Here is a 114149-nt window from a genome sequence, read left to right on the forward strand (position 1 = left end):
TCGCCGGCGGCCGGTTGGAAGCCGCGGCGCACGAAGGCCGGTCCGGGACCGGTGCCGCAGAGATGGATGAGAGCAGCGAGGTCTTGCTTCTGTTGCGGATTTGCCGTGCTCTTCGGCGCGGCCGCGAGAACTCTGGCAACGCCGCGATCCAGGGATACCGCAGTGAGTTCCGTGGCATGGCTCGGTAGCGTGCGAACATACAGGCTGTTGAACCAGCAGTCCGTCGCAACGACCGCGTGCTGGCGGATGCAATAGCTGTTCGCCTCCGCGAACGTAGCGTCAATCATCTGATAAAGGCCGACGGCACTCGAGGCGGGCTTGTAGATCGCGAGAGGATTCCAGCTCGGCCGCCAGCGCCAATAGGTGCGCGCCACCGGATTGCCCGAGCTCTCGGTCTGCGCCAGCGCCGCGAGCAGCTCAGGCGTGACGGTGTCGGTGGAGTAGGTGCGGAAATGTGCTCCGTACTGCCGCCAGGTCTCTGGCGGCTCCTTGTCGAGCGCGGTGCCAACAAGGAAGAACAGCTCGGTCGGTTTGCGGACAACCTGAAAAACAAGGTTAGCCAGCGGAAGGAGTGCGACGATCGTTGCGCCGACGATCGCAACCCGTATCGCGATCGGCATCGCACCCAGCTTCGCCCAAATCCAGCGCGCGCCGTGCCAGCCGCGAGCGAGCCGAATGGTCTTGGTCCAGTGTTGCCCAACGCGCCTCTTGCGAGCGGCGGGCCTGGTGGCGGGCAACGTGGACACGGAGATCGTTAGCCTGTGAGAAATCTGATGCGGCAGGAGCCGCGACGGTTGAGTGCGATGAACCCTGTCTCGAATTCGCGCCGGTGCGGCTCCTCTGCCGCGAGCCGAATGTGAAACGCGGAGCACATTAGAGCCGAAAGATTTCCAGTGTCCTGACGAACCGGCCAGGCGAGCGAGTTCCAACACGTGCCGGCGTTGTGCATCGGTCTTTGCCGGCGCCTTCGCTCCATTGAACGTTCAGTAAAGCGTTTTGCTAAACATCGGAAATAGTCCGGCTTCCGGTGCTCCCTCGATCCAGCCGGTGCGAAAACGTCCACGCGTACCAGACCGATGATCGCGGTCGACCAGCATACAAGCTGTTTTTGCTGCATCGCGGTACTGCGTCGACGGGCGCGCAATTCCCTTTGGGCTCGCGCGAAACCCGCTTGACGGCCGTCGAAATTTAGTAATACGTTTAGTTACTAAGAAAAACTAAACATCGCGCATCGAGCTGATGTGTGGGAGGAGCCTGCCCGTCCGAACAAAGGTTTCGGATGGATCTGTCTCGTTCTTCACCCATCGCTCCTCAACTCGGCTTCAGGTTCTTTGCGTCGCTCCGGCAGGGGGCGCGCAGCGTGGGTTAGATGCATCAACGAGAGAGGAAACGGACATGCGAAGCTTCAAATGGCTAGGTAGCTCTGCGGCGACGGCGGTCCTCGGGGCAGCGCTGCTCGGGGTATTCGGTGGAGGCGAGGCTGCAGCGCAGGGCAAGCAGCTTACGCTGTGCTGGGCGGCATGGGATCCCGCCAACGCGCTGGTCGAACTGGGCAAGGACTTCACCAAGCAATCCGGCATCGAGATGAAATACGAGTTCGTCCCCTGGACGAGCTATGCGGATCGCTTCCTCAACGAGCTGAACTCCCATGGCAAGCTCTGCGACCTGATCATCGGCGACAGCCAGTGGATCGGCGGCGCCGCCGAGAACAAGTGGTACGTCAAGCTCAACGATTTCTTCGCCAAAGAGAAGATCTCGATGGACGACTTCGTCCCGGCGACCGTTGTCGGCTACTCGCAATGGCCGAAGAATTCGCCGAACTACTGGGCGCTGCCGGCAATGGCCGACGCGGTGGGCTGGACCTATCGCAAGGACTGGTTCTCGCGTCCCGAGATTCAATCGGCGTTCAAGGCCAAGTACGGCCGCGATCTGGCGCCGCCGAAGACCTATGACGAGCTGAAGCAGATTGCCGAGTTCTTCCAGGGCCGCGAGATCGACGGCAAGAAGGTCTATGGCGCCTACATCTTCACCGAGCGCGGCTCGGAAGGCATCACGATGGGCGTGACCAACGTGCTCTACAATTACGGCTTCGGCTACGACAATCCGAAGAAGCCGTACCAGATGCAGGGCATCGTCAATTCAGCTGACGCCGCCAAGGGGCTCGAATTCTACAAGGAGCTCTACAAGTGCTGCACCGCGCCGGGCATGACCAACGCCTACATGCAGGAAGGGCTTGATGCCTTCAAGTCCGGCCAGGTGGCGATGCAGATGAACTGGTTCGCCTTCTTCCCCGGCCTCTACAAGGATCCGAATGTCGGCGGCGACAAGATCGGCTTCTTCGTCAATCCGGCCGGTCCGAAGGGACACTTCACCCAGCTCGGCGGGCAGGGCATCTCGGTGGTAGCGACCTCCGACCGCAAGGACGACGCGCTCGCCTACATCAAGTGGTTTGCGCAGCGCGCCGTGCAGCAGAAATGGTGGCAGATCGGCGGCTACTCGGCGCTGAAGGCGGTGGTCGACGCGCCGGACTTCCCGAAGAGCGCGGCGTTCGCGCCGCAATTCCTGGAGTCGATGGGCATCGTCAAGGACTTCTGGGCCGAGCCGTCCTACGCGCAACTGCTGCTCGACATGCAGAAGCGGGTGCATGACTACGTCGTCGCCGACAAGGGCACGTCGCAGCAGGCGCTCGATCTCCTGGTCAAGGACTGGACCAAGGTGTTCAAGGAGCAGGGCAAGGAAGTCGCCTCGCAATAGGTCCGCGACCACGCGACTTCACCGAACTGGCTTCCCCGGGGCGCCGCCTCGGGGACGCCGATCCAGCCAGCCGATGGGACAGATGACCACGATCCTGCAACCCGATCATGCTATGATCCCGGGCGTGAACGAGCCCGCCAAATCCCGCGCCGCGCGGCGTGTCCGTGGCCTGTCGGACCGCACCATTGCGTGGCTGTTCGTTGCGCCGACGATCGCGCTGCTGCTTGCGATCAACATTTTCCCGCTGATCTGGATGATCCGGCTATCCTTCACCAGCCTCAACCTCAGCATGTCCTATCTGCCGCTGCGGTTCGTCGGCCTCGACAATTTCAGCGATATCCTCACCGACGAGGACGTCTGGACCCGGCTGCAGACCACGGCGCAGTTCGTGATCTCGTCGGTGGCGCTGCAGGTGGTGGTCGGATTTGGCCTTGCGCTCCTGATCAACCGCCAATTCCGCGGCCACAGCTTCTGGACCACGATCATCCTGCTGCCGATGATGCTGTCGCCGGCGGTGGTCGGCAACTTCTGGACGCTGCTGCTGCAGCCGCAGATCGGCCCGTTCAACTATCTGATCAGCCTGTTCACCGGCGTGCCGCCGAGCTCGTTCAGCATGACCGGGCAGGTATCGCTCGCACCGTGGACCATCGTGCTGGTCGATACCTGGATGTGGGCGCCTTACGTGATGCTGATTTGCCTCGCCGGGCTGCGCTCGATTCCCGATTACATCTATGAGGCCGCCGAAGTCGATCGTGCCTCGCCCTGGCGGCAGTTCTGGTCGATCACGCTGCCGATGACGGTGCCGTTCCTGATGCTTGCGGTGCTGTTCCGCGCGATCGAGAACTTCAAGATGTTCGACATGGTCAATCTGCTGACCTCGGGAGGACCAGGATCGACCACCGAACTGGTGTCGATCACGCTGAAGCGCGCGGCGTTCGAGAAGTGGCGCACCGGCTATTCCTCCGCGCTCGCCATCATCCTGTTCGTGACCGTGTTCGGTGCCGCCAACATCTACGTCAAAGCGCTCAACAAGGTGAAGCAACGATGACCGCTGCTGTTGCCAAATCTGGCCTGGCCAAATCCACCGCGCACTCGATCGTCGAGGCCTCGCCGCGCACCAAGGCGTTCGCCGGCACCCTCGTCATCCTCTATGCGCTGATCACGATCCTGCCGCTGCTCTGGATCGTCGCCACCGCCTTCAAGTCGCAAAGCGATGCCATCGCCTATCCGCCCAAGGTGATCTTTGAGCCGACACTCGAAGGCTATGTCAACCTGTTCACCGTGCGCACCCGCCAGACACCTGATTTCATCGCCAAGTTGCCGGCGCCGGAGACCTGGTATGACAAGCTCGTGCGCAAGCATGATATGGTGATTGCCGGACCGTCCAAGGTCGTGCCGCGCTTCGTCAACTCGCTGATCATCGGCTTCGGTTCGACCTTCCTCGCCGTCTTCCTCGGCACGCTCGCGGCCTACGCGTTCTCCCGCTTCCGCATTCCGCTGGCCGACGATCTCTTGTTCTTCATCCTGTCGACGCGGATGATGCCGCCGGTCGCAGTCGCGATCCCGATCTATTTGATGTACCGGCAGCTCAATCTGACCGACACCAGGCTCGGCATGATCCTGCTCTACACCGCCGTGAACGTCTCGCTCGCGGTCTGGCTGCTCAAGGGCTTCATTGACGAGATCCCGCGGGAGTACGAGGAGGCGGCTTTGGTCGACGGCTATACGCGGCTGCAGGCACTGCGCAAGGTCGTGCTGCCGCAGGCCGTCACCGGAATTGCGGCGACCGCGATCTTCTGCCTGATCTTCTCCTGGAACGAGTACGCGTTCGCGGTTCTGCTGACCAGCGGCGAGGCGCAGACCATGCCGCCCTTCATCCCCTTCATCATCGGTGAGGGCGGTCAGGATTGGCCGGCGGTTGCCGCCGCGACCACGCTGTTCGTCGTCCCGATTGTCATGTTCACCGTGTTGTTGCGCAAGCATCTGCTGCGCGGCATCACCTTCGGAGCGGTGCGCAAATGAGCGGTTCTGCGGTTGCCCGGGGAGGCAAAGGGGCACTCCATCGCTTTTTCCAGCGGAGCCGCTGGGAGGCCGTTGCGATGACCCTGATCGGGGGCGGCATCTTCATGCTGGTGCAGCCCTGGTCGATCGATCTGTACAGCTATTCTTTCGTGACGATTCTTGCCGGCACGGTCGGCTACGTCATCGTCAGCCATTTTCCGGAATAGGGCCATGGCACAGATCCGCATCGAGAACCTGCGCAAATCGTTCGATCAGTTCACCGCGGTGGAAGGCTCGACCTTCACCATCGACGACGGCAGCTTCTTCGCGCTGCTCGGCCCCTCCGGCTGCGGCAAGACCACCACGTTGCGCATGATCGCCGGCCTCGAGCTGCCGACCGAGGGCAAGATCCTGCTCGACGGCGAGGACGTCACCTTCCACCGCGCCGCCGCCCGCGACATCGCCTTCGTGTTCCAGCTGTTTGCGCTCTATCCGCACATGAATGTCGGGCAGAACATCGGCTTCCCGCTGAAGTGCCAGGGCATGGCGAGGCACGAGATTCGCGAACGGGTGCAGGAGACCGCGCGGATGCTGCGGATCGAGCATCTGCTGTCGAGCAAGACATCGAAGCTCTCGGGCGGCGACCGCCAGCGCGTCGCGCTCGGGCGTGCCATGGTGCGGCGCCCGAAGGCGTTCCTGATGGACGAGCCGCTGGGTGCGCTCGACGCCGAGTTCCGTCATCTGATGTGCGGTGAGCTGCGCGACCTGCACGATCGCATCAAGGCGACCACGGTTTATGTCACCCACGACCAGCTCGAGGCGATGTCGATGGCCGACCAGATCGCGATCATGAACAAGGGGCGCGTCGAGCAGATCGGCACGCCGCAGGAGGTCTATGACCGGCCCGCCAGCATGTTTGTCGCGGACTTCATCGGCTCGCCGCCGATGAATTTCCTGCGCTTCGAGGGCGGCCTGCGATCCGGTGACCGGGCGATCGATTTCCACGACACCAGGCTCGCGGTGCCCGAGATCCGAGAAGACCGCGCGAGCGCACCGCTGGCGCTCGGGGTTCGTCCGGAGCATATCCGTTTCGCCGACGCTGGATCGGTTCGCGGCGAGGTCTTCGGCGCGGAATATCTCGGCACCACGCAGATCGTCACCGTCGACACGGCGTATGGGCGTGTCGCCGCGCGGCTGCCGTCCAGCGCCTCGGTGCGGATCGGCGAGACCATCGGCCTCGAATTCAACTCCGAGCGGCTGGCGCTGTTCGATATCGGCAGCGGCCTTGCGATCAGGACCGCCAGCGAGGAGGGCGTGCGCCATGGCTGACGTCAGCTTGCGCAATATCAGCAAGCGCTTCGGCGCGGTGGAGGCGGTGCGCGACCTCTCGCTGACGGTGGGCGACGGCGAATTCCTCGTCCTGCTCGGGCCGAGCGGCGCCGGCAAGACCACGACGCTGCGGCTGATCACGGGGCTGGAGAGTCCCGACGCCGGCTCGGTCATGATCGACGGGCGCGACGTGACGCATGATCCGCCGGGTGCGCGGGACATCGCGTTCGTGTTCCAGCAATATTCGTTGTATCCGCATTTGTCGGTCTATGACAATTTGGCGTTCCCGTTGCGCTCTCCTGCGCGGCGCGTGCCGGAGCCGTTGATCCGCAAGCGCGTCGAGCAGACCGCGGAGCTCTTGCATATCGCCAGCAAGCTGAACAACCGTGCCACCCGCCTGTCCGGCGGCGAGATGCAGCGGGTCGCGATCGGCCGCGCGCTGGTGCGCGATCCCTCGATCTATCTGATGGACGAGCCGCTGTCGTCGCTGGATGCAAAGCTTCGCGCCGAGCTGCGGCTCGAGCTGAAGCGGATCCAGCTCGAACTCGGCGCCACCATCCTGTACGTGACCCACGACCAGGTCGAAGCCATGACGATGGCATCAAGGATCGGCGTGATCAGGGACGGCCAATTGCTTCAGCTCGGCACGCCGAGGGAGATCTACGAAAATCCCTCCTCGAGCTACGTCGCTTCGCGGCTCGGGACGCCGCAGATCAATTTCCTGCCGGCGCGGCTGCTGTCCGATGTGGCGATGCCGCCGGAAACCGAGACGGTGGGCATCCGCACCGAGCACCTGCAGATCGCCACGCGCAATGGCGGGCAGATGATCGGGCGGGTGCATCGGGTCGAACACCTCGGCGAGCAGAATCACGTTCACCTGGACTATAAGGGCGAAACGCTGGTGACGCTGGCGGATCCGCATCAGCCGCTGCGGGCCGGCCAGGAGGTCGAATTGCAACTGGTGCGTCCGCTGTGTTTCGACCGTGCCGGGCAGCGCGTCGGCGCGATGGTTCAATAGAGGCGTAAGAGGTTCAGATCAATGTCGGTGCAACCCGAGACGTTCAAGTCGCTGCTTAAGGCCGCCGCCGAGCAAGTCATCGCCAGCGCGCCGGAGCTCACGAGCCTGGACCAGGCGATCGGCGACGGCGACCACGGGACCAACATGAAGCGCGGCTTCGAAGCCGTGCTCGGCAAGCTCGATGCCATCTCGGCGCAGCCGCTCGACGAGGCGTTCAAGACGATCGGCAAGACCCTGGTCATGACGGTTGGCGGCGCCTCCGGCCCGCTCTATGGCAGCTTCTTTCTCGCCGCGGGCGAGGCGTTGTCGCACGACAAGCACCTGCCTGATGATCTCGCCGACGTGTTCGGCAGCGGCGTGAACGCTGTAAGCGCGCGCGGCCGCTCGCAGGCCGGCGAGAAGACGATGCTGGATGTGCTGGTTCCGGTGCTGGAGACGCTGAAAACGGGCGTCGGCCAGCCCGATCTGATCGCGCGGGTACGCAGCACCGCGGCTGAAGCGGTCGAGCGCACCGCGCCGATGCTGGCCACCAAGGGGCGGGCGTCGTTCCTCGGCGCGCGCAGCGTCGGCCATGTCGATCCAGGGGCGCGGTCGAGCTGTGTTCTTGTGCACGCGGTGTGCTCCGGCCTGGAGGCACGGCAATGACCGACACCGTGGGGATCGTGATCGTCTCGCACTCGCGGGACATCGCCAAGGGAACTGCCGACATGGTGCGGCAGATGGTCGGCAGCGAGGTCAAGGTCGCCTTCTGCGGCGGCAATCCCGATGGCGGTCTCGGCACCAGCGTGCCGCTGATCATCGACGCCATCAACGACGCCTGGTCGTCGAAAGGCGTTGCCGTGCTTGTCGACCTCGGCGGCGCCGAGACCAACAGCGAAATGGCGGTCGAGATGTTGGAGCCGGCGCGGCGCGATCTCGTTGTCGTCTGCAACGCGCCGATCGTCGAGGGCGCCGTGATGGCGGCGACGGAAGCCGCGGGCGGAAGCTCGCTGGCCCAGGTCAAGGCCGTGGCCGAGGAACTCTCTGCCGACTGAGGCGTCGGCGAAGTGATGATGGATGATGAGCATGCTTGATAAAGCGGACGAACAGATCTTCACCGGCAATGTGCGGCTGGTGCATGCGGTCGGCATGCACGCGCGCCCCGCGGTCAAGCTGACCAAGCTCGCCAAGAAGTTCCAGGCCCAGATCTCCGTGCGGGTCGCGGACGCGCCGGAATGGATCAATGCCAAGAGCGTGGCCAAGATCATGGCGATGCGCGCGGCACACGGCAGCACGATCGAGATCAAGGCCTCCGGCAGCGATGCCGAGGCTGCGGTCGCCGCGCTGGTCGATCTGATCGCAAGCGATTTCCCGGATGGAGCACCGTAGCATGCAGGGCGGCGCTGCAGGGCTGGCCTACCGCGGCAGGACCGCCTCGATCGGCTTTGCCCACGGCCCGTTGATCCGTGTCGACGCGGGCGCGGCCGGCGAGCGAGTGGCCGGCACGCTGGTCGAGGAGGCGCTGGCGCTGCGCAATGCGATCGACGTCGCGAGCGGGCAGATCGCCGATCTTGCCGCCAGCGCCGGCGGCGAAGCCGCGCAGATCCTCGAATTCCAGGTCGCGCTGCTGGAGGATGAGGATTTGATCGAGGCGATCTTCGGCTCGATCGGCGAGGGACGTCCCGCCGATATCGCATGGCGCTCGACGCTCGACGCCCACATCGCCGACTACAATTCCGCACCGGACGACTATCTGAAGGCGCGTTCCTCTGATCTCGCGGATTTGCGCGACCGGGTGATCCACATTCTGCGTGGCGACCAGGACCAGCCGCTGAAGATCCCGAGCGGGGGCGTGGTCTGTGCCGACGATCTGCCGCCATCGCGATTCCTTGAGATTGACTGGTCCGGCGGCGGCGGCCTGGCGCTGTTGCGCGGCAGCCCGACCAGCCATGTCGCGATGCTGGCGCGGGCGCGCGGCATCCCGATGGTGGTGCAGCTCGGCGCCATTCCGGATACCGGCACCACGGCGCTGCTCGACGGCGAAGGCGCGACGCTGGAGCTCGATCCCAGCGTCGAGCAGGTCCGTACCTTCGAGAAGCGGCGCGACAGCCATCGCAAGAGCAGGGCATCCGCGCGCGCGATCCTGCGGCGGCCGACGGCCTCGTGGCGCGGCGAGCACATCAAGCTCCTCATCAACATCCAGCGCGTCGAGGATCTCGAGCATGCCGACGCGCAATATGCCGACGGCATCGGCCTGATGCGCACCGAGTTCCTGCTCGCCGGGCGGAGCGATCTGCCGGACGAGGAGACCCAATTCCAGGCCTATGACGAGGTGGTGCGTTGGGCCGGCCAGCGGCCCGTCACCATCCGTACCTTCGATGCAGGCGGCGACAAGCCGGTGCCGGGCTTCACGCTGGACGGCGAAGCCAATCCGTTCCTCGGGGTGCGCGGCCTGCGGCTGTGCCTTGCCCGGCCCGAGATCTTTGCGGTTCAGCTTCGCGCGCTGGCGCGGGCCGCGGTGCGCGCCAATCTCAAGGTCATGTTCCCGATGGTCACGTCGGCGGACGAGCTCGAGGCGGGGCGGAAGCTGTTCGCCGATGTCGTGCAGCGCTTGCAGGCGGCCGGCATTGCCGCAACGCTTCCCGAGCTCGGAATCATGGTCGAGGTTCCGGCGGCGGCCCTCGCGATTGCGAGCTTCAAGGCGTCCTTCTTCTCGATCGGCTCGAACGATCTCGCGCAATATGTCCTGGCCTGCGATCGTTCCAACGGAGCTCTCGCCCCCCTGATGGACCCGCTGCATCCCGCAGTGCTCGAACTGATCGCGCGGACCGCGGAGCATGGGCGGCGCGCCGCGATCAGCGTCAGCCTGTGCGGCGACATGGCGGGCGATCCGCGCTGTCTGCCCGCCCTTTTGAATTGCGGTCTGCGCGAACTCTCCGTCAACGCATCGGCGCTGGCGCAGATCAAGCAGACCATCGACCGGCTGAGCGGTGGAGGTACCCTTGGCTGATACGGCGGCCGATGATGCGCCCGAAGCCGGTGCGGTTGCGGTCTACAAGCGCATCTTCAAGGAGGTGCTGGAGAGCCGTCCCTCCGGCATGCGGCTCCGGCTGGCCCATGCCATGGGGAAGAACCGCAGCTTCGTCAGCCAGATCAGCAATCCAGCCTATCCGGTGCCGATACCGGTGCAGCATCTCAACACGATCTTCGATGTCTGCCATTTTCCGCCGCAGGCGAAGACGGCCTTCCTTCGCGCCTATGCGCGCGCACATCCGCGTCGCGTCGGCCGGTTGAGCGAAGGTTCGCACGAGCGGGCGCTGACGCTGCATATGCCGGATCTCGGCAGCGCCAAGCGCAACGCCGAGCTCGACGCACTGCTGCAGGAGTTCACGCGGCGGCTGATTGCCATCATGCGGGAAAAATAGGCGAGAAACGCCGAACGGACGAAGCGGGGAGGAAACAATGAAGAAGTTCATCAATGCGGTCGACAACGTTCTCGCCGAAAGCCTCGACGGCTTTGCGAGCGCGCATGCCGACCTCGTCATGCTCGGCGCCGAGCGGAAATTCGTGCGGCGCCGCGAGCTGAACCCGAAGAAAGTCGCGCTGGTGTCGGGGGGCGGCAGCGGACATGAGCCGCTGCATGCGGGCTTTGTCGGCTACGGCATGCTCGACGCCGCCTGTCCCGGGCAGGTGTTCACCTCGCCGACACCGGACCAGATCGTCGAGGCGGCCCAGGCGGTCGCGGGCGACGCCGGTGTCCTCTTCATCGTCAAGAACTATGCCGGCGACCGCATGAACTTCGAAATGGCGGCCGAAATCGCCGAGGGCCGCATCGCGACCATCGTGACCGACGACGACGTCGCGGTCGAGAAGTCGACCTACAGCATCGGGCGCCGCGGTGTTGCCGGCACACTGATCGTCGAGAAGATCGTTGGTGCTGCCGCCGAGAGGGGTGCCGATCTGGCAGCCTGTGTCGCGCTCGGCGAGCGCGTCAACGCGCAGACGCGCTCGATGGGCGTTGCGCTGACGAGCTGCACCGTCCCGGCTGCGGGCACGCCGACCTTTGCACTGGGCGAAGACGAGATGGAGATGGGGGTCGGCATTCACGGCGAGCCCGGACGTCGCCGCGTCAAGCTGGCAGCGGCTGATACGATTGCCGCCGAGATGACGACGGCCATTGCGGAGGATCTCGGCGCGCGTGCCGGGGCCGAGGCGCTGCTGCTCGTCAACGGTTTCGGCGGCACGCCCACGATCGAGCTCTATTTGATGTACAACGCGGCCCGCCGGATGCTCGAAAGTCGTGGCCTGCGCATCGCCCGTTCGCTGGTTGGCAGTTACGTCACCTCGCTGGACATGGCGGGTTGCTCGCTCACCGTGAGCCTGCTCGATGCCGAAACGGCCGTGCTCTGGGACGCCCCCGTGCGCACGGCTGCGTTGAGATGGTAACCGCCGTCACCTTGGCGCGGCACGCGATCATTCGTGGGTAGCGCATCATCCGGATTGGAGTGATTTTCCGCCGTTCCGATTACGGTGTTGCGTTCGCCTTGACCGGCGGATCCTGCACGCCATAGCTGCCAAATGCAGCGGCGGTTTCGCTGATGTCGGCCTCGCTCAGCAATACCGGTCCACCGATCGCCAGGGAGAGATAATACTGCCGGGCGATGGTCTCGAGTTCGACCGCCAGCCACATCGCCTTGTCCAGTGATGTCCCCGTGGCGATCATTCCGTGATTGGCCAGCAGGCAGGCGGTGCGATTCTCAAGCGCGTTCAGCGCATGCTCGGACAGTTCCTTGGTGCCGAACCTGGCATAGTCGGCAACACGCACGTTCATGCCGCCAAAGGCCGCCATCATGTAGTGGCATGCCGGGATCTCCTTGCGCGCGATCGCCAGCACGGTGGAATAGGTCGCATGGGTATGGACGATGCCTCCGACGTCGGGTCGTGCTTTCATGATGTCGAGATGGAAGCGCCATTCGGTGGAGGGCTTGAGCGGGCCCCGCCATGATCCGTATTCGCCTTCGATCGGCATTGCCGCGATCGTATCGGGCGTGAGCAGGTCGTAAGGCGTTGCCGACGGTGAAATCAACATGGTGTTACCGTGGCGGGCGGAGATATTTCCGGACGTGCCCTGGTTCAGCCCCGTGGCATTCATCCAGCGGCATTTCGCGATGATCGCCTCACGCAACTGAAGTTCGCTGTCGGTCATGGTCGGCTCCTGAAGGTCGGCGCGGAGAGCGCTCAGTATTTTTGTCGAGTCGGCGTGATGCAGATTTCCTGCACCAACGCCTTTTGCGGAAGGTTGTAGGCGTCGAGGATCAGATCGCCGACGTGCTCGGCCCCGATGCCGCCGCCGATCGCCGCCTTGTTTGCGTCATAGCTGGCACGTGTCACCGGATCCTTCACGCCATCCAGGACCTCGGTCTCGATGATTCCCGGTGAAATGACGATCACGCGAACATCGTAGGCGGACAGATATTCGCGAAGGCTCTCGGAGACGCCGTGGACGAAATATTTGGTCCCGCAATAGACCGTGTGATCGGGATAGACCTTGCGTCCGGCGATCGAACTCATCATGACGAGCGTACCGTGGCGACGCTCCATCATGCCCGTCATGACGGCATGTACGCTGTTCATGACACCGTTGACGTTGATGGCGATCATTTCGTCCCAATCGGCGGGGTCCTGCCTGCCGATGTCACCTAGCCTTGCGATGCCGGCGTTGGCGAACATCATATCCACGGGGCCGAATCTTGCTTCGGCGTCTCGCACCGCCGCGGCCAGCATCGCGCGATCGCGCACGTCCACCTTGCGGCAGACCGAATTGGGCAGACCCATGGCTTCCAGCCGTTCGATCCGGCGGGCCATCAGCAGCACGGGGTGGCCGGCCGCGGAGAAGGCGCGGGCGGTCGCTTCTCCGATGCCGGAGCTCGCCCCGGTCACGGCGACAAGCGGCTTTGCGGTCATGTCACAGGCCTCCCTCTCAAAGTTCGCCCTGCGCAAACGCCTCCAGCGTCCCGGCGTCTGCGGCAATGTCGAGGAACGAAAAGCGGTTGCGCATCTCGCGGCAATGCACGATGGCCTCGCGGTAGAGGTCGACGGGCACAGCCAGTTCGGTCGCCGTCGTGGCGCCGCCCGCAGCCGACAGCAGTCGCTTCATCTCGCCGACCGGGATTGCGAACCCGGCGAGCTCGCGCCGCAAGTCAGGCCACGTGTCGTCGAGCTTGCGGTTGAACGCGATGGCGCCGTCGCGATCGAAAGCCTTTTTCTTCAGCTCCGCCAGGCATTGCGATGCGACTTCATCGCCAAAGCGGCGGGCCATGCCGGCGGCGTCGATGGGGGTGGCGTGAACGGAAGGCGGCTGATTGCTGGCAAGCATGTGCTGCTGCAGGCGCGCCATGCTCAGCGACGCGATGCCGACTTGCTGGCCGTGCAGGCTGCCTGGATGCCGCGCTCCCGCGAAGCAATCGATGTAATGCGAGATCTGGTGTTCACCCATCGAACCATGGTGCGAGATGCCGGTGAACGAGATGCCCAGTCCGCACAGGGTTAGCACCCGATAGAGATAACCCATCGCCTCGATATCGCCCTTGGGCAGGTTCGAGGCGCGCTTGTTGAGCTCGATCTCGTCGACGGCCTGGATCGTGTAAGGCTCATGAAAATACGCCGTGCCCAACAGCCGGTGCGACATCCACCAGTCGCTTTGAGCGACCGAGCGGGCGAGGCAGTCGGCGAAACCGGAGGCGGCGAGATAGGCCGGCGCCGCGGCGGACACCTTGAGATCGACGAAAAAGCCGGCAGGTGTGTGCGAAGGCAGCGACACCTTCAAGCCGCTGTCGAGGGTGAGCGAGGCGGTGGAGGAGGTATATCCGTTCATCGAAGCGGCGGTTGCGAACACGCAATAGCGCCGCCCGTCGAGACCGGTGACGTACTTGCAGAGGTCGTTGACGGTACCTGAGCCGACGGCAACGACGGAATCGAATCCGCGCAGTCTCTCGGTCAGATTGCGAACCTCGGCCATGTCGGCGTGCGGACGGTCGAGAACAACAGCCTCGACGGGACCGATCTCGCGCAGTGCCCTTGCAATCCGCGCGCCCAACGCGTCGTAGGTCGCCTGATCGGCGACCAGAGCAAGGCTGTGCCCCAGCTTCAGGGACGCAACCAGCTCGGCCTCGCGGCCCTCGAGGCTGTCTTCAATCACGATGGAATCGTAGGGCACTTTCACGCGGGCGCCGGTCAGCGGATTGGTCCAGCGACCAGCCACTAAATCGTCGATCAGCGCGGTCCAGTTCGGCTTCGACATCGACAAAATCCCGCACAACGCTTCGGCGCCGCAGCACCGATCGTGACATTCGACAAAACTAATTGGCAATTAATCGAGCCAATTGACAATTGTCAACTCGATGTGCATTTTGTGTGACTGACGCCGAGGCCGGGATCGCCGATGACCAGGACGCTGCAACGCAAAGTGACGCCGCCGCGCATCAAGCGCCGGGCGTTGTCGATTCCTGCAGAGTTCGACAGTGATCCCGTCGTGTGGGCTGCCTGGCTTTACTACGAGGAGGGCATGACGCAGGAGGAGGTCGCTGATCAACTCGGCGTCTCGCGCGCGTCGGTGGTGAACTTCCTGCAGGAGGCCCGCGACCGAAACATCGTCACTATCGCGGTCTCGTCACGGCACTTGCAGACCATCGGTCTCGCACGCGAAGTGGCCGACGCTTACGGCTTGTCCAACTGCCTCGTCGTGCCTGATGATGGAGGCCGGCTGCCGGTGCACGAGCGGATCGGCATGGCCGCCGCGCGATTGCTGATCGAGCGGTTGCAGCCCGACGATGTGCTCGGCGTTTCCTGGGGCCGCACGGTGCAGGCCTTGTCGGCCGCGCTGCCCGAGATGAAGCTGCCGGGTGTGACCGTCACCCAGATCACCGGCTGCTCGATCGGGACGACGGAATTTTCGCCGGAACTGTGCACCTCCAACATCGCCAACAAGCTTGGCGCGCGATGCGTCAATCTGCACGCCCCCGGCATCGTCTCGACCGCGCAGATCAAGCGCCTGTTCATGCAGGAGCCGGCGTTGGTCGAGACCTTCAAGATCATCCACTCGAGCAACAAGGTGCTGTTCGGCGTCGGCAGTGTGGATGACGCGGGTACCGCGATGCGCAGCGGATACATGACGCCCGAGAAGATCGAGCCATACCTCGCGCGCGGTGCGGTCGGTGTGGTGAGCGGACGTTTCATCGACCGGGACGGCAAGCCGATCCTCGGAGCGCTCGACAATCAGATGATCGGCCTCACGCTCGACGAGATTGCCAAGGTGCCGGAACGAATCTGCATTGCCGGCGGCACCGACAAGATCGACGCGGTCTACGCGGCGCTCAACAACAACTACGCGACGATTTTGGTGACCGACGTGGCAACGGCGAGAACGCTGGTGCCGCGTGCGGCTCGATCTCACCGAGCCGGAGTATCACGCCGGCCCTGATCCAACACAGCGAACCGGGCCGCAGAGCCCGGCGCCGAGAAAAAAGCGATGCGCGAGGAAACGTCAATGGTTTCGCAGCAGGTGCCAAGTCTGGCCGTCGACGTGCCGGTGTCCGGCACGGAGCGTCGCCGGGTTTGGCCGCGATTTCTGACCTCGGAACATCCGTTCCCCTGGCTGGCGCCGATCACCGCGTTGATCCTGGCGTTCGGGGTCTATCCGCTGCTCTATGCGCTGTGGCTGACGTTCTTCAAGCGCAACCCGGTCACCCGCCTGAACGTCTTCAACCCGACCTGGAACTGGGGAAAGCTGTTCGCCGATGAACGGGTATGGGGCGCGATCGGTCACACCTATCTGTACACGATCAGCGCCCTGCTGATCGAACTGGGCCTTGGCCTTGCCATCGCATTGCTGCTCGACAGCGACCGCAGGGGGTATGGGCTGCTGCGCGCGCTGATGACGCTGCCGCTGGTGGTGCCGCCTGCCGTCACCGGCATGATGTTCCTCCTGATGCTGGACGGATCGTTCGGCGTATTGAGCACGGGCCTCGTTTCGCTGGGGCTGTGGTCGCCGCAACATCCGATTCTCGCCTCCAGTGGTTCTGCACTGGCCGGCGTCCTGCTGGCCGATATCTGGCAGTGGACGCCGTTCATGGTGTTGATCATGCTCGCCGGGCTGCGCGCCTTGCCGAAGGAACCGTTCGAGGCTGCCGCCATCGACGGAGCGACGGCGAGTCAGGCCTTCTTCCGCCTGACCTTGCCGATGCTCTCCAGGATCATCGCGTTGGCCGTCCTGATCCGCGGCGTCGACCTGTTCCGGATCTACGACTACGTGAAGGTGATGACGGACAGCGGGCCCGGCACCTCGACCGAGACGCTGACGTCGTACGCCGGCACCATCTATTTCAAGAACGCCGACTTTCCCTACGCCTCGACGATCTCGCTGTTCACGCTGCTGCTGGTGATCGTCACCTCAAGCATCTTCATCAAGCTGTTCAAGGTGCGGTTCTGATGCAGGAAACATTCCTCCAGAAGCGTTTGCGCGATGTGGCCGCCGTGCTCGTGGTCGGCATGTTCATGTTTCCGCTGTTCTGGTGGGCGCTGACGTCGTTCAAGCCCACCTCGGCGATCTTCAACAAGGACGAGATCGTCTGGTTCAATTTCAAGCCGACGCTGGTCAACTACGCCGTCACGATGCTCGGCAAATCACGGGCCGAACTGGCCATCGATTCCGGCAACACGTTCGGGGTCGGGGGTGCGAGTTCGTATGACAGTCGCCAAACCATCATCGACTCGCTGATCATCGCGGTGGGAGCCACCGCGCTGACGCTGCTGCTGGCGGTCATTGCGGCGTACGCATTGTCGCGGATGCGCTTTCGCTGGCGGCACGCCTATCTGAACTGGATCCTGTCGCAGCGCTTCATGCCGCCGATCGCAATCATCGTGCCGGTCGTCTTCATGTTCCACTATCTGTCGCTGCTCGACACCCGGCTTGGCCTGATCATCGTGGATACGCTGATCAACTTGCCGATCGCCGTGCTGCTGATGAAGTCATTCTACGATGACGTTCCCGTCGACGTCGATGAGGCCGCCATGATCGATGGCGCCACGCGATTGCAGATCTTCTGGCGCGTCGTCCTGCCGATGGTCAAAGGCGGCGTCGCAGCCACCGCCGTCCTCTGTTTCATCTTCTCGTGGACGGAATTCCTGATGTCGCTGTTCCTGACCAATTCGATACGAACATTGCCGGTCAGGATCACGACCTTCGTCACCTCGACAGGCTCGGAATGGGGATTCATCGCGGCTCTCGGCACGACAGCCGTGATCCCGAGCTTCATCTTCATCTTGCTCGTCCAGAAGCAGCTTGTCCGCGGCCTGACCCTCGGGTCTCTCAAGGAGTAGGCGCGCGGACCGAGACCAGAAAGTCAACAAAACATCGGGAGGAGTGCAATGAGTTTCAAGAAATTCGACCAGCAGACGTTCATTGTCGACACCGCGAACGCCTATACCAACGGGCAAATCTCGAAACGCGAATTTCTGCGCAAGCTGGGACTGGCCGGTGTCGGATTCTCGGCCTTCAGCCTCGGCATGCTCGGTAACCCGCGCGGCCTGCGCAAGGGCAGTCTGCTCGGCACCCCGGCCTATGCCGACGGCCTGCCGGACAACCAGGCCAAATGGCTGAAGGAGGTCGGCAGCAAGTTCAAGGGCGCCAAGATCCGTTATTCGACGGAATCGACGCCGCCCTCGGTGATCCTCAACCAGATCAAGAAGGAGTTCACCGATCCGACCGGTATCGAGGTCGAGGTCGAGATCGTGCCGCTGGAGCAGGTGCTCGCCAAGGCGACGCAGGACGTGCAGGGCCAGCTCGGTTCCTACGACCTCTACTACCTCGATCAATCCTGGATCTCGATGTTCCAGCCCGATTGCATCGATCCGGTGGCCTACTACAAGGACAAGCCGGAACTGGCGATGCCCGATTTCGATTGGGACGATTTCTCCAAGCCGCTCGTCAAGAATGTCGCCCAGGTCGACGGACAATGGATGGGCATTCCCTTCGACATCCCGATCTTCACCCTGATGTACCGCAAGGACATCCTGGAGAAGCACAAGATCGCGGTGCCGACCACCTACGAAGACTACCTCGCCGCCGCCAGGCAAATCACCGAGGCCGAGAAGGGCAACGGCATCTTCGGAACCGGCCTGCAGGCCAAATCCGGGCACTATTCGCTGGAGTGCGACTGGAGCCAGGCGGTGTGGGGCCATGGCGGCTCGATCTTCAACAAGAACAAGAAATTCTCCGGTAACGACGAGCAGGGCATTGCCGGCCTGAAATGGTACCAGGACCTGTTGAAGGTCTCGCCGCCGAATTCGACAGCATCGACCTGGGACGGCCAGTTCGAGATGATGCATTCGGGCCAGATCGCGCTGGCGCAGAGCTGGGATGAGTTTTTCCCGGGCCTGGATGCCGACGATTCCAAGGTCAAGGGTCTGTGGGAGCCTGCCAAGCCGCTGACCGCCAAGAAGCTGCGCCCGGCCTCCGAGGCCGGCTTCAACGAGCAGCCGAACCTCGGCCATCAGGGCGGCTCGTGCATCTCGCTGTCGAAATACTCCAAGAACAAGGAGGCCGCGTGGATCTTCATGCAGTGGGGTTGCTGCAAGGAGATCATGACACGCTGCACGCTGCTTGGCGGCTTCGCACCGATGCGCAACTCCTCATTTGCCGATCCGCGCGTCAAGGCCAAGGCCAAGGTCGGCGCGGGCACCACGCGGCATCTGGAGACTGTGAAGTGGGTGATCGACAATGCGATGGCGACCGAGCCGCACATGGCGTTGTGGGCGGGTCTGTCGACCAACGAGATTCCAACCGAACTCGGCAAGCTGCTGACGGGCCAGGCCTATGGTGGCGATCCCAAGAAGTGCATGGACGCGCTCGCGAAGCAGATCGACGCCCAGGTTAAGGATGCCGGTCTGCTCTAGAGCGCTTTCGAGCGATGCGGACACCCGGTTGGTGTGAAGAAGACGCGTCAAAACAACGATCCAGAGCTCCGGTTCTGATTCAATCAGAACCGGAATGCTCTGGGTCCCGCGGAGCTAGACTTTGCGGAGGCGGCCGTGGTCGCCTCCGCGTCAATTGAATTGAGATGGCATGTCCAGAGATCTGGTGATCGGCATCGACAGTTCGACCTCGGCGACAAAGGCAATCGCCTGGGATCGCAGCGGACGTGCCGTGGCCGAAGGGCGCAAGGCGATCGGCCTTGCCAATCCGCAGCCGGGATATTTCGAACAGAACCCGGACGAGTGGTGGGATTCGACCGCGGCTGCCTTGCGCAGCATCACCGACCAGGTCGGTGCCGAACGGATTGCTGCAGTTGCGATTTCCAATCAACGCGAAACCTTCAGTGCGTTCACCGAGGAGGGGACCGCAATCAGGCCCGGCATGACCTGGCTCGACGAACGGGCGCGGCCGCAGGTTGTGCGCTTCGGCAAATCGTTCGGAGCCGAGCGCGTTCATGCCATTTCCGGCAAGCCCCTTGATGTACTGCCCTGCCTCTACCGCATCATCTGGATGGCGGAGCACGAGCCGGAGATCTTCGCGCGCGCCGCGCGCTTTGCCGAAGTCCACGGCTATCTGACGCATTGCCTGACTGGTCGATGGCGGACATCGACGGCCTCGGCCGATCCGACCGGGCTGCTCGATATGACGCGCAACGTCTGGTCCGCGGAGATCCTCGATGCCGCCGGCATTGCTATCGAGAAGCTGCCGGCGCTGATGCCGCCGGGCGCGCGGATGGGGGAGGTCACGCATGCGGCCGCGGCATTCACCGGCCTGTCGGCTGGAACGCCGGTCGTTGCCGGCGGTGGCGACGGCCAGTGCGCCAGCACCGGCGCCGGCGTCACGTCTCCGGGCAGCGCCTACATCAATCTCGGGACGGCGGTGGTCTCGGGAAGCTACGGTCGCAACTATGCCTATGATCGCGCCTTCCGCACCGAGAAGGCGGTGTGCGACGACGGCTACATCTACGAGCAGTGCATCCGCACCGGCACGTTCCTGGTCGACTGGATGGCGCGCGAGATGTTCGGGATCGATGCGACGGCGCAACTGAGTGTCTTCAAGGCGCTCGAAGCCGAAGCAGCGAGCTGTCCAATCGGCGCGGGCGGCGTCGTGGTGCTGCCTTACTGGCTCGGTTGCATGACCCCCTATTGGGATCCCTATGCGCGCGGCGTGATCGCCGGATTGTCGGGCTCGACCCGGCGCGGTGCGATCTATCGTGCCTTGCTCGAAGGCATCGCGCTGGAGGTTGCCGCTCAGGCCGAGAAGATCGCGTCGGCGACCGGCGGCGAGATCGGACAGTTCTCGGCGATTGGCGGCGGTTCGGACAGCGATCTCTGGCTGCAGATTTTGGCCGATGCCGCGGGCCGCCCCGTTGCGCGCTCGACCGCGCGCGAAGCCTCATCGCTCGGCTCGGCGATCGCCGCGGCCAAGGGCGCCGGCTGGTACGGCACCATCGCCGAGGCCGCCGCGGCGATGACGAGGCCGCCGGCACGGACATTCCGGCCTGAACCGGAGAATGTGGCACGCTACGCCGAATTGCGCACCATCCATGCCGACCTCTGGCCGCGGCTGCTTGACTGGAACGCCCGGCTTGCGTCGTTTGCGGAGGGCACACCGTCGTGAAGCCCATCGCAAGCTTTCCTGCGGAGACCGCTCGCCGCATCGTCTGCATCCTGACCGACATTGACGATACGCTGACCACCGACGGCCAGCTCCCTGCGGCTTCCTATGCCGCGCTGGAAAAGCTCCAGGGCGCCGGCCTCGCCGTCGTTCCCGTCACCGGCCGGCCGGCCGGCTGGTGCGACATGATTGCGCGGTTCTGGCCGGTCGACGGCGTGATCGGCGAAAACGGCGCGTTCTATTTCCGACACGATCCGGTGGCGCGGAAGATGGTTCGCAAATTTATCGCAAGCGAGCCCGAGCGCGCCGCCAATCGGCGCAGGTTGCTGGCGCTCGGCGAGCGAATTCTTTCCGAAGTGCCCGGCGCTGCGATCTCGGCCGATCAGCTCTACCGTGAGGCGGACCTTGCGATCGATGTCTGCGAGGACGTGCCGCCACTGCCGCGCGCCGCGGTCGACAGGATCGTCGGGCTGTTCGAAAGCGCGGGCGGGATCGCCAAGGTCTCCTCGATCCACGTCAACGGATGGTTCGGCAGCTACGACAAGCTGGCCATGACCCGGATCTTTCTGCGCGAAAGGCTGGGGCTCGATCTCGACGCGGCGAGGGACCGCATCGTGTTCTGCGGCGACAGTCCGAACGATGCGCCAATGTTCGGCTTCTTCCCCTACGCCTGCGGCGTTGCGAACGTACGGGATTTCGAAGGAGAGATGCCCGCAACGCCGGCCTTCATCGCCAGCAAGCGCGGCGGCGAGGGGTTTGTCGAAATCGTGGAACAGATCTTGTCGGCGAGGATGGGCGCGTAGGGAGAAGAACCAGCCATGGCATCGGTCACCATCAGCAATGTGCGCAAGTCCTACGGCAAGTTCGAGGTGCTGCACGGCATCGATCTCTCGATAGCCAACGGCGAATTCGTCGTGCTTCTGGGACCTTCCGGTTGCGGGAAGTCGACATTGCTGCGGATGGTCGCCGGGCTCGAGCCGATTACATCGGGCCAGATCAGCATCGGCAACGTCCTGGTCAACGATCTGCATCCCAAGGATCGCGACATCGCGATGGTGTTCCAGAACTACGCGCTCTATGCCCATCTGAGCGTGTTCGACAACATGGCGTTTTCGATGCAGCTCAAGAAGGTTCCGAAGGCCGAAATCAGGCGCAAGGTGGAGTGGGCCGCTTCGATCCTCAACTTGACGCCCTATCTCGACCGCCAGCCGAAGCAGCTGTCCGGCGGCCAACGTCAGCGCGTCGCGATGGGTCGCGCCATCGTGCGCGATCCAGCTGTATTCCTGTTCGATGAGCCGCTGTCGAATCTCGACGCGAAGCTGCGCGTGCAGATGCGAACCGAGATCAAGGAACTGCATCACAAGCTTGCCACCACCACCATCTATGTGACCCATGACCAGATCGAGGCCATGACGATGGCCGATACGATCGTGGTGTTGCGCGACGGCGATATCGAGCAGATCGGCAAGCCGTTGGAGATCTATGACCATCCCGCAAATCTGTTCGTCGCCGAGTTCATCGGATCGCCGGCGATGAATGTCCTGACCGGCGAGGTCGCCGCCGAGGCGGGACGCCCGGTGCTGCGCGCCAACGGCGTGACGCTACCCTTGCCCTCGGATGCAAATGTCAGTGCCGGTCAGATCGTCAAATACGGCATCCGGCCCGAGCATCTGCGGCCAGGCGCTGGCAGTGCAGGCTTTCCTGCCAAGGTCTCCGTCGTCGAGCCGACGGGCCCTGAAATTCACATCTATGCCGAGGTCGGCGCGCAGGAAGTCTGCTCCATCACGCAGGAGCGCATTGAATTGTCGCCGGGCGACGAGATCAGTTTGGTGCCCGCCCTCGACAGGGTTCGCCTTTTCGAACCCGAGACGGGCAAGGTCATCAACGGCCCGGCCGAGGTCAGGCCGCGCCCGCTGATGCGCGCCTAGATCGGGCGATCGGACTCCAATCTGTCCAGACAAGAAGACGGAGGAAAAGATGGTGGACTACGTCATCGTCGGCGCGGGATCGGCCGGATGCGTGTTGGCAAACCGTTTGTCGGCAGATCCGAAGACTGACGTCGTGCTGCTCGAGGCCGGCGGCAAGGACACCAATCCCTTCATCCACATGCCGGCGGGCTATCTCGCCCTGATGAAGTCCGGGAGTGTCGACTGGCATTACCATACGGATCCGCAGCCGCACCTGGACAACCGCGTGCTGTTTTGGCCGCGCGGGAAGGTGCTAGGGGGATCGAGCTCCATCAACGGGATGGTCTATATCCGGGGCCATGCCTCCGACTACGACTTGTGGGCTCAGCTCGGCAATCGCGGCTGGTCCTACAGCGATTGCCTGCCATACTTCATTCGGTCGGAAGGGCGGCAGGCCGGCGCCGACGATTATCACGGCGGCGACGGTCCGTTGCGGACGAGCCGGCTGCCGGAAATAACCCATCCGCTGACCAAGGCGTGGTTTGAAGCGGGCAAGCAAGCGGGTTTCCGCGCGACGGATGATTTCAACGGCGCCGAACTCGAGGGCTTCGGCCCGGTCGACAGCACGATCGCCGACAATCAACGCGCCAGTGCGGCCCGCTGCTACCTGCATCCGGTTCTCAACCGCCCCAATCTCAAGGTGATCACAAAAGCGCTCGGCTCACGCGTGCTCGTAGAGGGCGGGCGCGCCGTTGGCGTCGAGTACATCAGGAATGGTCAGGTACACACCTTAAGGGCCGAACGTGAGGTAATCCTGGCGGGGGGCGCGATCAACTCGCCGCAACTGCTCCAATTGTCGGGAATCGGCGATGGCGACCATCTGCGGTCGCTCGGCATAAAGGTCGTCCACGAGCTCAAGGGGGTCGGGCAGAACCTGCAGGATCATATTGCCTGCGGCGTGAAGCAGCGGTGCACCCAGCCGATCTCGTTTCTCAAGCACACCAAGCCATTGGGAGCCACCAAGGCCTTCATCCAGTACGTGCTGACCAAAACGGGCCCCGCGACGTCGCACGGCCTGGAAGCGATGGCGTTCCTCAAATCGAAACCCGATCTCATCGCGCCCGACCTGCAGTTTTTCTTCGTTCTGCTGATGTACAGCGATCATGGCCGCAAGATCACGAATGAGCACGGCTTCATGGCTTACTTCAACATCGCGCGCCCAGAGAGCCGCGGCAGCATCATGATCAAATCGGCCGATCCGTTGCAGCATCCCTCGATTCAGCCGAATTATCTGGAAGCGCCGGAGGATGTACGCAACATGCGCGACGGCATCCGGATCGGCCGGGAGATCATCGCCCAGAAGGCGTTCGATCCCTATCGCGGACAAGAATATGCGCCGGGTTCTGGCGCGGCGTCGGACGCGGACATCGACCGCTACGTCCGGCAAACCTCCGAAACCATCTATCACCCGGTCGGCACATGCAAAATGGGGTCGGATCCGCTGGCCGTTGTCGACGATCGTCTTCGTGTTCGCGGCGTTGAAGGACTGCGGGTCATCGATGCGTCCGTCATGCCGCGATTGGTCTCGGGAAACACCAACGCGCCAACGATCATGATTGCGGAGAAGGGGGCTGACTTCATCCTTGACCGCCAGGCTCTCGCAGCAAGTCCCGTGGAAACGGACAGTCGGCACGTCAGCGTGTAACCGACAACCGTGTGACGGAAGTTGCCGTCAGGCCCGGTTAGATTGGCGATCGCTTGTGGCGTCCGCGTCAGGTGTGCTTGTCCAGGCGGCGCTTGAGCAGGGTCAGGTGTTGCAGCAGGTCCGATTGCGCGACGGGCGAGAGCTCCCCGATCAAGGCGATCACCCATTCCTCATGCCGCCGCGCCATCCGGCCGAATTCCCTTGCGCCCTCCTGCGACAGACGCAAGCGGAAGGTACGGCGATCTTCGGAATCGACCTCGCGATGGATCAAGCCGTCGGCTTCCAGCTTCTGCACCAGCGCGGTGATGGCGCCGTTCGAAACCATCAAGAGCTGCGAAACCTCAGACATGGTCGCACCTCCAGGTTTGCGCTCGAGCTGCGCCAAAAGGTCGAAGCGGGCCAGCGTGGTGTTGAACTCCTTGCGCAGCCGGGCATTCAGGGTTTTTTCGATCCGGGTCGCGCAGGAGAGCAGCCGTAGCCAGATGCGCAGCTCGAGATGCGCGCCGTCGGACTCGTGTGCCGGCCCGACCGGCTGCAGCGGTGGCGGGCGCGCACTCTTCGGGGATCTGACCTTCCGTTTGGTCGTGGCATCCATTGCTGCGTCTCACCGAACCTAGATGGAAAGGGACCCGATGCTGGCTCCGCCACAGACGTAAAGCGTCTGCCCGGTGATGAAGTCTGCATCCGGCGAACTAAAGAAACTGACCGCGCGCGCAACATCGGTGGACTTGCCGAGGCGGCCGAGAGGAATCGACCGCGCCAGCGCTTTCGCGCGTTCGGATTCCGGCGACATCACGCTCTCGAACATTTCAGTGTCCGCGATTGGGCCCGGTGCCACGACATTGACCGTAATCCCGAACGGCGCGAGCTCCAGCGCCCATGTCCGCGCCATGCCGATGATACCGGCCTTGGTGGCCGAATAGACCGTGCGGGTGGCAGCCCCAAGCGCGGCGCGGGACGACAGCAGCACGATGCGGCCGAAGCGCGCCTGCTTCATGCTCGGCAGTGCTGCCTGCGCCAGCGCAATTCCGGCGCCGAAATGCAGCTGCGCCAAGGCGCCGACGTCCTCGTCCTCGACCTCTTCCAGCAGCTTGGCGCGGATCGCGCCCGCATTGTGAACGACATGGGTGATCGCAACCTTCGCGGCGATGTCAGCGGCCACCTGGCGTGTCGCCACCCCATCGAGCAGATCGACCTCGTATGAGGCGAGCCTCGGATGGCTCCAGTCGGGCTTTCGCCGCGACAGCGAGATCACGTCGTAGCCGTCGGCGAGGAGGCCTCGCGCGATCGCGGCGCCGATGCCGGTATTGCCACCGCTTACGATTGCCGTGTAGTTGGCCACGCTCATCGTTCCCTACATGAAGAGCTGGATGTTGCCGAAGGCAGCATCGCAATTGATCAGGTCGACCCGCTTGAGCTTGATCTTCAGCCGGCCGTTCTCGACGCTCAGACGATGCGTGGCCCAGGCCGCATAGAGCGTCTGCTCGTCATGGCGGGTCTCGACATAGTGCATCGGGGTCCAGGTGACGTAGCTGTTGGCAGCGACATCACGTGAATCGACCTGCGGGGTCTGCAGCACGTGATGGCAGCGGCTCTTGGGCTTCTGGCTGAAGGTCCGCGCGCCCTTGAGCCGCTCGACCCGGATCGACAGCAGCAGCTTGTCCTCGTACATCAGCGAGCAGGTCAGCCGCGGATCGGTCTGATTCCATTCCAGCGGCATCCAGTAGAAGGCGTCATCGGCGTACAGATCGAGCCACTCGTCAAAGCGCTGCTGATCGATCAACCGGGCCTCGCGGACCACGAAGTCGATCAACTCCTGATCGGTGGGAGCGGCACTCATGAGAGGGACCTCGGCTACCATGCTCATGTCACATCCCCATCGTCATGAACTTGGTCCAGGCCCGGAACTGGTGGCGCATCGGCCATTCGCTGGTCCCGTTGATCGCCACATTGGTCTGTCCGGCTTCGTCGGGGCTGTAGAGACGCTGCAGATTGACCCACTCATTGCCGTTCGAATGCAGGCCTTCCTGCGCGCGTTCATACATTTCGAGGTCGTCGTGGCCGACGATGGAGGTCGGTGCATTGATGAGACGGTTGTACATCAGCGTGCGCTCGAGCAGCATGTCGGGCGCGTCGACCAGCTGGAACGTCCAGGACTCGACCAGCGTCTTGTTGGCCGCGATCGGCTTGAATTGCCGTAACAGCTGGATCGGCCCCTTGATCATGATGTTGGGGAAATAAACCGTGTTGTGCCGGTTCTCGCCCAGGATCGCCTTGGCGCGGTCCTCGCCATAGGTCGCCGTCATCTTCTCGAAATACCCAGGTACTGCCGAATAGTCCGAATGGATCGAATGGTGCACGCCGGTGTGACCGTGGCCATTGTCCCAGATTCGGATGCCCATGTTCTCGAAGAACTCATATGGGCTCATGAACGGGGCGATGATCTCGACCGCCATCGGCTTTTTCGTGCCGGGAGGGGCTTTTTTCCAGACTTCGACCACGGTTCCGGCGGAGGACTCGTGCGCCACCATGGGATGGCAGGTGTCGGTCTGGTTCTCGACCAGCATCTTCCAATTGCAATTGTGCATGTAGCGCAGCACACCGCCGGCGACCTTGAGCTGACCGGCCGGCGAGCGGTCGATCATGTTGTCGAAGCTCGACAGGCTGTCGCCGAAGAACGCCTCGAAGTCGAGCCCGCCGTCATTGATCTTGGCAAACACGAAGCCACGGTAGTTGCGGACGTGGCGCACCGGCGTCATGCCGCGCGCGGCCTCGCTCTGTTCGAAGCCGGTGTCCTCGTAACCCTTCTTCAGGGGGATCGCGAGCAGCGAGCCGTCGGTCTTGAAGCTCCAGGCATGGTAGGGGCAGCGGAAGAACTTTCCGGTATTGCCGCAGGTCTCGGACGTGATGCGCGTGCCCTTGTGGGGACAACGATTGTGCAGCACCCGGACCGTGCCGTCGGTGTGACGGACCAGCAGGACCGGCTGGGTGCCGATCGTGGTTCCGTAATAGTCGCCCGGATTGGGCACCTGGCTGTCGTGGCCGACATAGACCCAGCTGTTCGGGAACATGTGCTCCATCTCGAGCTGGAACACCTCCTCGCTGACATAGACATCGCGGTGAACCTCCTGGTCACGGACCAGGGCACGGATCGCCGCGGAGTTGCCGGCGTATCGGGGCATGCGTTCCTCCATCACAGATCGAGCACGAGTCGCTTGGTCTTGGCGCGCGAAATACAGATCTGCATCACCTTGTTCGACGCCTTCTCGGCGTCGCTCAGGATGTAATCGCGATGGTCGGGGACGCCCTCGACCACCGCGGTCTGGCAGATTCCGCAATCGCCGCGCTTGCAGTCATGCAATGGGTCTTCACCGGCCTCGAGCAGCACATCCAGGATGGTCTTGCCTGCGGGAATCTCGTAGACGCGACCGCTGCTTTTCAGCTCGACCTCAAAACTGCTGTTGCCGGACTTTTCCTCGGGCGCGGCAAATATTTCGAAATGCAGCCGGCCCGGCGGCCAATCCAGCTGTTTCGCCAGCGCGATCGCTGCTTCGATCATCGGCAGAGGGCCGCAGAGGTAGAGCGGTACATCGGGTGCGAGCCGGGTCATCAGGCCTTCGAGATCGAAGAACCGGCCGGCTTCGTCGTCGGCGTGGATGATTGCGTTGGCGGAGGCGAGGCGCTGAATTTCGTCGGAGAACGCAAGCTCGCTGCGGCTGCGGCCGGCGTAATAGAACGAGAATGGCCGTTGCGTCGCGCTCAGCTCGCAGGCCATGGTGAGCAGTGGCGTGACGCCGATGCCGCCTGCGACAAGGACCACTTCGCCGGCGCCGGAGGCGAGAGCAAAATTGTTTGCCGGAGGCGAGATCGTCAGCCGATCACCGGCCTTGAGACCATGCATCTGCAGCGAGCCGCCGTGGCTCTTGCTTTCCTGCAGGACGGCAATGCGGTAGCTGGTCGGATGCTCGGCCGCGCGCGGCGAATTGGTCTCGATCAGTGAATAGGAGCGCCGGCCGACATCGGGCAGATGGACGTCGATATGGGCGCCGGCGGCCCAGCCCGGCATCGGCGCGCCATTGGCGCGCGCAAGCACGAACTCGCGGATGCGCGGCGTGAGCGCTTCGGTCTTCGACACCACCACTTCGAATTGGTCCATCCTCAGGCGTCCTCGAACAGCGTCTCGACGGTGCGCAACGCGCCGTCGAGTTCGGCGCCTTCGGCATCCCTGAGCGCGACCTTGGTCAGCCGCTGCACCCATTCGGCAGCGTCGGGCCGGCCAGCTAGGCGATCGGCGGCACGCATGACCTTGTCGAATTTCGATTCACCGCGGGTATGGGTGTCCGAATAGCCGCCGACGAGACGGCGCGCTTCGCACACGGCGGTCGCGAGCCCGACATCGTGTGCTGCGAATTTCTGGACGCGCTGCGCCCAGCCGTCGAGATGGCGCGTCTCGCGGGAATGCCGCAGATTGCCGCGGCGGAAGCGACGCAGGCCGGCAAGGCAGTACAGCAGTAGAAAGGACGCCGGCGCGGTTGTGCGCAGCTTGCGTCCACGGTCGATCAATCCAGCAAGTCGTTCGCTCCGCTCAACCTTCGCGCCGAGCCGCGGCGGCAACAGCCCTGCCATCTCCTCGATCCGCGGATGGAAGAACTCGGTGATGGCGAGAACCTGGTCGTCAGCGGCGCGCACCTCGCGGCGCAACCGCTTGAATCGTCCTGCGCGGGTCTTGAGATCGGCCACGCGGATGACGTCGTCATAGGCCATCGCAACCGCGAGATACTTTGCGAAAGCCTGCAGCAGGCCGGTGGCACCGCGCGGCATGGCTTCCAGCCGATCGAGATACTCGCCGCCATAAGCCACATCCTGATAGTCGACCACGCGTTGCAGGCCGGCGGCGACAATGCCGTGCACTTCGGCGGGCAATAGCTGGGCACGTGCGACCAGCGCGTCGTAGCCGGCGTGGCCGATCGGCTCGAGCTTCGGAAATCGTTTGGCGAGCGGCGGCTTTGCCGCTGGCTTGGTCTTTGGATCCTGTTTGAGCTCGGCGGCTGCGCGCTCCTGGCCGGCGGCAAACGCGCGCAGGCTGGCATCGACGCCGACACCCGCGGCCCGGATCGTTTCTTCAAAATCCTCGGTCGTGAAGGGCAGGGCGGCGGAGCCCGCCAGTGCGCCGAACAGCACCGCGGAGACCGCGCTGGCGGTGGCATCTGCAATCTCGGCCATGTCGAATGCGATGAAGCGGTTGGCGGCGACATTGGCGGCGTCGTAGACCTGCGAGGCGTCGGCGGTGCCGTCGCCGGGCGCGGTCTTCTCGATCACCGCGAGCGAGCGGTGCGAGGAGCCGATCAGAAGCGTGCGGTCGGGCGAGACCAGTCCGCGCAGGATCGCGCGGCCGGCTTCCATCAATTCGGCGCCGATCACGATGTCGACTTTGCCGGGCGCCGGCATCAGCGACAGCACGGGATGGCGGTCTGGCCTGCTCGCGTCGGGCGCGATCATCTCGATATAATAGATCGTGGCACCGGTGCGCTGGGCGACGCCGGGTACCGAGGTCGATTGCGCATACCAGCCGCGCCGCTCGGCGAGCGCAACGATCCAGTCGACCAGGACACCGCCGCCCTGGCCGCCCATCGCGAGCACCGCGACGCTGATCGGGCGTGCCTGGCTGAGGCCGACTGCGAGGGGGGCGACCGAGACGTTCATACCGCCTCCTGCTCGAACATCACCCGCCGTCCCGCCCGCCAGCGCTGTAAGGTGCCGATCAGCCGCCGCCAGAGCCGATCGAACCGCACTTCGGACGCGGTCGGATTGGAGACGATGTCGGCGCGATAGAACGAGGGACACAACACGGCAGCGTCCGCGACTTCGCCGCAATGGCCGCAGCCGACGCAGGAGTTGTCGACGGCGGCGACCGGATTATCCTTCAGCGGGTCGTCGGTCGGCTTCACCGACAGCGACGGACAGCCGGACAGACGGATACAGGCGTGGTCACCGGAACAAACGTCCTCATCGACGCCGAAGCGCTCGCGCACGATGCGCTCGCCGCGTTTGGCGGCTGCGGCCGCCAGCGGCCTTACGCGCCGCTGCTTGTTCAGCATGCATTCGGACGAGGCGACGATGATCTTCGGCCCTTTCTCCTCCGTGGTCAGGGCCTCGCGCAGCGTATCGCGCATCCGCGTCACGTCGTAGGTGCGGTCGATCTGGCGTACCCATTTGGCGCCGACACCCTTCACCGCCTCGACGATCGGATGCTTGGTCGAGCGCGAACGGTTGTCGGCGCGCGAGGACGGGATGTCCTGGCCGCCGGTTGCGGCGGAGTAGTAGTTGTCGACCACGACGATCACGCCATCATGCTGGTTGAAGACGGCGTTGCCGATCCCGCTGCTCAGCCCGTTATGCCAGAAGCCGCCGTCGCCCATCATCGAGATCGAGCGCTTCCCCGCGGGAACATTGAAGGCCGAGGCCGACGCCGGTCCGAGCCCGTAGCCCATCGTGGTGGCCCCGATGTTGAACGGCGGCAAAATCGAAAACAGGTGGCAGCCGATATCGGCGGCGACATGATGTGGGCCGAGCTCCTTTTCCACCAGCTTCATCGCGGAAAAAATCGGCCGCTCCGGGCAGCCGGTGCAGAAGCCCGGCGGCCGCGGCGGGACCACATCTGCCAGCGCGCGGATCTTGTCGTCGACCTCGACCCGATCGATGTTCGGTGCGCGTGCGGCATCCGGCAGCACGTCCGGGCGCCAGCGGCGGATGAAGGCGCCGATCGCCTGGCCCATCACCTGCGCGGTGTATTCGCCAGCCATCGGCAGCAAGTCCTTGCCATGCAGTTTGGCTGGAATATCCGCATTGCGGAGGATCTTGTGCAGCGCCTGCTCGATGAATTCGGGCTGGCCTTCCTCGACCATCAGCACGGCCTTCTTGCCGCGACAGAAGTCGATCACCTCGCGGTCGACGATCGGGTAGGTCACGTTCATCACATAGAGCGGCACCCGCGTTTCGCCCCAGACATCCGCCAGCCCGGCCTCGCGCAGCGCCGTGATCACGCCGTTATACATACCGCCTTGCATGATGATGCCGATGTCATCGATATCGCCATTGAACGTCTCGTTCATGCCGCGGGCCTGGATGAATTCGACCGCCGCGGGCCAGCGCTTCTCGATCTTCTCCTTCTCGTGCAGGTAGGAGGCCGGCGGCAGCACGATGCGGTTGGTATCGCGGGACGGCTGCTCGAGCGCGCGGGACAGCGGGAAGGTCGGGCGGACATTGTCGCGGGTGGCGAAGCGGCCATGGACGTGGCAGGCGCGAATCCGCACCTCCAGCATCACGGGTGTGTTCGACGCCTCGGACAGATCGAAGGAATCCCGCACCGCCTTGACGATCGAAGCCACGTCGGGCCGCGGATCGACCAGCCAGAGCTGCGATTTCATCGCAAAGGCGTGTGAACGCTCCTGCATGATGGAGGAGCCTTCGCCGTAATCCTCGCCGATGATGATGAGCGCGCCGCCGGTCACGCCGCCCGAAGAGAGATTGGCGAGAGCGTCGGACGCGACATTGATCCCGACCGGCGCCTTGAAGGTGACTGCACCGCGCAGGGGATACACCACCGAGGCGGCAAGCGTCGCTGCTGCAGTGGCTTCACTGGCGCTGGATTCGAAATGCACGCCGAGGTCGGACAGGATATCCTGTGCGTCCGACAGCACGTCCATCAGATGCGAGATCGGCGCACCCTGGTAGCCCGCGACATAGCTGACGCCGCATTCGAGCAGGGCCTTGGTGATGGCGAGGATGCCTTCGCCGCGGAACTCCTGGCCGGCACCGAGCTTGAGGTCCTCGACCTCGCGCGCGAAAGAGCGTTCTGCCATGCTCGTCTCCTCGGGCCTTCCGCGGTATCCCGCACGACCGAATATAGTTTAGGCATCAAACAAAAATCATGTCAATCGGACTGGGGGATTTCGTTGCGCGAGCTCGCGTCGCGTCTAGTTTATACGCATTTGTAAGCCTGTTCCGGCGGCTCAGTGCCCGGATCCGCGGCTCCACAGTTCAGTCGGCTTGCTTGACAGGATATTTTAGTAGTGAAACATTATTGGGGCGCGTTGCGGTCTGGCGGCGCGCGGCCTTTGCGGGAGATTCACATGACCCCGGGTTCGATCTTGCGCGGGCCGTCGCGCGAACATCTCGCGTGGCCGTTCTTCGATGCTGGCCACAGCGAATACGCCGCCGCGCTCGACGCGTTTGCCGCCGACCTCGGCGATACCCATGGCGGCAATGTCGATGAAACCTGCCGCTCGCTGGTTCGCAGGCTCGGCGCTGCGGGACTGCTTGAGGCATCGGTCGCCGGTGACCGGATCGACGCGGTGATCGATTCCCGGCTGATCTGCATCGCCCGCGAGACACTCGCCTGGCACTGCGGGCTCGCCGATTTTGCCTTTGCGATGCAGGGACTTGGAACCGGCGCTGTTGCGATCGCGGGTGCACCCGAATTGCGCGCGCTGGTGCTGCCGAAGGCGCGGCATGGCGAATGGGTCGCCGCCTTCGCCCTGTCGGAGAAGGAAGCCGGTTCCGATGTCGCCGCCATGACCTGCAGCGCCCGGCGCGAGGGCGACCACTACATCCTGGATGGCGAGAAAACCTGGATCTCCAACGGCGGCATCGCTGATGTCTATACCCTGTTCGCGCGGACCGGAGAGGCGCCGGGCGCGCGGGGCATTTCCGCCTTCGTGGTGCTTCCCGACGATCCCGGCTTTTCGATCGCCGATCGCATCGATGTGATGGCGCCGCACCCGCTGGCGACGCTGCGCTTCGAAGGATGCCGGATTCCGGCGGCGCGGCTGCTCGGCTCCCCAGGCGAAGGCTTCAAGATCGCAATGCGCACGCTGGATATTTTTCGTGCGTCGGTCGCGGCCGCTGCGTTGGGCTTTGCCCGCCGCGCGCTCGACGAAGCGACGGTGCATGCCAGGAGCCGCCGGATGTTCGGCGGCGTGCTGGGCGACCAGCAATTGACCCAGGCCGCGCTTGGCGACATGGCGGCTGGCGTCGATGCCAGCGCGCTCCTAACCTATCGCGCGGCATGGCGGCGCGACGTGCAGAAGGCGTCGACGACGCGCGAGGCGGCGATGGCGAAGATGGTCGCGACCGAAACCGCGCAAACGGTGATCGACCGGGCCGTGCAGATGTTCGGCGGCCGCGGCGTGCGTTCCGGCGAGATCGTCGAGCAGCTCTATCGTGAAATCCGCGCGCTGCGAATCTATGAGGGCGCAACCGAGGTCCAGAAACTGATCATCGGACGCGACGTCCTGAAGGGGGGCTGACCGGGATCGTGCCGACGGGCAATTGACAACGCGGCGCCGGACAAGGCGCCGGTGCAGGAGGGCGAGATGGCAACGACAGCGCGTGAGAACCATCGGGAAAACGTGGCCGGACGGGCCAATGTCGAGGATACGCCCGAGTTGCTCGCCTATTACGACGAGCTGGAAAGGCTGGAAGCCGGCCCGCTGTGGACGGTCGCCAACAAGATCGAGCCCTGGCAGCCCAAATCGTCGTCGGTTCCAGTGTTGTGGCGCTACGAGGATCTGCGTGCCCATGTGTTGCGCTCGGTCGAATTGGTGTCGCCCGAGAAGGCCGGTCGCCGCGTCATCTATCTGAACAATCCCGGCCGCCGCGAGCATGCTGCCGCGGTCGGCTGGCTGTATTCGGGTCTGCAGGTCATGCACCCGGGCGAGGTCGCTTCCGCCCACGCCCATTCGGCGTCAGCGCTTCGCTTCATCATGGAGGGCGAGGGCGCCTACACCATCGTCGACGGCCACAAGATGACGCTCGGCGCCAATGATTTCGTGCTGACACCGAATGGCACCTGGCACGAGCACGGCGTCGCGAGCGACGGCTCGCCCTGCATCTGGCAGGACGGTCTCGACATTCCCCTGGTCAACGCACTCGAGGCGAATTTCTACGTGGTTCACCCCGACCTGCAGCAGAGCGTCGGCTATCCCGTCGACGACATGACGCACACTTGGGGCAATCCCGGCCTGCGTCCGGCGGGCGCCGAATGGTCGAAAGGTTATTCGCCGCTCCTGAAATATGAGTGGGGGGCGACCTACGAGGCGCTGCAACGCTATGCGGGGGCCACCGGAGGCTCGCCCTATGACGGCGTTCTCATGAACTACGTGAATCCGGTCACCGGCGGTCCGGTGATGCAGACGATCGGCGCCTCGATGCAGATGCTGCGGTCCGGCGAGAGCACGCGCGCGCATCGCCACACCGGCAGCTTCATCTATCAGGTCGCCAAGGGAAGCGGTCACTCGATCATCGACGGCAAGCGCTTTGACTGGAAGGAGCGGGACATCTTCTGCGTGCCGTCCTGGGCCTGGCATGAGCACGTCAACGCGTCCGCCGGCGAGGATGCCTGCCTGTTCACCTTCAACGACCTGCCGGTCATGAACGCGCTCGGGCTCTATCGCGAGGAAGCCTTCGGCGACAATGGCGGTCACCAGCCCCTCGTTTCCTAGGAGAGCGAACGTGCGTCTCGTGACTTACCGCAGCACGGTCGAGGCTGCAGCGCGTCTTGGCGCGGTTATTGACGATCTGGTCGTTGACGTTGAGGAGGCCGGCCGGCATGCCGGGGCGCGTCTTCCGTCCTCGATGCTGGATTTCATCGGGTACTCATAATCGTCGGCGATGTCCGCTTCGCTCCGATACCGACTGCCTTTGTGCAACTGCAGCAAATGTCGCCGATTGACATCAAGGTAGGCGTTGGATCATCGTTCATAAGAGCTATTGGCTGTAGAGGACGTGTCCCTATGCCCGCCGCGCAGCACGAACTGGTGCTCTACAGCCGGGACGAGCACGTAGTCACGATCACGCTCAATCGGCCCGAGAAGCGCAACGCATTCAACGCGGAGCTTGTCAAAGAACTAAGGGCTGCACTGCTTCGGTTTGAGGCCGATGATGATGCATTCGTCGCCGTTCTGACCGGCTCAGGGCCCTGTTTTTCGAGCGGGGCCGACGTCGGCGAACGACAGATCCGATCCGTTGCGGAGTTCGATCGACTTGGCGGTCCACAAGAGCCGGATGCTCACACCGCCGATCTTCTCGCGCGACTGCCGAAGTCGAAGCCGATCGTTGCAGCCGTGCACGGGGTCGTGATGGGGCTGGGCATGGGTGTCGCTTTCGAGTGCGACTTGGTCGTTGCTGATAGCCAGACACGTTTTCAAATCACCGAAACACCGCGCGGGCTCGGCGGTGCTCGCTTCTGGGCTTTGCTCCATTTCTGCGGCGGAGGTAGCTTCGCGACGGAAGTGGCGCTCACCGGGCGGTTTTTTTCGGCTGCGGAAGCGGCCGCGGCGGGGATGGTCGGTTCTATTGCTCCGCCCGGTTCGGTCGTCGAGACAGCTACCGCTCTCGCCCGCCAGATCGCAGCCAATCCGCCTCTAAGCGTTCAAGCAACCGTACGAGCACGCCGCTGGTTCATGGATCAAGCCGAGCGAGCGGCGATGGCGATTACCGATCCGATGAAGCTCTATCTGACAGAAGACTTTCGCGAAGCGCTCGCAGCGCACCTCGAGAAACGTAAGCCGCGGCCTTTTCGGGGACGATGAGTTGCTCCAATCGCGTTCACGCAAGTTCGAGGTGGGCGTATCGAGATGAATCGGTTCAAATCACTTTGGGGTGGCGCTGCCAACCTCGATCGATCGGATAACGAGACGATCCAGCAGCGAATACGGCGCCATGTCGAGCGTCGTGGCGGTACTCCCGCAGTCTGGTTCGCCCCCGATCAATTCTGCAGCTATAGCCAGATGAACGAGAACGCTACTGTCATTTCCGAAGCGTTGAAATCTGCGTCAGGCGCATCAAGTCCTCGGGTGTGCTTTCCAATGCCTCGCGGCTCGTCTGCGCTCTATGGGTTTCTGGGCGCAATCGAGTGCGGTACCTGCTGTCCACTGGACGGAAAGCTCAGGCAAAACGAGTTTGACGAGGCTTACTCGGTCCTGTTGCCGGATGTCGTGCTGAGCAGCGAACCTCAATCGATAGGCGTGAAAGTGGCCGCTGCCGCAGGCATAGCCATCGTCATCTACGAGGTTTCCCCGGATCACGGGAACTGCCGCATCATCGACGTGAAGCCCGCCAAAAACGTGCGGCGTGCTGATCGTCTCATGACCTTGACGTCGGGAGAAGCGCCGGCCGTTCTGATGCGCACGTCCGGGACGACAGCGCAGCCCAAGCTCGTCGGGCTTACGCATGCCAATGTTCTGGCTGCGACAGACACGATGCGGGTGGCGTTCGAACTCACCGAAAGCGATGTTTGCATTACGCCGATGCCATTGCATCACGTGCATGGGTTGATAGCGGCAGCCCTTTCAGCGCTCTCTGCCGGCTCATCGATTCATTGCTGCGAACGTTCTCGCCTCGATCGTTCGATCAGGCATTACGGGACTACGCGCCGACCTGGCTTACGGCAGCGCCCGCGCTGCACATCGCTATGAGCGACTACTATGCGGGACAGAATTTTACGCCGAGTATTCACACGCTGCGATGCTTTCGCTCATCGTCCGCGCCGCTTCCGCCTGCATCGATAGCGCGTTTGGAAGAGCTGTACGCCGCGCCGCTGCTGGAAACGTATGGGCTCACCGAGACCGCCTCAACCTTGTGTTCGAATCGACTGCCTCCAGGGAAGCGCAAGCCCGGCTCGGTTGGACAAGCAATTAGCGCGGACTTGAAAATCGTCGATCCGGAGGGGCGTGAGTTACCGGCAGGCCAGGACGGCGAGGTGATCTTGAAAGGTCCCGGTGTGATCAGCGAGTACGTCGGAACTCAGCCAGCGGACGCGTTTATCGACGGCTACTTGCGCACCGGCGACATCGGACGCGTCGACGGAGACGGCTATTTGTACATCGTTGGTCGATTGAAAGAGGTCATCAAGAGAGGCGGGCACTCAGTCTTTCCGCTGGAGATAGACAACGCATTGCTGGATCATCCGGCTGTCGCCGAGGCGGTGACGTTTTCGATCCCTCACCCGACCCTCGGCGAGGACGTTCTCGCCGCCATAGTGCCGAAGGCAGGCTCCGTTGTACTTCCGTCAAGCATCCGTGAAAGTGCTGCCGAGGTCTTGAGCGGCTATAAAGTTCCGACGCGAATTCTCGTAGTTGAAGCAATACCCCGCAATGCCATCGGGAAGGTGATGCGGCGCGATGTGCCGTCCCTATTGGCGAAACAGCTGGCGCCCGCTCGGATAGCGGCGACCCAACCCACCGAGCAGATACTACTGGCGGTTTGGCTGGAGATCATCCAACGCGATGACATCGGCATCACAGACAACGTTTTCGAGTTCGGCGCAGATCCGCTCCGAGCCGAGCTGGCTGTGGCCAGGATTGATCAACGCTTCGGCGTCCGCTTTTCGTTGAAACAAATTTTCGCACAACCGACGGTGAAGGAGCAGGCGGTGCTCCTCGATAACAAGGGTACGCATCATGCCGCGCCCTAGTGTGTTCGGATGATGCGAGGCCCCACTTCTACTTTGCATGGGGTTGTTTTCGCGTTTTTAGTCCCGCTCCTGGTCTCTAATGCCCGCCGAGATAGGCCGCGATCAGCTTCGGGTCGTGGATCAGGGTATCCGCCGGCCCCGACTGGATGATCTCGCCGGTTTCCAGCACATAGCCGTAGTCCGCGGTCTCGAGCGCGGCCCGTGCGTTCTGCTCGACCAGCAGCACCGAGACGCCGAGGCTCCGCAGCGAGGCGATGGTGCGGAAGATTTCGCGGACGATGAGCGGCGCGAGCCCAAGGCTCGGTTCATCGAGCACGAGCAGCTTCGGCTTCGCCATCAGCGCGCGGCCCAGCGCCAGCATCTGCCGCTCGCCGCCGGATAAGGTACCGGCGGCCTGCTTGCGTCGCTCCTTCAACCGTGGAAAGCGGTCGAACACGTCGTCGAGGCACGTCCGTGTCGCCGAGCGATCGGGCAGGCTGTAGGTGCCGAGCAACAGATTGTCGGCGACCGACATGTCGGCGAACAGCTCGCGCTTCTCGGGCACGAGGCAAAGGCCGCGTTCGACCCGGCCCTCGACGTCGATTTTTGCGAGATCGGTCCCCTGGAAGATCATCCGGCCGGTGCATCGCAACAGGCCGATCGCGGCCATCAGCAGGGTCGTCTTGCCGGCGCCGTTCGGACCGATCACGGTCACGATCTGTCCCTGTTCGACGGACAGCGAGACGTTCCGCACCGCCTCGACCTTGCCGTAGGCGACCGACACATCCTCGATCGAGAGCAGCTGTGTCACGCGACGCCTCCGAGATAAGCCTCCTGGACCCGGGCGTCGTTGCGGATCGCCGCCGGGCCGCCCTCGCAGAGCTTCGAGCCGAAATCGAGCACGACGATACGGTCGACCAGCGACATCACGAACTCCATGTCGTGCTCGACCAGCAGGATCGTCAAATGGTCCGCGCGCAGTGACCGCAACAGCTCGGCGAGTTTCAGCTTCTCCTGGCGGCGCAGGCCTGCCGCGGGCTCGTCGAGCACGAGCAGCGTCGGATCGGCGGCGAGCGCGCGGGCGATTTCGAGCACGCGCTGATTGCCGAGCGGCAGGTTGCCGGCGAGCTCGAACGGCTTGTCGCCGAGCCCAACCCGCTCGAGCTGCCGCAAGGCCTCGTAGCGCGCGCTCGCTTCCTCCGCCCGGTTCAAGCGCAGGGCGCCGGCCAAGAGACCGGTCGTGGTGCGCGCATAGGTGCCGAGCAGCACGTTATCGAGCAGCGTCATGCGCGGACGCAATTTGACGTGCTGGAAGGTGCGGGAGATTCCGGAACGGGCGATCCGGAATTGCTGGTCATGGGTGATCGACCGGCCGGCGAATTTTATCTCGCCGCTGTTGGTGCGAAGCGCGCCGGTGAGCAGGTTGAACATCGTGGTCTTGCCGGCGCCGTTCGGCCCGATCAGGCCGAGGATCTCGCCGGACCGCACCTCGAAGCTGACGTTGTTGACGGCGACCAGGCCGCCAAAGCGCCGTTGCGCGCCGCTGACCTTGAGCAGGAGCGTGCCCGGCGCCGGCTGCTCGCGACGCGGCAGCGGCGCGGCCGGCTGTGGACGGGACAATTTCAGATCCGGCAGAAAGCCGGCGAGGAGCGGCACGATGCCTTGTCGCGCCCGCTGCAGAAACACGATGAACAGCGCCGAGAACGCGACGATCTCGAGCTGGCCCGAGGCGCCCTTGGCGATCAGCGGAAGGTAGTCCTGCACGGAATTCTTCAGCAGCGTCACGATCGCAGCACCGACCACGCCGCCCAGCACGCTGCCGGCGCCGCCGACCATGGCCATCATCAGATATTCGATGCCCATGCTGGCATCGAACGGCCCGGGGCTGACGAAACGGCCAAGATGGGCGTAGAGCCATCCTGACAGTGCGCCGAACAACGCGGCGATGACGAACGTCACAAGCTTGATCTGAAATGCGCTGATGCCGAGGCTTTCGACCAGCGTATTGCCGCCGCGCAACGCCCGCATCGCGCGGCCGATACGCGAGTCCAGCAGGTTGTAGCAGACGAGCAGCACCGCCCCGACGATGGCCCAGATCAGGAAATAGATCTGCCGGCTCTCGACCAGAGCGAACGGGCCGATCGAGATCGGCGGAAGGCCCGAAATGCCGTTATGCTCGCCGAGCCCTTCGATGTTGCCGAACAGGAACGCGATCGCCAGTCCCCAGGCGACCGTGCTCAGCGACAGGAAATGTCCTTGCAGGCGCAGCGTCACGAGACCGAGAATCGCCGCGATGCTGCAGGTCAGGACCACGGCCAGCACCAGCCCGAGCCAGGGCGAGTAGCCGTTCACCGCGGTGACCCACGCGGTCGAATAGGCCGCGATGCCGACGAAGGCGGCCTGGCCGAACGACACGATGCCGCCGACCCCGGTCAGCAACGCAAGCCCGATCGCCGCAAGCGCGTAGACGCCGATATAATTCAGCAATGTGATGCTGAACGGATTGAGCACGAACGGCGCCGCGACGAGGCAGGCAATCACCGCGGCAACGATCAGGCGGATCTGCGTCGCGGTCATTCCTCGACTTCCTCTTCGGAATGCTGCGAGGCGAGCGAACGCCAGAGCAGGACGGGGATCAGCAGCGAGAACACGATGACGTCCTTCAGGGTGCTGCTCTGGAACGAGGCGAAGCTCTCGAGAATTCCGACGCCGAAGGCGCCGAGCGCGGCGCCCGGGTAACTGGTCATGCCGCCGATGATGGCGCCGACGAAGGCCTTGAGGCCGAGCAGGAAGCCGGAATCGTAGAAGATCGTGTTGACCGGCGCGATCAGGATGCCGGATACCCCCGCCATCAGCGATCCCAAGAGATAGGCGATGGTCCCGGCGCGTGCCGGTCTGATCCCCATCAGCCGTGCCCCGGTCCGGTTGAAGGCCGTCGCGCGCAACGCCTTGCCGAGCAGGGTGAAATCGAAGAACAGCAGCAGAAGGCCGCTGAACAGCAGCGCCGCCACCAGGATCAGCACCGTCTGTCCGGACACCTGGACGCCGGCGATCTCCATCCCGAGCGAGGTCAGCGGCTCGGTCCTGACGCCTTCGGGGCCGAAGAACAACAAGCCGAGGCCAACCAGCGCGAAGTGGAGCGCGACCGAGACCGTGAGCAGCAGCAGCACCGAAGCGTCCGCGATCGGGCGGAACACGATCCGGTCGAGCAGCGGCGCGACCGGCATGATCAGGAGCAGCGCCAGCACGATCCTGACCGGCGCCGGCGGATTGAACCGCATCGTCAACCAGACGATCCCGACCACGATCAGGGGAAGCACGAGATAGCCAAGGACGGCTTTCGGCACCGAGCGGAACTCGCCGGCGCGCGCAAGGGACGCCACTTCCATGACGCAGGCCATGCATGCCAGCACGACGACCAGCCCGACCGTCCCGGGAAGCTGGTGGGCATCGAGCGCCGCCAGCGTCAGCGCGGTGAAGGCTGCGATGTCGCCGAATGGAATGAAGATCACTCGCGTGACGGTGAAGATCAGCACGGTCCCGATCGCCACCAGGGCGTAGACCGCCCCGGTCGCTATGCCATCGATCGCGAGGATCGCTGCGATATCTGCCGTCATGCTGTTGGCCGTTCTTCTCTGCTATTCCGCCCTCACGGCGCGTAGGTCCAGACGCCGTTGATCAGGCGCACGATCACCAGCGAGCGCTCGTCGACGCCGTGATAGGCCCCAGGCTTGAAGTTGTAGACCGCGTGGACGCCGGCGAGTTCCTTGGTGTCGAGGATCTCGTCGCGAAGCGCCTTGCGGAATTCGACGGTGCCGGGCTTCGCCGTTTTCAGCGCGCGCGCCGCGGCCGATGTGAAGATCATCCAGCCGTCGAAGGAATAGGCCGCGAACACGTCCGTGGTCGGGGCGTTGTTGGCCTTCTGGTAGGCCGCGCGGAATTCAAGCGCCAACTTCTTGGCGAAATGGCTGTCCGGAAGCTGATCGGCGACGATGACCGGACCGGTGGACACCTGGATCCCTTCGGCAGATTTGCCGCCGACGCGTACGAAGTCGGGATTGATCAGCGCAACCGTGCCGTAGGTCTTGCCTTTGAAGCCGCGTTCGCCAAGCGCCAGCAGCGGGAGCGAGCCTTGCGTGCCGGATCCGCCGATCAGCACGGCATCGGGCCGCGCCGCCAGAACCTTGAGGATCTGACCGGTGACCGAGGTGTCGACGCGTGCATAGCGCTCGTTGGTCAGGATCTTGATGCCGTCTTCGGTTTCGGCCGCCTTGGCGCCGTTGTAGACGAGATCACCCCAGGCGTCGGAGAAGCCGATATAGCCGATGTTCTTGACGGCATCGCGCTTCATGCGATCGGCGACGACCTTGACCAGCAGTGAGGCGGGCTGCGGAACGGAAACACCCCATTGATCGGCCGGATTGGGCTGTCCGGAGACCGGAGAGACTGCGATCATCGGCACCTTCAATTCGGTCGCGACGGCCATCATCGCGATGGTCGAGGGCGCGGTGGCGGTGCCGATCAGCAGATCGACCTTCTCTTCCTCGATCAGCTTGCGTGCGGCGCGCGTCGCCGCGGAGGGATCGGAGCCGTCGTCGAGCTGGATCAGCCTGATCTTCTCACCGTTGATCTCACCCTTGTACTCCAGCGCGGCCTGGATGCCGCGCCCATAGGGGATGCCGATCGAGGAACCGGGTCCACTGAGCGATGTCACGAACCCGACCGTGATGTCGGCCTGCGCGGTCGAAGCCGTGACAAGGCCTGCCAAGACTGCAGTCAGACTAAAAATCTTGCGCATTGCATTCCCCCTTGGCTGAAAACAGTCGCTAGCTGAGCGAGATGTCAGTATGGATCGAGAGAGGATCGACAGGAGCCGTGACATGACCGCAAGCACGACCGGCCCGGGCATCGAGCGCCGCTTCATCGCGACGCGCCTTGGCCGCATCCATGTTGCGATGGCGGGAGCCGGGTTCCCCGTTCTGTTGCTGCACCAGACGCCGCGCTCGTGGGATGAGTATCGTGACGTGCTGCCGCTGCTCGGTCGCGATTTCCGCGCGATTGCCATGGACACGCTTGGCTTCGGGGATTCCGACCGGCCATTGGGCAAACCTTCGATCGAGTTGTGGGCGCAGGGTGCGCTGGCGCTGCTCGACGCGCTGGAAGAGCCGCGCAGCGCGATCGTCGGTCACCACACCGGTGCGGCGATTGCGGTCGAGATCGCCGCTGCGTCGCCTGCGCGCGTGAGCGCGCTGGTGCTCTCGGCCTGTCCCTTTGTCGATGCGGCGCGGCGCGCCAAGCATCAGGGCACGCGGGTCATCGACGATGTCGAGACGCGAAGTGACGGCGCCCATCTCACCGAGCTGTGGGCACGCCGGCAGCCGTTCTATCCGGCCGATGATACCGATCTGTTGCGGCGCTTCATGGTCGATGCGCTGCGGGCCGGCGAGATGGCGGCCGAAGGCCACCGGGTGGTGAATCGCTATCGGATGGAGGATCGTCTGGGACACATCCGGTGCCCCACGCTGGTCATCGCACCGACCGACGATCCGCACGCTCATCCGGCGGCTCCAAGGGTCGCTGGAGCTATCGGCGGCAGCGTGCTGCGCGAGCTCTCAGGAGGCATGGTGCCGCTTCCCGATCAGATGCCGGAGGCTTTCGCCGGCCTGGTGCGCGATTTCGTCGCTGCCGAGGTCGCCAGGCTCTGAAACGACGTGCCGGTTCGCCGCGAATGCGAACCCGCCCGTCGCACCTGCTGTTCCGAGCCTGATGATCTCAGCCACGATTGAGGAACCCTTGGCAACGCAACGATCGGCGGAAGCTGTCCGTCAATTATTTAAAGCCTAAAGTATTTTCTGACGGAACGTCAATACATCAACTCCCGGGTTCGTAGAAAAGTTTGCGGTGGTGTGTACGGCCAGGAAAGCGGAATTTGCTTATGCAAATAGGACGGGCGCCCGCTGCCTGTCGTTTCGGCAAACAGCTCGCAGTTGCGCGCCGCGCGTGCGGATGCGCCGTTGAATTGACGCCAAAATTATTATGTGCTTGAAATATTTCGGTCGATGGAACGGCGCATCGCTGCGACGCGCTCTCATAATGACAGGCTTGTGCGGGTCGTTAGTCCTTCTGGACTGCAGAGGTTCAAGGCCCGGTGCGGTCCGCCCGTGAACAGGATATTCGCTGTGCGCGTCTTCTGGCAGAGCTTCGTCGACCAGACCACAAGCGCGCCATACATGGCGCGGCTTGCAGCCTACCTAAACGAGATCGCCGCGCCCGGCACCAGCGTCCACGTCGAGGGCATCACGCCCGCCGATCGTGATTTCGGGCGCCTGAGCGAATTCCGCTGTGCGATCCAGGCGGTCGACAACGGGCTCGCTGCGCAGGAGCGCGGCTTCGATGCCTATGTCATGGGTCACTTCCAGGATCCGGGATTGTACGAGTTGCGCTCGGCACTGACGATTCCGGTGGTCGGTGTCGGTGAGGCGACGCTGCTTGCGGCCTCGCAGCTTGGACGCCGCCTCGGCCTCGTCACGCTCGATGCTGCCTTTGAGGTCTGGCACTACGAGCAGGCCGATCGCTATGGGCTCGGCGGTCGCGTGGTGCATGTCACGAACATGGGATGCCGGCCCGAGGATTTCAGCGCAGCGTTCGCCGGCGATGCCCAAGCGAAAGCGCGCATGCTGCGCGATTTTGCGGCCTGCGCGCAGCCTCTGGTCGATCGCGGCGCCGATGTCGTGATCCCGGCCGGCGTGTTGCCCGGTCTTCTCATTGCAAGCGAGCACGGCTTCAAGATAGGCCATGCGCCGGTGGTCAACTGCGCGGCGGTCGCGCTGAAGAGCGCCGAAATGTGGGTGCAGCTGCAGCGCCTCAACGGCACCGAGCCGAGCCGCGGGCCGAGCTTCGCGCTGGCCAATGAGCGCGCCCGCCAGGATTTTCGCGCGCTCGTTGCGCGCATGCAGAGCACCGAACCCAAGCTACGTTGAGGACACGCATGCTGCAGCCCGACAAGATCTTGTATGAAGCCGAAGTCATCGCAACCGGCGGGCACGAACGTTGTCCTCATTCGAATGCGACGCGTGGCAATATCGACGTCAAACTGACCGTACTCTGAGCGGCTTCACCACAGGAACCCGGCAATCAGATGCAAAGCCCGATCCGCACACCTTATGACCGGGTCGTGATGGCGGTTCCCGTGACGATCCCCTACGTGCGCTACTCGATCGAGAGCGCGCAATGGTGGATCGGGCGGGCGCTGAAATCGCTGGTCGATGGTGCCGGCATCACGCCGCGCGACATCGACGGCTTCTGCGTTTCGAGCTTCACGGCCGGGCTCGACAGTGGAATCGGTCTCACCCAGCATTTCGGCCTGTGCGTGCGCTGGCTCGACACCATACCGCTGGGCGGCGCGAGCGCGATTGCCGCCGTGCGACGCGCCGCGCGGGCGGTGCAGGCGGGTGACGCACGCATCGTGGCCTGCGTGGCCGGCGACACCAACCACGTCGATTCGTTCCGTACCACGCTGGAGAACTTCTCGCGCTTCAACCAGGACGCAGTCTATCCCTATGGCGCCGGCGGCGCCAATGCGAGCTTCGCGCTGATCGCGCGCAACTATATGCGCACGTTCGGCGCGCGGCGTGAGGATTTCGGCAAGATCGCGGTTGCCCAGCGCACCAATGCGCTGCGCAATCCCAACGCACTGATGAAGACGCCGCTGACCGTCGAGCAATACATGGCGGCGCGGCCGATCGCCGATCCGATCCATCTGTTCGATTGCGTGATGCCGTGCGCCGGCGCGGAGGCCTTCCTGGTGATGACCGAGGACGTCGCTGCGTCGCTGAATCTGCGGTGCGCCAAAATCCTCGCCACGATCGAGCGCCACAACGCGTTCGGCGATGATCCTGTCCAGGTACGGGGCGGCTGGGCGATGGACATTGATGAGCTCTACGCGATGGCCGGCGTCAAGCCGGACGATCTCGACTTCGTCGAGACCTACGACGATTATCCCGTGATCTCGATGATGCAGTTCGAGGACCTCGGCTTCTGCCGCAAGGGCGAGGGACCGGATTTCGTGCGCCAGCATGACCTGACGATCGACGGTTCCTTCCCGCACAACACCTCGGGCGGCCAATTGTCGGTCGGGCAGGCGGGTGCCGGCGGCGCCTATCTCGGGGTGGTCGAGGCCCTGCGGCAGGTGCTGGGGCTCGCTGGTCCGACCCAGGTCAAGGATGCGCGCATCGGCTTGGCGTCGGGCTTCGGAATGATCAATTATGATCGCGGCCTCGCCTCGGGCGCGGCGATTCTCGCAGGACCAGGCGCATGATCGAGCCGATCGCAAAGCCGCGCCGGAAGAATCCGTTAGCTCGGACGCGGCTGCCGACGTCGCCGCCGCAGCCGCGCAGCCGCACCTCGCACGGGTTGACGCGCGCCGCCGCGGAAGGACGTTTCATGCTGCAGCGTTGTGGTGCCTGCGCGGCCTTCTGCTATCCGGCGCGCGATGCGTGCCCCGCTTGCCTTTCCGCCGATCTCGCTTTCACAGACGCGCCGCGGCGCGGCACGCTGCTGTGCGAGACCACGCTGCACATCCCGGCCGACGTGCATTTCCGCGAGCGAGCGCCATGGCGGGTCGGTCTGGTCGCGATGGACTGCGGGCCGCGGCTGGTGACCCATTTGCATGCCGATTGCGCGGAGGGCCAGCTGGTCGTGATGTCGTTTCAGCTGGACAAGAGCGGGCAGGCCGTGGCTTTCGCGCACCCCGAACGTGAGACCCCCAACATGACGGACGACAGGCAGTGGCGTGAGATGACCGCCGATCCGAAGTTCCGGCGCGTTCTGGTTACCAATGGACGGAGTATCGTCGGCCAGGAAGTGGTGGCCGCACTGAAGGCGGCCGGCGCGTCGATCGTGTTCGTCGGTGTCGCAGAACCGTGGAAGCCGTTCCGTGGCGAAGAGGCGTTGCGCGCGCTTGAGGGCGTCGAAATCGTGCCGCTCGACATTGGCGATGAGAAGTCGGTCGCGGACCTCGCGGCCGATATTGGCGGCAAGGTCGACATCCTCGTCAACACTGCCGAGCATGTGCGCGCCGGCGGGCTGCTCGATCGCCAGGGCACCAGCATCGTGCGCGACGAGATCGACCAGGCGTATCTCGGCTTCGTGCATCTGGCGCAGGCGTTCGGACCGGCAATGCGGATGCGTGGCGCCGATGGCGTCAACAGCGCCGCCGCCTGGGTCAATATCCTGTCGGTCTATGCGCTGGCGAACTGGCCCGTGTTCGGTGCCTACTCGGCCTCACAGGCCGCCGCGCTTTCGCTGTCGCATTGCCTGCGCGCCGAGTTCCGGCCCGGCGGTGTCAAGGTCGTGAACGTCTTCACTGGCCCGCTCGATATCGAGTGGTTCCAGACCGTGCCGCCGCCGAAGGTCGCGCCCCGCGCGGTCGCCAGCGCCATCGTGTCGGCGCTCAAGCGCGGATTGGAAGATGTGTTCGTTGGCGATATCGCCGAGGAGATCCGCCAACGCCTTGCGGCCAATCCCAAGGCGGTCGAGCGTGAGCTAGGGACGTGAGCGGGCTGATCGAAAAAAGAACGGGAGAGGCGCAATGGATAGCAACAATCTGACGCAGTTCGCTGGCGCAATCGCGTCCGGCGCGGTGCGTGTCGTCGACCTGACTTTCACGCTCAGCCCCGATTTTCCCGTCATCGTGCTGCCGCCCGAGTTCGGGCAGGCCGCGCCGGTGCGGATCCAGCGGATTTCGCAGTACGATGCCGCGGGTCCCGCCTGGTACTGGAACAATCTGACCTTCGGCGAGCACACCGGTACGCATTTCGACGCGCCGATCCACTGGTTCACCGGCAAGGACCTGCCGAACAATTCGGTCGACACGCTGCCGGTGCGCGACATGATCGCGCCGGCATGCGTGATCGACTGCTCGGCCGAGGCGGCGCAGAATCCGGACTTCCTGCTGACGATTGCTGCGGTCGAGGCCTGGGAAGGCCGTTATGGACGGATTCCGGAGCGCCACTGGGTTCTGCTGCGCACCGACTGGTCGAAGAAGGGCTGGCGCGACTACGCAAATCTGAAGGACGACGGTGCACATACGCCGGGGCCTGATGCCGCCGTGATGCGATGGCTGGTCGAAGAGCGCGGCATCATCGGCCTTGGCACCGAGACGATCGGGACCGACGCCGGACAGGCCGGTCATCTCGGTCCACCCTATCCGGCGCACCATTTCCTGCACGGCGGCGGGCGCTACGGCCTGCAGTGCCTGTGCAATCTCGATCAGCTTCCAGCGACCGGCGCGGTGATCATCGCCGCGCCGTTGAAGATCCAGAACGGTTCGGGTAGTCCGCTGCGCGTGCTTGCGCTGGTGCTTGCCGCGTAGCGCTGGAGCCTTTTCGTCTACATCGAGTGAGATCATGAACAAGACAACTTTGTTGGTCGGCGCCGCGCTGCTGCTCGGCGCCGCGATGCCGGCCCATGCTGAAATCCTGGTTGGATTCGTGACCGGGCTGAGCGGCCCGGTGTCCTCGATCGGCGTGCCGAACGCCAAGGGGTTGGCCGCGGGCCAGGCGTATATCGGCGAGGTCGATGGCGAAAAAGTCCGCGTCATCCAGCTCGATGACGGCTCGGACCCGGCGGCGTCGACGCGCAACGCGCGCAAGCTGGTGGAGCAGGAGCACGTCGACTTCCTGATCGGAACGTCGGGCGCGCCGCAGACGCTGGCCATGGCCACGGTTGCGGTCGAGATGAAGGTGCCGATGGTGGCGATCTCGCCGATCGCGCCGGCGCCGGCAGGCGAGGGCGGTCCATGGGTGGTGCAGACGCCGCAGCCGACGCCGCTTCTGGTCCAGGGCATCGTCGATCACATGAAGGGCCGCGGCGTGAAGACCGTGGCGTTCATCGGCTTCTCCGACGCGTTCGGCGACCTGATGTACAATTCGCTGATGCAAAGCGCCGAGAAGGCCGGGATCAAGGTGACCGCGAACGAGCGTTATGCGCGCTCTGACAATTCGGTCACGGCGCAGGTGTTGCGGGCGCTGTCCGCCCGCCCCGATGCGATCATGCTGGGCGGCACGGGCACCCCCGGTGCACTTCCTGTGATCGCGCTGTCCGAGCGCGGTTACAAGGGGCCGCTCTACGGCAATCACGGCATGATCAGTGCCGATTTCCTTCGGCTCGCCGGCAAGTCGGCGGAGGGCATCATCTGTCCGACCGGACCGGTGACGGCAGCCGAGCAGCTTCCCGAGAGCAATCCGATCCGCAAGGTCGCGCTTGCGTTCCGCGCGGCCTATGAAAAGGCCAATGGCGAGCCGCCGGCCGATGCGTTCTCACCTTATGCCTTTGACGGCTGGCTGGTGTTCATCGATGCCGCCAGGCGCGCCAAGGCAACAGGTGCGGCGCCGGGCACGCCGGCCTTCCGCAATGCGCTGCGCGAGGCGCTGTTCACGACCAAGGATGTGGTCGGCGCGCACGGCATCTACAGCTACACGCCAGCGGATCGCCACGGCGTCGACGACCGCGCGCGGATCATGGTCCAGATCGAAGGCGGGAAATACAAGCTGCTGCCGTGACAGCGGCAGCCCGGGTTCAGGCGTGGCGCAGCTTCGCCTTGAGCTGACGCATGTCGATCGCGCGATTGGCGGCAACGGCTGTGGCCGCGAGTGTCTTGATCTCGCCGCGGGCGAGCTTGCGCGTCGATGACAGCGGCAGCTCGTCGACGATCGCCACATAGCCGGGGACCTTGTGATAGGCGAGGCGTTCGGCGCAGGCCTTGACGATCGAGGTAACGAGCACGTCGGCGTCGTCGACCGTCACATTGGGCACGATAAAGGCGAAGACCTCCTCACCGCGGATGTCATCGGGAACCGGCGTGACTGCGCAGCCACCGATGCGCGTGTCCATGTAAAGCGCGCTTTCGACCTCGAGGACGCCGATGTTTTCGCCGCTGCGCCGCACGATGGTTTTCTTGCGATCGAAGAAATACATCAGCCCGTCGTGGTCGGCGAACACCAGGTCTCCGGTGTGGAACCAGCCGTCCTGCCAGGCCGCTTCGGTAGCCTCCTTATCCTTCAGGTAGCCGCTGAAGAATCCGGCGCGCGGTGCGTCGCCCTTGGCGCGGACCAGCAACTCGCCGGGCTTGCCGAGTGCGACGTCGGCGCCCTGGTCGTCGACGAGGCGATACTCCATGCTATCAGACGGCCGGCCGACGCAGCGTGCGCCAAAGCCCGCCGGCTCGCGCGCGGTGGTTGTGGCTGCGGCGCCGCCGGTCTCGGTCATCGCCCAGGCCTCGACGATCGGGATGCGGTAACGCTCCTCGAATGTGGCGCGGTGGCGGACATCGACGCCGGGGGCGAAGGCAAAACGCACGCGATGCTGCCGTTCGACCTCGGTCGCCGGCAGCTGCAGCAGGATGGCTGGGATGACGCCGAGGCAATGCACGACGGTCGCGCCGCTGTCAGCCACGCACTGCCACCATCGGTTGGCATGAAAGCGGTCGAGCGGCACCACGGCGCCGCCGAGCACCATCATCCCGACCGCGCTGCAGCCCAGTGCGTTCATGTGGAACATCGGCAAGGGTGTCAGATTGATCTCGCGATCCGGCTGCAGCGTGGCGACGCCGCCCTGCGCGAGATACCAATCGGCAACCTGCAGGAAATAGCGGTTCGAGAGCATGCAGCCCTTCGGCTTGCCGGTGCTGCCGGAGGTGAACAATAGCGCGCATTCGCCGTTGAAGTCCGGTTGTTGGGCTGCAACCTCGCTCTGGCAGGACGGAATACGGCCGTCGGTGTCGATCAGGCGGGCGCGCCCGAGCACCGCATCCTTCGTCACGTGGATACGATCCGGCGTTGCCACCAGCAGGTCCGCTTCCGACAGCTCGAGCTGGAACGACAGCTCATCCGGGCGGATGTCCGGGTTGATCGGGACGATCGAGGCCCCGAGCCCATTGAGCGCGAGCCAATGCAGGAAGAACACGGGGCGATTTTCCAGCAGCAGGGCAACCCGCGCGCCTCGTCCATAGCCCGCAGCCGCATATTCCACGCGCAGGCGATCGATCTCCGCCTTGAACGCCCCGTACGCGATGTCAAATCCGTCGGGCGCGTAGGGCAATTGCGCGCTGGCAGGCGCAAGCAGGAACGGCGCGTCCGGACGTCTTGCGGCCGATGCTATGAAGGCATCGGAGGGCGATCGATTGGGAAACTCAGGGCTCATCGCGGGGAGTGCTCCTGTTGATGCCTCCAGTCCTGCACGAGATCACGACCGGAACCCGCGCGCAGCCCTTGCTGTGGCGGCAGCTTTCGTGAATACTTTAAGCCTAAACTATCTCGCTGGCCAGTGGCGATATCGGCCCATCGGCGCGGCAGACGGTGGAGATGCGTGTGCGGGCAGGTGACAGCAACGTGTCCGGGCAGCGATCAGGCCGGCCAATCTGGTCGGAGGCGGCCGAGCGTTTCCCGCCGGCGGACCGAATCCTTTCGACTGTTCTGATACGACAGGCCGCACAGTACGGAGATGGCACGCTCCTTGTCTTTGGCAAGACGCGATGGAGCTATGCCGAGACCGCCAGCATTGCGGCTGCGTCGGCCGCGCGGTTGATGCGAGCCGGAATTCGCGCCGGTGACCGTGTCGCCCTGATCTGCTCGAACCGGCCGGAATTTCTTGAGGTCTATCTCGGCTGCGCATGGATGGGGGCCGTCTGCGTGCCGATCAACACGGCGCTGCGCGGGATCCAGCTCAGCCATATCTTGCGCAATTCCGGACCGAAGCTGCTCGTCGTCGAGGCGCCCTTCATGCCGGCCGTCGCAACGCTGGAGAGCGATGTCGCGCCGCCCGGTGTGATCTGGACGATCGGAGAGGGCGGCGAGCCCTTCTCCATGCCGGGGCCGATCGCGCCACTACCTCCGCTCGGGGAGGGAGTGCCGCCTGCGCAGGCCCGGCCCGGCGACACGGTCGCGATCCTCTATACGTCAGGCACGACAGGACCATCCAAGGGCGTTTGCTGCCCGCAGGCGCAGATGTTCTGGTGGGGGGTCTATTCGGCGCGCGCGCTCGGCATCGTCGAGGGCGATGTCCTTTTCACCACGCTCCCGCTGTTTCACACCAATGCGCTGAACGCATTCTATCAGGCGCTCCTGAACGGCTGCACCTACGTGCTCGAGCCGAAATTCTCCGCCTCCGGCTTCTGGGCCGCGGCGCGACGGCATCGGGCGACGGTTGGCTATCTGCTTGGCGCGATGGCCGTGATGCTGCTGGCGCAGCCGCCCTCCGAAAATGACACCGCGCACCAGCTTCGCGTCGTGCTCGGCGGCGGCGTGCCCGGCCGGTTTCACGGTCCGTTTCTGGCGCGTTTCGATGTGCCGCTGCTCGATGGCTATGGCTCGACCGAAACCAATTTCGTGTTCGCAAGCCCGATCCCGTCCGATCGCCCGGGCACCATGGGTTATCTCGCCGACGGCGTGGAGCCCGTATCGTCGATCCCGACGATACGGTGCTGCCGGACGGCATCGCCGGCGAATTGCTGCTGCGTGCGCGCGAGCCGTTCGCATTCGCGACGGGCTATTTCGGAATGCCCGAGAAGACGGTCGAGGCCTGGCGGAATCTCTGGTTTCACACCGGTGACCTCGTCATGCGCGACACCGACGGTCACTATCATTTCGCCGACCGGATGAAAGATTCGATCCGCCGGCGCGGCGAGAATGTTTCGTCATGGGAGGTCGAGCAGGTCCTGCTGAGACATCCGGCGATTGCGGCTTGCGCCATCTATCCGCTGCCATCCGAACTTGGCGAGGATGAAGTTGCTGCGGCGGTCCAGCTCCGGCCCGGCCATGCGCTCGAGGCCATCGATGTGGTCACGCATTGCGAGGGACAGATAGCCTACTTCGCCATTCCGCGTTTTGTCCGGATTGTCACCGAGATGCCGCTCACCGAGAACGGCAAGATCAGAAAGGTTGTGCTGCGAGAGGCCGGAATGACAGCCGACACCTGGGACCGCAACGCCGCAGGCTACATACCCGCCGCTAAGATCTGCGCTGGGCCGCAGGCGCAGCTTTCCCCAGTGACTTGTGCAGATCGCGAGGGCAACCAGAATGCCGTGACGATCCGGGTCTTCCAGGGCGAGCGCGAGATGGCTGCCGACAGCAAGTTCCTCGGCCAGTTCGATCTCGTCGGCATCGCGCAGGGCGCCATCGCCGTCGACTTCGGGCGGAACCCGAAAGGCGCTAACGTGGAAAATTTCCAGGGCATGTGAGGCGGTTCACATCGCGATGCTGCGGTCAGCACTAATCAGATCATTGCAAAACTTCTTCGGGGGCAGCTCCAACCGAACGGAGATTTCGCATGAAAGGTCTGATGGTAGCGGCCTTCACCGTTTTAGCGTTTGTTACCGTAGTGCTCGGCATCCCGCGATCACACTCGGTCTCGTCGGTCGGGCGGGCCGATATGGCAAGCAGTTCGACATTGCAGGAACTACAACGCGGCGCTGCCAAGTTGCCGGCCGAGGACTTTGACGACCGGTCCTTGGTCTTCCCGAGAGAGACGACGCGCTAGACAGCCACCTGTCAGGCGAAGCGACCCGCAGCCGGGATCAACGCTGAGGGCACGCTTCAGATTGAAGCCTGGTCGGGCGACGAACGCTACGGGCCTAAGAAGGAGGCTGGAGGTGAGTCGTGGCTTCGGAGTAGGCCAAGCGATTCCAATTCACCTCGATGAAGGTCGACCTCCAGGATAGCCAGGAGAGACGTCAGCACGACCGCGACAAAAATGAGCGATGGTGACGTTTCACGGGGCACGTCGCCACCGTGTGGCGAAATCGAATTGCGAAGTGACCGCCACAGCGAAATGAGATGCAGATACGTCTTGGGTCGTATTTGCATGCCGTCATCCTTGACGCTTCAGGTTCAGCTTAGGAGCCGGTGCCCGTAGGTTCAAGCCGACAAGACGCCATTGCGGCATTGAGTAGCGGGGCTGATCCAATCCCGCGGCGCAGCATGGAAACCGAACGACGGCTCTCGTCGTTGACCCCGGTCAAGCGCGCGCAAACTATCTCTGCAGGGCAACGGCAACGTGCCGGAGCCGACCCGCGAGCCGCCGATGAACTGGCTCTCAAATCTGTGCGTCGTTGCCGCCCTGTGGGCATTTGATGCAACGGCGGCGCAAGGTCAACTCGCGGGTCATGGCGGACCCGTTCGGGCGATTGCGATCTCGAGTGATGGCAACAGTGCTCTGTCAGGCAGCTTCGACACATCGGCAATTCGATGGTCACTGAAGACCGAATCCGCCGAACAAGTCCTGCGTTTTCACTCCGATGCGGTGAATGCGGTCGTCTTCCTCAGGGATGGACGAATGGCGACCGCCGGAGCCGACGCGCGGATCGCGATCTGGACCTCCGGCCGGGAGCAGCCGAATCAGGTTTTCGAGGGCCATCAGGCGCCAATCGTTTCACTCGTCGTCTCGCCGGATGGAACGAAGCTCGCCACGGCGTCATGGGACCATACGGTTGGCGTCTGGTCACTCGCCGACGGCGCGTCGCAGGTGCTGAAAGGGCATACACAGAACGTGAACGGAGTTGCCTTCTCTGCCGATGGACAATCGCTGGTCAGCGTCGGTTACGACTGCGAGTTGAGGATCTGGCCGATGGCGGCAGGAACGCCGGATGTCGTCCTGCTCCCGTCACCTCTCAACGCCGTGGCAGTCGCGCCCGACGGCGAAATCATCGCGGGCGGAGGCGACGGGAAGATCCGATTTCTAACATCGAACGGGCATGAGACCGGCGAGCTTGCGGCCGGGTCGACCCCGATCGTCGCGTTGGCGCTCTCCACGGACGGCACGTTGATCGCGGCAACCGGAATTGGCGGAGGCGTCTCCGTCATCGACCGAAAGGCGCGGAGCATCGTGCAAACGCTGGTCGCTCAGGGAGCGCCGAGTTGGTCGGTGGCATTCCTGCCCGACAATGCAACATTGCTGACGGGGGGCGCGGACGGCAGGATCCGGCGCTGGAACGCGCGGACGGGCGATCCAATCGGCTCGTCGCTGCGGGCTGCGCAAAGCGATCCCCTGGCACCCTATGCGGGAGATCGCGGCGCCCTGGTGTTTAGGGCGTGTATTGCGTGCCACACGCTGTCCGCGGAGGAGCCGCAGCGCGCCGGCCCCACGCTCGATGGCCTGTATGGTCGCAGGATTGCGTCGTTGCCGGGATATCGCTTCTCCAACGCGCTGACGAAAATGGATATCGTCTGGACTCCCGAAACGGTGGCAAGGCTCTTCGAGCTCGGCCCGAATACCTATACGCCGGGTACAAAAATGCCGGAGCAGCGGATCGGGTCGGTCGAGGACCGCAAGGCGCTCACGGATTTCCTGGGGCGTGCGACGTTGGGGCGACGGTAGCGGCCCGTTACAAAAGCTTCATGCAGCTAGAGCGTTTTCGAGCGAAGTGGACACCGGTTCGCGTGAAGAAAACGCGTCAAAACAAGAATCTAGAGCTTCGGTTCTGATTCAATCAGAACCGAAGCTCTAGAAGCCGGGCCATTTCTCTACCGGGAGGCTCGTTATGTTCGGATACTCCTTGATCAATCTGATGACGTCGACGTTTGGATGTTCCTTCAGGGCCTCGGAGACGCAATTGTTCACGTATTTCCGGCGCGCGAGCCACTTGACCTTCCTGCCCTTCGCCTCCGCCTTGCAGGCAACGATCGCCTGTTTCAGGGCGATCTTGTCGGCTTTCGACAGGCGCGCGGCTTCGACGGGCGCCGGCATCATCCCTGCGCCAAGGGCAACTACGACGGCAACGAATGCAAAATGAGCTTTGGTGAGATGAGACATGGTGCCCCTCCTAAGTGTGCCGCTTCCCACAGTTGAATTGGTCCTAATTCTTGGTTTCCCGTTCGCGCAGATAATCGTCGGTCGTTCGACGCGCCGCGCGTTGTGGTACGCCGGCAAACGGGTCGAACTGTTGCTCGCTCATGGTGATCACGCGGCAATCCGCGCACATTCTGACCGTATCGAGCCGCTTGTCTCCGGCGGGATACATCCAGTGCCGGCCCTCGAGCTTCGCCGCGATCTTCTCAATCGTGCTCTTCACGCCAAACGGCTTGTTGCAGCGGATGCAAAGCGCCGGCTCTTCCTCCTTGATGATCGTCGCCGGGGCCCTGGCGGCACGGAAGTCGATCTGCGGCTTGAGCGTGATCACCTTTTCCGGGCACGTGCTTTGGCACAGACCGCACTGCACGCAGGCATCTTCGACGAATTTGAGCACAGGACGCTCGGGATCGTCGCGCAGCGCACCGGTCGGGCAGGCCGACACGCATGACAGACATAGGGTGCATCCCTCCACATTGACGCTGATCGCGCCAAGTGGTGCGCCGTCAGGCAGCGCGATGACGTCGACAGGCGACGGCGCCAGGCGGTGCAACTCGTGGAGCGCGAGGCGAAGCAGTTCGCGCCGTTTGCCGACGGACCGGAAGGTCGCGGGATGCTCGACGGTCGGCGCTGGCTCGATCGACCAGAGCGTCTTGCCGAGTGCGTCGGGATCGTCGGTTTCGATTGCGTCGACCCTGCGTCCTGCGAACCCAAGTCCTTTCAACCCAAGTCCTGCAAACCCAAGTCCGGAGATAATCGCATCGGCCATCGCGATCGTCTTGAAGAGGCCAGCGACGTCATGCCGCGGCTTTGCGCGAAGGAGAAAGCGTATCCCCGCGGCACCATAGGCGAAGGAAGCGACGACGGCCTCGAGGCCAACCTGCGTCACCTCGTTCACCGCGAGCGGCAGCACGCTGGCCGGCAGCCCGTCGCCATGGCGGGCGAGCGCATCGATCAGCGCAGTGCCGTGCTGGCTATCGTGGAACAGGACGACGGCATTGGTGCCGCCGGCTGCGTGATAGGACAAAAGCATCGCGCGCAATTTGTGCAACAGCGCGTCGGCTGGCGGCAGGGCATAGGTTGCCGCGCCGGTCGGACAGGCCGCGGCGCATTGGCCGCATCCGGCGCAGACCTCCGCATTGATTTTGACGTGATCGCCATCCGGTGTGATCGCCCCGGTCGGGCAGAGATCGAGGCAGCGATGGCACCCCGTTAGCTTCGACCGCGAATGCACGCAGAGCTCTGCGGTGAAGTTGACGTATTTCGGCTTGTCGAAACTGCCGACGAGATCGCGCGCCTTGAGGACCGCGCGCAGCATTGCGGGCGGGTCTGCGGGGTCGACGCGGAGATAACCTTCGCGCAAATCATGCGCGGGAAAAAGCGGCATCCCGCCGGAAAGATCCAGGATGAGGTCGCAGCGCGACGTCAGGCCGTTGCGCGGAGCCTCGAACAGCAGCGCCTCGCGCGAGGAGGGGCGAGCCGCGGCATAGTCGTCGATCACAAGCTCGAAGGCGCCCAGATGTCCCTTGGCGTTGCGAATCGTTCCCTTGACGATCGGGAACGATGTCGTCGCCGGTGGTGCAATCTGCGCTGGCCGCGTGATCATGACCGTCACGTCGAGGTGATCTGCCAGCAGCTGGCCCGCTTCAACCGCGACGTCATCGCGGCCGTAGATCAGGATCACGCCCTCGCTCGACAAGGTGACAAACGGGTAGGCTGGTACGGGCTCGGACGCTGCAGCGAGCAGCCCCGCCATTTTCGGCCCAGCCTGTCGCCCTTCCAGGGACCACCCTGCGGTCTCCCGGATGTTGACGAACTCTGTTCTTTCCGAGCGGCCTTCCATCGCGTCGGCGAACAGCGGCGCCTCCTGGGTGCAGCCGACGATCATCGGGCCCGCGACCTTCGCTGCATCGCGAAACCGATCCAGCTCGGCTCGGCACAGGTATCGGAATTCGGCGATCTCGCTGTTGCGACATCCTCGCTTGATCGCAGCAGTGTCGAGACGCATCGTGTCTTCGCACGAGCAGATCAGGATCGTCTTCGGCGAATCCGGCATACGCGGCTATTCACCTCCCAAAGCGGTCGGGGGACGAGGGGGCGGACTCGCGCCGTCCCCGTTGCTCGGATAAGCTATTATCACATGGGAAGAAATGGAAGCTGGAGGTCCGTCTGTCGCCGACCGTCCGCACGCGCTCATCGATCCTGGAGCCCGTTGACCTGCCTCCGCCGTTCACGCTGGTGAGGCTGCGCGAGACGCGCGATGCCTTTGCCCATGCCATCGATATCGCGGAGGAAAGCGGGGCAGGTACGCTGACCTATGTGGGGCGCTTCGATCTTGCTGAGTTCGCCGTCGTGCTCGAACCCGCCGAGCCCTTATGCACCGCGCGCCGCGCCTTCTATGCCGCCATGGTGGCATTGACTGACGCCTTGCGCGCCTATGCACCCCCGAACAAGGAGGTCGCCATCGATTGGCCGGATGCGGTCCGTGTCGACGGCGGGCTCGTCGGTGGCGGCCGGCTTGGCTGGCCGTCGTCCGCGAAAGAGGATGAGCCGCCGCGCTGGTTGGTGTTCGGTGCCATGATCCGGACGGTTGCGATGACCGAGGCGGAAGCGGGCGTGCATCCACTCGTTTCGGCGCTCGATCAGGAGGGCTTTGGCGAAGCCGGCGCGGTTCAAATCACGGAAAGCTTTGCGCGGCACCTGATGCTCGCGACCGAAACCTGGCAAGTCGACGGTTTTGACGCCCTCGCGCGCGAATTCCTGAGCCGGCTGACGGACGAACGGCAGACCTCGCGCACGGTCGCTGACAACGGCGATCTTCTGGTGCGCCGGGTTGGAGCAGATGGGACCGAGCGGCGCGATTTGAGGAAACACCTGCTATTGCCTTCGTGGCTCGATCCGAAGCTCGGAGGGCTGCGCCTGTGAAGCTCTTGCGCACCATCGCGCTCGATCCGTCCGACACGTTCGTATTCGACGTGCCCGCGGAGCCCGGCGAATGGGCGGTGCCGGGCGCGTTCCGCTTCCTTGATCGGGATTTGGCGCAACTGGACGGTAAGGACCGGTCCGCGTTCCGCGGCGGCTTTCTCGGAGTGCAATCCTGGGGCTGGTCGACGCTGGCGCAGATCGTTCCCGCGACCGCGGACGATCGCCGCGCGCTGGTGGAGCTGCTGGCGAAGCGGCTCGTCGAACGGTTCGGTGCGCCGGATCTTGCAACCGCGCACGTGGCGGCGGAGGAGGAGGTTGCCTTTGCGCAATCGCTCTGTGCCCATCCGATCAGCACGCTGATTGCCGTCCATCGCTCGGTGCGGGATGGCGAGGTCCGCGAGTCCTTCCGGAGCTTGCGGCTGCGCGGGGGGCAAGGGCACGGCAAGGCGTTCTCGTTCATGGAGGTGGAGGATGATGCCGAACCCGGCGGCGATCTCGATCTTGCCGACATGACCAAGGAGCCGGGGCGATGAAAGATTTGGCGATGAAGGATTTCTGGATCGCCTGCGGCCACCATCTGCTCGATCGCAACGCGAGCGGCGGGCTCGTTGTCACGGATGAATACCTGAAGGCCTATTTCGCGCGCCCCGAACTGATGCCGCCGGATGATGCGTGCGCAGTCGAGCGTCGCCTGCACCGGCAATTGCTGTCCGATCCGCGCCTCCCGGTCGGAGACACGGAGGTGGCCGCGATCGGTGATGCCGACGCGCGGGAAAACTGGCAATTCGTGCTGGCATTTCGTGACCTCCTGCTGCGCCATCCGACACTGGAGGCGGCCTATCTCGCGACGGTTCGTTCAGGTTCGGTCAATCTGCCACCGCTGTTCATGAACCAGCTGGTGCATGTGATCCTGCGCAATGTGCTCGATCGCTGCGAGGATCCGTTTCAGCTGCGTGCAGCCGAGTTGTTCTTTCGGCCGCAACGGATCCTGCCGCACGAGCATTTGCTGCTCCTGGGCGACGATGAAATCCTTAGCGGGCGTAGCCCGACGCCGGTGCAGTCGCTGATGTCGATGCTGGACGCGACGAGCGATATCCAACTCGACGTTCTCAGCGAGGAGAACGCCGACGGCTATTGGCAACGCAGTGACCAGTTCGATATGGCGCTTGATCTGACCGGCGGAGGGCGGGGGCAGGCCGCGCTGGCCGACGCGATGCGGCGTTGGGTCTCGCATCTGCTCGGGATCGATGTGACGATCGAGCCGCTGACCGAACTGCGCAACGCAGAACTCACCTGGTATGTGGGCCTGGATTCCGAAGCGACCCGCATCGGCGACCGGCTTTGGCAGGGCGAATCCCTCGACGACCGCACCGCGGGGCGCGTGCTGGCGTTGTTTCGGCTGAGCTTTGCGGATCCCGGCCTGATCGTTGACACCGCGGGGCGTACGCCGGCCTATCTGATCCTTGCAATGACGTCCGATCAGGTCGTCCGGATGAAACCCCAGAACTTGCTGGCGGGACTGCCAATCAAGCATCTGGAGGCTGTGACATGAGCCCCGTCGCCGAGCCGCTGGTCCGTATCCCCGTCGGCGTCGTGGTCGAGCGCCGCAGAGCGGATTCTCCGTGGATCGACGTCGTCTGGCGCAGCGTCGGGGTGCTGCCGGATGAGCCGGAGATGACGCCGTGGACGGTGATCCGCGAGCAGGATGGAGTGACGCTGTTTTACGCCGGCAGTGCGACAGTCGATCTCTACCGCTCGGAAACCGATCGCTACCGCGACAATCTCACCTCCGGTGCGCCCAGCATCTGGATCGTGTTGAGCCCTGCCGAGGGAGCCTCGTCCTACCTCCTTTCCGCGGTCACGGCCGATCCCGCCGAAGGGGAGGCGTTCACGGGGGCCGGTGCCAATCTCGTCGAAGCGGTGCCGATGCCCGAGGTGCTGCGCCGGGCGATTGAAGATTTCATCGCCGAGCACCACGTCGAGAAGGAGTTCTTCAAGCGCGAGCGGAGCCGCGCCGATCCGGAGGCGCTGGCGCAGCGGCGCCATGACGGTGGGCACGAATGAGCGAAGACGACTTTCTGGCGCGCTGGTCGCGACGCAAGCAGGCGGCGAGGGACGGCCACGCTGAACCGAGACCTCCTGAACCACCCGCCGAAGCGAATGCGCCGGCGGTGGCCGGCCCTGACGTGGCGGAGCCCTGTCCCGCCCAGTTGGACTTGTCGAGCCTGCCGCCCATCGAGTCGATTGATGCCGCGACCGACGTCTCGGCCTTCCTTCGCAAGGGCATTCCTCAGGAATTGAGCCGTGCTGCGCTTCGCCGGGCCTGGAGCGCCGATCCTGCCATTCGCGACTTCATTGGGCTCGCGGAAAATGCCTGGGACTTCAACGACCCGACCGCCATGCCTGGCTTCGGTCCGCTGGACTATTCGGCCGAGCAGGTTGACGCACTCGTCCGCCGCGTTGTCGGGGACCTCGTGCAGGCCGCCGAGAATGCGACCGACGCGATCGAAGGGACTGTCGAAGACGCCATGCGACCGACCGTTGCTGCGGTCGACGATTTGGTGCAAGCATCAAATCCGGTGAAGGCGCGCCCGGATCTCTCGCTGTCCGATGAGTCCGCAACCCCGGAATTGCCTTCAAACTCTGCTGCACCGCAACTGCAAGGCGCGAGCGAAGAGACCGCCGTTCGGCGCCGCACACATGGTGGCGCGCTGCCCCGGTAGGGTGCGACCAAATGCTATAGCCGCAGGCTATGCCATCGATTGACCGCCCTCCGGCACCCGAATAGTCTTTGTTAAGCAAACGCAATCAAGCGCTTGGCCCCTAGGATGGGAGGGCGGCGTGCGCGATGCGGGCCTTGAACGTGCCATCGATGCCGCGGGCGGCGTAGCCCAGCTAGCCCGGAAAATCGGTATTGCCCAGCCCTCGGTGTCGAACTGGAACCGGGTGCCGGCGCAACGCGTGATTGCAGTCGAAGTCGCGACGGGCGTCTCGCGAAAAATTCTTCGTCCCGATCTCTATAGCGAGCTTGCGATATCGGACATGCTTGATCCGATCGAAGCCGGACGCGCGCAGGAATACGCACTGCTTGCGACCCTGCTCTCGTCGGCGCCGTCGCGAGACCTCCTCGAAAAGATCGCGCAACTGAACGGCGATGTGACGCCGCTTGGGCGTGCCCACTCCGCTCTAGCGGAGGCCGCTTCGATCGCGGTCGCAACCGAGGTCGAGCGCGAATATTTTGACCTGTTCGTCGGCGTTGGGCGCGGCGAGCTGCTGCCCTACGCGTCCTACTATCTGACCGGCTTCCTCAACGAGCGCCCGCTGTCGCGACTTCGTGACGATCTGGCCGCGCTTGGCATCGAGCGGGTGGAGAGCAATCCAGAACCCGAGGACCATGCGGCGACGCTATGCGAGATCATGGCGGGCCTTGTGGCCGGTCGTTTCCCGGCGTCGCTCACAGCACAGCGCGTCTTCTTCGAGAAGCATGTGTCCCGCTGGATCGGACGTCTGTTCGCCGACATGGCGAAGGCCGAATGCGCCAGGTTCTATCGAGCGGTCGGAGCGCTGGGATGCGTGTTCCTGGAGATTGAAACTGAGGCCTTCAAGTTCGCCAATTGACCGGATGCCCCGGTCCAAGGAGAGGTGCAATGAGCGATGAGAAGAAAATGACGGCAGGCCGCCGCGACTTCCTTCGCAAGGTCGGAATCGGCACGGTTGGTGCAGGCGCCGCGCTGGCAACCCCCTTGATCGCGCCGGCGCAGGCCGACAGCGAGAGCGAAGCTGAGAAGCGCAAGGCGCGCTACAGGGAAACCGAAGACGTGAAAGCGTACTATCGCGTCAATCGCTATCCACGGTGAGGGAGGCGGCCATGCTGATCAGGAGAACACAGCGTTCCGATTCCGACCGACGTGGATCCGTCGCGGCCCTCCTGTCCGGGCAGACTGGCGGCCTCGACCGCCGCACATTTCTGCGTCGGTCCGGTCTTGCCGGCGGGGCGCTCGCTGCGCTCAGCACGCTGCCCCTCGGTGGCGTTCGCGAGGCGGAGGCTGCCGCCGCCGGGCCGCTGACCGCGGGAGCGACGGCGCGCAAGAGCATCTGCACGCATTGCTCGGTTGGATGCACCGTGACTGCGGAAGTGCTGAACGGCGTATGGATCGGCCAGGAGCCGACCTGGGATTCCCCGATCAATCGCGGATCGCATTGTGCCAAGGGCGCCTCGGTGCGCGAGCTCGTGCACAGCGAGCGGCGGCTGCGCTATCCGATGAAGCTGGTGGGCGGGCAGTGGACCCGGGTCTCCTGGGAGGCCGCGATCAACGAGATCGGCGACAAGCTGCTGGAGGTCCGCGAGAAGTCGGGACCCGATTCCGTCTATTGGCTCGGATCGGCCAAGATGACCAACGAGGGATCCTATCTGTTCCGCAAGCTCGGCGCGTTCTGGGGCACCAACAACACCGACCATCAGGCGCGTATCTGCCATTCGACGACCGTCACCGGCGTGGCCAACACCTGGGGTTACGGCGCGATGACCAACAGCTTCAACGACATCCGCAACGCCAAGACCCAGATGATCATGGGCGGCAATCCGGCCGAGGCGCATCCGGTGTCGCTGCAGCATCTGCTCGAGGGCAAGGAGCTGCAAAAGGCCAACTTTATCGTCATCGACCCGCGCCTGACGCGAACCGCGGCGCACGCGACCGAGTATGTCCGCATGCGGCCAGGCACCGACATTCCGGTGCTCTACGGCATGATGTGGCACATCCTGCAGAACGGCTGGGAGGACAAGGAATTCATCCGGCAGCGCGTCTACGGTTTCGACGATCTTCGCAAGGAGGTCGAAAAATGGAACCCTGAGGAGGTCGAGCGCGTTGCCGGCATTCCCGGTGAACAGCTCAAGCGTGTCGCGAAGATGTTCGCAACGGAAAAGCCGTCGACGCTGATCTGGGCCATGGGTCAGACTCAGAAGACGGTCGGCACCGCCAATGTGCGGGCGAGTTGCATCCTGCTCCTGATGACTGGAAATGTCGGCGGACCGGGCATGGGCGCCAACATCTTCCGCGGCCATGACAACGTGCAGGGCGCGACCGATGTCGGGCTCGATATCGTCACGCTGCCGTTCTACTACGGGCTCGCCGAGGGCGCGTGGAAGCACTGGTCGCGGGTTTGGGAGGTCGACTATGACTTCCTGAAGTCGCGCTTCGACTCCAAGCAGATCATGGAAGCGCCCGGCATCCCGCTCACGCGCTGGTTCGAAGCGGTGACGTTGCCGAAGGACCAGGTCGCTCAGAAAGACAATGTGCGGGCGGTGTTCGTGCAGGGACACGCCTCCAACAGCATCACCCGCATTCCGGAATCCTTGAAGGGTCTGAAGGCGCTCGACCTGCTCGTCATCGCCGACCCGCATCCGACCACCTGGACCTCGCTCGCCGTGGAAGCCGGGCGCAAGGACGGTCTCTACATTCTCCCGGTCGCCACCCAATTCGAGTGCAAGGGGTCCCGGGTTGCCTCGAACCGCTCGCTGCAATGGGGCGAGCAGATCGTGAAGCCGATCTTCGAATCCAAGGACGACCTCGAGATCACCTATCTGCTGGCGAAGAAGTTCGGCTTCGCCGACAAGATGTTCAAGAACATCAAGGTCGAGAACGATCTGCCCGAGGCCGAGGACATCCTGCGCGAAATGAATCGCGGCAGCTGGTCGACCGGCTATTGCGGGCAATCGCCCGAGCGTCTCAAGGCCCATATGAAGAACCAGGCGAAGTTCGACATGCTGACGATGCGGGCTCCGAAGGACGATCCGGAAGTCGGCGGCGACTATTACGGCCTGCCCTGGCCGTGCTGGGGCTCGCCGGAGGTCAGGCATCCGGGCACGCCGCTGCTCTACAATACGAACCTCGGCGTGATGGACGGCGGCGGTACGTTCCGGCCGCGCTTCGGCATCGAACGTGAGGAGAAGCTGGCCGACGGCTCGACGCGGAAGGTCAGCCTGCTCGCCGACGGGTCCTATTCGAAGGATTCGGAAATCAAGGACGGCTATCCGGAATTCACGCTGGCGAGCCTGAAGAAGCTCGGCTGGGACAAGGATCTGACGGAAGCGGAGATGGCCACGATCAACAGGATCAATCCGGCCACTCCCGACGCGGTGTCGTGGTCGCTCGACCTTTCGGGCGGCATTCAGCGCGTCGCGCTGATGCATGGCTGCGTACCTTACGGCAACGGCAAGGCGCGGATGAATGCGTTCGGGCTACCGGATCCCATTCCGGTTCACCGCGAGCCGATCTACACGCCGCGCGTCGATCTGGTCGCCAAATATCCGACGCTGCCAGACGCCAAGCAGTTCCGCATGCCCAACATCGGGTTCTCCGTGCAGAAGGCCGCGGTGGAGAAGGGGATCGCCAAGCAATTCCCGCTCATCCTCTCCTCGGGCCGCCTGGTCGAATACGAGGGCGGTGGCGAAGAGACGCGCACCAATCCGTGGCTCGCCGAACTGCAGCAGGACATGTTCATCGAGATCAGTCCCGTTGATGCCGCCGATCGCGGCATCAAGGATGGCGGCTGGGTCTGGGTGAGCGGCGCTGAAAACAACGCGCGTGCCAGAATGAAGGCGCTGGTGACCGAACGGGTCGGGAGGGGCGTTGCGTGGATGCCCTTCCACTTCGGTGGTTGGCTCGCGGGCAAGGACCTTCGCGGCAATTACCCGAAGGGGACCGATCCGATCGTGCTTGGCGAAAGCGCCAATACGATCACGACCTATGGCTATGATCCTGCAACCAATATGCAGGAGACCAAGGTCACTCTCTGCCAGATCGTCGCAGCCTAGAGGAGCAACGCACATGGCTCGAATGAAATTCCTCTGCGACGCCGACCGCTGTATCGAGTGCAATGCCTGCGTCACCGCCTGCAAGAATGAGCATGAGGTGCCCTGGGGCATCAACCGGCGCCGCGTCGTCACGATCAACGACGGCAAGCCCGGAGAGCGATCGATCTCCATGGCTTGCATGCATTGCACCGATGCGCCCTGCGCGGCGGTCTGCCCGGTGAACTGCTTCTACACCACCGCCGATGGCGTCGTTCTTCATTCCAAGGATCTGTGCATCGGCTGCGGCTATTGCTTCTACGCGTGTCCGTTCGGCGCGCCGCAATACCCGAAGATCGGCAATTTCGGCTCCCGCGGCAAAATGGATAAGTGCACGTTCTGCGCCGGCGGCCCCGAGGCCGACGGCAGCAAGGAGGAGTACGAGAAGTATGGGGCCAATCGCCTCGCCGAGGGGAAATTGCCGCTCTGCGCCGAGATGTGCTCCACCAAATCATTGCTCGCCGGCGATGGCGAGATCATCGCCCAGATCTACAAGGAACGTGTGATGAAGCGCGGCTACGGCTCGGGCGCCTGGGGCTGGAAAACCGCCTATCGCGAGACGATCGAATCCTGAAGGGCGGGTTCGCGCAAATACCGGGAGGAGCTCATGGCGTCTCTGGCAAAATACATCCGTCTCGCCCTGGGCGCATGGGCGCTTGCGTTGATGATCGCGGCGTCGGTGCCGTCCATCGCCCAGCAGGTCAATCCGACCGCAAGCGCGGTGAAGGAGCAACAGCTTCTTCAGGAGCTCAACCGGATCCAGGGGCGCGTCAGCATTCCCGATCAGCGGTCAGGCGTGCTGGAGCAGCCGGCGGGACGCGAGTGGCGCGAATTCCGCAACGTCACCCTGCGCTGGGTCGGCGGAGTTGCCATCCTCGGCATGCTCGTGGCGCTCGTCGGCTTCTATCTCATCCGTGGCATGGTCCGCCTCCAGAGCGGGAGGTCGGGGCGCACGATCGTGCGCTTCGGCGCCTTTGAGCGCTTCGTGCACTGGATGACGGCGACCTGCTTCATCATTCTGGCAATCTCCGGACTGAACATCACCTTCGGCCGTCCGCTGCTGTTGCCGCTGATCGGCCACGAAGCATTCTCCGAATGGTCGCAATGGGCGAAATACGCGCACAACTATTTGAGCTTCCCGTTCACCATCGGAGTGGTGTTGATCTTCCTGATGTGGCTCGGCGGCAATATCCCGAACAAGGTCGATGTCGAGTGGATCAAGCGCGGCGGCGGTATCGTGGGGCACGATCATCCGCCGGCCTATCGTTTCAACGCCGGACAGAAGGCGGTCTACTGGATCGTCGTGATCGGCGGCGCTGCCGTTGCGATCACCGGATATGAGCTGATGTTCCCGTTCTACCTGTCCGGCATCGAAGGAATGCAAATGGCCGCGGTGATCCACGCGATTGTGGCGGTGCTGTTCGTCGCGGTGATGCTGGCCCACATCTATATCGGCACCATCGGCATGCAGGGCGCCTTCGAGGCGATGGGCAGTGGCGTCGTGGATGTCAATTGGGCGAAGGAGCACCACAGCCTGTGGCTGGAGGAGGAGACGCGCGCCGCGGCCAATGATGCGCGCTCGAAGCCGGCCGCCACGGCGGCGGAGTAGGAGCAACGCCGCCCCCCGGGGGCGAGATCGCTAAAGCCGCACGGCCGTCGTTGCAAAGGCCTCTGCGACCGGCTCTTGCACGCGGTCAAGGACCGCGGCGCTGACTCCCGCCACAACGACGGCGGCCGCGCAGGCGAGCAGGAAGGCTCTCATGGCTATCCTCCCAAAGAGGTCGAGTGCAGCGAGAGAATACACAAAATCGATCGTCACGGACAGCGCTGCTTTCCCGCGCCGTTGCGTCGACGCTTGCTTCTGACGCATCGCAGCTGCCGGCATGACAGCCATTGCCGTCGTGGCGCGTTATCGGGCACCTGTGCTGCAAAATGCGGCTCCGCCACTTCGTCGCGTAATCCGGCAACCACGCCTCGCACGGCACCCATAACAGATGTCGATGTGATGACGAGCCCGTTGATGGAAAATCAGGACGCGGGCGGCGGCCACCATGAAGAATCAAATCCGCCGGTGGATCGACCAGGGTCCGCGTCCGCCCGGCGCCAGCCGCGCAACACGGCAACGGGGCATTCAGACGATCACTGCAAAATGACCAGACTGACCAAACCGGCAAATGGATTTGTGAATCGAACTCCTTGATTGGAGTTGGTTGATACCCTAATACCGTCATCGGCAGGGGTGATGCATGTGCGGGCTGGTTAAAGCGATCATTGCTGACGATCACGCCGTGGTTCGGGAAGGGCTGAAGCAGCTTCTGTCGACCGTGGACCAGCTTACAATCGGTGGAGAAGCCGCGGACGGCGAAGCCGTTCACCGGCTGCTGAACGAGAGCTCCGCCGATCTTCTGATACTCGATCTCGGCATGCCGGGTGTGGGCGGGTTTCAGTTCATAGCGAACCTGAAAGCCGAATGGCCTGAGCTGCGCGTTCTTGTCCTCACCGCCAATGTTGAGCCACGTTCCGTTCGGGCAGCCTTTTCCGCGGGCGCGAACGGCTATTTGACCAAGAGCGGGGATCCGTCGGAGCTCATCGCTGCAATCGATGCCATCAGAAAAGGCAACGCCTATGTGGCGGAGGAGGTTCGCTTTGCGGTGGACCAGCATGACGGCCTGAACGAAACCCCGGAGCCCACGGCTGCGATCATATCTCCGGTCACGCTGACAAGGCGTGAGCGGCAAATCCTGGGGATGATCCCTCACGGCGCCACCAGCCGCGACATCGCCAACCGTCTCGGCATTAGTCTGCTTACCGCCCGGAAGCATCGCGAAAACCTGATGCGGAAGCTCGATCTGCATAGTGGTGCCGAATTGACAGCCTACGCGATCCGTCTCGGCCTTCCAGCGGGCTAGCTAGCGCAGCGGCAATTCGTGAACGAAGCCGCCGCAACGATCGGCGCGCGGAGAGGTTTCGATGCAAGAAGACAAGATACGCGAGGCGCTCGTCGAGCTCTTGTATCGTAATTCCTATGGCGTGGTGGCCTCCAACGTCCTGATCTCCCTGGCGGCGGCGTACGTCCTGAGGAACACCGTACCGGCGAGCTGGTTGGTCGGATGGCTCGGTGCGCTGTATCTGCTCACCGCCATACGCGTCCTGGCGGCGCGCCGGTTCTTCAGCCGGAATCGAGAACCAGCGTCTGTGTTGCGATGGGCGTGGCTCGCGGCTTCTTTTTCCTGCGTGTCGGGCCTGCTGTGGGGAATGCTCGGCTGGGTCGGGTTCGTTCCTGAACAGCCCGTTCCTTTTTTATTCACCGCTGTTGCCTTGACCGGTCTGGTCTGCGGCACGGTTCCGTCGCTCTCGGCCTTTCCGCCGGCTCTGATCGGCTCGATCATCGCAACGGTGCTGCCGGTCATGGCGCGCTCCTTTATCAATGGAGGTGATGCTTCCGGCGCATATCTCGCCCTGCTTACGGGGCTTGTGGCCATCAATTTCTACTACTGCCGCACGACGCACCGCATGCTGCGTGAGACCATCAGGTTGCGTCTGGAAAATGTCGAGCTCGTCAGCCACTTGCAGGAAGAACGCGACCGCGCGCAGGCGGCCGATCGTGCGAAAACGCGTTTCCTTGCGGCGGCAAGTCATGACCTGCGCCAGCCGATCCATGCCTTGAGTCTGCTGATCGCCACGCTCGCGGCGCTGGGTCACCGCGGCGCTGTCCAATCCGGCGATGCACGCGATCTGGCTGGCAAGGCAAAATCCATTGTCGGCAACCTCAGCGCCCTCCTGAACGGACTGCTCGACATCTCCCGGCTCGATGCCGGCGTCGTCACTGTTGCGAAGGAGACGGTGAATCTCTCCCAGCTGTTCTACCAGCTCAACAACGAGTTCGCTTCCGTTGCGAAGGATCGCGGCCTTGATTGGCGTGTCGTTGAAAGCCGTCTCCAGGTGGACAGCGATCCCATGATGCTGAAACGGGTGTTGGGCAATCTGCTGTCGAACGCCTTTCGCTACACGGGATCCGGCGGCGTTCTGCTCGGCTGCCGCAGGCGCGGCGCGTCGGTGGAAATCCAGATATGGGATACCGGCCCCGGCATCCCCGCAGATCAGCAAGCAATGGTCTTCGAGGAGTTCGTGCAATTGCAGAACCCGGCGAGGGATCGCACGCAAGGGCTTGGCCTCGGCCTCGCCATCGTTCGCCGCACCGCCGCGCTGCTGCAACATCCGGTGAAACTGGTCTCCGTCACCGGGCGCGGCTCGATGTTTTCCGTTACGGTTCCGCAAGCCAGTGCGGTGGCGCCTCCCTTGCCCGATAGCGCGGCATCACCCGCAGCCATCGCCGTCAGCATCATGGTCGTGGAAGACGAGGAGGATGTTCTCGATGTCATGGTGCAGTTGCTCACGCTGCAGGGGCATCGGGTCTATGCCGGCCGATCTGCCGCTGAGGTGCAACAGATTCATGCAGAGGCGATGATAACAGGCGATGCACCGGTCGATCTGATCATCGCCGACTACCGCCTCGGAGATGGTGCTACAGGCCTGGAGGCAATCGAGGCTCTTTGCGCCCATATCGGCCGCTCGGTCCCTGCCTTTATCGTAACCGGCGATACCTCGCCGTCGCGCATCAAGGAAGCGACCGCCAGCGGCTATCGTGTTCTGCACAAGCCGATCAGCGGCGAGGAATTGCACGATGCGATCGTCACAGCCTGCGTCGATGGCAAGGAAGCAATCATGAGTGATTGCTGAAACATTAGACGACGAAATACGACATCTGCCGTATCGCTCGCGAATCAACCCAACGATATCCTTCACCCCAACTGGACGCGCTTGAACGGCAGCCGATCTCGAACCCGGCTGTTGGGAGCAGGAGTGTGCCATCAACGGGGGCTGTCAAGACGGGCAGCTTCGCTCCGAGCGCGTACAAGAAGGCAAGTTGGATATGGCAATGACCGATAGCTCCCACGCCCGGCGGCCATCGCCAGCTCTCAAGGCGTGGACAATCGCCGTCCTGGCCGGCTTCGGCATTTTTCACGTGGTCGGAGGATACATGCTGCATCACGCGCTGAGGTTCCGACCCATCGAAACGGCAACAACGGCGATCCAGGGCGACTAGATGGATTGGCTGACGCCACGCGCGTGAGTTCGGACGCCCCCCACGCTGTCCGGCCATCGCCGGCAATCACCGTTCTCCAGGAAGCGATACCATGTCAGACGTAGCGGTTTATTTGGTGCTGAGTGGGGCGGTTTTTGCGGGCGCGTTCGTTTCCGGCCTTTCCGGATTCGCGTTCTCGGCGGTCGCCGGCGCGATCCTGCTACACGTTTTTCCGCCTATCGAAGCAGTGCCTTTGATGATGGCTTGCAGCATCACCGTGCAAGCCGCCAATCTGTTTGCGCTCCGCAAGAGCATGCAATGGAAAACCAGCCTCGTTTTCATCGCTGGTGGATTATTGGGCATTCCGATCGCGATCTATTTCCTGCAGAATGTGGACACCGGGATGTTCAGACTGGGCTTTGGAATTCTTGTATCGCTTTACGCGGCATATGCCTTGTTGCGGCCAACGGCTGCCTATTTGCGTCAGATGGACAGCCGGAGCAGGAACGCGCTGGTGGGGTTTGGTGGTGGGCTGGTCGGGGGGCTGACTGCGATGCCCGGCGCACTTCCTGCGATCTGGTGCGACATCCATGGTCTCCCGAAAACTCAGCAGCGCGGCCTGGTCCAGCCCTACATCGGGGTGATGCAGCTTTTCGCCCTCGCGCTCATGCTTTCGCACCACAGCCTCTCGCTCAAGGTCTTGATCGACTTTGGCATTTCGCTGCCCGCCTTGGCCGCTGGAGCGGCCGTGGGTATCGTTCTGTTCGGACGCGTCAACGAAGCAGCCTTCAAGCGGATTATCCTGGGTTTGTTGCTGTTTTCGGGACTCTGCCTTGTGATCTAGAAGGGGTCTCGGTGGAACGGTGCGGGCGGCTTCGGGCTGAACATCTCACACCGCGCCGTCACCTGCGGCGGCACAGGGCCTTTCGACATTAACCTCCTGACCGACGACGAAATACGACATCTGCCGTATCGCCCAGCGACCGGGATAAGGATATGAAGCCGGGTCATTGGGACGAAGTTCGTCTCGCGCATTCGCGTGAGACGCTTGCCATTGACGAAACGGGAGATGGAATATGACCATTGCGCAAGATGCGAATAAGCAAGGGGAAGCTGAGGGCCTCGAGGGCGCCGCTCAGGACAAAGCTTCCGAAATCTCAGCGACCTCTGATGCGCTCAGCGACAGCTCCCTGGACAAAGTGTCAGGCGGTTGTTGGCCGTTCAGTACTCTGGCGGCTGCCATCTACGCCAGCGCAGGCCCGACGGGCTAGAAAGCACCTGAGCCGACGACGGCTTGAAGAGGTCGCCTCCGCCGCCGCGCATCGAACCGGAAATGGTCGATCTCATTGATATCGGCATGTCCGCTTTGCTCCATTTCTGGAGGAGCGGACATGAGTTGAGCGCAGGGTTGCAACGTCGGGCTGGCCCCGATCAGCATTGATCAAGGATGGAGATTGAAGATGGCCAATGAGCAGGACACCAATTCGAAAGCGCAAGCCGATGCTGGCGAGAGCCTCAAGGACGACGCACAGAGCAAAGCCTCCCAGATCTCGGCGACGTCCGATGCGCTCAGCGACTGCTCCCTGGACAAAGTGTCGGGCGGCGCCTGGCCGTTCAATAATCTGGCGGCTGCCAGCTACGCCAGCACAGGCGGGGGAGGTTGACCGAGAAAGCACCTGAGCCGACGACGGCTTGAAGAGATCACCTAGCCAAAGTGGCTTCGGTGTTTGCGGGGGCTGCGTGAGACGGGAAACGGAGCGAATCTTTCGGGCAGCGGCCATCGAGCGGCTTTCGAATCCCGAACAGCTCGACCATGTTGTCGGCGTCACGCGCCCGTTCGACTGGATGGCTGCAGCGGCGCTGGCACTTGGTCTTGCCGTGCTGGTTGCCTGGAGCGTGCTCGGCCGCATTCCAACCCGTGTATCCGGTGATGGCATTTTGTTGAGCAGCGGCGGTCGTCTGGTCGACGCCGTCTCCGCGGTCAGCGGCAAGCTGGCCTCGCTCGAGGTCGGCATCGGCGATGCCGTCCGCCGCGATCAGGTGATCGCCCGGATCGTCCAGACCGAGACCGAGCAGCGGCTTCAGCAGGCGAGGGATGTCCTGCGCGAGCGCGAACGCGAGCATGCCGAGCTCGCCGGGGCGATCTCGCGGGAGATCGATGCCAAGCTTGCCAATTATGCGGCGCAGGAGGCAGGTCTGGGCAACGTGATCGCGGCTGCCGAGAAGCGCACCGCCTATCTCACCGACGAGGTGGCCAAGCTCGAACCGGCGGCAGCGAACGGAACTGTCACGCGCAGGTATCTCGAGGACCGCCGCGTCGAACTCAACAATGCGCGGGAACGCATCACCGACGCAAGGAACGACATTCTCAAGCTCAATGCGCAGCAGCTGGATCTGCAGACCCAGCGGGAGCGCGATCGGCTGCTTTCGGAATTCAAGGTCAATGATGCGAAGCGGACGGTTGAGCAGCTTGCGGCCGAGCTGGAGCGGGGATCACGGATCCTCAGTCCTGCCGACGGGCGCGTCGTCGAACTCAAAGTGTCCAGCGGCGCCGTGCTTGCCTTGGGTACGCCGGTTATCGAAATCGAGACCGCGGGACAGGTCCTCGAAGCGACGGTCTACATGCCGCCGGACCGTGGCAAGAACATCAGGCCCGGCATGGAGGTTCGTGTCGAGCCGAGCACCATCAAACGGGAAGAATACGGCGCGATTGTCGGCAATGTGGTGGCGGTTTCGGAATTCCCTGTGACGCCCCAGGGCATGCTGGCGGACCTGCACAACGATGCATTGGTCAAGCGCTTTTCGCAGGACGGCGCGCCCTATACGGCCAAGGTGACCCTGGAGCGCGATCCCTCCACCGTCAGCGGGTATCGCTGGACCTCCGGCAAGGGGCCGCCGATCCAGCTCTCGACCGGTACGCTGACCCGGGCCGAAGTTACGACGCGCGAGCAGCAGCCGATCGATCTGGTGATTCCGCTGATGAAGCGGCTCAGCGGCATTGGCGGCTAGGATCGGCAGCGCATGACCGCGTCATCGCGCCAAACCGATGCTCGGCCGGCGCTCCTCGATCGCCTCGGCAACTGGATCAGGCGCATTCCGCTGCCGGCGCGACGGCGCTGGGTGACGCCCACGGTATTCCAGATGGAAGCGCTGGAATGCGGCGCAGCTTCGCTCGCGATGATCCTGGCGTATCACGGTCTCTGGGTGCCGCTGGAAAAGCTGCGCGAAGCCTGCGGCGTGTCCCGGGACGGCAGCAAGGCTAGCAACGTGCTGAAGGCCGCGCGGCAATTCGGACTGACGGCAAAGGGGTTCAGGAAGGAGCCGGCAACGCTGCATGAGCTGCCGATGCCATCGATCATCCACTGGAACTTCAACCATTTCGTGGTGCTCGAAAGGCTGGATTCGGATTACGCCTATCTCAACGATCCCTCGACCGGGCGCCGCAAGGTCGGTCACGATGAATTTGACGCGGCCTTCACGGGCGTTGTCCTGGCGATGGAGCCGGGCCCCGACTTCAAGCCGGGTGGTCGCGAGCCCGACCTTGTTCCGCTGCTGCTGCGGCGACTGTCGAATTCGTTAGGGGCGGTGCTGCTGCTGGTTGCACTCAGCATGGCGCTGGTGGTGCCCACCATCCTGGTTCCGGCATTCGCGAAAATCTTTGTCGATGACGTTCTGATCAAGCATGTGGAAGGCTGGTTCACACCTTTGCTGATCGGCATGGCGATGACAGCCGTGGCGCGGGCGCTGATGACAGCATTTCAACAGTCGCTGCTCCTGCGCATCCAGACCAAGCTCACGGTGACGATGGTCAGCCAGTTGCTCTGGCACGTCCTGACCCTTCCGATGGAATTCTTCACCCAGCGGCACTCCGGCGACCTCGCCAACCGCATAGCCGCCAGCGAACAAATCGCCCAGCTGCTTTCGAACGGGGTGGCTGCCAATGCGCTGAACCTGATCGCGGTCGTCTTCGTTGCCGTGACGATGGCGTTCTACGACGGTTTGCTGGCCGCGATCAGCATCGCCATGGCTCTCCTCAATGTCCTCGTCCTCAGGCTGGTCGCGCGCCAGCGCGAGGACCTCAACCGCAAGCTGTCAATCGAACGTGCCAAGCTGAATGGAAGCACCATCGAAATCATCCGCACGATCGAAACGATCAAGGCCGGCGGCCTGGAAGATGACGCCTTCGCGCGCTGGGCGGGGTTTCAGGCCAAGGTCCTGAACGCCGAGCGTGATCTCGGCGTCTACTCCACCTTCCTCGACAGCTGTCCGATCTTCCTGACCGGATTGACCACCGCGATCGTGCTGGGGGTGGGGGGCCTTCGGATCGTCGACGGCGCATTGACCATCGGTGGCCTCGTCGCCCTGCAGGCGCTGCTCACCAGCCTGGTCGAGCCGGTCAACGCACTTGTGCAGCAGGCCGCTGTCTTCCTCGCCATCAAGGGCAATTTGTTCCGGATCGAGGACGTCTTCAACTATCCCGCCCGTCCCCTGGTGCCGATCGAGCGCACGCCCGCAACGATGCCCGCAAAACTGTCGGGCCGGGTCGAGTTGAAGGACGTCTCGTTCGGCTATTCGGCGCTCGAGCCGCCGCTGATCGAGGATTTTTCGCTGGTCGTCGAGCCCGGCCGCCGCGTCGCGCTGGTCGGAGCATCAGGCAGCGGCAAATCCACCGTTGGACGGCTGGTCAGTGGACTCTACCGGCCGTGGTCCGGCGACATCCGCATTGACGGCTGGCCGATGGCCGAGATTCCCCAGGAGATATTCACCAATTCGGTTGCCTATGTCGATCAGGAAATCTTGCTGTTCGAAGGGACCGCCCGCGACAACCTCACGCTCTGGGACCATACCGTGGCTGAGGCCAGCGTGTCCCGGGCGCTCAAGGATGCGCTGATCCACGAGGAGGTTGTCGTCCGGGCCGGCAACTACGATTGCCACGTGGCCGAGGACGGCAGGAATTTCAGCGGCGGCCAGCGGCAGCGGCTCGAGATCGCACGGGCGCTGGCAGGCAATCCTTCCGTGGTCGTCCTCGACGAGGCCACTTCCGCCCTGGATCCGATCGTCGAGAAGGCGATCGACGACAATCTCCGGCGCAGGGGATGCACCTGCATCATCGTCGCGCACCGGCTCAGCACGATCCGCGACTGTGACGAGATTCTTGTGATGAGCAACGGGCGGGTCGTGCAGCGGGGAACGCATCAGAAGCTGCTCGCCGAGGGCGGCGAATATGTCCAGCTGGTGTCGAGCGAATGAACCGCGTCTACCAGCCTCCCGCCCTCGAAACTTCGCCCTGGCGCGAAGGCGCGGCGTCTCGCCCAGTCGGGCTCGATAGCCACCGACCGCTGCCGATCAATGACCTCGATCTCGTTCTGCACGTCGTGCGCGGCTATGTCGACCTGTTTGCCGTCAGGGAGAGCGCCAGTGGCGAGCCGAGCCGGCGGCATCATCTGTTTCGGGTCGAGCAAGGCGCGGTGGTTTTTGGCCTGCCCGGCATCGGCGATGGAAACGGAAATTCGGTGGCTGTGATTGCGGTCGGCGGTCTCGAGACCGAAATCGTGATCGATCATCGCGGCCGTTTTGCCGATCGGGACGCAATCGACGCATGGACCGCGCTTGTGTCGGGAGTCATCGCAGCGTCTCCTCAAGGAGCGGTCGTGCAGCAGGCCGCGATCGGCTCGCGATACGCATTGGCAGCCGGCGACATTCTCCGGCTTTCCGGCCGGCGGGTCGGCTGGATCGGGATTGAGCATGGGACCATCGGCGTGATGGAGATGCCGGCGACCCATGGCTCCAGGGAGTGCCCCGCGCCGATGCCGCCGGGAACGTGGATCGTCGCCCGCGAGGAGGCGACGCTGGTGGTGCGGGAGAGCACGGCATTCCCGCTTGCGGAGATATGGGCCGCGCTTGATCGATTCCATACACGTGTCATGGAAGGCCTGTGTCGCAGGATCGACGAGGAAACCCTCGCGGAGGCCGACCGCCTGCGCCTGCGCTCGAACCTCAATCGGCTACGGACCAGCAGCATTGTCGGTCGGCTTGCCGGTATCATCGCTGCCGAGCCCGGATCGACGCAACCCGGCGCGGTTGGTGCTAGCCGTCTGCTCGCCGCCTGTCGGGAGGTCGGAGCAGCGCTGGGCATATCGCTCCAGGCTCCGGCCAATATGGCGTTCGACAATGATGATCTTGCGAGCGCCGTGAGGATCGCGGAGGCGTCGCGGGTGCGGACGCGGCGGCTGTTGCTGCGCGCCGACTGGTGGAGCAACAGTGCCGGACCATTCGTGGCGTTTCTCGGCGAAGACCGGCGGGCCGTCGCGATCCTTCCGGGGGCAGGCGGCCGCCACATCATCGTTGACCCCGACGCCGGCACGCGCCGTGAATTGACGCGCGCAACCGCCGCCGAACTGGCGCCCGAGGCAGTGATGTTCTATCGCCCGCTGCCTTCGGGAGCTCTGACGGTCCGCGATCTCCTGAAGTTCGGCGCCGCGACGGTCCGGGCGGATTTTCTGCGGATCATTCTGGCGGCCCTGTGCCTCGGTCTTCTCGCGCTGGCCACGCCGCTGGTGACCAAACTGCTGATCGATTCCGTGCTCCCGCGCGCGGAGGTCGACCAGCTCCTGATCTGCGCCATCGCGCTCATTGTCGTGACGCTGGTGACCGGCGGATTTCAGGTGATGCAGGGCATCGCCATGCTTCGGCTTGAGAGCCGGCTGGACTGGGTATTGCAGGCGGCGGTTGTCGACCGCCTGCTGCGGATGCCGGCCGGTTTTTTCCGTAACTTCTCTGTTGGTGACCTCGCGGACCGCACCCTTGGGGTCGAAGCCGTCCGCACCATCGTCACCGGCCGCGCCATTCGCGGATGTCTGGCGTTGGTGTCCAGCGCCTGCAGTTTTGCCGTGATGCTCATCCTCGACATCAGGCTCGGCATGCTGGCCGCGGCGCTCGCCGTGCTGCGCGTCGCAATGGTGGTCGCGATCAGTCTGGTCCGGCTGTCGGAGGAGCGCGAGAGCCTTTATCAGCAGGGATGGCTGGAGGGGCTGGTGCTACAACTCCTCACCGGCGTCGGAAAACTGCGGATTGCGAACGCGACCATGCAGGCGCTCTCGATCTGGGTCGAGCGCTTTTCCAAGCAGAAGCGCCATTTTATCGCGTCGCAGCGTGCGGGAAACCTCCAGAAGAGCCTCGAGGCGGGGTTTCCGGCATTGGCGACGCTGCTCATCTTTGCCCTGGCCCAGACGACTTCAGGCGCGCGGCCGGTACACGAGCTTGGTACGTTCCTGGCATTCTATGCGGCGTTCGGGCTGTCGCTCGCCGCGGTCGGCGAGTGGGCGCTGGCGCTCGGAGAGCTGCTGGTCGCAATCCCGAGGATCGAGCGGATCAAGCCGATCATCTCGACGGCGACCGAAATCAGCGACGAGCGGAAGTCGGTTGGCGAGATCGGCGGCTCGATCGAGTTTGCCAACGTGTCGTTCCGCTACGGCGACAGCGGGCCGCTGATCCTCGACGATGTCAGCCTCAGCGTCGGGACAGGAGAATACCTCGCCATTGTCGGCCCGTCGGGGAGCGGGAAGTCGACACTGTTCCGATTGCTTCTCGGCTTCGAGAAGCCGGAGTCCGGCGTGATCTTTGTCGACGGCAAGTCGCTCGAGACCATCGACGTCGGCTTGTTGCGCCGCGACGTCGGTGTCGTGCTGCAGAACTCCAGGCTCGCCTCCGGCAGCGTCTATGAAAACATCTGCGGCGCAGCGCAGCTATCGATTGACCAGGCCTGGGAGATCGCACGGCTGGCAGGATTCGACCGCGACCTCGAGGCCATGCCGATGGGCATGCAGACACTCGTTGCAGAGGGCGTCAACACGCTCTCGGGTGGCCAGCGCCAGCGATTGCTGATCGCACGGGCGCTGGCGCATCGGCCGCGGCTCTTGCTGATGGATGAGGCTACCAGCGCGCTCGATAACCGGTCGCAGGCCATCGTCAGCGATTCGATCTCACGGTTCAACCTGACGCGCATCGTCATCGCGCACCGGCTCAGCACCGTTCAGTCGGCGGACCGGATTGTCGTGCTGGACGGCGGCAGGATCGTGCAGACCGGCACTTTTGCCGAACTGATGGCGCAGCCGGGCCTGTTTGCGGATTTCGCAAAACGTCAACTGATCTAGGGGTCACCGATATGCGCAAGGTCCTCTTCATATTCGGCGTGCTGAATGACTCCGACATCGACTGGATGGCCCGTGCCGGCGCCCGCCGCGGCATCGGGCGGCAGGACGTCCTGATCGATGAAGGCGTGCCGATCTCGTCGATCGTCCTGCTGTTGCAAGGACGAATGGGCGTGAGCGTGTCCGGCATCGGCGAGATCGCCCAGCTCGAGGCGGGCGACTTCGTCGGCGAGATGTCGCTGGTCGATTCAGCGCCGCCCTCGGCCACGGTGGCTGCGAAGGTCGATTCGGTTGCCCTGTTCCTGGACAAGCAGCTCCTGAAACGAAAGCTCGCGGGAGATCACGCCTTTGCCAGCCGCTTCTATCGCGCGCTGGCCATCCTGCTGTCGGACCGTCTGCGCGCCACCGAGCGCAGGATGGCCTACGGCGAGCAGGAAAGCGGTCTCGGCGACGAGACGACCCGGTTGAAGGACGAGCTTGATCCTGCCGTGCTCGACCAAGTGTCGATCGCGGGCGAGCGATTCGACCGCCTGCTCAAGCTGGTCGAGGAGGTCGCGATGAGGGGCGCCAGATCCTGAGATCGAAGGCAGGGCCTTTCGAAGGGGAGGCCTTTCGACGGGGGGCCTTTCGACACTTCCCCGTGACCGGCGACGAAATACGGCATCTGCCGTATCGCTCGCAAATGGATCCAGCGGTACCTTTCACCCTCAAGCGCACCAAACAAAGGGTCAGCCGGGAAACCGTTTTCCCGCCCCTGGCTTTGAAATATTTGGGAAATGACTTCATCGTAGCTATGCAACTATAAATCTAGTTTTCATATACTGAAATTGGAGATTGAGAATGGCCAACAAGCAGGACGCGAATTCCAAGCCGGAAGCCAAATCCCTCGATAGCCTCAAAGAGGGCGCTCAGAACAAAGCATCCCAAATCTCGACGTCTGAAAAGGATGCACTCAGCGACGGTTCGCTGGACGATGTGTCCGGCGGTCGCGTGCCTCCGACCCACGGGTTCTGACGTCCGGCCATAGCGCTTGGCATTGATCAGAGTTGGAGATTGAACATGGCCGATCAGCAGGACACGAATTCCAAAGGGCACGCCGGACCTGGCGAGAGCCTCGAGGACGGCGCGCAAAATCAAGCCTCCCAAGTCTCGCCGGCGGCTGATGCGCTCAGCGAAGGCTCGCTGGACGATGTCTCAGGCGGCGGTTGGCCCCTCAATACTTTCTCGAGCAGCGTCTACCGCCCCACGAACGGTGGCTAACCAATCAGCATCGATGAAGGTAGAGATTGGACATGACCAACAAGCAGGATGCGAATTCAAAGGCGGGGGCTGAACCTCGCGAGAGCCTCAAGGACGGCACGCAGCACAAGATTTCCGCGACGCCGGAGAAGGATGCGCTCCGCGATGGCGCGCTGGACGATGTGTCGGGCGGCGCTTGGCCGTACTACACCAACACGGCTTCATCCGGGGGAACGCCGGGGGGCTAACCGCTCGGGAAACCGTTTTCCCGCGCACTCGAAATACCCAGGAAATAAGCCCAGCGTAGCGCTTCAACGTCGGGTTGGCCCGATCAGCATCGATGAAGGTGGAGATTGAATATGACCAGTGGGCAGGACACGAATTCAACGGCGCAAGCGGAATCTCTCGAGAGCAGCAAGGGGGGCGCCGAGAACAAGACATCCGAAATCTCGACGACGTCTGATGCACTCGCCGACAGTTCGCTGGATGATGTGTCAGGCGGCGCTTGGCCGTACTTGACAAGCATCATCCGGCGGTACGCCTGGGGGCTGATCGAGGAAGCGGCTGTGCCGCATCGGTCTGGAAACCGGCTCATCGCGATCACCACTGATTAAAATGGAAATTGAATATGACCAATAAGCAGGACACGAATTCAACGGCGCAAGCGGAATCTCTCGAGAGCAGCAAGGACGGCGCTCGGAACACGGCGTCCCAAGTCTCGCCGGCGGCTGATGCGCTCAGCGACAGCTCGCTGGACGATGTGTCAGGCGGCAGTTGGCCGTATAATAACGCTGTGCGTGCCGGCATCGGCGCCACAGGCGGCGGAGGTTGACCGAGAAAGCGTCTGAGCCGACGACTTGAAGCAATGGCGGGCTAACAATCAGCCTTGGTGAAGCTAGAGATTGAACATGACCAACAAGCAGGATGCGAATTCGAAGGCGGCGGCCCAACCTCGCGAGAGCCTCAAGGACGGCACGCAGAACAAGATTTCCTCGACGCCGGAGAAGGATGCGCTCCGCGATGGCGCGCTGGACGATGTGTCGGGCGGCGCTTGGCCGTACAATGGCACTGCGGCTGCCAGCTACGGCGCCGGCGGCCCGGGGGGCTAGCCGAAAAGCGCTCCGCCCGCGCATCGGTGCGGAATGGCCCATCGCTCAAGGGCCCCGCGCGATGCCACGAAACAAAGGGGCGACGCCGGGGAAATCGTTTTCCCCGGCCCTTGAAATCCTTGCGAAACAAGACCAGCGCAGCATTTTCAGCATTGGGTTGGCCCGATCAGCATCGATGAAGGTGGAGATTGAATATGACCAGTGGGCAGGACGCGAATTCAACGGCGCAGGCCGAATCTCTCGAGAGCAGCAAGGACGGCGCTCAGAACCAGGCATCCCAGATCTCGCCAGCGGCTGGTGCGCTCAGCGACAGCTCGCTGGACGATGTCTCAGGCGGCTCTTGGCCGTTCACTAGTGCCGCGCGCGCCAGCTACAGCGCCAACGGCCCGACGGGCTAGCCGAAAGCGCTCCGCCGCGCATCGGTGGGGAATGGCCCATCGCCCAAGCGCGATGCCGCGAAACAAAGCGCGACGTCGGGGAAACAATTTCCCCGGCCCTTGAAATCCTTACGAAACAAGACCAGCACAGCATCCTCAACGTCGGGTTGACCCGATCAGCATTGATGAAGGCGGAGATTGAACATGACCAGTGGGCAGGACACGAATTCAACGGCGCAAGCGGAATCTCTCGAGAGCAGCAAGGACGGCGCTCAGAACACGGCACCGCAAACCTCGACGACGTCTGATGCGCTCAGCGACAGCTCCCTGGATAAAGTGGCAGGGGGCGGGTGGCCCTACGCAACGATGGGCTCTGCTCAGGTCACCCCGACCATCTGACTTGGGGCGACAGCGGAATCGGGTCTGGATATTGCCGAGATCTTACGATGATCGATGGTCCTGCGGGCCATCGATCATTTCGTTCTGCTGTCGAGCAACTTCAAACGTACTCGCGTCGCCCGGAGCGTCCCGCGGCCGCGACGCTACTTTGCATGGGGTTGTTTTCGATATTTTGGTTTGGCCGGACGTTGCTCGCAGCTTTATGGCGCAGATCGGACGGGCAGGGTTTCCGAAAACATCATATTGCATTGCGCCGGTGTTGTGATTAAGCAATTGAGATGAAATACAAATTCTCCATTGCGCCGATGATGGATTGGACCGATAGGCATTGCCGCATCTTCCATCGCCTGATGTCGCGGCGGGCGCGGCTTTATACGGAGATGCTGACGACCGGCGCCGTGATCCATGGCGACCGGGCGCGGTTGCTCGGCTTCGACGCCAGCGAGCATCCGGTGGCGCTGCAGCTCGGCGGTTCCGATCCGCGCGATCTTGCGACCGCAGCAACGATCGGCGAGGAGTTTGGTTACGACGAGATCAATCTCAATGTCGGCTGCCCCTCGGATCGGGTGAAGGATGGCCGCTTTGGCGCCTGTCTGATGGCGGAGCCCGCGCTGGTCGCCGAAGGCGTTGCGGCGATGAAGCGCGCGGTGAAGGTCCCCGTCACGGTGAAATGCCGGATCGGCATTGACGACCAGGATCCGGAGGTCGCGCTCGATACGCTCGCCCGCGGTGTGATCGCCGCCGGCGCGGACGCGCTCGTCGTGCACGCACGCAAGGCCTGGCTGAACGGCTTGTCGCCGAAGGAGAACCGCGACATCCCGCCGCTCGACTATGATCGCGTCTATCGCCTCAAGGCGGCCTTGCCGGATGTGCCCGTCATCATCAACGGCGGCATCACGAGCCTCGCCGAGGCCAAACAGCATCTGGCGCATGTCGATGGCGTGATGCTGGGGCGGGCGGCCTATCAGGAGCCGTGGCGGTTGCTGTCAGTCGATTCCGAGCTGTTCGGCGAAGCTTCGCCGCACGCGACGATGAAGGACGTGTTCGCGGCGATGCTGCCCTATATCGAGCGGCAACTGGCCGAAGGCACGCGGCTGCATTCGATCACGCGCCATTTCGTCGGCGCCTTCCACGGCGTGCCCGGCGCGCGCGCCTTCCGCAGGCATCTGGCCGAGAACGGCGTTCGGCCGGGCGCTGATATCGACGTGCTGCGCGATGCGATCGCGCGTGTTGACGATCGCGCGCCTGCGGCGGTCGCGGCCTGAGGGCGCGGATTACGACTTGCGCTGACGCCGCGTCACCTCCTGCGCGATCTTCAGGAAATTGAAGAGATGCGGCATCCGGTTGTCGCGCCGGTAGTTCAGCGACAGCGCGGTGCCGGGATTGTGCCCCTCATAGGCGCGGTAGGTGACGCCGGGCCGTTCCGACTGCGAGACTGATTTCGGCACCAGCGCGATGCCGACGCCGACCGACACCAGGCTGATCGCGGTCTGATAATCCTGCGCCAGCACCTGCGATTTCGGGATGAAGCCTTCTTCGAGGCAGATATTGAGGATGTGGTCGGCGAAGCTCGGGCGCGGCTTGCGCGGGTAGAGGATGAATGTCTCGGCCTTGAGCGCCGACAGTCGCGTGATCTGCTGTTCGAGCAGCGGCGAGGTGTCGGGCAAAGCGAGGATCAATGGTTCCTGCAGCAGCGGCTCCGATTTCAATTCCTCGTCGTCGAGCGAGGGGCGGGCGACGGCGATATCGATCTCGCGCTGGATCACCGCGCGCTTCTGTTCGGCATTGTTCATCGCCGACAACGCGAGCTCGACGTCGGGATAGGCCGAACGAAACGCCTTGATCACGTTGGGCAGCACGCCATAGGTCGCCGAACCGACGAAGGCGACGCGCAGGTGACCGGAAAAGCCTTCTCCGATCCGTTTGATCTCGCGGTGCGTTCGATCGAGCCGCTCCAGCACGTCGCGCGCGCGTTCCAGCAGGACGTTGCCGGCCTGAGTCAAGCGGATCTGGCTGCGGCTCCGGTCGATCAGCATGACGCCGAGATCGCTCTCCAGCTGCGCGATCTGCCGGCTTAGCGGCGGCTGGGCGATCGCGAGCCGCGATGCGGCGCGACCGAAATGCAATTCCTCGGCGACGGCGACGAAGTAGACCAGTCGCCTCAGATCCATGACATCGTCGCGATCGGTCACGGCCAGGCGAACGTTGGTTCGCGCGCTTCCGCGGAAGCTGCGGGGAAGGCCTGCCGGGTTTGATGCCGCGTGGTCATCAGCGCTTGATCGAGACGATGGTTCCAGCGGGAAGACTGAGCGGGCATCCCTGGATTGTCAATTGTCTGCGGGGACGACGCCATCTGCCTAATCCTTCCGGGCAAAGGCGCGGATCTTGTCCTCGTCGACCTCGACGCCGAGACCGGGGCCATCGGGGACGCAAATCTCGAACTCGTCGAACCTGATCGGGTTGACGACGAGATCCTCCACGAGAATCCGCGGACCGAAATGCTCGCTGCCCCATTCGAGCCTGGGCAGGGTGGCGAATGCGGCGAGATGCGCGGCCGCGCCGATGCTGCTCTCCAGCAGACAACCGCCATAGAGTTCGAGGCCGTGCGCGGCCGCGACCGCCGCCGCGCGCTTCATCTCGAACAGGCCGCCGCTTTTGACGAGCTTCAACGAGTAGACGCTGCCGCAGCCCATCGTGGCGGTCCGGGCGATTTCTTCCTTGGTGAAAGCGGCTTCGTCGATCAGCAGCGGGATCGAGGTGCGTGCCGCGACACGCGCCATGACTTCCAGCTGCTGCGCTGACACCGGTTGCTCGACCAGAGCGACGTCCAGCTCCTCCAGCGCCGGCATGAAGCGGATGCATTCGGCCTCGGTCCAGCCCTGGTTAATATCGACGATCAGCTGTACCTCGTCACCGAGGCCGGCGCGCAGCGCCTGCAGCCGCTTCAGATCGGCCTGCGGCCGGCTGAAGCCGAACTTGATCTTGAACTGGCGGTGCTCGCAGCGGCGCAGCTTCTCCTTGGCTTCCTCCAGCTCCTGGCCGCTGTCGCCCGAAGCCAGCGCCCAGATCACCTCCATGCGCGCGCGCACCGCGCCGCCGAGCAGGGCGCTGGCGGACAGGCCGAGCGTCTTGCCGGCGGCGTCGACCAGCGCGGATTCGATGGCGCCCTTGGCCGCGAAATTGCGGGTCGCAGCCTTGCTCATGCGCAGCGCATTGGCTTCGAAGGCGAGGGCAGGCTGTCCCAGCAGTGCCGGCGCCAGATAATTCGTGACCGCGGCCTTGATCGATTCCACGCTCTCCTCGGCCCAGCGCGGCCCGCCGAGCGTCGAGGCTTCGCCGATACCCGACACGCCATTGTCGAGCAGGACACGGACCAGCACATAGCCCTGATGCGTGACTTCGGTGTTGGACAGCTTGTGCCGGCGGCGGGTCGGCGCCTCCACGATGGTCGCGCGGATGCTGCGGATCGTGGTGTCTTTCGCGAGAGGCGGCACGTGTTGCACGGGCTCGGCGATGTCGATCAAGGCACGACTCATATGTCCTCACATGTCAGTTCAAATGAGCCCTGCCGGGCTTTGCGAGGCCTGGCAGGGCGTAAGACGTATCACTCGGCTGCGACCAGCCGCTCGACCGCCGCCTTCTTGAGCTTGAAGTCGAAGTCGAGAACGAGGTCGGTATCAGCGCCGGCCGGGGCCTTGCTGAACTTGCCGATCAGGCTCTGCTTCACGGCAAACACCGAGTCGTTGTCGAGGTACTTGGTCTCGGAATCGTAGATCTGCGAGATCAACGATTGATAGCCGTCCTTCGAGAGCATGAAGTGGATGTGGCCCGGACGCCAGGGATGGTGGCCCATGTATTTCAGGAGCTCGCCGCCGGCCCCATCATAGGGGATCGGGTAGGGCTCGGGGCGGAGCGCCACGAAGGCATATTCGCCGTTGGCATCAGTGGTGAACCGTCCGCGCAGATTATAGGCCGGCTGCTCGGGGTCTTGCAGGTCATAGAGCCCGTTCGGCGCGTCCTCCCAGACGTCGAGGGTGACGCCCTCGATCGGCCGTCCCGCGGTGTCGCTGATGCGTCCGCTGACTCTCACGGTCTGCGCGTTGTCGAACGACTTCTTGATGATGGAGGCGCCCTTGGCCAGCACCGGCGGATTTTCCCGGTAGAACGGTCCGAGCACGGTGGACTCGCTCTCGCCGTCGGTGACGCGGTGATCGAGCATGTCGACCAGCACCTCGACGCCGAGAATATCCGCGATCAGGATGAACTCGTTGCGCTTCTCGTCCGAGATATCGCCGGCGCGGCGCAGGAATTCGCAGGCGGCGAACCACTCGGCGAAGGTCAGGTCGACCTCCTTGCAGAAATCGTGCATGTGGCGGATCAGGCTGGTCATGATCTGACGGTTGCGGTCCGGAATGTCCTTCGCGAGCGCGGCGATCACGTGGTCGGTGATGGTGTCCTTGTTGACGTTCAGCATGGTCGTTTCCTCCTTTTCTTGCAGTTTGATCGAACTTGCATCCCCGTTTCGGGAATCTCGGTTGGTGGTCTCACCAGACGAATTCGTAGCCGGCATTCTCCAGCATCGCGGGCGCGGGGTGTGGATCGGCAAGCCCGCCGAAACGGCCGCGGAAGAACAGCAGCGGCTTCTTGCTTTGCTCGAGCGCCATCTCGCGGACATGGCCGAGGAAGATGGTGTGATCTCCTGCGATGATCTCATCGGCAAGATCGGTCACGAAATACGCCGCTGCGTTGGCGATGACGGGCAGCTCGTTGCGGCGTTCGAACACGTCGCAGAGGTCGAGCCTGGGCTTGCCGGCGAAATGCCAGGCCAGATCCTCCATCCCCTCGGCAAGGACGCTGACCGCAAAGCGGCCGGTCTTCTGGATGTTGCCAAGCATCTTCGCGCTTTTCGCGATCGAGATCGCGACCAGCGGCGGCTCGAGCGACACCGACATGAAGGCGTTGGCCGTCATGCCGTGGTCGCGTCCCTCGCAATGCGTCGTGATGATGGTGACGCCGGTGCCGAACTGGCCACAGGCATTGCGCAGTTCTCGCGGATCGATAGCGGTCATTGGCTTGCGACCTCGAGTTGGGCGAGAGCGGATCGATTGGCCGGTGGCGCGGTCACGATATCCCGCCAGTTTTCCAGCGCCGCTGCGGCGGCGGCAAGACCGGACCGCCGCAAGCTTCGGATGCGGCTGCTCGACACGATCTCGCCATTGCCGCAGCGCACCGGCGGCAGAACACGCGTATTGAAGTGTTGCCGCAGCAGCTGCGCGGTGCCGCCCTTGCAGGATCCGAAGCGAAAATCCTCGCCGACGATCACCTCGCTAGGCTGCAGACGCTGCAACTCGGCGAGGAAATCGGCCGCGCTGCGCCGGACGTAGATCTGGTCGAAACCGGCGACGACGATGTGGTCCGGCGCGAATGTTGCGATGCGCTCGAGCTTTTCGCGCAGCGATATCAGCGGCTCGGCCTGGCCGAAATAGACCTTTGGCGGCGGATCGAAGGTGTAGACCACGGCCGGAACGCCGCAGCGTCGCGCCGCCGCGATCGTCTGCCGGAGCAGTTCCTGATGGCCGCGGTGGACGCCGTCAAATGCGCCGATCGTCACGACGCTCGAGTCGAGGGCCAATTCTCCATCGCGATGGAAAGCGACAGCCGTGCTGTCAAAAACCTTGCCCAAACCTTGGCCCATGGTTCGCTCCGGTTTCGCTCCCTTGCCGTGCTGTGCAATTGCTGCGTCAGCTACGGCGTTGCATCGGCCGGACGGTCATTGCCGTCAGGTCCGTGCCACCCGAGTCATAGCCCGAGCCGCGGCGGTCCGCGCGGTATGGTGTGATACCTTTCGCCCGCTCCCGCTCAGCGCGTAGCGTTTCCCCCGATGTCACGCCGACCAAGAGCGTGACGAGATGGTCCCGGGCCGGTGTGGCAATTCCGCCGGTCCACCACAGAAGCGGAGGAGAAACGTCCATGACTACTGCAGCTGCCCTGCGGGCTGATGCGCCTGCGTCAACCACTAGCGTCTATACCGGCGCGGAATTCCTGGACAGCATCCAGGACGGCCGCGAAATCTACATCTATGGCGAGCGGGTCAAGAACGTCACGGCGCATCCTGCCTTCCGCAATTCGGCGCGGATGGTGGCGCGCTGGTACGACCGCTTTCATGAGAAGAAGGATCAGATCGGCGTCCTGACCGACACGGGCTCGGGACAGTTGACCCATCCGTTCTTCCTGGGTTCGCGAACGGCCGACGACCTGATCAGGGGGCGCGATGCGATCGCCGAATTGCAGAAGGTTGCGTTCGGCTGGATGGGCCGTTCGCCCGACTACAAGGCGGCATTCCTCGGCACGCTCGGCGCGAATTCGGGCTTCTACGGCGAGTACGCCGGCAACGCCCGGAAGTGGTATGCCCGGACCCAGGAGCGGCTCGATTTCTGGAATCACGCCATCGTCAATCCGCCGATCGATCGCGACCGCGCGATCGAGGATGTGCGCGACGTCTTCATGCATGTCGAGAAGGAGACCGATGCAGGCCTGATCGTCTCAGGCGCAAAGGTGGTCGCGACCGGCTCGGCGCTGACGCACTACAATTTCATCGCGCATTACGGCATCCCGATCAAGGACAAGTCATTCGCGCTGATCTTCACGGCCCCGATGGACGCCAAGGGCGTCAAGCTGATCGCGCGCTCGTCCTACGAATTCACCGCGGCCGCGACCGGCTCGCCGTTCGACTATCCGCTGTCGAGCCGCTTCGACGAAAACGACTCCATCCTGGTCTTCGACAAGGTGCTGGTGCCCTGGGAGAACGTCTTCATCTATGGCGACGTCGACAAGATCAACCAGTTCTTCCCGGCGTCGGGCTTCGTGCCGCGGTTCACCCTGCACGGTGTGACGCGGCTTGCCGTCAAGCTCGACTTCATCGCCGGACTGTTCTCGATGGCGGTCGAGGCGACCGGGTCGAAGGATTTCCGCGGCGTGCAGACGGCCGTCGGCGAGGTGATCGCCTGGCGCAATCTGTTCCACGGCATTTCCGATGCGATGGTGAAATCGCCGATCGCCTGGCAGGGGACTGAGGGCTACAATCTACCCAACCTGAACTACGGGCTGGCCTATCGCGTGTTCGCGCCGATGGCGTATCCGCGGATCAAGGAGTTGATCGAGCGCCATGTCGCGAGCGGCCTGATCTATCTGCCGTCGAGCTCGGCCGATCTGGAGAGCGAGGCGATCCGGCCCTATCTCGACCGCTTTGTGCGCGGTTCCAACGGCTATGCCGCGATCGACCGGATCAAGCTGCTCAAGCTGCTCTGGGATGCGATCGGCTCCGAGTTCGGCGGCCGGCACGAGCTCTACGAGCGCAACTATGCGGGTAATTACGAGAACCTGCGCGTCGAGACGCTGATGGCCGCGAGCGCCACCGGCGACCTCGGCGCGATGCAGGATTTCGTGCGCAACTGCATGAGCGACTACGACGTCTCCGGCTGGACGGCGAAGGACCTCATCAACCCCGATGACATCAACCTCGTCAGCCGCGGTCTGGTGCAAGGCTGACGACAGGGCTGACGATCTGGTAGACGGAATATCGGAGCCGCCGCGATCGCACGGCGGCTGCGTTCCGTTTTCGCGCCACTTCATCCTTGCAGAGAGAGTTCACCGTCATGCTGTTTCACGTCGAAATGGAAGTGCGGATTCCGCACGATCTCCCGACTGAGCGAACCGACGCGTTGAAGCAGGCCGAACGTATCAGAGCCATGGAGCTGCAGCGCGCGGGCGTCTGGCGCCATTTGTGGCGGGTGGCCGGTCGCTACGCCAATGTCAGCGTCTTCGACGTGTCAGGCCCGCAGGAATTGCACGACATCCTGTCCGGCCTGCCGCTGTTTCCATTCATGGAGATACGGGTCACGCCGCTGTGCCGGCATCCGTCGTCGATCCACGATGATGACCACTAGCGGCGGGCGAGCGCTGTTCGCGAAGCGATCGCGCCAAATCGCTCCCGATTCACGTCATCCAGGGTGGCAGCGGGAGATTTTTCTTGCGCAGGAAGTCCGGATTGAAGAGTTTGGACTGGTAGCGCTGGCCACCGTCCGCGAGGATGGTGACGATGGTCTTGCCCGGACCAAGGTCGCGTGCCAGCCGCATGGCTCCCACCACGTTGATCGCGCTCGAACCGCCGAGTACCAGTCCCTCTTGCGCGATCAAGTCGAACAGGACGGGCAGCGCCTCCTGATCGGTGATCTGGTAGGCCATGTCGATCGGTGTGCCTTCAAGGTTCTTCGTCACACGGACCTGGCCGATGCCTTCCGTGATCGATTCTCCTTCGGTCGTCAGCTCGCCCTTTGTGAACCAATTGTAGAGCGCGGCACCCATTGGATCGCTGAGCGCGATCTTCACATCGGGATTGCGCTCCTTGAGGGCGCGCGCGATTCCACCCAACGTTCCGCCACTGCCGACGGCACACGTGAAGCCATCGACCCTTCCGCCTGTCTGGTCCCAAATTTCAGGGCCGGTCGTGCGGTAGTGGCCATCGCGGTGGCGACGTTGTCGAACTGGTTTGCCCAGAATGCGCCCAGTTCGTCAGCGAGGCGACCGGAATAGCGGGCATAGTGGCCGGGGTCGGAAGATGGTACCGCGGGCATCAGGCGCAGATCGGCGCCGCATAGCCGCAGCATATCCTTCTTTTCCTGGCTTTGCGTGTCAGGCATCACGATCACGGAACGATAACCGCGCGCATTGGCCACGAGCGCAATGCCAATGCCGACATTGCCGGCTGTGCCTTCCACGATGACACCGCCCGGCTTGAGCTGACCGCGCTGCTCGGCGTCGTTGATGATGGCAAGCGCCGCACGATCCTTGATCGAGCCGCCCGGATTCAAAAATTCGGCCTTACCGAAAATGTCGCAGCCCGTGATTTCCGATGCCGCGCGCAGTCTGATCAATGGCGTATTGCCAATGGATTCTAGGAAGCCAGATCGAACGTTCATGGTTGCCCGCCCCAGCCGAACAATGGCTTGATGCTATTTTTTCGTTGGTTTCGGAAATTTCCTTGTCGCTTGGTGTGCGAGATTGGAAGTCCTGGCCTCCGAGCGTGCTGCTATCAAAGACATCATGTGCCGACATGCTGAAGCAGCGCGTAAGGCTCAGTAGAGCCATTTTTTATGCGACGTACAATCTTCGTTTTTCGACGCTGCGGCTGCGGATCATTCTTGCAAGATGCGGGAGTTGATCCGGCGTTTGTTTGAGCATGATCTTTTCGGAAAACCGCTTCGCACTTTTCCGGATCATGCTTTAGTCGACGGCGGTGCGCGGGCGCCGGTGACGGCTTGAGGGGGAGACACTACCGGTGACGTCGGGGTATCCGGTCAGCGATAGTGTGTCGGAGCGGACGCCCCAGCTCTCGAGCCGATCGAGGAAGCTCATGCCGAGCAAATTGGTCTTCATCTGCCCGCGCTGCACCACCAGCGCCGGCACCGATTTCTCGACCAGCTTGCCGACCGCGAGCCGATCGAGCGTCAGCCGCGCCGCCTTGGTGTGACCGCCGGCGGTCTCCAGGTCGACATTGTATTCGAGCATGTCGGTCGGCAGCCCGATCGCCTTGGCGGTTTCCCAGGTCAGCACCACCGAGGTCGCGCCGGTGTCGATCACCATCGGCGCGCTGACGCCGTTGATCTTGGCGCGGAACGCGAACTCACCGCCCTGGCCGCGTGCGATCTGCACTGCGGGGGCAGAGGCGGGGGCCGAGGCAGTGGCGGTGCTGCGGCCGAGGATCTGGTTGAGATTTTCCCTCGCGCGCGCGATCTGGTCGGGATCGCCATAGGTCACGACGGCGCCGGCGGTCGTCATCAGCAGCAGGATGACGAGGAGGATGCGGGTCACGGTGCGTCTCCGGCGGCTGCGCCGATCAGGCGCGCTTCGGATGCGGCTCCATGCGCTCGAGCCCGGCGTCCGCCATGCGCGCCGGCAACGTCGCCATCACCGTCAGCCGCTCCGTGCGGTCCATCTTGTGCCAGCGCGCGATCTCCGGAAGCGTGCGGCCACAGCCGAAGCAGAGCTTCGTTTTGGGGTCCATCATGCAGACTGCGATACACGGCGTTTCTGAGCTCATTCTTCCAGTGTTGAACGGTTTCAGCCGCTGGTGCAAGCCGGCCGAAGCGCGATGCTGTCATCACGCCTCAGCTTTTTGTCGTGAGCATGGTCTCCCGCGCCATGCTGCTACAATCCGGTGCCGGCACTCATGATCGCCCTGCGGCGCACACGTGTGCGGTCGGCGCCCATCGTGGGCTCCGCGGGCTCCGGCTGCATCGGCGGCGATTCTTCCGCCATTGGCGCCAGCGCGCTCATCACCCGTTCCGGCGGTAAGGTCACGATCACCTCGGTGCCGATGCGCAGCTTCGATTTCAGCGTGAAGGTGCCGCCATGCATGTCGATCAGGCTTTTCGCGATCGGCAGGCCAAGGCCTGCACCCTGTTCCGCCGACTTGATCGAGTTGGAGCCCTGGCCGAACGAGGCCAGCACGACCGGGATCTCGTCCTCGGCGATGCCGCTTCCGGTATCCTTGACGCTCAGATATTGCCCGCCCGATGCGGTCCAGCCGACCTTCAGCCAGATCTCGCCGCCCTGCGGCGTGAACTTGATTGAATTGGAGAGCAGGTTGAGCACGACCTGGCGGATGGCGCGCTCGTCGCCCCAGATCCTGGGCATGCCGTGCTCGAACACTTCGTGGATCGTGATGCCGCGGCTGGAGGCACGCAGCTTCAAGAGATGGTGGCAATCGGCGACGACATGCACCAGTGCCACGGCTTCTTCATTCAGCTCGTAGCGGCCGGCCTCGATGCGCGACAGGTCGAGGATCTCGTTGATGAGGTTGAGCAGGTGCACGCCGGAATTATGGATATCGGCGGAATATTCCTTGTACACCGCAACGGCATGCGCGCCGAAAATCTCGCTCTTCATCACCTCGGAGAAGCCGAGGATGGCGTTAAGCGGCGTGCGCAGTTCGTGGCTCATCTGGGCGAGGAAGCGCGACTTGGCGACGTTGGCGGATTCGGCGCGGTGCCGCGCCTCGTCGGAGATCGCCTTGGCCTGCTCCAGTTCGCCGATCAGCGCGTCCTTTTCGGCGCGGGCTTCCAGCGTCGCCAGCGTGGTCGAATGCAGGCGGTGCGCCAGCAGCGCGAAATAGCCCTCGGCGGCAAGCGCGAGCAGCGCCAGCACGTAATTGTCGAACGCGCCGTTGAGCACGAGATCGAGCGCGATGCCGACCGTCACTGGAACGGTCGCCGCGAGGGCCGCGATCGGCAGGCTCGCCGCCAGCATGCTGGAGACTGCGATCACCAGCAGCATCAGGAACATCATCAGCGTGTTGGAGGCGAGATCGCGCCCGGCGGGGTGGATCAGTATCGCGGTCCAGCACAGGCCGTAGAGCAGGTCGAGCAGCACGAAGCGCGTCCGCCATTTGCGGGTCACCGCGACCGAGGGGGGCTCGGCGAGGAAGCGGGCGCAGCTGCGGATGATCGCGAGATGGACGGCGAGGATGCCGACGGTCCAGGCGCCGGCCACGATCGGCTGCATCCAGAGGCCAAACAGCACGCCGGTCGCCACCACGAGCAGCATCACGACGTAGGACGCCGACATCCGGGTCTGGGCGTATTGCCGGAGCAGTTCGGCGTCGAACGCCGGGCGGGTTCCACTGGTTGACGTTAACCGATCCCGCGCCTCACGCACCCGCTGCGCGGCGGCACGCCGGCTATTCACCGGCGACGCCACCTGGGGGCTTGCCGGAAGCTGTACAACTTCAGGCTTTTCTGCGGGATTACTCATAAACAACACAAATCCTGCCCGCGAACCGCGCGGGCTTTTTGCATTGTCTATCTGTGACGCCAAATCATTAAGCGATGACTTAAAGAGCTAAAGAAACTCGTTAACGGGGGGTTAAATTAACTTTTGCGCGGGCGCCGCGCTGACGGGCCATCCACGCCTTTCTTCGCATTGATCCAAAGACGTGGATGCCCAGGACTAGCCCGGGACCCACGTCGAAGGTCATGCTGCGGCCGTTATGCAGCAGCAGGGACTTTCGGAAGGCACGCTGTTTATAAACAACCCAACCATCTGCTCAAGTTGCACAAACCTTCTTCCACGCATGCTACCATCAGGCGCAGCTTAACGTTATAACTCCGAATGGCTCGACAGTGTTCGTTGGGGTGCATCCATGAGAGCCCAGTTTTTCGACAGACAGGACGCCACGAATCCTCTGAATGAGACAGTAGTTGACGGGTCGCCAGCGTTGCGAAGGATCATTAACGACACACGGCAGAGGCAACCATTTTTGTCGGAGCTTGTCGGCACAAACGATCGCAAGCTGCTCTTAGGCCTCGGATCCGGGGATGGTTGCGTACAGTTTAGTTCAACTGATGGGGCTCCGCCTTACTTGATGGCGGTGGGGACAATTGAGCACGAAGGAGGGGGTACGCAAGAGTTCTTGATGGGCGATACATCGACACCAATGCCGCGGCGCTATTGTCTTCCAATGGAAAAGGTAGCTGAGATTGCGGTCGCTTTCTTGGAAACTGGCGAGCGATCGTCGAGCGTGGAGTGGGAGGAAATTTAAGCCGCAGAGAGCGCGATACCGGAACCCCCAGCCTGTGTGCAAGGTGGTAAGACGGTGGGCGTTTTGCGCACGTCGGCCGGAGACTTATCTCTCGAAAGTGGATGGGCTGGACCTGCCGCAGACATTCCGCGCGGAACCTCTGCCAATTTCGGTGACAGTGCACTTAACTCCCCGACAATGATCATTCTTGACCCTGTTCTGCGGATACGGTGACAGTGCACTAAACCGCCAACTAGAAGTTACAATTTCGGAATAATGGAAGTGTGCCCCTGATTTGCCCGACATGTCAAGTTGCCATATCGAATGCCGGCGGCCGGCCAGCTCCTTTGCATGGGGTTGTTTTCGATATTTTGGCAGCGCGACCTTCAAAGGGAAAATTCTCCTTCGCGAGACGACGCTGCATGGCTGGTGACCCGCCGACGCGGGTCACCGCGACCTATGCGAGCAGCTACCGCTGCAGCCGCGCCAGCAGGCTCGACGTATCCCAGCGCTTGCCGCCCATCTTCTCGACCTCGGCATAGAACTGGTCGACCAGGGCGGTCGCCGGCAGCGTGGCGCCGTTGCGGCGGGCTTCCGCCAGCGCGATCGAGAGGTCCTTGCGCATCCACTCGACCGCGAAGCCGAAATCGTACTTGCCCTCGTTCATGGTCTTGTAGCGGTTCTCCATCTGCCAGGACTGCGCCGCGCCCTTGGAGATGGTCTCGATCACGGCCGCGACGTCGAGGCCGCTCTTCTTGGCGAAGTGGATGCCCTCGGAGAGGCCCTGCACGAGGCCGGCGATGCAGATCTGGTTGACCATCTTGGTCAGCTGGCCGGCGCCCGCCGGTCCCAGCAATTTGCACATCCGCGCATAGGCGCCGGTGATGATCGGCTCGGCGCCGGCATAGGCGTCCGCGCTGCCGCCGCACATCACCGTTAGCACGCCGTTCTCGGCGCCGGCCTGGCCGCCGGACACCGGCGCGTCGACGAATTTGAAGCCGGCCTTGGTGGCGGCCGCATCGAGCTCGCGGGCGACCTCGGCGGAGGCGGTGGTGTGATCGACGAAGGTCGCGCCCTTCTTCATCCCGGCGAAGGCGCCGTCGGGGCCGATCGTGACCGCGCGCAGGTCGTTGTCATTGCCGACGCAGCACATCACGAAATCCTGGCCTTCGGCGGCGGCCTTCGGCGTCGGCGCGGTCTTGCCGCCGAACTTGTCGGCCCATTCCTTCGCCTTCGCCGCGGTCCGGTTGTAAACGGTGACCTCATGGCCGCCCTTTTTCACGAGGTGTCCCGCCATCGGGAAACCCATCACGCCGAGACCGAGAAAAGCGACTTTAGCCATATCTGTTACCTTGGGTTCTGTGATTTGCCGTGGTGATCGCCCCTTGAGACCGCCGGAAAACGTCGCGGCGGGCAGGGCATTCCGTCCATGGAAGGAGCCGCACCATACCCCCTGCGCAGCGGAGGGCAACGCCTTCGTTGGATGGCAGACCCCGGTTTTGTGCTAGGATCGCCCCACCAAAGAACTTCACAAAAATGGGAGTGTCTCGCATGGGCATGAGCGTGGGTGTGCTCGATCATTTCAATATCCGGACCCGGAATCTCGCCGCCACGGTGCGGTTCTATGAGGACATTCTGGGCCTGGAGAAGGGCGCACGGCCGAACTTCGCGTTCCCCGGCGCATGGATGTACAGCGAGGGCAAGGCGGTCGTGCATCTGGTCGATATTTCGCAGACCAGCGAGGCACAAAAGCCGGATTCCGGCGTCGTCCACCACGTCGCCTTTGCCAGCCAGGGCTTTGACGGGATGAGGCAGCGGCTTCAGTCCAAGGGCATGGAATTCGACTCGCGCCAGGTTCCCGGCGGCGACCTCTGGCAGATCTTCGTCAACGACCCCAACGGGGTCATGATCGAGCTGAACTACGAGGCCGCCAAGGAAGGCGGCTCGGCAGCGCCGGCCGAGCGGCGGGACGACGTCGGAGCGAGGTAGCCTTTTGCGCTGCAACGCTCTATGGGTCGTCGCTTGAACTTTTCAGGAGATGCGCCGTGAGCGTGACGCAGCAACAGGTTCTCGATTGCCTTGCCAAGGTGATGTCGCCGCGCGGCACAGTCTTGACCAACGCCAATGTGCTGTCGGCGATCACGGTCACCGACGGCAAGGTGTTCTTCTCGATCAACGTTGACGCAGCGGAGGCCCGCGCCTGGGAAAGCGTGCGTGCGCAGGCCGAGAACGCCGTGCGCGCCATTCCCGGCGTCAGCGTGGCGATGATCGCGCTGACCGCGGAGCGCAAGGCGGGCGCTGCGGCGCCTGCGCCGCGGCCGGCCGGCGGCGTCCCGCCGGCGTCCGCGCACCGGCATCCGCATCCGCCTGGCGCGCAATCGCCGATGGCGCGCCAGGCCGAGATTCCCGGCATCTCCGCCGTGATCGCGGTTGCCTCCGGCAAGGGCGGGGTCGGCAAGTCGACCACGGCGCTCAACCTCGCGCTCGGCCTGCGCGACCTCGGCCTGCGCGTCGGGCTGCTCGACGCCGACATCTACGGCCCGTCGGTGCCGCGGCTGACCGGCATCCGCGAGAAGCCGCAGCTCAACGCCGACAAGAAGATGATCCCGCTGCAGCGCTTCGGCCTGTCGATCATGTCGATCGGCTTCCTGGTCGAGGAGGACACCGCGATGATCTGGCGCGGGCCGATGGTGATGTCCGCGATCACCCAGATGCTGCGCGACGTCGCCTGGGGCACGCTGGACGTGCTGGTGGTCGACATGCCGCCCGGCACCGGCGACGCCCAGCTGACGCTGGCGCAGAACGTCCCGCTCAAGGGCGCCGTCATCATCTCGACCCCACAGGACCTCTCGCTGATCGACGCCCGGCGGGGATTGGCGATGTTCAAGAAGGTCAACGTGCCGGTGCTCGGCATCGTCGAGAACATGAGCTATTTCCAGTGCCCGCATTGCGGCGCGCGCTCGGACATCTTTGGCCATGGCGGCGCCCGCCACGAGGCCGAGAAGCTCGGGGTGCCGTTCCTCGGCGAAATTCCCCTGCACATCGCCATCCGGACCGCGTCCGATTCCGGCACCCCCGTGGTCGAGAGCGAACCGGACGGCCCGCACGCGGCGATTTACCGCGCGATCGGCGGCAAGGTCCGTGAGCAGCTGCAAGGTGTCATCGCCGCAGCCTGAAGTTGCCTTGCCGTCGTCACGGGCCGGGCTCTAAAGGCGTCGGCCTCGGCGGCGGTTCTTCACAGAACTGTCGCGCTGAACGGTTGCTGGACCGCTTTCGGCCTGTATGGTTGTGAAGAGATAGCCGAATCGTACCAGTCTGTCCGTCAGCTTAAACGAGTCCATCGCCAGGCCGTAACCGCGGGAAAGGCCGTGAGGCCACGATCAACATGGCAGCACCAGCAAAGAAAGCACGCCGCAAACATCTGACGCGGGAGAAGCGCGAAGAGGCTTCCCGGATGGCATTCAACATTGCGAAGAAATCCGACTCGATTAAGGAGGCCGCGGCGGCGATCTCGAAGACGTATGGCGTGAGCCACACGACCGCACAAAGCTGGATCCGGCGCGGGCGGCACTTGGCCAGCCAGGCCAAGAAAGCGCGGGAGACGACGCGGCGCTGATTGCCCCGGTAGCCCGGTGGTTGAGCGCGGGCCGGACGGCGCGCACGCGGCGATTTACCGCGCGATCGAAGGCCCGGTCCGCGAGCAGCTGCAAGGCGTCATCGCCGCGGCCTGAGCAGCAATTTCCGGCCGATTCCCGCGTCATCAGACTTTCGTTTAATTGGCGCGGTCATGCCATTGTCGCGTTTCCGTGAGGCCGCCTTCCGTGTTAAAGGGCCGACCCAGAGCGCCTCGGCAGGCCTGTGCAAGCGTCCCGCCGGAGAACTGCTTGCGGTCACTGGGAAACGCCCCTCAAGGAGAAGCCTTACGATGAAGCGTCGTGATTTTTTGAAAGTTTCTGCGGCCGGTGCTGCCGCGACGGCGGTTGCGGCGCCGGCGATCGCGCAGTCCTCGCCTGAAATCAAGTGGCGCCTGACCTCGAGCTTCCCGAAGTCGCTGGACACCATCTATGGCGGCGCCGTCGAGGTTTCGAAATACGTCGCCGAAATGACCGACAACAAGTTCCAGATCCAGGTGTTCGCGGCGGGTGAAGTCGTCCCCGGCCTGCAGGCGCTGGACGCGACCTCCAACGGCACGGTCGAGATGTGCCACACCGTCTCGTACTACTATGTCGGCAAGGACCCGACCTTTGCGATCTACGCGTCGGTGCCGTTCGGCCTCAACGCGCGCATGCAGAACTCCTGGTGGTACCAGGGCGGCGGCGAGGCGCTCGGCAACGAGTTCTTCAAGAAGTTCGGCGTGATCGGTTTCCCGACCGGCAACACCGGCACCCAGATGGGCGGCTGGTTCCGCAAGGAGATCAAGACGGTCGCCGATCTCTCCGGCCTCAAATTCCGCATCGGCGGCATCGCAGGTCAGGTGCTGCAGAAGGTCGGCGTGGTGCCGCAGCAGCTCGCCGGCGGCGACATCTATCCGGCGCTCGAAAAGGGCACCATCGACGCCGCCGAGTGGGTCGGTCCCTATGACGACGAGAAGCTCGGCTTCCAGAAGGTCGCGAAGTACTACTACTATCCGGGCTTCTGGGAAGGCGGTCCGTGCGTGCACTCCTTCATCAACCTGGAGAAGTGGAACGCGTTGCCGAAGAACTACCAGGCGATCCTGACCAATGCGTGCGCCAACGCCAACAGCTGGATGAATGCGCGCTACGACATGCAGAACCCCTCGGCGCTGAAGCGGCTGGTGGCCGGCGGCACCCAGCTGCGCCCGTTCACCAACGAGGTGCTCGAGGCCTGCCTCAAGGCGACCAACGAGCTGTGGGGCGAGATCTCCGCCAAGAACGCCGACTTCAAGAAGTCGATCGACGCCATGCAGGCGTACCGCTCCGACCAGTATCTGTGGTGGCAGGTCGCCGAGTACACCTTCGACAGCTTCATGATCCGCTCGCGTACCCGCGGCTGATCGGCGCAGCGTTCGCGCGAGGAGAACGCTGCAAGACGACAAGCAGGGGTTTCGCTTCCAGGAATGAAGCCCACGCCAAGCTTCAACTTAAGTAGCCCGGCCTCTGCAAGGAGGCCGGGTTTTTTGCGTCTGGCGTTCGGCAAGGGGATGCTCCATGCTCGCGCCCGAAGCCTCGACACGAAGGCGGCGCATGATCGGTCACCGGTCATGACGGCAAAAAAAGAAAACTGGCGCGACGATCGCAAGCAGTCGACGCTCGGACAACACAATCATACAGGGCAGGATTCATTCAAATGAAGCGCAGGGATTTCATCAAGGTCACGGGTCTGGGCGTCGCTGGTGCCGCAACCGTCGCGGCGCCGGCCATCGCGCAGTCGATGCCGGAGCTCAAGTGGCGGCTGACGACGAGCTGGCCGAAGTCGCTCGACACGTTGCACGGCGGCGCCGAGCTAATGGCGAAGGCGGTGGGTGAAGCCACCGACAACAAATTCCAGATCCAGACCTTTGCCGCCGGCGAGATCGTGCCGGGCCTGCAGGTGCTCGACGCCGTGCAGAACGGCACTGTCGAGATGGGGCACACCGCGCCCTATTATTATTACGGCAAGGACGCGACCTTCACCTTCGGCTCCTCGGTGCCGTTCGGACCCAACATGCGCCTCAACCAGGCCTGGTACATGATCGGCGGCGGCAAGGAGCTGCTCAACGAGTTCTACAAGAGCTACAACGTCACCTCCCTGCTGGCCGGCAATACCGGCTGCCAGATGGGCGGCTGGTTCCGCAAGGAGATCACCAGCGTCGACGATCTCAAGGGCCTCAAATTCCGCATCGGCGGCTTTGCCGGAAAGGTGATGCAGAAGCTCGGCGCGGTGCCGCAGCAGCTTGCCGGCGGCGACATCTATCCGGCGCTGGAAAAAGGCACCATCGATGCAGCCGAGTGGGTCGGTCCCTACGACGACGAGAAGCTCGGCTTCCACAAGGTTGCGCCGAACTATTACTTCCCCGGCTGGTGGGAAGGCGGCCCGATGCTGGTGGCGATGATCAACCTCGACAAATGGAATGCGCTGCCGAAGCACTATCAGTTCGTGCTCGAGCAGGCCGGCCATCTCGCCAACAACTGGATGATGGCGCGTTACGACCAGGCCAACCCGATCGCGCTGAAGAAGCTGCTCGCGGTCGGCACCAAGCTGCGCCCGTTCCCGCCTACGGTGATGGAAGCCTCCTTCAAGGCCGCCAAGGAGCTGCATTCCGAGGTCTCGGCGACCAACGCCAACTTTAAGAAGGTCTATGACTCGCTGACGTCGTTCTCCAACAACGGCTATCAATGGTTCCAGGTCGCCGAAGTCGGCTACGACAATTTCATGGCGCGCCACTCGCAGGTGTGACCGCGGCTCGGCATGATGACGACAGCAAGCCCCGAAGCCATCGCTTCGGGGCTTAGCTTATTCAACGGTCAGTTCTTCGACGCGACGCGGCTTTCGAACACGCAGGCGCGCCAGTCGCTGGTCGCGCAATCGGTCGGCCAGCCGCCGCCGAGCGCCATGAACAGCGCCGCGGTGTCGGACAGCCGCGTCGCCACCGCCTGCACGCGGGTGATCGCGGCATTCAAATAGACCTGCTGCGCGTTCAGCACATTGACCTGATTGACCTGGCCGAGCCCGAGCTGCTTCTGCACGATGTCGAGGCTGGCCTTGGCGGCATCCTCCGCCTTGATCGCGGCCTGCACGGCACGGGCGTCAGCCTGCAGGCTGCGCAGCGCGTCGGCGACGTTCTGGAACGCCGTGATGACGGCCTGGCGGTACTGCGCGTTGGCCTGCTCAAGCGCGGCCTCCGCCGCCTTCTGCTTGTGGTACAGCGTCAATCCGTCGAACACGGTCTGGGTCGCGCTGCCGGCAACCGTGTAGAACAGCGTTCCCGGCGTGAACAGCTGGGCGGCGTTGAAGGCGGTCGAGCCGGGGTTGGCGGAGATGGTGAAGCTCGGCAGCCTTGCTGCGATCGCGGCACCAACCAGCGCGCTTGCCGAATGCAGATTGGCCTCGGCCGCCCGCACGTCGGGGCGCTGCGCCACCAGCGTGCTTGGCAGGCTCACCGGCAGATTGCCCGGCAGCGCGAGGCGCTGCAGATCGAATTTCTGCAGGATCTCATCGGCGGAGAATTGCCCGGCCAGCGCCGTGAGCAAATCGCGCTGGATCGCGAGCTGCTTCTGCAGCGGCGGCAAGGTCTCCTCGGACTGCGCCAGCGCCGCCTGCTGCGCCAGCACGTCGACCTGCGCCGCCTGGCCGGCATTGAACTGGTTCTGCAGAATGCCGAGGATGTCGCGCTCGACCTTGATGATGTGCTCGGTGGCGGCGATCTGGCCGCGCAGCGAGGCCTCCTGGATCGCCGCCGTCACCACATTGGAGGTGAGCGTCAGATAGGCCGCCTCGAGCTGGAACTGAGCCTGCTCGGTGAGCGCGTCGAGGCTCTCGACGTTACGCATGTTCTCGCCCCACACGTCGGGCACGAAACTGATATTGAGCTGCGCGGTGTACAGCGTGTAGCGGGCCTGCGCCGTGTTGCCGGGCCCCGACACGGCGTTGGAGACGAGCTGGTCGGACGGGGTGAAGTTTGCACCGACTTGCGGAAAGTACAGGCCGCGCTGCGCCAGCGCGTTGAAGTTCGCCAGCCTGATCGCGGCCTCCGCGGCCTGCAGCGACGGATTGCGCTCGACCGACATGCGGATCAGCTGGTTGAGCGGTGCGGAGCGGAACGCGGCCCACCAGCGCGTCGGCATGTCGGCGCCGTTGACGAAGCGTTGCCCGGCCACGCGCGGTCCGGCCGGATCGGATGGCGGCGATTTCAGCTTCTCCGGCGTGTAGCCGGCGACGGTGGGGGCGGGCGGCGACGAGAAATTGGGGCCGACCGCGCAGCTTGCAAGCATGAGGGCGCCGGCGGCCGCGGCCAGCCCGCGCATCGCGGGAGCGGCATGACGCGGCGTGCTGGTGCTTAAATCGTCCATGGCAGGCCCCCTAATGCGCGGCTTCAGGCGGCGCCGCGGCAGGCGTCTCGCTGGGCGCGGCGGCACGTTCGCGCGACAGGAAGATCTTGCGCAGCGCGGGTGCTACGATCAGGAGCAGCAGCGGGCCGATGAACATGCCGCCGACCACCACGGTTGCGAGCGGCCGCTGCACCTGGCTGCCGATGCCATGCGACAGCGCGGCCGGGAACAGGCCGACGCCCGCTGACAGCGCGGTCATCAGCATCGGGCGCATGCGCTGCTCGGCGCCGTTGAACACCGCCTCCGCAATGCTCTGGCCCGACGCGCGCAGCTCGCGGAAATAGGTGATGTTGAGAATGCCGTCCATGACCGCGACGCCGAACAGCGAGATGAAGCCGATCGCAGCCGAGATCGAGAAGTCGAGCCCGGCGAGGTACAGCGCGATCAGGCCGCCGCCGACCGCGAAGGGAATGCCGGCCAGCGCCAGCAGGCTGTCGCGCAGCGAATTGAACAGGCTGTAGAGCAGCACGAAGATCAGAAGCAGCGTGACCGGCACCACGATCATCAGCCGTGCCTTGGCGGCTTCGAGATTGTCGAACTCACCGGACCAGATCATCCGGTAGCCGGTGGGCAACGGCACCGCCTCGGCGATCTTCGCCTGCGCCTCCGCCACCGTGCTGCCGAGATCGCGGCCGCGGACGCTGAACTTGATCGGGATGTAGCGCTGGCTGCGTTCGCGATAGATGAACAGCGCGCCGGTATCGAGCGAGATGTCGGCAAGCTCGCTCAGGGGGATATAGGCGTTGGTGCCCGACGGAGTGGCATAGGCGACCTTGATGTCGCGCACCGCGTCGATGCTCCTGCGGAATTTCGGATCGAGCCGCACCACGACGCCGAACTGCCGGTCGCCCTCCAGCACCGTCGTCGCATTGGCGCCGCCGAGCGCGGCCTGCACCACGGTGGTGACGTCGCCGGTGTTGAGGCCGTAGCGCGCGGTCTTTTCCCGGTTGACCCGGATGTTGAGATTGGGCTGGCCGACCAGATGGAAAATGCCGAGATCGGCGACGCCGCGGATTTTCGCCATCTCCTGCGCCACCTTGGTCGCGAGCCCTTCGAGCACGTCGAGATTGGGGCCGATGATCTTGATCGAGTTCGCGCCCTTCACGCCGGAGAGCGCCTCCTCGATGTTGTCCTGGATGTACTGCGAGAAGTTGAAGGTGACGCCGGGCATCTCCTCGTCGAATTCCTTTTGCAGCTCCTCGGTGAGCTTCTCCTTGGTCAGACCCGGCGGCCACTGGTCGAACGGCTTGATCGGCGCGAATAGCTCGACATTGGAGAAGGGCGAGGCGTCGCTGCCATTGTCGGGGCGGCCATGCTGCGACACCACGGTGATGATCTCGGGGTGGCGCAGCAGGATCTCGCGCATCTTGCGGGTCGGGTCGGTGCCGGCCTCGTGCGAGATGGTCGGCGGCATCGAGGCGCGGATCCAGAAATTGCCTTCCTCGAGCGCGGGCAGGAATTCGCTGCCGAGCCGGCTCGCCGCCAGCGCGCTGAGGCCGAGGAACACGATCCCGGCCGCAACCGCGATCTTCAGATTGGCCTGCGACCAGCGCAGCACCGGCGTGTAGCTCTTGCGCAGCCAGCGCACGATGATGGTTTCGGTTTCCTCGATATGCCGCGGCAGCAGCAGCGACGCCAGCACCGGCGTCACCGTGAAGGTCGCCAGCAGCGCGCCGGCCAGCGCATAGCCATAGGTGCGCGCCATCGGGCCGAAGATCTGGCCCTCGACGCCCTGCATGGTGAACAGCGGCACGAAGGCGGTCACCGTGATGGCCGCGGTGAAGAACACCGCCTTGTCGACCTGCAGCGCGCTGACGAAGATCATGCGCAGCCGCTCGGTCCAGCCCGGCGCGGGCCCGCCATGCTGCGTCGTCGGGTCGCTCCCCCAATAGCCTTCGGCGAGGTTCTGCAGCACGCGCAGCCGGTTCTCGGGGCTGGACTGGAAGTTGCGGAAGATGTTCTCCATCATGATGACGGCGGAATCGACGATGATGCCGAAATCGACCGCGCCGAGCGACAGCAGATTGGCGTCCTCGCCCCGCAGCACCAGGATGATGATGGCAAAGAACAGCGCGAACGGGATGTTGGCGCTGACGATCAGCGCGCTTCTGAGGTCGCCGAGGAAGACCCACTGGATGACGAACACCAGGAGACAGCCGAACAGCAGATTGTGCAGCACCGTGTGGGTCGTCACGCTGACCAGCGAAGAGCGATCGTAATAGGGCACGATCTTGACGCCGGGGGGCAGGGTGCCATCGCCGTTGATGCTGGCGACCTCTTCCTCGACCCTGGGGATGATGTCGTTGGTGTGCTGGGTGCGTCCCATCACCACGATCGCGGCGGCGACGTCGTCATGGCCGTCCTTGCCGGCAATGCCCAGCCGCGGCACATAGCCGATCGACACCTTGGCGACGTCCTTGATCTGGATCGGCAGTCCGTTCGACTGGGTCAGGACGATGTTCTCGATGTCCTGGACCCTGTAGCCCTTGGTGACGTCGTCATCGCCGCCGGAATTGATCAGGCCGATGCCGCGGATGTTGACGGATTGCTGGCCGATCGCGATCTCGCGGCCGCCGACATTGACGTTGGAATTGCCGAGCGCAGCGATCAGCTGCGGCACGGTGATGTTGTAGGCCTCGAGCTTGGCGAGATCGGCGTCGACATTGAACTGCTTGGTGGTGCCGCCCCAGGAGTTGATCTGCACCACACCCGGAAGCGTCATCAGCCGGCGGGCAACGACATAGTCCTGCAAGGTCCGCAAATTGGTCAGGCCGAAATTCGGCGGCCCGACGAGCTGGTAGCGGTAGATCTCGCCGACCAGGCTCGATTGCTGGATCTGCGGGACCTGACTGCCGGGCAGCTGGACGTTCTGCGTGAGGCTGTTGGTGGCCTGGGTCAGCGCGAAATAATAGTCGACGCCATATTTGAAGGTGACCCGCACGAAGGACAGGCCGTAGAACGAGGTCGAGCGGATGTTGACGACACCGGGCGTCGAGTACAACCCGACCTCCATCGGGATCGTGTAGTACTTCTCCATTTCCTCGGCGGACAGCCCGGCGGCCTGCGCCGTGATCTCGATGATCACAGGCGCCGGGTTCGGATAGGCCTCGATGTTCAGCTTGGCGAACGCCGCGAACCCGGCGGCGCAGAACACGATGAGGCCAAGCACGATGACGGCGCTTCGGGTCAGGCCGAACTGGAGGAGGCTCTTGATCAAGGTGCTGCACTTCCTCTTGGGGTGACGAGCGCGCGCTCAGCGTCGCATCCGGCGTGCTATCCGGTGGCCGCATTAGCGAACTTGTTGCTGAGGAAGATCGCGCCTGACGACGCGACCTTTTCGACCGCACCGAGGCCGCTGAGGATCTGCCGCCAGCCGTCCTGCTCCATGCCGATCGTCACGGTGCGGCGGTCGAATTTGCGGCCGTCGGTCGTGACCCACACCGTCATCGTTCCGTCGCCCTCGCGCACGATCGCGTCCGAGGGCACGCTGACCGACAGTTTCGGCGGCTCGGTTTCAATGGTGAAGCTCGCCAGCATGCCGGCGCGCAGCTTGTGCTGGGGATCGTCGATCACCGAGCGCACCAGCTGACGGTGCGAGGTCGGATCGATGTTGAGGCCGAGCGTCGTCACGCGGCCGCGAAACACCTCGTTCGGATAGGCGGGCAGGCGGACCTCGACCGATTGGCCGATCCGATACGAGGGGGCATCGGTCTCGATCACATTGGCGACCATCCACATCGTCGAGATGTCGGCCAGCGAGTAGGGCGCCGGGGCATTGCCGGGCTGCACGTAGAGCCCCGGCGCGGCGTTGCGCGCGATGATCCGCCCGGAGATCGGGCTCGGAACAACCAGGATGGAATCGACCTTGCGGTCGGCGACGATGCGGTCGATCTCGGCGTCGGTCTTGCCGAAGATGCGTACCGCGTCGCGCGCGGCCTTGTAATTGCCTTCGGCGGTCTGCTGATCCGATGTCGCCTGGTCGACGTCCTTCTGCGCACCGCCGCCGGTCTTCAGCAACTGCCTGACCCGCGCTAGCGTCCTGATCTGCAGCTCGAGCACGCCGGACGAGGCGAGCAGCGACGATTCCGCCTGCAGCAGGTCGGGGCTGTCGATCGTGAACAGCGTGTCGCCCTTGGCAACCTCGTCACCGACATTGAGCGGCGTGTCGACGATCCTGCCGGGGTTCGGCGTGAAGGCCTGCACCAGCATGTTCTGGTTGAAGTCGATCGAGCCGACCGCGTTCTTCAGTGTCCGGAACGAACGTTGCTCCGCCGCCAGGACCTTGAGCGAGGCGGCCTGCTTGTCGCTCAGCGCGACATATTGCTGCTCGACGTTGACATCCTGCGGCGCGGTCTCCTGCGCTGCCACCCTCTGCGCAGCCATTCTCTGTGCAGCCTTGGCGCTCACGACGCCGTCGGCGCGCGTCATCAGCCACGCGCCGGCGAGCAGCACGGCCAGCACCGGCATCGCCCAAAGCCCATATGCTTCATTCGAAATGACATCGTCCGCCCGGCCAATTCTGCTTGAAAAGCGTCGCGCGAGGATCGAGGTCCTGCCGCATATTGGGCAGTCGTCGAGCTCTCGGCGAGAAGGAGCAATCTGTTATCAGGGCTTGCTGACGCCAGCCTTACGCTGGCCGGCCCATTCATGCGGGGTGGGCGCGGATTTTGATTGCAGCCGGTAGGCGTTTATCTATTTTCACGTCATGGCCGGTGGGACCGGCCATAGCGAAAACATAGCGCGGGTCGCGTAATCGAGGCGTTGTGCTCAAATGCGTGTCGTTTGCATATCGTGATTGCCCAAGGTGATTGCCCAAGGTGCGATCCGTCGCGCTGTTCGTCTCCTGGCTGGCGTATCGCGACAAGATGTGCAAACGGAAGACATCGAATGAAGACAGGACTGCTGCGATGCGCCTTCTGATCGTCGAGGACAATGTCGAGCTCTCAAGACTTCTCGCCAGCGGATTGATGGCGGCGGGATATGAATCCGATGTCGTCAACAGCGTTGCCGAGGCGCGTGATGCGCTGCGCAGCGTCACCTATGCCGCCATGATCCTCGATCTCGGGCTGCCCGACGGCGACGGCCTGTCGGTGCTGTCGGAGCTTCGCCGCAAGACCGACCCGCTGCCGGTGCTGGTGCTGACCGCGCGCAACGGCCTGCAGGATCGGGTCAACGGCCTGCGCAGCGGCGCGGACGACTATCTGGCGAAACCGTTCGCGCTGGAAGAGCTGGTGGCACGGCTCGAAGCCATCCTGCGCCGGCCCGGCCAGCTGCTCGGCTCGTCGCTGAAGCTCGCCAATCTTGTCTACGACACCGAGAGCAAGCAGGTGTTCGTCGACGGTGCGCCGCACGTGTTCTCGGCGCGTGAGACGTCGGTGCTGGAGATCCTGCTGCGGCGGCAGGGTCGGGTGGTGCCGAAGAAGAACGTCGAGGACCACATCTTCGGGCTGTCGGGCGAGGTGGCCTCGAACGCGGTCGAGGTCTATGTGTCGCGCCTGCGCAAGCTGCTCGCCGAGCACCACGCCAGGATCATCATCCACACCATTCGCGGCGTCGGCTATCTGATGGCGGAGGAGAAGTAGCGGTGTTCCGCTTCAAGTCGCTGACCTCGCGGATCGTGTTCCTGCACATCGTGGCGGTTGCGGTCGCCGCGATCTTCCTGCCGCTCTTGCTGCTATGGCTGTTGAATACGGAGATCAACCATCTGCATCGCGAGGCAATGCGCGATCAGGCCGCCGATCTCGGCCAAAACCTCTCCGTCGATTCCAGCGGCAAGGTATCGCTGAACCTGCCTGATAGCCTGAGGGGGCTCTATTCCGACGCCTATGGCCGCTACCGCTACGACATCTACGATGCGGACGGCCACGTGCTGTTTTCGTCACATCGCGAGGCGCCGCCACTGCCGGCCTCGGTCGACCGGATCTCCGGTGCCAGCGTCACCAGGCTGCTCGGCGGCCAGACGCTGCGGATCCAGGTCGCCGAGGACCTGTCGCATCGCGACGTCATCATCGATGACATCGTCACCAACTTCTTCCGGCGGGTAGGCTGGATCACCATCCCGATCCTGCTGATCCTGCTTGCCGCCGATATCCTGATCTTTCGCCGCGCGATTGTCCCGCTGTTGCGCGCCTCGGAGGAGGCCAGGAGCATCGGGCCGGCCAGGACCGATATCCGCCTGCCGACCGAGGGGATTCCGAGCGAGATCCTGCCGCTGGTGACCGCCGTCAACCAGGCCTTCGACCGGCTGGAGGACGGCTTTCACGTGCAGCGCCAGTTCACCGCCGACGCCGCGCATCAGCTTCGCACCCCGCTCGCGATCCTCAGGACCCGGATCGAAACGCTGGACGCAGCCAAGGGGACCAGCGAGCTGCATGCCGACATCGAGAGCATGAGCCGGATCGTCAACCAGCTGCTCGAGATCGCCGAGCTCGATACGCTGGTGCTGGATCCCGGCGAGACTGCGGACCTGCGCGCGGTGTGCGCCGAGGTGGTCGGCTCGATCGCGCCCTACGCGCTGGCGCAGCAGAAGGACATCGCGCTGCGCGGCACCGACAGTCCGGTCCGGGTTAGGGGCAATGCCGAGATGCTGCAGCGGGCGATCTTCAATCTGGCGGAGAACGCCATCAAGTACACCGCCGATGCGACCTCGGTCGATGTCGAGGTGCACGAAGACGGCTCGGTGCAGGTGCGCGACTGCGGACCGGGGATTGCGCCCGCCGAGCAGGGCCTGATCTTCCAGCGCTTCTGGCGCAGCGATCGGCAGCGCACCGACGGCGCGGGGCTCGGGCTGTCGATCGTGCGCGGCGTCGTCGACGATCACGATGCGACGGTGAGGGTGGAGAACCTGCCGGCTGGCGGTGCCCAGTTCACGCTGCGCTTCCGCCTAGCCGAGGCTGAGCCGGCGTCGTGAGACGGCCTGCGGTTGAACAGAGGGTTTTGAGCGAAGTGGTGATGCACCCGAAAGCGGACGTCTCACGCTTCAAGCTGTAGCCTTCAACCGCTGTGGCCAGCTTGGGCCACCAGCCAATCGCCGACGACTGACTCGATCGCTGTTTGGTAGGCCGGATGCCGCGCCGGCGTCAGATCCCATGCCCGCGGAGCCTTGAAGCTCGTTGCCTGGTCGGCGGCATCAGTCAGGTAGTGATCCAAGTGGTCGATGATCCTGAGCTCGCCGCGGCCGGGGTGGACGCTGTTGACGTTCTGCAGAATCGCCCGGCTGTCCGCTTCACCGGTGATAAAATCCGCGTTTCCGTAAACCACCAGCACGGGTAGGTCGAGCGGCGCCCACAACGCCGGCAGGTTGAGAGCGGCGACCTGGCGCAGGTAAGCGTCCGAAGCCGGGTACTTGATCATCGCCGCAGCGGCCGGCCGCTCAGCCAGCAGCGCCGCGCGTGGCTGGCCCTCGATCAGGAGGCGATGCATCGCCCATTCCTTGAGCGCCATGCGGTCGGCCACCGCGGCGGGCGCCAGCCCTTCCAGTTGCAATTGCCGGCGCACATTGACGAGTTCGTACTCGAACCACGTCGTGCCCACGCCTTGCATGACGACGATGCCACGCACCGGGTCGCGTGCCGCGGCCATCGGCGCTTCCACGCTGCCGATGCTGTGGCCCAGAATGAAGACCCGCTCGGGATCGACCTCCGGCCGCTGCTTGAGCATCCGCAGGCCGGCGACGTAACCGGCGAGCTCGCCCTCGAGATCCACTTCCTTGGCCGGCGGCCCTTCGCTGTCGCCGACGCCGCTCTTCTCACCCCTGAGGGTGACGAACCCGCGGCGGGTGAGGGCGGTGAGCAGGCGCCGGTAGGGCTCGGCGACGTCGTGATCGGGATCGAAGGAATAGTCGACGCTGTAGCTGCCGATGCCGCCGATCAGCAGCACCGCCGGTCGCCGACCGGCAGCAGGCGCCTGCGGCGTGGTCATGATCGTGCGCCGAAGTCCGGTCGGCGTTGTGACGGCGTCATAGGTGAAATCGACGCCGGAGGCAGTCTCGAACGGTACAGCGCCGAGCGTGATCGCCAGTGTGAGCGGTTGGCCCGCGCGGCGCAGCTCGACGCGGATGGTGTCGCCGGCGCGGTGCGCCCGCACCTCGCGCAAGAACTCGTCAACTGCGGCGAGCGGCGTGCCGTCCACCGACACCACGACATCACCGGAGACGACGCCGGCTTGAGCGGCCGGCGAGCCGGCGATGACGCGCGCGGCCAGCACGCCAGGCCCGATCGAGCCGGTTCCTGCCGGCAGCGGCGTGGCCGTAATGCCGAGCAGTCCGCGACGCCCGAGATCGAGCGCCGACCCCGGGGTCGCCAGGATGACCAAGAGCAGGATCGAGCAAAGCAGTCCGATCAGGTGCTTGTACATCACACCGACCTCCCCAGAAGCGGTTTGCGGTGCGCCAGCTTAGGGACAGTGCGCAGTCGTCGCAATCACTGCGGCTGCCATTTCGGGCCCTGCGCAAACGCCCTGCAGTAAGCCTGCCGGTCTATTTCACCTTGCCGTCGGACAGGTCCATGATCATGCGGGCGGTCAGGTACAGACGCGGCACGATGCTGTTGATCTGCACGTACTCCGCATCGTTGGAGTGGGCGCCGAAGCCGGACAGGCCCATGCCTTCCACCACGGCCCCATTGGTCTTGAGAGCGGCAAACGCAGCGTCGGTGCCGCCGCCGGTAGCCCTTTCGGCCACGTTCAGTGACATGCCCAGCTCCTGATAGATCGTCTTGCCGTGGCTTGCCACGCGGCGCGAGGCATCATTGGCTTCGAGCGGCGGGCGACGCACCTCGAATTTCACGTCCACCTTGGAGTCGGCCAGTAGGCGGTTCTTGATCTTGTCCTGCAGCGCCTTCTCGAGCTCGTCGAAATCCGCAACCTTGAGCGCGCGCGCATCGGCCTGGGCGGTGGCTTCAGCGGGGATCACGTTGCGGTTGGTGCCGGACTTGGAAACCGTCCAGTTCAGCTTCAGGCCCTGCTCCGGCTTGGAGAGGTCCTTCATCTGCAGCACCTGGTGTGACAGCTCATAGAGCGCATTGACGCCGCCTTCGGGCCTGGCGCCCGCATGCGACGATCTACCCTGCACCGTCAGGTAGGCCGAGCCGATGCCGCTGGTGGCGAGGCGGAGCGTGCCGCTGGCGTCGCTGCCTTCGAACGAGAACACGGCATCCTGCTCCGCGGCAACGCGGGTGATGGTGCTGCGCCAGCCGGGCGAACTGATTTCCTCGTCGCCGTTGATGAGCACGGTGAGGGTGCCGTAGTCCTTGAAGTTGAGCTTCTGCAGCAGCGCCACGGCATGGAGGATGGTGGCGATGCCCTGCTTGTCGTCGGCGATGCCGAGCCCATAGGCCTTGTCGCCATCGATGCGGAAGGGTTGGTCCTTCAGCATGCCCTTGAGATACACCGTGTCCATGTGCGCGATCAGCATGATCTTCGCGCTGCCGGTGCCGGTGAATACGGCCTGCACGGCCGGGCCGATCTTCTCGGGCGTGTCGTCCAGCCGGTAGATGTCGGTGGTTTGCAGGATCTCCACCGCGCCGCCGATCTGCTTGAGCTGGCCGGCGATGCGCTCGGCGATCTGGTTGAGCCCCTCGATGTCCTTGCTGCCGGATTCGATCTGCACGAGGTCGCGCAGGGTGTCGAGGAGCGGCTGCTGCTCCTGCTGTGCCAGCGCGCGAAGGTCGGCCTCCGGCGCCGCATGCGCCACGGGCGCGGCAACGGCCAGGCCGAGCGACATGATCAGTGGGCGAACGAACGAGCGGGCGGGACGCAATTGGGGCATGGGCGGGGATCTGCGCGTTCGAGGACGATCGGTATCCGGTGTCTTCACAGGCCTCACGGCCGCCGTCAACAGTCGCGGCGTGCCTTGCTGCCGCAAGGCACGCCGAAAGCGCTGAAGCCCGCGACTGCTTCGGCTGGCCCGAGATCCTACAGCTCTGTTCTCACCTTCCAGAGCTCCGGGAACAGCACGACCTCGAGCATCCTGCGCAGATAGGAGACGCCGGAGGTGCCGCCGGTACCTTGCTTCAGGCCGATGATCCGCTCGACCGTGGTGACGTGGTTGAAGCGCCAGCGGCGGAAATAATCCTCGAAATCGACCAGTTTCTCCGCGAGTTCGTAGAACATCCAGTAGGTTCCGGGAGATGCGTAGATCGTCTTCCAGGCGGCCAGAACCTTGTCATTTTCGCTCCGCGTCGCGCGCCAATCGGTGCGATGCGCATCCTCGCCGATATCGAAGCCATTGCGTCCGAGCAGAAGCAAGGCCTCGTCGTAGAGGCTGGGTGCGGCAAGAATCTCCTCCAGCCTCGCGACGATGTCGCCGCGATGGTCATGCGGGCGCAGCATCGCCAGGTTGCGGTTGCCGGCCAGGAATTCGATCGCCCGGTACTGGTATGACTGGAAGCCGGAGGATTGTCCGAGCCGGTCGCGAAACTTGGTGTATTCGCTCGGCGTCATCGTCCGCAACACGTCCCAGGCATTGTTGAGTTGTTCGAAGATCCGCGCCATGCGCGATAGCATCTTGAAGGCGGACTGAAGCTGATCCTGGCGAATGGCACTGATCGCCGAGCAGATTTCGTGTATCGCAAGCTTCATCCAGAGCTCGGACGTTTGGTGCTGGATGATGAACAGCAGTTCGTCATGCGCGCTCGAGAGCGGCTTCTGGGCTCCCAGCACAAGTTCCAGATTCAGATAGTCGCTGTAAGACATGCGTCCCGCAAACGACATCTGGGCGCCTTCCCGGGAGGGGTCGTAGGGTTTGTCGGTCATGTCATCAGGGCCCTTTTGCGATATTCGGCGGTGTCCCACCGTCGGTTGGCGATGACGTCAGCGATCACGTCGACCGCGGCGCGAACCTCCGTTTCCCCGATGTAAAGCGGCGTGAAGCCGAAGCGTATCGCGTCCGGCGCCCGGAAATCGCCGATCACGCCGCGCGCGATCAGTGCCTGCATGATCGCGTACCCATTGTCGTGACGGAACGAGACCTGGCTGCCGCGTTTGCTTCCGTCGCGCGGTGAGGCCAGCTTCAGCTCCTGGCAGCGCGCCTCCACTTCGCGGATGAAGAGATCGGCGAGCACGATCGACGCCTGACGCACGTCGTTCATGCTGACGCCGTCCCAGACATCGAGCGCGGCGTCCAGCGCGGCCATCGCAATCACCGGCGGCGTTCCGACCCGCATCCGCTCGATCCCCGAGCCGGGCCGGTAGTCGAGATCGAACGCAAACGGCGACTGATGTCCCATCCATCCCGACAGCGCCGGCCGTGCGTTCTCGGCATGCTGAGGCGCCACGTAGATGAAGGCCGGCGCGCCGGGACCGGCATTGAGATATTTGTAGGTGCAGCCAACCGCGAAATCCGCTTTCGCGCCCAGCACGTCAACCGGGATCGCGCCCGCGGAATGTGCCAGATCCCAGATCGTGATGGCGCCGGCGCTGTGCGCCTTCTGCGTCAGCGCGGCCATGTCGTGAAGCCGGCCGGTGCGGTAGTCGACCTCGGTCAGCATCGTCGCAGCGATCGTGTCGTCGATGGCGGCTTCGACGTCCTCAGGCGCGACGACCTTGAGCGTATATCCCCGGTCGAGCGTCCTGAGCAGACCTTCGGCCATGTAGAGATCGGACGGAAAGTTTCCGTTGTCGGTCAACACCGTGCGCCGCGACGGGTTGAGCTCGAGCGCCGAAGCCAGCGCCTGGTAGATCTTGATCGAGAGCGTGTCGCCGACCACCACCGTGCCCTCCGGCGCACCAATCAAGCGGCCGATGCGGTCGCCGATC

Annotated in this window: 106 protein-coding genes and 2 pseudogenes (2 of these 108 running past the window's edge); 72 read left to right on the forward strand and 36 right to left on the reverse strand. The window is 63.9% G+C overall.

Going from position 1 to position 114149, the window contains the following annotated elements; genetic code table 11:
* Positions 1 to 620 carry the 5' portion of a transglycosylase SLT domain-containing protein gene (locus V5279_RS17270; protein ID WP_338699313.1) on the reverse strand. Its footprint begins 94 nt before the window's first position, so 620 of the gene's 714 nt are visible here — the first part of the coding sequence; it begins with the start codon at positions 618 to 620; its stop codon lies beyond the left edge, outside the window.
* Between the two features lie 775 nt (positions 621 to 1395).
* Between V5279_RS17270 and V5279_RS17275 the strand changes: the two genes are divergently transcribed.
* The 12 genes from V5279_RS17275 to dhaK all read left to right on the forward strand — a co-directional run bounded on the left by V5279_RS17275 (position 1396) and on the right by dhaK (position 11527).
* Positions 1396 to 2754: an ABC transporter substrate-binding protein gene (locus V5279_RS17275; protein WP_338699315.1), complete on the forward strand. Its 1359-nt coding sequence runs from the start codon at positions 1396 to 1398 to the stop codon at positions 2752 to 2754.
* A 112-nt stretch (positions 2755 to 2866) separates the two neighbouring features.
* A complete protein-coding gene (locus V5279_RS17280) occupies positions 2867 to 3802 on the forward strand; it encodes a sugar ABC transporter permease (protein WP_338701241.1) in 936 nt (311 codons plus the stop codon).
* Positions 3799 to 4776 carry a carbohydrate ABC transporter permease gene (locus tag V5279_RS17285; RefSeq protein WP_338699316.1) on the forward strand — a complete coding sequence of 326 codons (978 nt, stop codon included), beginning with the start codon at positions 3799 to 3801 and terminating at the stop codon, positions 4774 to 4776. The genes V5279_RS17280 and V5279_RS17285 overlap by 4 nt, the downstream gene beginning before the upstream one ends.
* A gap of 77 nt (positions 4777 to 4853) precedes the next feature.
* Positions 4854 to 4982, forward strand: a complete 129-nt coding sequence (locus V5279_RS17290; RefSeq protein WP_338699318.1) for a hypothetical protein — start codon at positions 4854 to 4856, stop codon at positions 4980 to 4982.
* A 4-nt stretch (positions 4983 to 4986) separates the two neighbouring features.
* Positions 4987 to 6084: an ABC transporter ATP-binding protein gene (locus V5279_RS17295; protein WP_338699320.1), complete on the forward strand. Its 1098-nt coding sequence runs from the start codon at positions 4987 to 4989 to the stop codon at positions 6082 to 6084.
* Positions 6077 to 7102 carry an ABC transporter ATP-binding protein gene (locus tag V5279_RS17300; RefSeq protein WP_338699322.1) on the forward strand — a complete coding sequence of 342 codons (1026 nt, stop codon included), beginning with the start codon at positions 6077 to 6079 and terminating at the stop codon, positions 7100 to 7102. The genes V5279_RS17295 and V5279_RS17300 overlap by 8 nt, the downstream gene beginning before the upstream one ends.
* A gap of 21 nt (positions 7103 to 7123) precedes the next feature.
* Positions 7124 to 7747, forward strand: coding sequence for a dihydroxyacetone kinase subunit DhaL (gene dhaL / locus V5279_RS17305; protein ID WP_338699324.1), 624 nt, complete (start codon positions 7124 to 7126; stop codon positions 7745 to 7747).
* On the forward strand, positions 7744 to 8136 hold the full coding sequence (gene dhaM / locus V5279_RS17310; protein WP_338699326.1) for a dihydroxyacetone kinase phosphoryl donor subunit DhaM: 393 nt from the start codon (positions 7744 to 7746) through the stop codon (positions 8134 to 8136). The genes dhaL and dhaM overlap by 4 nt, the downstream gene beginning before the upstream one ends.
* A 31-nt stretch (positions 8137 to 8167) precedes the next feature.
* Complete coding sequence (locus V5279_RS17315; RefSeq protein ID WP_338699328.1) at positions 8168 to 8470, forward strand: HPr family phosphocarrier protein; 303 nt, start codon at positions 8168 to 8170, stop codon at positions 8468 to 8470.
* A gap of 1 nt (position 8471) precedes the next feature.
* Complete coding sequence (gene ptsP, locus V5279_RS17320) at positions 8472 to 10091, forward strand: phosphoenolpyruvate--protein phosphotransferase (RefSeq protein WP_338701244.1); 1620 nt, start codon at positions 8472 to 8474, stop codon at positions 10089 to 10091.
* A complete protein-coding gene (locus tag V5279_RS17325; RefSeq protein ID WP_338699330.1) occupies positions 10084 to 10506 on the forward strand; it encodes a hypothetical protein in 423 nt (140 codons plus the stop codon). The genes ptsP and V5279_RS17325 overlap by 8 nt, the downstream gene beginning before the upstream one ends.
* 37 nt (positions 10507 to 10543) lie before the next feature.
* A complete protein-coding gene (gene dhaK, locus V5279_RS17330; protein ID WP_338699332.1) occupies positions 10544 to 11527 on the forward strand; it encodes a dihydroxyacetone kinase subunit DhaK in 984 nt (327 codons plus the stop codon).
* Positions 11528 to 11606: 79 nt separating this feature from the next.
* Here dhaK and V5279_RS17335 read toward each other — a convergent pair whose 3' ends face one another.
* From V5279_RS17335 to V5279_RS17345, 3 genes are read right to left on the reverse strand one after another with little or no spacing between them, the layout of a single operon-like run.
* A complete protein-coding gene (locus tag V5279_RS17335; protein ID WP_338699334.1) occupies positions 11607 to 12287 on the reverse strand; it encodes a class II aldolase/adducin family protein in 681 nt (226 codons plus the stop codon).
* A gap of 32 nt (positions 12288 to 12319) precedes the next feature.
* Positions 12320 to 13045: an SDR family oxidoreductase gene (locus V5279_RS17340; RefSeq protein ID WP_338699336.1), complete on the reverse strand. Its 726-nt coding sequence runs from the start codon at positions 13043 to 13045 to the stop codon at positions 12320 to 12322.
* Between the two features lie 16 nt (positions 13046 to 13061).
* Positions 13062 to 14381, reverse strand: a complete 1320-nt coding sequence (locus tag V5279_RS17345) for an iron-containing alcohol dehydrogenase (protein WP_338699338.1) — start codon at positions 14379 to 14381, stop codon at positions 13062 to 13064.
* Positions 14382 to 14522: 141 nt separating this feature from the next.
* On the opposite strand from V5279_RS17345, the gene V5279_RS17350 reads away from it, so the two are divergent.
* The 8 genes from V5279_RS17350 (at position 14523) to V5279_RS17385 (ending at position 24341) form a co-directional block, all read left to right on the forward strand.
* Positions 14523 to 15560, forward strand: a complete 1038-nt coding sequence (locus V5279_RS17350; protein WP_338699340.1) for a sugar-binding transcriptional regulator — start codon at positions 14523 to 14525, stop codon at positions 15558 to 15560.
* 66 nt (positions 15561 to 15626) lie between these two features.
* Positions 15627 to 16568 carry a carbohydrate ABC transporter permease gene (locus tag V5279_RS17355; protein WP_084518305.1) on the forward strand — a complete coding sequence of 314 codons (942 nt, stop codon included), beginning with the start codon at positions 15627 to 15629 and terminating at the stop codon, positions 16566 to 16568.
* Positions 16568 to 17458 (forward strand): carbohydrate ABC transporter permease, encoded by an 891-nt coding sequence (locus V5279_RS17360; protein ID WP_338699345.1) that lies wholly within the window; start codon positions 16568 to 16570, stop codon positions 17456 to 17458. The genes V5279_RS17355 and V5279_RS17360 overlap by 1 nt, the downstream gene beginning before the upstream one ends.
* 48 nt (positions 17459 to 17506) lie before the next feature.
* The gene (locus V5279_RS17365) at positions 17507 to 19033 is read left to right on the forward strand and encodes an ABC transporter substrate-binding protein (protein ID WP_338699347.1); all 1527 of its coding nucleotides are present in this window, start codon (positions 17507 to 17509) and stop codon (positions 19031 to 19033) included.
* Between the two features lie 169 nt (positions 19034 to 19202).
* Positions 19203 to 20732, forward strand: a complete 1530-nt coding sequence (locus V5279_RS17370) for an FGGY-family carbohydrate kinase (RefSeq protein WP_338699349.1) — start codon at positions 19203 to 19205, stop codon at positions 20730 to 20732.
* Positions 20729 to 21532: an HAD hydrolase family protein gene (locus V5279_RS17375; protein ID WP_338699351.1), complete on the forward strand. Its 804-nt coding sequence runs from the start codon at positions 20729 to 20731 to the stop codon at positions 21530 to 21532. The genes V5279_RS17370 and V5279_RS17375 overlap by 4 nt, the downstream gene beginning before the upstream one ends.
* A gap of 15 nt (positions 21533 to 21547) precedes the next feature.
* Positions 21548 to 22657, forward strand: coding sequence for a sn-glycerol-3-phosphate ABC transporter ATP-binding protein UgpC (locus V5279_RS17380; protein ID WP_338699353.1), 1110 nt, complete (start codon positions 21548 to 21550; stop codon positions 22655 to 22657).
* A 49-nt stretch (positions 22658 to 22706) separates the two neighbouring features.
* A complete protein-coding gene (locus V5279_RS17385; RefSeq protein ID WP_338699355.1) occupies positions 22707 to 24341 on the forward strand; it encodes a choline dehydrogenase in 1635 nt (544 codons plus the stop codon).
* 67 nt (positions 24342 to 24408) lie between these two features.
* Here the strand turns inward: V5279_RS17385 and V5279_RS17390 are convergent, their stop codons facing one another.
* From V5279_RS17390 to V5279_RS17420, 7 genes are read right to left on the reverse strand one after another with little or no spacing between them, the layout of a single operon-like run.
* On the reverse strand, positions 24409 to 24936 hold the full coding sequence (locus tag V5279_RS17390) for a MarR family winged helix-turn-helix transcriptional regulator (protein WP_338699357.1): 528 nt from the start codon (positions 24934 to 24936) through the stop codon (positions 24409 to 24411).
* Between the two features lie 18 nt (positions 24937 to 24954).
* Positions 24955 to 25683 (reverse strand): SDR family NAD(P)-dependent oxidoreductase, encoded by a 729-nt coding sequence (locus V5279_RS17395; protein WP_414645726.1) that lies wholly within the window; start codon positions 25681 to 25683, stop codon positions 24955 to 24957.
* A 12-nt stretch (positions 25684 to 25695) separates the two neighbouring features.
* The gene (locus V5279_RS17400; protein WP_338699361.1) at positions 25696 to 26181 is read right to left on the reverse strand and encodes an aromatic-ring-hydroxylating dioxygenase subunit beta; all 486 of its coding nucleotides are present in this window, start codon (positions 26179 to 26181) and stop codon (positions 25696 to 25698) included.
* A 28-nt stretch (positions 26182 to 26209) separates the two neighbouring features.
* Positions 26210 to 27523: an aromatic ring-hydroxylating dioxygenase subunit alpha gene (locus V5279_RS17405; RefSeq protein ID WP_338699363.1), complete on the reverse strand. Its 1314-nt coding sequence runs from the start codon at positions 27521 to 27523 to the stop codon at positions 26210 to 26212.
* 11 nt (positions 27524 to 27534) lie between these two features.
* A complete protein-coding gene (locus V5279_RS17410) occupies positions 27535 to 28497 on the reverse strand; it encodes a PDR/VanB family oxidoreductase (protein ID WP_338699365.1) in 963 nt (320 codons plus the stop codon).
* A gap of 2 nt (positions 28498 to 28499) precedes the next feature.
* Entirely contained in the window at positions 28500 to 30044 is a 1545-nt protein-coding gene (locus tag V5279_RS17415) for an indolepyruvate oxidoreductase subunit beta family protein (protein ID WP_338699367.1), read from the reverse strand.
* A complete protein-coding gene (locus V5279_RS17420; RefSeq protein WP_338699369.1) occupies positions 30041 to 32203 on the reverse strand; it encodes an indolepyruvate ferredoxin oxidoreductase subunit alpha in 2163 nt (720 codons plus the stop codon). Before V5279_RS17420 ends, V5279_RS17415 begins: the two co-directional genes overlap by 4 nt.
* 270 nt (positions 32204 to 32473) lie before the next feature.
* On the opposite strand from V5279_RS17420, the gene V5279_RS17425 reads away from it, so the two are divergent.
* The 6 genes and pseudogenes from V5279_RS17425 (at position 32474) to V5279_RS17450 (ending at position 37815) form a co-directional block, all read left to right on the forward strand.
* The gene (locus V5279_RS17425) at positions 32474 to 33649 is read left to right on the forward strand and encodes an acyl-CoA dehydrogenase family protein (protein WP_338699371.1); all 1176 of its coding nucleotides are present in this window, start codon (positions 32474 to 32476) and stop codon (positions 33647 to 33649) included.
* 66 nt (positions 33650 to 33715) lie between these two features.
* Positions 33716 to 34843, forward strand: coding sequence for a cupin domain-containing protein (locus V5279_RS17430; protein ID WP_338699373.1), 1128 nt, complete (start codon positions 33716 to 33718; stop codon positions 34841 to 34843).
* A 10-nt stretch (positions 34844 to 34853) separates the two neighbouring features.
* Entirely contained in the window at positions 34854 to 35003 is a 150-nt protein-coding gene (locus tag V5279_RS17435; protein WP_338699375.1) for a hypothetical protein, read from the forward strand.
* A 131-nt stretch (positions 35004 to 35134) separates the two neighbouring features.
* Positions 35135 to 35932: an enoyl-CoA hydratase/isomerase family protein gene (locus tag V5279_RS17440; protein ID WP_338699376.1), complete on the forward strand. Its 798-nt coding sequence runs from the start codon at positions 35135 to 35137 to the stop codon at positions 35930 to 35932.
* A 45-nt stretch (positions 35933 to 35977) separates the two neighbouring features.
* A pseudogene (locus V5279_RS17445) lies at positions 35978 to 37449 on the forward strand (AMP-binding protein); the annotation flags it as partial.
* 63 nt (positions 37450 to 37512) lie between these two features.
* On the forward strand, positions 37513 to 37815 hold the full coding sequence (locus V5279_RS17450) for a phosphopantetheine-binding protein (RefSeq protein WP_338701246.1): 303 nt from the start codon (positions 37513 to 37515) through the stop codon (positions 37813 to 37815).
* A 76-nt stretch (positions 37816 to 37891) separates the two neighbouring features.
* Here the strand turns inward: V5279_RS17450 and V5279_RS17455 are convergent, their stop codons facing one another.
* The 4 genes from V5279_RS17455 to V5279_RS17470 are packed head-to-tail and all read right to left on the reverse strand — an operon-like array spanning position 37892 to position 42592.
* Complete coding sequence (locus tag V5279_RS17455; RefSeq protein WP_338699378.1) at positions 37892 to 38605, reverse strand: ABC transporter ATP-binding protein; 714 nt, start codon at positions 38603 to 38605, stop codon at positions 37892 to 37894.
* Positions 38602 to 40371 carry a branched-chain amino acid ABC transporter ATP-binding protein/permease gene (locus V5279_RS17460; RefSeq protein ID WP_338699380.1) on the reverse strand — a complete coding sequence of 590 codons (1770 nt, stop codon included), beginning with the start codon at positions 40369 to 40371 and terminating at the stop codon, positions 38602 to 38604. The genes V5279_RS17455 and V5279_RS17460 overlap by 4 nt, the downstream gene beginning before the upstream one ends.
* A complete protein-coding gene (locus tag V5279_RS17465; RefSeq protein WP_338699382.1) occupies positions 40368 to 41411 on the reverse strand; it encodes a branched-chain amino acid ABC transporter permease in 1044 nt (347 codons plus the stop codon). Before V5279_RS17465 ends, V5279_RS17460 begins: the two co-directional genes overlap by 4 nt.
* 32 nt (positions 41412 to 41443) lie before the next feature.
* Complete coding sequence (locus V5279_RS17470) at positions 41444 to 42592, reverse strand: ABC transporter substrate-binding protein (protein ID WP_338699384.1); 1149 nt, start codon at positions 42590 to 42592, stop codon at positions 41444 to 41446.
* 82 nt (positions 42593 to 42674) lie between these two features.
* Between V5279_RS17470 and V5279_RS17475 the strand changes: the two genes are divergently transcribed.
* The 6 genes from V5279_RS17475 (at position 42675) to V5279_RS17500 (ending at position 49355) form a co-directional block, all read left to right on the forward strand.
* Entirely contained in the window at positions 42675 to 43499 is an 825-nt protein-coding gene (locus tag V5279_RS17475; RefSeq protein WP_338699385.1) for an alpha/beta fold hydrolase, read from the forward strand.
* Positions 43500 to 43973: 474 nt separating this feature from the next.
* Positions 43974 to 44774: an aspartate/glutamate racemase family protein gene (locus V5279_RS17480; RefSeq protein ID WP_338699387.1), complete on the forward strand. Its 801-nt coding sequence runs from the start codon at positions 43974 to 43976 to the stop codon at positions 44772 to 44774.
* 158 nt (positions 44775 to 44932) lie between these two features.
* A complete protein-coding gene (locus V5279_RS17485; protein WP_338699390.1) occupies positions 44933 to 46111 on the forward strand; it encodes a thiolase family protein in 1179 nt (392 codons plus the stop codon).
* Complete coding sequence (locus V5279_RS17490) at positions 46108 to 47349, forward strand: SDR family NAD(P)-dependent oxidoreductase (protein ID WP_338699392.1); 1242 nt, start codon at positions 46108 to 46110, stop codon at positions 47347 to 47349. Before V5279_RS17485 ends, V5279_RS17490 begins: the two co-directional genes overlap by 4 nt.
* Before the next feature lie 34 nt (positions 47350 to 47383).
* Complete coding sequence (locus V5279_RS17495; RefSeq protein ID WP_338699394.1) at positions 47384 to 48166, forward strand: cyclase family protein; 783 nt, start codon at positions 47384 to 47386, stop codon at positions 48164 to 48166.
* Between the two features lie 34 nt (positions 48167 to 48200).
* Positions 48201 to 49355, forward strand: coding sequence for an ABC transporter substrate-binding protein (locus V5279_RS17500; protein ID WP_338699396.1), 1155 nt, complete (start codon positions 48201 to 48203; stop codon positions 49353 to 49355).
* A gap of 16 nt (positions 49356 to 49371) precedes the next feature.
* Here V5279_RS17500 and V5279_RS17505 read toward each other — a convergent pair whose 3' ends face one another.
* Positions 49372 to 50994, reverse strand: coding sequence for an AMP-binding protein (locus V5279_RS17505; protein ID WP_338699398.1), 1623 nt, complete (start codon positions 50992 to 50994; stop codon positions 49372 to 49374).
* Positions 50995 to 51155: 161 nt separating this feature from the next.
* Between V5279_RS17505 and V5279_RS17510 the strand changes: the two genes are divergently transcribed.
* From V5279_RS17510 to V5279_RS17525, 4 genes are all read left to right on the forward strand, one after another.
* On the forward strand, positions 51156 to 52451 hold the full coding sequence (locus tag V5279_RS17510) for an AMP-binding protein (RefSeq protein WP_338699400.1): 1296 nt from the start codon (positions 51156 to 51158) through the stop codon (positions 52449 to 52451).
* A complete protein-coding gene (locus tag V5279_RS17515; RefSeq protein ID WP_338699402.1) occupies positions 52409 to 53029 on the forward strand; it encodes an AMP-binding enzyme in 621 nt (206 codons plus the stop codon). The genes V5279_RS17510 and V5279_RS17515 overlap by 43 nt, the downstream gene beginning before the upstream one ends.
* 89 nt (positions 53030 to 53118) lie before the next feature.
* Positions 53119 to 53328, forward strand: a complete 210-nt coding sequence (locus V5279_RS17520; RefSeq protein WP_338699404.1) for a hypothetical protein — start codon at positions 53119 to 53121, stop codon at positions 53326 to 53328.
* 543 nt (positions 53329 to 53871) lie between these two features.
* A complete protein-coding gene (locus V5279_RS17525; protein WP_338699406.1) occupies positions 53872 to 55164 on the forward strand; it encodes a c-type cytochrome in 1293 nt (430 codons plus the stop codon).
* A 126-nt stretch (positions 55165 to 55290) separates the two neighbouring features.
* On the opposite strand, the gene V5279_RS17530 is transcribed toward V5279_RS17525, so the two are convergent.
* On the reverse strand, positions 55291 to 55599 hold the full coding sequence (locus V5279_RS17530; protein ID WP_224741665.1) for a hypothetical protein: 309 nt from the start codon (positions 55597 to 55599) through the stop codon (positions 55291 to 55293).
* A 43-nt stretch (positions 55600 to 55642) separates the two neighbouring features.
* A complete protein-coding gene (locus V5279_RS17535; protein ID WP_338701248.1) occupies positions 55643 to 57643 on the reverse strand; it encodes a 4Fe-4S binding protein in 2001 nt (666 codons plus the stop codon).
* Positions 57644 to 57873: 230 nt separating this feature from the next.
* Here V5279_RS17535 and V5279_RS17540 point away from each other — a divergent pair, with 230 nt between their 5' ends.
* The 10 genes from V5279_RS17540 to V5279_RS17585 all read left to right on the forward strand — a co-directional run bounded on the left by V5279_RS17540 (position 57874) and on the right by V5279_RS17585 (position 67019).
* Positions 57874 to 58560: a biotin/lipoate--protein ligase family protein gene (locus V5279_RS17540; RefSeq protein WP_338699409.1), complete on the forward strand. Its 687-nt coding sequence runs from the start codon at positions 57874 to 57876 to the stop codon at positions 58558 to 58560.
* Complete coding sequence (locus V5279_RS17545; protein WP_338699411.1) at positions 58557 to 59093, forward strand: DUF6505 family protein; 537 nt, start codon at positions 58557 to 58559, stop codon at positions 59091 to 59093. The genes V5279_RS17540 and V5279_RS17545 overlap by 4 nt, the downstream gene beginning before the upstream one ends.
* An 11-nt stretch (positions 59094 to 59104) precedes the next feature.
* Positions 59105 to 60112 carry a DUF6352 family protein gene (locus V5279_RS17550; RefSeq protein WP_338701249.1) on the forward strand — a complete coding sequence of 336 codons (1008 nt, stop codon included), beginning with the start codon at positions 59105 to 59107 and terminating at the stop codon, positions 60110 to 60112.
* Positions 60109 to 60624 carry a DUF3305 domain-containing protein gene (locus tag V5279_RS17555; protein ID WP_338699413.1) on the forward strand — a complete coding sequence of 172 codons (516 nt, stop codon included), beginning with the start codon at positions 60109 to 60111 and terminating at the stop codon, positions 60622 to 60624. Before V5279_RS17550 ends, V5279_RS17555 begins: the two co-directional genes overlap by 4 nt.
* Positions 60621 to 61283, forward strand: coding sequence for a DUF3306 domain-containing protein (locus tag V5279_RS17560; RefSeq protein ID WP_338699415.1), 663 nt, complete (start codon positions 60621 to 60623; stop codon positions 61281 to 61283). Before V5279_RS17555 ends, V5279_RS17560 begins: the two co-directional genes overlap by 4 nt.
* Before the next feature lie 118 nt (positions 61284 to 61401).
* Positions 61402 to 62178, forward strand: a complete 777-nt coding sequence (locus tag V5279_RS17565) for a Cro/CI family transcriptional regulator (protein WP_338699417.1) — start codon at positions 61402 to 61404, stop codon at positions 62176 to 62178.
* A 29-nt stretch (positions 62179 to 62207) separates the two neighbouring features.
* Complete coding sequence (locus V5279_RS17570) at positions 62208 to 62417, forward strand: twin-arginine translocation signal domain-containing protein (protein WP_338699419.1); 210 nt, start codon at positions 62208 to 62210, stop codon at positions 62415 to 62417.
* An 11-nt stretch (positions 62418 to 62428) separates the two neighbouring features.
* Positions 62429 to 65374, forward strand: coding sequence for a formate dehydrogenase subunit alpha (locus V5279_RS17575; protein ID WP_338699421.1), 2946 nt, complete (start codon positions 62429 to 62431; stop codon positions 65372 to 65374).
* A 13-nt stretch (positions 65375 to 65387) separates the two neighbouring features.
* The gene (gene fdh3B, locus V5279_RS17580; protein ID WP_166204147.1) at positions 65388 to 65984 is read left to right on the forward strand and encodes a formate dehydrogenase FDH3 subunit beta; all 597 of its coding nucleotides are present in this window, start codon (positions 65388 to 65390) and stop codon (positions 65982 to 65984) included.
* A gap of 33 nt (positions 65985 to 66017) precedes the next feature.
* Positions 66018 to 67019 (forward strand): formate dehydrogenase subunit gamma, encoded by a 1002-nt coding sequence (locus V5279_RS17585; protein ID WP_338699425.1) that lies wholly within the window; start codon positions 66018 to 66020, stop codon positions 67017 to 67019.
* Between the two features lie 30 nt (positions 67020 to 67049).
* Here V5279_RS17585 and V5279_RS17590 read toward each other — a convergent pair whose 3' ends face one another.
* A complete protein-coding gene (locus tag V5279_RS17590) occupies positions 67050 to 67229 on the reverse strand; it encodes a hypothetical protein (protein WP_338699427.1) in 180 nt (59 codons plus the stop codon).
* Between the two features lie 427 nt (positions 67230 to 67656).
* On the opposite strand from V5279_RS17590, the gene V5279_RS17595 reads away from it, so the two are divergent.
* The 14 genes from V5279_RS17595 (at position 67657) to dusA (ending at position 83035) form a co-directional block, all read left to right on the forward strand.
* A complete protein-coding gene (locus V5279_RS17595; protein ID WP_338699429.1) occupies positions 67657 to 68319 on the forward strand; it encodes a response regulator transcription factor in 663 nt (220 codons plus the stop codon).
* A gap of 61 nt (positions 68320 to 68380) precedes the next feature.
* Positions 68381 to 70150: a hybrid sensor histidine kinase/response regulator gene (locus tag V5279_RS17600; RefSeq protein ID WP_338699432.1), complete on the forward strand. Its 1770-nt coding sequence runs from the start codon at positions 68381 to 68383 to the stop codon at positions 70148 to 70150.
* A 458-nt stretch (positions 70151 to 70608) separates the two neighbouring features.
* On the forward strand, positions 70609 to 71340 hold the full coding sequence (locus V5279_RS17605) for a sulfite exporter TauE/SafE family protein (protein ID WP_338699434.1): 732 nt from the start codon (positions 70609 to 70611) through the stop codon (positions 71338 to 71340).
* Between the two features lie 616 nt (positions 71341 to 71956).
* Positions 71957 to 72160, forward strand: coding sequence for a hypothetical protein (locus V5279_RS17610; RefSeq protein WP_338699436.1), 204 nt, complete (start codon positions 71957 to 71959; stop codon positions 72158 to 72160).
* A 76-nt stretch (positions 72161 to 72236) separates the two neighbouring features.
* Complete coding sequence (locus V5279_RS17615) at positions 72237 to 73505, forward strand: NHLP bacteriocin system secretion protein (RefSeq protein ID WP_338699438.1); 1269 nt, start codon at positions 72237 to 72239, stop codon at positions 73503 to 73505.
* Between the two features lie 12 nt (positions 73506 to 73517).
* The gene (locus V5279_RS17620) at positions 73518 to 75746 is read left to right on the forward strand and encodes an NHLP family bacteriocin export ABC transporter peptidase/permease/ATPase subunit (RefSeq protein WP_338699440.1); all 2229 of its coding nucleotides are present in this window, start codon (positions 73518 to 73520) and stop codon (positions 75744 to 75746) included.
* A complete protein-coding gene (locus tag V5279_RS17625; RefSeq protein ID WP_338699442.1) occupies positions 75743 to 78649 on the forward strand; it encodes an NHLP bacteriocin export ABC transporter permease/ATPase subunit in 2907 nt (968 codons plus the stop codon). The genes V5279_RS17620 and V5279_RS17625 overlap by 4 nt, the downstream gene beginning before the upstream one ends.
* Before the next feature lie 11 nt (positions 78650 to 78660).
* Positions 78661 to 79224 (forward strand): cyclic nucleotide-binding domain-containing protein, encoded by a 564-nt coding sequence (locus V5279_RS17630; RefSeq protein WP_338699445.1) that lies wholly within the window; start codon positions 78661 to 78663, stop codon positions 79222 to 79224.
* A 262-nt stretch (positions 79225 to 79486) separates the two neighbouring features.
* A complete protein-coding gene (locus V5279_RS17635) occupies positions 79487 to 79660 on the forward strand; it encodes a hypothetical protein (RefSeq protein WP_338699447.1) in 174 nt (57 codons plus the stop codon).
* 45 nt (positions 79661 to 79705) lie between these two features.
* Positions 79706 to 79906, forward strand: coding sequence for a hypothetical protein (locus V5279_RS17640; RefSeq protein ID WP_338699449.1), 201 nt, complete (start codon positions 79706 to 79708; stop codon positions 79904 to 79906).
* A gap of 32 nt (positions 79907 to 79938) precedes the next feature.
* Positions 79939 to 80133 carry a hypothetical protein gene (locus tag V5279_RS17645; RefSeq protein WP_338699451.1) on the forward strand — a complete coding sequence of 65 codons (195 nt, stop codon included), beginning with the start codon at positions 79939 to 79941 and terminating at the stop codon, positions 80131 to 80133.
* 111 nt (positions 80134 to 80244) lie between these two features.
* On the forward strand, positions 80245 to 80499 hold the full coding sequence (locus V5279_RS17650; protein WP_338699453.1) for a hypothetical protein: 255 nt from the start codon (positions 80245 to 80247) through the stop codon (positions 80497 to 80499).
* A 294-nt stretch (positions 80500 to 80793) separates the two neighbouring features.
* Positions 80794 to 80994, forward strand: coding sequence for a hypothetical protein (locus V5279_RS17655; protein WP_338699455.1), 201 nt, complete (start codon positions 80794 to 80796; stop codon positions 80992 to 80994).
* Positions 80995 to 82048: 1054 nt separating this feature from the next.
* On the forward strand, positions 82049 to 83035 hold the full coding sequence (gene dusA / locus V5279_RS17660; RefSeq protein WP_166294597.1) for a tRNA dihydrouridine(20/20a) synthase DusA: 987 nt from the start codon (positions 82049 to 82051) through the stop codon (positions 83033 to 83035).
* Positions 83036 to 83044: 9 nt separating this feature from the next.
* Here dusA and V5279_RS17665 read toward each other — a convergent pair whose 3' ends face one another.
* From V5279_RS17665 to V5279_RS17685, 5 genes are all read right to left on the reverse strand, one after another.
* On the reverse strand, positions 83045 to 83941 hold the full coding sequence (locus tag V5279_RS17665) for a LysR family transcriptional regulator (protein WP_338699459.1): 897 nt from the start codon (positions 83939 to 83941) through the stop codon (positions 83045 to 83047).
* 186 nt (positions 83942 to 84127) lie between these two features.
* Complete coding sequence (locus V5279_RS17670) at positions 84128 to 85306, reverse strand: muconate/chloromuconate family cycloisomerase (RefSeq protein ID WP_338699461.1); 1179 nt, start codon at positions 85304 to 85306, stop codon at positions 84128 to 84130.
* Between the two features lie 68 nt (positions 85307 to 85374).
* Positions 85375 to 86244 carry an intradiol ring-cleavage dioxygenase gene (locus V5279_RS17675; RefSeq protein ID WP_338699463.1) on the reverse strand — a complete coding sequence of 290 codons (870 nt, stop codon included), beginning with the start codon at positions 86242 to 86244 and terminating at the stop codon, positions 85375 to 85377.
* Between the two features lie 70 nt (positions 86245 to 86314).
* Entirely contained in the window at positions 86315 to 86839 is a 525-nt protein-coding gene (locus tag V5279_RS17680) for a flavin reductase family protein (protein ID WP_166294602.1), read from the reverse strand.
* On the reverse strand, positions 86836 to 87402 hold the full coding sequence (locus tag V5279_RS17685; protein WP_338699467.1) for an FAD synthetase: 567 nt from the start codon (positions 87400 to 87402) through the stop codon (positions 86836 to 86838). Before V5279_RS17685 ends, V5279_RS17680 begins: the two co-directional genes overlap by 4 nt.
* Before the next feature lie 338 nt (positions 87403 to 87740).
* Between V5279_RS17685 and V5279_RS17690 the strand changes: the two genes are divergently transcribed.
* Together V5279_RS17690 and catC are read left to right on the forward strand one after the other, a co-directional pair.
* Positions 87741 to 89318 (forward strand): 4-hydroxyphenylacetate 3-hydroxylase N-terminal domain-containing protein, encoded by a 1578-nt coding sequence (locus tag V5279_RS17690; RefSeq protein WP_338699469.1) that lies wholly within the window; start codon positions 87741 to 87743, stop codon positions 89316 to 89318.
* A gap of 107 nt (positions 89319 to 89425) precedes the next feature.
* On the forward strand, positions 89426 to 89716 hold the full coding sequence (gene catC, locus V5279_RS17695) for a muconolactone Delta-isomerase (protein WP_166294606.1): 291 nt from the start codon (positions 89426 to 89428) through the stop codon (positions 89714 to 89716).
* Between the two features lie 49 nt (positions 89717 to 89765).
* On the opposite strand, the pseudogene V5279_RS17700 reads toward catC, so the two are convergent.
* The 4 genes and pseudogenes from V5279_RS17700 to V5279_RS17715 all read right to left on the reverse strand — a co-directional run bounded on the left by V5279_RS17700 (position 89766) and on the right by V5279_RS17715 (position 93581).
* Positions 89766 to 90748 (reverse strand): annotated as a pseudogene (locus tag V5279_RS17700) (cysteine synthase A).
* Positions 90749 to 91052: 304 nt separating this feature from the next.
* A complete protein-coding gene (locus V5279_RS17705) occupies positions 91053 to 91640 on the reverse strand; it encodes a TIGR02281 family clan AA aspartic protease (RefSeq protein ID WP_338699472.1) in 588 nt (195 codons plus the stop codon).
* Positions 91641 to 91665: 25 nt separating this feature from the next.
* On the reverse strand, positions 91666 to 91869 hold the full coding sequence (locus tag V5279_RS17710; protein WP_029078517.1) for a DUF1289 domain-containing protein: 204 nt from the start codon (positions 91867 to 91869) through the stop codon (positions 91666 to 91668).
* A 107-nt stretch (positions 91870 to 91976) separates the two neighbouring features.
* A complete protein-coding gene (locus tag V5279_RS17715; RefSeq protein ID WP_029078518.1) occupies positions 91977 to 93581 on the reverse strand; it encodes a sensor histidine kinase in 1605 nt (534 codons plus the stop codon).
* Positions 93582 to 93816: 235 nt separating this feature from the next.
* On the opposite strand from V5279_RS17715, the gene V5279_RS47075 reads away from it, so the two are divergent.
* Positions 93817 to 93924: a hypothetical protein gene (locus V5279_RS47075; RefSeq protein ID WP_414645727.1), complete on the forward strand. Its 108-nt coding sequence runs from the start codon at positions 93817 to 93819 to the stop codon at positions 93922 to 93924.
* Positions 93925 to 93969: 45 nt separating this feature from the next.
* On the forward strand, positions 93970 to 94368 hold the full coding sequence (locus V5279_RS47080; protein WP_166204171.1) for an Imm1 family immunity protein: 399 nt from the start codon (positions 93970 to 93972) through the stop codon (positions 94366 to 94368).
* A gap of 448 nt (positions 94369 to 94816) precedes the next feature.
* On the opposite strand, the gene V5279_RS17720 is transcribed toward V5279_RS47080, so the two are convergent.
* Entirely contained in the window at positions 94817 to 95689 is an 873-nt protein-coding gene (locus tag V5279_RS17720) for an NAD(P)-dependent oxidoreductase (RefSeq protein WP_166294613.1), read from the reverse strand.
* A 209-nt stretch (positions 95690 to 95898) separates the two neighbouring features.
* On the opposite strand from V5279_RS17720, the gene V5279_RS17725 reads away from it, so the two are divergent.
* The 6 genes from V5279_RS17725 (at position 95899) to V5279_RS17750 (ending at position 100743) form a co-directional block, all read left to right on the forward strand.
* Complete coding sequence (locus V5279_RS17725) at positions 95899 to 96336, forward strand: VOC family protein (RefSeq protein ID WP_414645728.1); 438 nt, start codon at positions 95899 to 95901, stop codon at positions 96334 to 96336.
* 56 nt (positions 96337 to 96392) lie between these two features.
* Positions 96393 to 97523: an Mrp/NBP35 family ATP-binding protein gene (locus V5279_RS17730; RefSeq protein ID WP_338699477.1), complete on the forward strand. Its 1131-nt coding sequence runs from the start codon at positions 96393 to 96395 to the stop codon at positions 97521 to 97523.
* Positions 97524 to 97732: 209 nt separating this feature from the next.
* Positions 97733 to 97963 (forward strand): hypothetical protein, encoded by a 231-nt coding sequence (locus V5279_RS17735; RefSeq protein WP_338699478.1) that lies wholly within the window; start codon positions 97733 to 97735, stop codon positions 97961 to 97963.
* Between the two features lie 309 nt (positions 97964 to 98272).
* On the forward strand, positions 98273 to 99361 hold the full coding sequence (locus tag V5279_RS17740) for a TRAP transporter substrate-binding protein (RefSeq protein WP_166204175.1): 1089 nt from the start codon (positions 98273 to 98275) through the stop codon (positions 99359 to 99361).
* Positions 99362 to 99484: 123 nt separating this feature from the next.
* On the forward strand, positions 99485 to 99658 hold the full coding sequence (locus V5279_RS17745) for a hypothetical protein (RefSeq protein WP_166294618.1): 174 nt from the start codon (positions 99485 to 99487) through the stop codon (positions 99656 to 99658).
* A complete protein-coding gene (locus V5279_RS17750) occupies positions 99655 to 100743 on the forward strand; it encodes a TRAP transporter substrate-binding protein (protein WP_029078526.1) in 1089 nt (362 codons plus the stop codon). The genes V5279_RS17745 and V5279_RS17750 overlap by 4 nt, the downstream gene beginning before the upstream one ends.
* A gap of 68 nt (positions 100744 to 100811) precedes the next feature.
* Here the strand turns inward: V5279_RS17750 and V5279_RS17755 are convergent, their stop codons facing one another.
* Genes V5279_RS17755 through V5279_RS17765 form a run of 3 tightly spaced genes read right to left on the reverse strand, consistent with a single transcriptional unit; the run spans position 100812 to position 106862 of the window.
* The gene (locus tag V5279_RS17755; RefSeq protein ID WP_414645934.1) at positions 100812 to 102356 is read right to left on the reverse strand and encodes an efflux transporter outer membrane subunit; all 1545 of its coding nucleotides are present in this window, start codon (positions 102354 to 102356) and stop codon (positions 100812 to 100814) included.
* Between the two features lie 10 nt (positions 102357 to 102366).
* On the reverse strand, positions 102367 to 105612 hold the full coding sequence (locus V5279_RS17760) for a CusA/CzcA family heavy metal efflux RND transporter (protein ID WP_338699483.1): 3246 nt from the start codon (positions 105610 to 105612) through the stop codon (positions 102367 to 102369).
* 56 nt (positions 105613 to 105668) lie between these two features.
* On the reverse strand, positions 105669 to 106862 hold the full coding sequence (locus V5279_RS17765) for an efflux RND transporter periplasmic adaptor subunit (protein WP_338699485.1): 1194 nt from the start codon (positions 106860 to 106862) through the stop codon (positions 105669 to 105671).
* 440 nt (positions 106863 to 107302) lie between these two features.
* Between V5279_RS17765 and V5279_RS17770 the strand changes: the two genes are divergently transcribed.
* Both V5279_RS17770 and V5279_RS17775 read left to right on the forward strand, forming a co-directional pair.
* Positions 107303 to 107977 carry a response regulator transcription factor gene (locus tag V5279_RS17770; RefSeq protein WP_338699488.1) on the forward strand — a complete coding sequence of 225 codons (675 nt, stop codon included), beginning with the start codon at positions 107303 to 107305 and terminating at the stop codon, positions 107975 to 107977.
* A gap of 2 nt (positions 107978 to 107979) precedes the next feature.
* Positions 107980 to 109305 (forward strand): sensor histidine kinase, encoded by a 1326-nt coding sequence (locus V5279_RS17775; protein WP_338699490.1) that lies wholly within the window; start codon positions 107980 to 107982, stop codon positions 109303 to 109305.
* An 83-nt stretch (positions 109306 to 109388) separates the two neighbouring features.
* Here the strand turns inward: V5279_RS17775 and V5279_RS17780 are convergent, their stop codons facing one another.
* From V5279_RS17780 to kynU, 4 genes are all read right to left on the reverse strand, one after another.
* The gene (locus V5279_RS17780; protein WP_338699492.1) at positions 109389 to 110750 is read right to left on the reverse strand and encodes a PDZ domain-containing protein; all 1362 of its coding nucleotides are present in this window, start codon (positions 110748 to 110750) and stop codon (positions 109389 to 109391) included.
* Positions 110751 to 110871: 121 nt separating this feature from the next.
* Positions 110872 to 112161: a M20/M25/M40 family metallo-hydrolase gene (locus tag V5279_RS17785; protein WP_338701254.1), complete on the reverse strand. Its 1290-nt coding sequence runs from the start codon at positions 112159 to 112161 to the stop codon at positions 110872 to 110874.
* Between the two features lie 146 nt (positions 112162 to 112307).
* Positions 112308 to 113147, reverse strand: a complete 840-nt coding sequence (kynA, locus tag V5279_RS17790; RefSeq protein WP_338699494.1) for a tryptophan 2,3-dioxygenase — start codon at positions 113145 to 113147, stop codon at positions 112308 to 112310.
* A protein-coding gene (kynU, locus tag V5279_RS17795; protein ID WP_338699496.1) for a kynureninase crosses the window boundary here: on the reverse strand, positions 113144 to 114149 show its 3' portion. It continues 188 nt past the right edge of the window; 1006 of the gene's 1194 nt are visible here — the last part of the coding sequence; its start codon lies off the right edge, out of view; the stop codon is at positions 113144 to 113146. The genes kynA and kynU overlap by 4 nt, the downstream gene beginning before the upstream one ends.

The organism is Bradyrhizobium sp. 26S5 (genome assembly GCF_036923295.1).
Taxonomy (GTDB): domain Bacteria; phylum Pseudomonadota; class Alphaproteobacteria; order Rhizobiales; family Xanthobacteraceae; genus Bradyrhizobium; species Bradyrhizobium septentrionale.

What these genes read in the sequence shown, in the direction of transcription:
- V5279_RS17275 (WP_338699315.1), top strand. Translation starts at nt 1,396, where the DNA reads ATGCGAAGCTTCAAATGGCTAGGTAGCTCTGCGGCGACGGCGGTCCTC.
- V5279_RS17280 (WP_338701241.1), top strand. Translation starts at nt 2,867, where the DNA reads ATGATCCCGGGCGTGAACGAGCCCGCCAAATCCCGCGCCGCGCGGCGT.
- V5279_RS17285 (WP_338699316.1), top strand. Translation starts at nt 3,799, where the DNA reads ATGACCGCTGCTGTTGCCAAATCTGGCCTGGCCAAATCCACCGCGCAC.
- V5279_RS17290 (WP_338699318.1), top strand. Translation starts at nt 4,854, where the DNA reads ATGACCCTGATCGGGGGCGGCATCTTCATGCTGGTGCAGCCCTGGTCG.
- V5279_RS17295 (WP_338699320.1), top strand. Translation starts at nt 4,987, where the DNA reads ATGGCACAGATCCGCATCGAGAACCTGCGCAAATCGTTCGATCAGTTC.
- V5279_RS17300 (WP_338699322.1), top strand. Translation starts at nt 6,077, where the DNA reads ATGGCTGACGTCAGCTTGCGCAATATCAGCAAGCGCTTCGGCGCGGTG.
- dhaL (WP_338699324.1), top strand. Translation starts at nt 7,124, where the DNA reads ATGTCGGTGCAACCCGAGACGTTCAAGTCGCTGCTTAAGGCCGCCGCC.
- dhaM (WP_338699326.1), top strand. Translation starts at nt 7,744, where the DNA reads ATGACCGACACCGTGGGGATCGTGATCGTCTCGCACTCGCGGGACATC.
- V5279_RS17315 (WP_338699328.1), top strand. Translation starts at nt 8,168, where the DNA reads ATGCTTGATAAAGCGGACGAACAGATCTTCACCGGCAATGTGCGGCTG.
- ptsP (WP_338701244.1), top strand. Translation starts at nt 8,472, where the DNA reads ATGCAGGGCGGCGCTGCAGGGCTGGCCTACCGCGGCAGGACCGCCTCG.
- dhaK (WP_338699332.1), top strand. Translation starts at nt 10,544, where the DNA reads ATGAAGAAGTTCATCAATGCGGTCGACAACGTTCTCGCCGAAAGCCTC.
- V5279_RS17335 (WP_338699334.1), bottom strand. Translation starts at nt 12,287, where the DNA reads ATGACCGACAGCGAACTTCAGTTGCGTGAGGCGATCATCGCGAAATGC.
- V5279_RS17340 (WP_338699336.1), bottom strand. Translation starts at nt 13,045, where the DNA reads ATGACCGCAAAGCCGCTTGTCGCCGTGACCGGGGCGAGCTCCGGCATC.
- V5279_RS17345 (WP_338699338.1), bottom strand. Translation starts at nt 14,381, where the DNA reads ATGTCGAAGCCGAACTGGACCGCGCTGATCGACGATTTAGTGGCTGGT.
- V5279_RS17350 (WP_338699340.1), top strand. Translation starts at nt 14,523, where the DNA reads ATGACCAGGACGCTGCAACGCAAAGTGACGCCGCCGCGCATCAAGCGC.
- V5279_RS17355 (WP_084518305.1), top strand. Translation starts at nt 15,627, where the DNA reads ATGGTTTCGCAGCAGGTGCCAAGTCTGGCCGTCGACGTGCCGGTGTCC.
- V5279_RS17360 (WP_338699345.1), top strand. Translation starts at nt 16,568, where the DNA reads ATGCAGGAAACATTCCTCCAGAAGCGTTTGCGCGATGTGGCCGCCGTG.
- V5279_RS17365 (WP_338699347.1), top strand. Translation starts at nt 17,507, where the DNA reads ATGAGTTTCAAGAAATTCGACCAGCAGACGTTCATTGTCGACACCGCG.
- V5279_RS17370 (WP_338699349.1), top strand. Translation starts at nt 19,203, where the DNA reads ATGTCCAGAGATCTGGTGATCGGCATCGACAGTTCGACCTCGGCGACA.
- V5279_RS17380 (WP_338699353.1), top strand. Translation starts at nt 21,548, where the DNA reads ATGGCATCGGTCACCATCAGCAATGTGCGCAAGTCCTACGGCAAGTTC.
- V5279_RS17385 (WP_338699355.1), top strand. Translation starts at nt 22,707, where the DNA reads ATGGTGGACTACGTCATCGTCGGCGCGGGATCGGCCGGATGCGTGTTG.
- V5279_RS17390 (WP_338699357.1), bottom strand. Translation starts at nt 24,936, where the DNA reads ATGGATGCCACGACCAAACGGAAGGTCAGATCCCCGAAGAGTGCGCGC.
- V5279_RS17400 (WP_338699361.1), bottom strand. Translation starts at nt 26,181, where the DNA reads ATGAGTGCCGCTCCCACCGATCAGGAGTTGATCGACTTCGTGGTCCGC.
- V5279_RS17405 (WP_338699363.1), bottom strand. Translation starts at nt 27,523, where the DNA reads ATGCCCCGATACGCCGGCAACTCCGCGGCGATCCGTGCCCTGGTCCGT.
- V5279_RS17410 (WP_338699365.1), bottom strand. Translation starts at nt 28,497, where the DNA reads ATGGACCAATTCGAAGTGGTGGTGTCGAAGACCGAAGCGCTCACGCCG.
- V5279_RS17415 (WP_338699367.1), bottom strand. Translation starts at nt 30,044, where the DNA reads ATGAACGTCTCGGTCGCCCCCCTCGCAGTCGGCCTCAGCCAGGCACGC.
- V5279_RS17420 (WP_338699369.1), bottom strand. Translation starts at nt 32,203, where the DNA reads ATGGCAGAACGCTCTTTCGCGCGCGAGGTCGAGGACCTCAAGCTCGGT.
- V5279_RS17425 (WP_338699371.1), top strand. Translation starts at nt 32,474, where the DNA reads ATGACCCCGGGTTCGATCTTGCGCGGGCCGTCGCGCGAACATCTCGCG.
- V5279_RS17430 (WP_338699373.1), top strand. Translation starts at nt 33,716, where the DNA reads ATGGCAACGACAGCGCGTGAGAACCATCGGGAAAACGTGGCCGGACGG.
- V5279_RS17440 (WP_338699376.1), top strand. Translation starts at nt 35,135, where the DNA reads ATGCCCGCCGCGCAGCACGAACTGGTGCTCTACAGCCGGGACGAGCAC.
- V5279_RS17450 (WP_338701246.1), top strand. Translation starts at nt 37,513, where the DNA reads ATGCGGCGCGATGTGCCGTCCCTATTGGCGAAACAGCTGGCGCCCGCT.
- V5279_RS17460 (WP_338699380.1), bottom strand. Translation starts at nt 40,371, where the DNA reads ATGACCGCGACGCAGATCCGCCTGATCGTTGCCGCGGTGATTGCCTGC.
- V5279_RS17465 (WP_338699382.1), bottom strand. Translation starts at nt 41,411, where the DNA reads ATGACGGCAGATATCGCAGCGATCCTCGCGATCGATGGCATAGCGACC.
- V5279_RS17470 (WP_338699384.1), bottom strand. Translation starts at nt 42,592, where the DNA reads ATGCGCAAGATTTTTAGTCTGACTGCAGTCTTGGCAGGCCTTGTCACG.
- V5279_RS17475 (WP_338699385.1), top strand. Translation starts at nt 42,675, where the DNA reads ATGACCGCAAGCACGACCGGCCCGGGCATCGAGCGCCGCTTCATCGCG.
- V5279_RS17485 (WP_338699390.1), top strand. Translation starts at nt 44,933, where the DNA reads ATGCAAAGCCCGATCCGCACACCTTATGACCGGGTCGTGATGGCGGTT.
- V5279_RS17490 (WP_338699392.1), top strand. Translation starts at nt 46,108, where the DNA reads ATGATCGAGCCGATCGCAAAGCCGCGCCGGAAGAATCCGTTAGCTCGG.
- V5279_RS17495 (WP_338699394.1), top strand. Translation starts at nt 47,384, where the DNA reads ATGGATAGCAACAATCTGACGCAGTTCGCTGGCGCAATCGCGTCCGGC.
- V5279_RS17500 (WP_338699396.1), top strand. Translation starts at nt 48,201, where the DNA reads ATGAACAAGACAACTTTGTTGGTCGGCGCCGCGCTGCTGCTCGGCGCC.
- V5279_RS17505 (WP_338699398.1), bottom strand. Translation starts at nt 50,994, where the DNA reads ATGAGCCCTGAGTTTCCCAATCGATCGCCCTCCGATGCCTTCATAGCA.
- V5279_RS17510 (WP_338699400.1), top strand. Translation starts at nt 51,156, where the DNA reads ATGCGTGTGCGGGCAGGTGACAGCAACGTGTCCGGGCAGCGATCAGGC.
- V5279_RS17515 (WP_338699402.1), top strand. Translation starts at nt 52,409, where the DNA reads ATGCGCGACACCGACGGTCACTATCATTTCGCCGACCGGATGAAAGAT.
- V5279_RS17520 (WP_338699404.1), top strand. Translation starts at nt 53,119, where the DNA reads ATGAAAGGTCTGATGGTAGCGGCCTTCACCGTTTTAGCGTTTGTTACC.
- V5279_RS17525 (WP_338699406.1), top strand. Translation starts at nt 53,872, where the DNA reads ATGAACTGGCTCTCAAATCTGTGCGTCGTTGCCGCCCTGTGGGCATTT.
- V5279_RS17530 (WP_224741665.1), bottom strand. Translation starts at nt 55,599, where the DNA reads ATGTCTCATCTCACCAAAGCTCATTTTGCATTCGTTGCCGTCGTAGTT.
- V5279_RS17535 (WP_338701248.1), bottom strand. Translation starts at nt 57,643, where the DNA reads ATGCGTCTCGACACTGCTGCGATCAAGCGAGGATGTCGCAACAGCGAG.
- V5279_RS17550 (WP_338701249.1), top strand. Translation starts at nt 59,105, where the DNA reads ATGAAGGATTTCTGGATCGCCTGCGGCCACCATCTGCTCGATCGCAAC.
- V5279_RS17555 (WP_338699413.1), top strand. Translation starts at nt 60,109, where the DNA reads ATGAGCCCCGTCGCCGAGCCGCTGGTCCGTATCCCCGTCGGCGTCGTG.
- V5279_RS17560 (WP_338699415.1), top strand. Translation starts at nt 60,621, where the DNA reads ATGAGCGAAGACGACTTTCTGGCGCGCTGGTCGCGACGCAAGCAGGCG.
- V5279_RS17570 (WP_338699419.1), top strand. Translation starts at nt 62,208, where the DNA reads ATGAGCGATGAGAAGAAAATGACGGCAGGCCGCCGCGACTTCCTTCGC.
- V5279_RS17575 (WP_338699421.1), top strand. Translation starts at nt 62,429, where the DNA reads ATGCTGATCAGGAGAACACAGCGTTCCGATTCCGACCGACGTGGATCC.
- fdh3B (WP_166204147.1), top strand. Translation starts at nt 65,388, where the DNA reads ATGGCTCGAATGAAATTCCTCTGCGACGCCGACCGCTGTATCGAGTGC.
- V5279_RS17585 (WP_338699425.1), top strand. Translation starts at nt 66,018, where the DNA reads ATGGCGTCTCTGGCAAAATACATCCGTCTCGCCCTGGGCGCATGGGCG.
- V5279_RS17595 (WP_338699429.1), top strand. Translation starts at nt 67,657, where the DNA reads ATGTGCGGGCTGGTTAAAGCGATCATTGCTGACGATCACGCCGTGGTT.
- V5279_RS17600 (WP_338699432.1), top strand. Translation starts at nt 68,381, where the DNA reads ATGCAAGAAGACAAGATACGCGAGGCGCTCGTCGAGCTCTTGTATCGT.
- V5279_RS17605 (WP_338699434.1), top strand. Translation starts at nt 70,609, where the DNA reads ATGTCAGACGTAGCGGTTTATTTGGTGCTGAGTGGGGCGGTTTTTGCG.
- V5279_RS17610 (WP_338699436.1), top strand. Translation starts at nt 71,957, where the DNA reads ATGGCCAATGAGCAGGACACCAATTCGAAAGCGCAAGCCGATGCTGGC.
- V5279_RS17620 (WP_338699440.1), top strand. Translation starts at nt 73,518, where the DNA reads ATGACCGCGTCATCGCGCCAAACCGATGCTCGGCCGGCGCTCCTCGAT.
- V5279_RS17625 (WP_338699442.1), top strand. Translation starts at nt 75,743, where the DNA reads ATGAACCGCGTCTACCAGCCTCCCGCCCTCGAAACTTCGCCCTGGCGC.
- V5279_RS17630 (WP_338699445.1), top strand. Translation starts at nt 78,661, where the DNA reads ATGCGCAAGGTCCTCTTCATATTCGGCGTGCTGAATGACTCCGACATC.
- V5279_RS17635 (WP_338699447.1), top strand. Translation starts at nt 79,487, where the DNA reads ATGGCCAACAAGCAGGACGCGAATTCCAAGCCGGAAGCCAAATCCCTC.
- V5279_RS17640 (WP_338699449.1), top strand. Translation starts at nt 79,706, where the DNA reads ATGGCCGATCAGCAGGACACGAATTCCAAAGGGCACGCCGGACCTGGC.
- V5279_RS17645 (WP_338699451.1), top strand. Translation starts at nt 79,939, where the DNA reads ATGACCAACAAGCAGGATGCGAATTCAAAGGCGGGGGCTGAACCTCGC.
- V5279_RS17650 (WP_338699453.1), top strand. Translation starts at nt 80,245, where the DNA reads ATGACCAGTGGGCAGGACACGAATTCAACGGCGCAAGCGGAATCTCTC.
- V5279_RS17655 (WP_338699455.1), top strand. Translation starts at nt 80,794, where the DNA reads ATGACCAACAAGCAGGATGCGAATTCGAAGGCGGCGGCCCAACCTCGC.
- dusA (WP_166294597.1), top strand. Translation starts at nt 82,049, where the DNA reads ATGAAATACAAATTCTCCATTGCGCCGATGATGGATTGGACCGATAGG.
- V5279_RS17665 (WP_338699459.1), bottom strand. Translation starts at nt 83,941, where the DNA reads ATGGATCTGAGGCGACTGGTCTACTTCGTCGCCGTCGCCGAGGAATTG.
- V5279_RS17670 (WP_338699461.1), bottom strand. Translation starts at nt 85,306, where the DNA reads ATGAGTCGTGCCTTGATCGACATCGCCGAGCCCGTGCAACACGTGCCG.
- V5279_RS17675 (WP_338699463.1), bottom strand. Translation starts at nt 86,244, where the DNA reads ATGCTGAACGTCAACAAGGACACCATCACCGACCACGTGATCGCCGCG.
- V5279_RS17680 (WP_166294602.1), bottom strand. Translation starts at nt 86,839, where the DNA reads ATGACCGCTATCGATCCGCGAGAACTGCGCAATGCCTGTGGCCAGTTC.
- V5279_RS17690 (WP_338699469.1), top strand. Translation starts at nt 87,741, where the DNA reads ATGACTACTGCAGCTGCCCTGCGGGCTGATGCGCCTGCGTCAACCACT.
- catC (WP_166294606.1), top strand. Translation starts at nt 89,426, where the DNA reads ATGCTGTTTCACGTCGAAATGGAAGTGCGGATTCCGCACGATCTCCCG.
- V5279_RS17710 (WP_029078517.1), bottom strand. Translation starts at nt 91,869, where the DNA reads ATGAGCTCAGAAACGCCGTGTATCGCAGTCTGCATGATGGACCCCAAA.
- V5279_RS17715 (WP_029078518.1), bottom strand. Translation starts at nt 93,581, where the DNA reads ATGAGTAATCCCGCAGAAAAGCCTGAAGTTGTACAGCTTCCGGCAAGC.
- V5279_RS47075 (WP_414645727.1), top strand. Translation starts at nt 93,817, where the DNA reads ATGCAGCAGCAGGGACTTTCGGAAGGCACGCTGTTTATAAACAACCCA.
- V5279_RS47080 (WP_166204171.1), top strand. Translation starts at nt 93,970, where the DNA reads ATGAGAGCCCAGTTTTTCGACAGACAGGACGCCACGAATCCTCTGAAT.
- V5279_RS17720 (WP_166294613.1), bottom strand. Translation starts at nt 95,689, where the DNA reads ATGGCTAAAGTCGCTTTTCTCGGTCTCGGCGTGATGGGTTTCCCGATG.
- V5279_RS17725 (WP_414645728.1), top strand. Translation starts at nt 95,899, where the DNA reads ATGGGCATGAGCGTGGGTGTGCTCGATCATTTCAATATCCGGACCCGG.
- V5279_RS17735 (WP_338699478.1), top strand. Translation starts at nt 97,733, where the DNA reads ATGGCAGCACCAGCAAAGAAAGCACGCCGCAAACATCTGACGCGGGAG.
- V5279_RS17740 (WP_166204175.1), top strand. Translation starts at nt 98,273, where the DNA reads ATGAAGCGTCGTGATTTTTTGAAAGTTTCTGCGGCCGGTGCTGCCGCG.
- V5279_RS17750 (WP_029078526.1), top strand. Translation starts at nt 99,655, where the DNA reads ATGAAGCGCAGGGATTTCATCAAGGTCACGGGTCTGGGCGTCGCTGGT.
- V5279_RS17755 (WP_414645934.1), bottom strand. Translation starts at nt 102,356, where the DNA reads ATGGACGATTTAAGCACCAGCACGCCGCGTCATGCCGCTCCCGCGATG.
- V5279_RS17765 (WP_338699485.1), bottom strand. Translation starts at nt 106,862, where the DNA reads ATGCCGGTGCTGGCCGTGCTGCTCGCCGGCGCGTGGCTGATGACGCGC.
- V5279_RS17770 (WP_338699488.1), top strand. Translation starts at nt 107,303, where the DNA reads ATGCGCCTTCTGATCGTCGAGGACAATGTCGAGCTCTCAAGACTTCTC.
- V5279_RS17780 (WP_338699492.1), bottom strand. Translation starts at nt 110,750, where the DNA reads ATGTACAAGCACCTGATCGGACTGCTTTGCTCGATCCTGCTCTTGGTC.
- V5279_RS17785 (WP_338701254.1), bottom strand. Translation starts at nt 112,161, where the DNA reads ATGCCCCAATTGCGTCCCGCCCGCTCGTTCGTTCGCCCACTGATCATG.
- kynA (WP_338699494.1), bottom strand. Translation starts at nt 113,147, where the DNA reads ATGACCGACAAACCCTACGACCCCTCCCGGGAAGGCGCCCAGATGTCG.